The sequence below is a fragment of the Sphingobium sp. RS1 genome (assembly GCF_056156825.1).
The window spans coordinates 509,763-622,614 of record NZ_JBLZXE010000002.1 but is presented as its reverse complement, the minus strand read 5'-3'; the positions used below and the strand labels follow the sequence as shown (position 1 = coordinate 622,614).

The 112,852-nt window shown below is 62.7% G+C and carries 103 protein-coding genes, 3 tRNA genes and 2 pseudogenes (2 of these 108 only partly in view); 43 read left to right on the top strand and 65 right to left on the bottom strand.

Going from position 1 to position 112,852, the window contains the following annotated elements:
* Both ACNHGR_RS04635 and coxB read right to left on the bottom strand, forming a co-directional pair.
* A protein-coding gene (locus ACNHGR_RS04635) for a cbb3-type cytochrome c oxidase subunit I (protein ID WP_475284307.1) crosses the window boundary here: on the bottom strand, nt 1-34 show its 5' portion. It extends 2,483 nt beyond the left edge of the window; 34 of the gene's 2,517 nt are visible here — the first part of the coding sequence; it begins with the start codon at nt 32-34; the stop codon falls past the left edge of the window.
* Nucleotides 31-1,002 (bottom strand): cytochrome c oxidase subunit II, encoded by a 972-nt coding sequence (coxB, locus tag ACNHGR_RS04630; protein WP_475284306.1) that lies wholly within the window; start codon nt 1,000-1,002, stop codon nt 31-33. The genes ACNHGR_RS04635 and coxB overlap by 4 nt, the downstream gene beginning before the upstream one ends.
* Nucleotides 1,003-1,180: 178 nt before the next feature.
* On the opposite strand from coxB, the gene ACNHGR_RS04625 reads away from it, so the two are divergent.
* From ACNHGR_RS04625 to ACNHGR_RS04615, 3 genes are read left to right on the top strand one after another with little or no spacing between them, the layout of a single operon-like run.
* Nucleotides 1,181-1,600, top strand: a complete 420-nt coding sequence (locus ACNHGR_RS04625; RefSeq protein WP_475284305.1) for a DUF2231 domain-containing protein — start codon at nt 1,181-1,183, stop codon at nt 1,598-1,600.
* Nucleotides 1,600-2,892, top strand: a complete 1,293-nt coding sequence (locus ACNHGR_RS04620) for a PQQ-dependent sugar dehydrogenase (RefSeq protein ID WP_475284304.1) — start codon at nt 1,600-1,602, stop codon at nt 2,890-2,892. Before ACNHGR_RS04625 ends, ACNHGR_RS04620 begins: the two co-directional genes overlap by 1 nt.
* A gap of 19 nt (nt 2,893-2,911) precedes the next feature.
* Nucleotides 2,912-3,700: an alpha/beta hydrolase gene (locus tag ACNHGR_RS04615; RefSeq protein WP_475284303.1), complete on the top strand. Its 789-nt coding sequence runs from the start codon at nt 2,912-2,914 to the stop codon at nt 3,698-3,700.
* Between the two features lie 26 nt (nt 3,701-3,726).
* On the opposite strand, the gene ACNHGR_RS04610 is transcribed toward ACNHGR_RS04615, so the two are convergent.
* Nucleotides 3,727-5,418, bottom strand: coding sequence for an AsmA family protein (locus tag ACNHGR_RS04610; protein WP_475284302.1), 1,692 nt, complete (start codon nt 5,416-5,418; stop codon nt 3,727-3,729).
* Between ACNHGR_RS04610 and ACNHGR_RS04605 the strand changes: the two genes are divergently transcribed.
* Nucleotides 5,399-5,662, top strand: coding sequence for a DUF2171 domain-containing protein (locus ACNHGR_RS04605; protein ID WP_475284301.1), 264 nt, complete (start codon nt 5,399-5,401; stop codon nt 5,660-5,662). The genes ACNHGR_RS04610 and ACNHGR_RS04605 overlap by 20 nt on opposite strands.
* A gap of 38 nt (nt 5,663-5,700) precedes the next feature.
* Here ACNHGR_RS04605 and ACNHGR_RS04600 read toward each other — a convergent pair whose 3' ends face one another.
* Nucleotides 5,701-6,078 (bottom strand): VOC family protein, encoded by a 378-nt coding sequence (locus tag ACNHGR_RS04600; protein WP_475288320.1) that lies wholly within the window; start codon nt 6,076-6,078, stop codon nt 5,701-5,703.
* Nucleotides 6,079-6,248: 170 nt separating this feature from the next.
* On the opposite strand from ACNHGR_RS04600, the gene ACNHGR_RS04595 reads away from it, so the two are divergent.
* Nucleotides 6,249-7,238, top strand: a complete 990-nt coding sequence (locus ACNHGR_RS04595) for a GGDEF domain-containing protein (protein ID WP_475284300.1) — start codon at nt 6,249-6,251, stop codon at nt 7,236-7,238.
* Nucleotides 7,239-7,484: 246 nt separating this feature from the next.
* Here ACNHGR_RS04595 and ACNHGR_RS04590 read toward each other — a convergent pair whose 3' ends face one another.
* Both ACNHGR_RS04590 and ACNHGR_RS04585 read right to left on the bottom strand, forming a co-directional pair.
* Nucleotides 7,485-8,363 carry a formate/nitrite transporter family protein gene (locus tag ACNHGR_RS04590; RefSeq protein ID WP_475284299.1) on the bottom strand — a complete coding sequence of 293 codons (879 nt, stop codon included), beginning with the start codon at nt 8,361-8,363 and terminating at the stop codon, nt 7,485-7,487.
* Between the two features lie 60 nt (nt 8,364-8,423).
* Entirely contained in the window at nt 8,424-8,645 is a 222-nt protein-coding gene (locus tag ACNHGR_RS04585) for a hypothetical protein (protein WP_475284298.1), read from the bottom strand.
* A gap of 213 nt (nt 8,646-8,858) precedes the next feature.
* Here ACNHGR_RS04585 and ACNHGR_RS04580 point away from each other — a divergent pair, with 213 nt between their 5' ends.
* Nucleotides 8,859-8,999 (top strand): response regulator, encoded by a 141-nt coding sequence (locus ACNHGR_RS04580; protein ID WP_475284297.1) that lies wholly within the window; start codon nt 8,859-8,861, stop codon nt 8,997-8,999.
* Nucleotides 9,000-9,056: 57 nt separating this feature from the next.
* Here the strand turns inward: ACNHGR_RS04580 and ACNHGR_RS04575 are convergent, their stop codons facing one another.
* Complete coding sequence (locus ACNHGR_RS04575) at nt 9,057-10,607, bottom strand: cryptochrome/photolyase family protein (RefSeq protein ID WP_475284296.1); 1,551 nt, start codon at nt 10,605-10,607, stop codon at nt 9,057-9,059.
* A 174-nt stretch (nt 10,608-10,781) separates the two neighbouring features.
* On the opposite strand from ACNHGR_RS04575, the gene ACNHGR_RS04570 reads away from it, so the two are divergent.
* Both ACNHGR_RS04570 and ACNHGR_RS04565 read left to right on the top strand, forming a co-directional pair.
* On the top strand, nt 10,782-12,869 hold the full coding sequence (locus tag ACNHGR_RS04570) for a catalase (protein WP_475284295.1): 2,088 nt from the start codon (nt 10,782-10,784) through the stop codon (nt 12,867-12,869).
* Nucleotides 12,866-14,071, top strand: coding sequence for a DUF2252 family protein (locus ACNHGR_RS04565; protein WP_475284294.1), 1,206 nt, complete (start codon nt 12,866-12,868; stop codon nt 14,069-14,071). Before ACNHGR_RS04570 ends, ACNHGR_RS04565 begins: the two co-directional genes overlap by 4 nt.
* Before the next feature lie 12 nt (nt 14,072-14,083).
* On the opposite strand, the gene ACNHGR_RS04560 is transcribed toward ACNHGR_RS04565, so the two are convergent.
* From ACNHGR_RS04560 to ACNHGR_RS04550, 3 genes are read right to left on the bottom strand one after another with little or no spacing between them, the layout of a single operon-like run.
* A complete protein-coding gene (locus ACNHGR_RS04560; protein WP_475284293.1) occupies nt 14,084-14,563 on the bottom strand; it encodes a DUF1543 domain-containing protein in 480 nt (159 codons plus the stop codon).
* Nucleotides 14,560-16,251, bottom strand: coding sequence for an FAD/NAD(P)-binding protein (locus tag ACNHGR_RS04555; protein ID WP_475284292.1), 1,692 nt, complete (start codon nt 16,249-16,251; stop codon nt 14,560-14,562). The genes ACNHGR_RS04560 and ACNHGR_RS04555 overlap by 4 nt, the downstream gene beginning before the upstream one ends.
* 37 nt (nt 16,252-16,288) lie before the next feature.
* A complete protein-coding gene (locus ACNHGR_RS04550; protein ID WP_475284291.1) occupies nt 16,289-16,600 on the bottom strand; it encodes a hypothetical protein in 312 nt (103 codons plus the stop codon).
* A gap of 213 nt (nt 16,601-16,813) precedes the next feature.
* Between ACNHGR_RS04550 and amyA the strand changes: the two genes are divergently transcribed.
* Nucleotides 16,814-18,319 (top strand): alpha-amylase, encoded by a 1,506-nt coding sequence (gene amyA / locus ACNHGR_RS04545; protein ID WP_475284290.1) that lies wholly within the window; start codon nt 16,814-16,816, stop codon nt 18,317-18,319.
* On the opposite strand, the gene ACNHGR_RS04540 is transcribed toward amyA, so the two are convergent.
* On the bottom strand, nt 18,316-20,109 hold the full coding sequence (locus ACNHGR_RS04540; protein ID WP_475284289.1) for an AsmA family protein: 1,794 nt from the start codon (nt 20,107-20,109) through the stop codon (nt 18,316-18,318). The two genes, amyA and ACNHGR_RS04540, sit on opposite strands and share 4 nt — an antisense overlap.
* A 400-nt stretch (nt 20,110-20,509) precedes the next feature.
* Between ACNHGR_RS04540 and ACNHGR_RS04535 the strand changes: the two genes are divergently transcribed.
* Nucleotides 20,510-20,686 (top strand): hypothetical protein, encoded by a 177-nt coding sequence (locus ACNHGR_RS04535; RefSeq protein WP_475284288.1) that lies wholly within the window; start codon nt 20,510-20,512, stop codon nt 20,684-20,686.
* Nucleotides 20,687-20,692: 6 nt separating this feature from the next.
* Here the strand turns inward: ACNHGR_RS04535 and ACNHGR_RS04530 are convergent, their stop codons facing one another.
* The 4 genes from ACNHGR_RS04530 to ACNHGR_RS04515 form a co-directional block, all read right to left on the bottom strand.
* The gene (locus ACNHGR_RS04530) at nt 20,693-22,909 is read right to left on the bottom strand and encodes an amylo-alpha-1,6-glucosidase (protein ID WP_475284287.1); all 2,217 of its coding nucleotides are present in this window, start codon (nt 22,907-22,909) and stop codon (nt 20,693-20,695) included.
* A gap of 8 nt (nt 22,910-22,917) precedes the next feature.
* Entirely contained in the window at nt 22,918-24,012 is a 1,095-nt protein-coding gene (locus tag ACNHGR_RS04525; protein WP_475284286.1) for a glycosyltransferase family 4 protein, read from the bottom strand.
* A 162-nt stretch (nt 24,013-24,174) separates the two neighbouring features.
* On the bottom strand, nt 24,175-24,384 hold the full coding sequence (locus tag ACNHGR_RS04520) for a hypothetical protein (protein ID WP_475284285.1): 210 nt from the start codon (nt 24,382-24,384) through the stop codon (nt 24,175-24,177).
* Nucleotides 24,385-24,448: 64 nt separating this feature from the next.
* On the bottom strand, nt 24,449-25,165 hold the full coding sequence (locus ACNHGR_RS04515) for a Crp/Fnr family transcriptional regulator (protein WP_475284284.1): 717 nt from the start codon (nt 25,163-25,165) through the stop codon (nt 24,449-24,451).
* A 188-nt stretch (nt 25,166-25,353) separates the two neighbouring features.
* Here ACNHGR_RS04515 and ACNHGR_RS04510 point away from each other — a divergent pair, with 188 nt between their 5' ends.
* From ACNHGR_RS04510 to ACNHGR_RS04500, 3 genes and pseudogenes are all read left to right on the top strand, one after another.
* Nucleotides 25,354-26,241, top strand: coding sequence for an iron-containing redox enzyme family protein (locus tag ACNHGR_RS04510; RefSeq protein WP_475284283.1), 888 nt, complete (start codon nt 25,354-25,356; stop codon nt 26,239-26,241).
* A gap of 4 nt (nt 26,242-26,245) precedes the next feature.
* Nucleotides 26,246-26,593, top strand: a complete 348-nt coding sequence (locus ACNHGR_RS04505) for a response regulator (RefSeq protein WP_475284282.1) — start codon at nt 26,246-26,248, stop codon at nt 26,591-26,593.
* A gap of 775 nt (nt 26,594-27,368) precedes the next feature.
* A pseudogene (locus tag ACNHGR_RS04500) lies at nt 27,369-27,464 on the top strand (helix-turn-helix transcriptional regulator); the annotation flags it as partial.
* On the opposite strand, the gene ACNHGR_RS04495 reads toward ACNHGR_RS04500, so the two are convergent.
* The 4 genes from ACNHGR_RS04495 to ACNHGR_RS04480 form a co-directional block, all read right to left on the bottom strand.
* On the bottom strand, nt 27,449-28,735 hold the full coding sequence (locus ACNHGR_RS04495) for a tyrosine-type recombinase/integrase (RefSeq protein WP_475284281.1): 1,287 nt from the start codon (nt 28,733-28,735) through the stop codon (nt 27,449-27,451). The pseudogene ACNHGR_RS04500 and the gene ACNHGR_RS04495 overlap by 16 nt on opposite strands.
* 179 nt (nt 28,736-28,914) lie before the next feature.
* Nucleotides 28,915-28,991: transfer RNA gene (locus tag ACNHGR_RS04490), tRNA-Pro, on the bottom strand.
* 283 nt (nt 28,992-29,274) lie between these two features.
* Nucleotides 29,275-29,487, bottom strand: coding sequence for a hypothetical protein (locus tag ACNHGR_RS04485; RefSeq protein ID WP_004212530.1), 213 nt, complete (start codon nt 29,485-29,487; stop codon nt 29,275-29,277).
* 157 nt (nt 29,488-29,644) lie between these two features.
* The gene (locus ACNHGR_RS04480) at nt 29,645-31,012 is read right to left on the bottom strand and encodes a M20/M25/M40 family metallo-hydrolase (RefSeq protein WP_475284280.1); all 1,368 of its coding nucleotides are present in this window, start codon (nt 31,010-31,012) and stop codon (nt 29,645-29,647) included.
* A 113-nt stretch (nt 31,013-31,125) separates the two neighbouring features.
* Here ACNHGR_RS04480 and ettA point away from each other — a divergent pair, with 113 nt between their 5' ends.
* Nucleotides 31,126-32,811: an energy-dependent translational throttle protein EttA gene (ettA, locus tag ACNHGR_RS04475; RefSeq protein WP_184265020.1), complete on the top strand. Its 1,686-nt coding sequence runs from the start codon at nt 31,126-31,128 to the stop codon at nt 32,809-32,811.
* Nucleotides 32,812-32,831: 20 nt separating this feature from the next.
* Nucleotides 32,832-33,953: a 5-methyltetrahydropteroyltriglutamate--homocysteine S-methyltransferase gene (locus ACNHGR_RS04470; RefSeq protein ID WP_475284279.1), complete on the top strand. Its 1,122-nt coding sequence runs from the start codon at nt 32,832-32,834 to the stop codon at nt 33,951-33,953.
* A gap of 146 nt (nt 33,954-34,099) precedes the next feature.
* Here the strand turns inward: ACNHGR_RS04470 and ACNHGR_RS04465 are convergent, their stop codons facing one another.
* From ACNHGR_RS04465 to ACNHGR_RS04450, 4 genes are all read right to left on the bottom strand, one after another.
* Nucleotides 34,100-35,107, bottom strand: a complete 1,008-nt coding sequence (locus ACNHGR_RS04465) for a cytochrome-c peroxidase (protein ID WP_475284278.1) — start codon at nt 35,105-35,107, stop codon at nt 34,100-34,102.
* A gap of 124 nt (nt 35,108-35,231) precedes the next feature.
* On the bottom strand, nt 35,232-35,507 hold the full coding sequence (locus ACNHGR_RS04460) for an acylphosphatase (RefSeq protein ID WP_475284277.1): 276 nt from the start codon (nt 35,505-35,507) through the stop codon (nt 35,232-35,234).
* Between the two features lie 4 nt (nt 35,508-35,511).
* Nucleotides 35,512-36,309: an NYN domain-containing protein gene (locus ACNHGR_RS04455; RefSeq protein WP_475284276.1), complete on the bottom strand. Its 798-nt coding sequence runs from the start codon at nt 36,307-36,309 to the stop codon at nt 35,512-35,514.
* 14 nt (nt 36,310-36,323) lie between these two features.
* Nucleotides 36,324-36,962 carry a carbonic anhydrase gene (locus tag ACNHGR_RS04450; protein WP_475284275.1) on the bottom strand — a complete coding sequence of 213 codons (639 nt, stop codon included), beginning with the start codon at nt 36,960-36,962 and terminating at the stop codon, nt 36,324-36,326.
* A 9-nt stretch (nt 36,963-36,971) separates the two neighbouring features.
* Between ACNHGR_RS04450 and lipA the strand changes: the two genes are divergently transcribed.
* Both lipA and ACNHGR_RS04440 read left to right on the top strand, forming a co-directional pair.
* Complete coding sequence (gene lipA / locus ACNHGR_RS04445) at nt 36,972-37,985, top strand: lipoyl synthase (protein ID WP_184265010.1); 1,014 nt, start codon at nt 36,972-36,974, stop codon at nt 37,983-37,985.
* Nucleotides 37,986-37,992: 7 nt separating this feature from the next.
* A complete protein-coding gene (locus tag ACNHGR_RS04440; RefSeq protein ID WP_184265007.1) occupies nt 37,993-38,466 on the top strand; it encodes a type II toxin-antitoxin system RatA family toxin in 474 nt (157 codons plus the stop codon).
* On the opposite strand, the gene ACNHGR_RS04435 is transcribed toward ACNHGR_RS04440, so the two are convergent.
* The gene (locus ACNHGR_RS04435) at nt 38,415-38,930 is read right to left on the bottom strand and encodes a CinA family protein (RefSeq protein WP_475284274.1); all 516 of its coding nucleotides are present in this window, start codon (nt 38,928-38,930) and stop codon (nt 38,415-38,417) included. The two genes, ACNHGR_RS04440 and ACNHGR_RS04435, sit on opposite strands and share 52 nt — an antisense overlap.
* 4 nt (nt 38,931-38,934) lie before the next feature.
* Nucleotides 38,935-40,116 carry a bifunctional 2-C-methyl-D-erythritol 4-phosphate cytidylyltransferase/2-C-methyl-D-erythritol 2,4-cyclodiphosphate synthase gene (locus ACNHGR_RS04430; RefSeq protein WP_475284273.1) on the bottom strand — a complete coding sequence of 394 codons (1,182 nt, stop codon included), beginning with the start codon at nt 40,114-40,116 and terminating at the stop codon, nt 38,935-38,937.
* A gap of 114 nt (nt 40,117-40,230) precedes the next feature.
* Here ACNHGR_RS04430 and dusB point away from each other — a divergent pair, with 114 nt between their 5' ends.
* The 7 genes from dusB (at nt 40,231) to hflX (ending at nt 49,720) form a co-directional block, all read left to right on the top strand.
* Nucleotides 40,231-41,268: a tRNA dihydrouridine synthase DusB gene (gene dusB / locus ACNHGR_RS04425; RefSeq protein WP_475284272.1), complete on the top strand. Its 1,038-nt coding sequence runs from the start codon at nt 40,231-40,233 to the stop codon at nt 41,266-41,268.
* Nucleotides 41,265-42,374 (top strand): two-component system sensor histidine kinase NtrB, encoded by a 1,110-nt coding sequence (locus tag ACNHGR_RS04420; protein ID WP_475284271.1) that lies wholly within the window; start codon nt 41,265-41,267, stop codon nt 42,372-42,374. Before dusB ends, ACNHGR_RS04420 begins: the two co-directional genes overlap by 4 nt.
* The gene (gene ntrC / locus ACNHGR_RS04415) at nt 42,374-43,819 is read left to right on the top strand and encodes a nitrogen regulation protein NR(I) (protein ID WP_475284270.1); all 1,446 of its coding nucleotides are present in this window, start codon (nt 42,374-42,376) and stop codon (nt 43,817-43,819) included. The genes ACNHGR_RS04420 and ntrC overlap by 1 nt, the downstream gene beginning before the upstream one ends.
* Before the next feature lie 133 nt (nt 43,820-43,952).
* Nucleotides 43,953-46,208, top strand: coding sequence for a sensor histidine kinase (locus ACNHGR_RS04410; RefSeq protein WP_475284269.1), 2,256 nt, complete (start codon nt 43,953-43,955; stop codon nt 46,206-46,208).
* The gene (gene ntrX / locus ACNHGR_RS04405; RefSeq protein WP_184264994.1) at nt 46,198-47,568 is read left to right on the top strand and encodes a nitrogen assimilation response regulator NtrX; all 1,371 of its coding nucleotides are present in this window, start codon (nt 46,198-46,200) and stop codon (nt 47,566-47,568) included. Before ACNHGR_RS04410 ends, ntrX begins: the two co-directional genes overlap by 11 nt.
* Before the next feature lie 172 nt (nt 47,569-47,740).
* Nucleotides 47,741-48,235, top strand: coding sequence for an RNA chaperone Hfq (gene hfq, locus ACNHGR_RS04400; protein WP_120250149.1), 495 nt, complete (start codon nt 47,741-47,743; stop codon nt 48,233-48,235).
* A gap of 144 nt (nt 48,236-48,379) precedes the next feature.
* Nucleotides 48,380-49,720 (top strand): GTPase HflX, encoded by a 1,341-nt coding sequence (gene hflX, locus ACNHGR_RS04395; RefSeq protein ID WP_475284268.1) that lies wholly within the window; start codon nt 48,380-48,382, stop codon nt 49,718-49,720.
* Between the two features lie 22 nt (nt 49,721-49,742).
* On the opposite strand, the gene ACNHGR_RS04390 is transcribed toward hflX, so the two are convergent.
* The 12 genes from ACNHGR_RS04390 to ACNHGR_RS04335 all read right to left on the bottom strand — a co-directional run bounded on the left by ACNHGR_RS04390 (nt 49,743) and on the right by ACNHGR_RS04335 (nt 61,266).
* Nucleotides 49,743-50,288 (bottom strand): tetratricopeptide repeat protein, encoded by a 546-nt coding sequence (locus tag ACNHGR_RS04390; RefSeq protein ID WP_475284267.1) that lies wholly within the window; start codon nt 50,286-50,288, stop codon nt 49,743-49,745.
* A gap of 115 nt (nt 50,289-50,403) precedes the next feature.
* Nucleotides 50,404-51,183 carry a nucleoside triphosphate pyrophosphohydrolase gene (gene mazG, locus ACNHGR_RS04385; RefSeq protein WP_475284266.1) on the bottom strand — a complete coding sequence of 260 codons (780 nt, stop codon included), beginning with the start codon at nt 51,181-51,183 and terminating at the stop codon, nt 50,404-50,406.
* 169 nt (nt 51,184-51,352) lie between these two features.
* Nucleotides 51,353-52,648, bottom strand: a complete 1,296-nt coding sequence (locus ACNHGR_RS04380; RefSeq protein ID WP_475284265.1) for an MFS transporter — start codon at nt 52,646-52,648, stop codon at nt 51,353-51,355.
* The gene (locus ACNHGR_RS04375; RefSeq protein ID WP_475284264.1) at nt 52,645-53,274 is read right to left on the bottom strand and encodes a retropepsin-like aspartic protease family protein; all 630 of its coding nucleotides are present in this window, start codon (nt 53,272-53,274) and stop codon (nt 52,645-52,647) included. The genes ACNHGR_RS04380 and ACNHGR_RS04375 overlap by 4 nt, the downstream gene beginning before the upstream one ends.
* Entirely contained in the window at nt 53,275-54,066 is a 792-nt protein-coding gene (locus ACNHGR_RS04370; protein WP_475284263.1) for an MBL fold metallo-hydrolase, read from the bottom strand. It lies immediately after the preceding gene.
* Nucleotides 54,063-54,836, bottom strand: coding sequence for a TatD family hydrolase (locus ACNHGR_RS04365; RefSeq protein ID WP_475284262.1), 774 nt, complete (start codon nt 54,834-54,836; stop codon nt 54,063-54,065). Before ACNHGR_RS04365 ends, ACNHGR_RS04370 begins: the two co-directional genes overlap by 4 nt.
* A 5-nt stretch (nt 54,837-54,841) precedes the next feature.
* Nucleotides 54,842-56,404 carry a methionine--tRNA ligase gene (gene metG / locus ACNHGR_RS04360; RefSeq protein ID WP_475284261.1) on the bottom strand — a complete coding sequence of 521 codons (1,563 nt, stop codon included), beginning with the start codon at nt 56,402-56,404 and terminating at the stop codon, nt 54,842-54,844.
* Between the two features lie 42 nt (nt 56,405-56,446).
* Entirely contained in the window at nt 56,447-57,418 is a 972-nt protein-coding gene (locus ACNHGR_RS04355) for an AAA family ATPase (protein WP_475284260.1), read from the bottom strand.
* The gene (tmk, locus tag ACNHGR_RS04350; RefSeq protein ID WP_475284259.1) at nt 57,415-58,056 is read right to left on the bottom strand and encodes a dTMP kinase; all 642 of its coding nucleotides are present in this window, start codon (nt 58,054-58,056) and stop codon (nt 57,415-57,417) included. Before tmk ends, ACNHGR_RS04355 begins: the two co-directional genes overlap by 4 nt.
* Nucleotides 58,053-59,216: a D-alanyl-D-alanine carboxypeptidase family protein gene (locus tag ACNHGR_RS04345; RefSeq protein ID WP_475284258.1), complete on the bottom strand. Its 1,164-nt coding sequence runs from the start codon at nt 59,214-59,216 to the stop codon at nt 58,053-58,055. The genes tmk and ACNHGR_RS04345 overlap by 4 nt, the downstream gene beginning before the upstream one ends.
* A gap of 48 nt (nt 59,217-59,264) precedes the next feature.
* Complete coding sequence (locus ACNHGR_RS04340) at nt 59,265-60,245, bottom strand: septal ring lytic transglycosylase RlpA family protein (RefSeq protein ID WP_475284257.1); 981 nt, start codon at nt 60,243-60,245, stop codon at nt 59,265-59,267.
* On the bottom strand, nt 60,229-61,266 hold the full coding sequence (locus ACNHGR_RS04335; protein WP_475284256.1) for a lytic murein transglycosylase: 1,038 nt from the start codon (nt 61,264-61,266) through the stop codon (nt 60,229-60,231). Before ACNHGR_RS04335 ends, ACNHGR_RS04340 begins: the two co-directional genes overlap by 17 nt.
* A gap of 144 nt (nt 61,267-61,410) precedes the next feature.
* Here ACNHGR_RS04335 and ACNHGR_RS04330 point away from each other — a divergent pair.
* Nucleotides 61,411-61,500: transfer RNA gene (locus tag ACNHGR_RS04330), tRNA-Ser, on the top strand.
* A 29-nt stretch (nt 61,501-61,529) separates the two neighbouring features.
* On the opposite strand, the gene ACNHGR_RS04325 is transcribed toward ACNHGR_RS04330, so the two are convergent.
* Complete coding sequence (locus tag ACNHGR_RS04325; protein ID WP_475284255.1) at nt 61,530-61,886, bottom strand: PilZ domain-containing protein; 357 nt, start codon at nt 61,884-61,886, stop codon at nt 61,530-61,532.
* Nucleotides 61,887-62,020: 134 nt separating this feature from the next.
* A complete protein-coding gene (gene secA / locus ACNHGR_RS04320; RefSeq protein ID WP_184264949.1) occupies nt 62,021-64,756 on the bottom strand; it encodes a preprotein translocase subunit SecA in 2,736 nt (911 codons plus the stop codon).
* A gap of 245 nt (nt 64,757-65,001) precedes the next feature.
* Here secA and ACNHGR_RS04315 point away from each other — a divergent pair, with 245 nt between their 5' ends.
* Nucleotides 65,002-66,540, top strand: coding sequence for an ArnT family glycosyltransferase (locus tag ACNHGR_RS04315; RefSeq protein WP_475284254.1), 1,539 nt, complete (start codon nt 65,002-65,004; stop codon nt 66,538-66,540).
* A gap of 23 nt (nt 66,541-66,563) precedes the next feature.
* Here the strand turns inward: ACNHGR_RS04315 and ACNHGR_RS04310 are convergent, their stop codons facing one another.
* A complete protein-coding gene (locus ACNHGR_RS04310; RefSeq protein WP_475284253.1) occupies nt 66,564-66,830 on the bottom strand; it encodes a hypothetical protein in 267 nt (88 codons plus the stop codon).
* A 32-nt stretch (nt 66,831-66,862) separates the two neighbouring features.
* Entirely contained in the window at nt 66,863-67,189 is a 327-nt protein-coding gene (locus ACNHGR_RS04305; protein ID WP_475284252.1) for an energy transducer TonB, read from the bottom strand.
* Nucleotides 67,190-67,313: 124 nt separating this feature from the next.
* Here ACNHGR_RS04305 and argJ point away from each other — a divergent pair, with 124 nt between their 5' ends.
* Genes argJ through ACNHGR_RS04290 form a run of 3 tightly spaced genes read left to right on the top strand, consistent with a single transcriptional unit; the run spans nt 67,314 to nt 69,964 of the window.
* On the top strand, nt 67,314-68,537 hold the full coding sequence (gene argJ / locus ACNHGR_RS04300) for a bifunctional glutamate N-acetyltransferase/amino-acid acetyltransferase ArgJ (protein ID WP_475284251.1): 1,224 nt from the start codon (nt 67,314-67,316) through the stop codon (nt 68,535-68,537).
* 13 nt (nt 68,538-68,550) lie between these two features.
* On the top strand, nt 68,551-69,345 hold the full coding sequence (locus tag ACNHGR_RS04295; RefSeq protein WP_475284250.1) for an inositol monophosphatase family protein: 795 nt from the start codon (nt 68,551-68,553) through the stop codon (nt 69,343-69,345).
* A gap of 10 nt (nt 69,346-69,355) precedes the next feature.
* Nucleotides 69,356-69,964 carry a glutathione S-transferase family protein gene (locus ACNHGR_RS04290; RefSeq protein WP_475284249.1) on the top strand — a complete coding sequence of 203 codons (609 nt, stop codon included), beginning with the start codon at nt 69,356-69,358 and terminating at the stop codon, nt 69,962-69,964.
* 18 nt (nt 69,965-69,982) lie between these two features.
* Here the strand turns inward: ACNHGR_RS04290 and trxA are convergent, their stop codons facing one another.
* From trxA to ACNHGR_RS04245, 9 genes are all read right to left on the bottom strand, one after another.
* On the bottom strand, nt 69,983-70,309 hold the full coding sequence (gene trxA, locus ACNHGR_RS04285; protein WP_327196607.1) for a thioredoxin TrxA: 327 nt from the start codon (nt 70,307-70,309) through the stop codon (nt 69,983-69,985).
* 54 nt (nt 70,310-70,363) lie between these two features.
* Complete coding sequence (gene addA / locus ACNHGR_RS04280) at nt 70,364-73,771, bottom strand: double-strand break repair helicase AddA (RefSeq protein ID WP_475284248.1); 3,408 nt, start codon at nt 73,769-73,771, stop codon at nt 70,364-70,366.
* Nucleotides 73,752-76,721, bottom strand: a complete 2,970-nt coding sequence (addB, locus tag ACNHGR_RS04275; protein ID WP_475284247.1) for a double-strand break repair protein AddB — start codon at nt 76,719-76,721, stop codon at nt 73,752-73,754. The genes addA and addB overlap by 20 nt, the downstream gene beginning before the upstream one ends.
* The gene (locus ACNHGR_RS04270; RefSeq protein ID WP_475284246.1) at nt 76,714-77,424 is read right to left on the bottom strand and encodes a nucleotidyltransferase family protein; all 711 of its coding nucleotides are present in this window, start codon (nt 77,422-77,424) and stop codon (nt 76,714-76,716) included. The genes addB and ACNHGR_RS04270 overlap by 8 nt, the downstream gene beginning before the upstream one ends.
* On the bottom strand, nt 77,421-78,407 hold the full coding sequence (locus ACNHGR_RS04265) for an aminoglycoside phosphotransferase family protein (RefSeq protein ID WP_475284245.1): 987 nt from the start codon (nt 78,405-78,407) through the stop codon (nt 77,421-77,423). Before ACNHGR_RS04265 ends, ACNHGR_RS04270 begins: the two co-directional genes overlap by 4 nt.
* On the bottom strand, nt 78,404-78,847 hold the full coding sequence (gene tsaE / locus ACNHGR_RS04260) for a tRNA (adenosine(37)-N6)-threonylcarbamoyltransferase complex ATPase subunit type 1 TsaE (RefSeq protein ID WP_475288318.1): 444 nt from the start codon (nt 78,845-78,847) through the stop codon (nt 78,404-78,406). Before tsaE ends, ACNHGR_RS04265 begins: the two co-directional genes overlap by 4 nt.
* A gap of 7 nt (nt 78,848-78,854) precedes the next feature.
* On the bottom strand, nt 78,855-81,203 hold the full coding sequence (locus tag ACNHGR_RS04255) for a PAS-domain containing protein (RefSeq protein WP_475284244.1): 2,349 nt from the start codon (nt 81,201-81,203) through the stop codon (nt 78,855-78,857).
* Nucleotides 81,204-81,352: 149 nt separating this feature from the next.
* Nucleotides 81,353-82,771, bottom strand: a complete 1,419-nt coding sequence (gene ahcY, locus ACNHGR_RS04250) for an adenosylhomocysteinase (protein WP_184264929.1) — start codon at nt 82,769-82,771, stop codon at nt 81,353-81,355.
* A gap of 129 nt (nt 82,772-82,900) precedes the next feature.
* Complete coding sequence (locus tag ACNHGR_RS04245) at nt 82,901-83,461, bottom strand: YqgE/AlgH family protein (protein WP_475284243.1); 561 nt, start codon at nt 83,459-83,461, stop codon at nt 82,901-82,903.
* Nucleotides 83,462-83,604: 143 nt separating this feature from the next.
* Here ACNHGR_RS04245 and ACNHGR_RS04240 point away from each other — a divergent pair, with 143 nt between their 5' ends.
* Both ACNHGR_RS04240 and ACNHGR_RS04235 read left to right on the top strand, forming a co-directional pair.
* Nucleotides 83,605-84,087 (top strand): peroxiredoxin family protein, encoded by a 483-nt coding sequence (locus ACNHGR_RS04240; RefSeq protein WP_184264925.1) that lies wholly within the window; start codon nt 83,605-83,607, stop codon nt 84,085-84,087.
* Between the two features lie 92 nt (nt 84,088-84,179).
* Complete coding sequence (locus ACNHGR_RS04235; RefSeq protein ID WP_475284242.1) at nt 84,180-85,634, top strand: AMP nucleosidase; 1,455 nt, start codon at nt 84,180-84,182, stop codon at nt 85,632-85,634.
* Here ACNHGR_RS04235 and ACNHGR_RS04230 read toward each other — a convergent pair.
* Genes ACNHGR_RS04230 through ACNHGR_RS04210 form a run of 5 tightly spaced genes read right to left on the bottom strand, consistent with a single transcriptional unit; the run spans nt 85,631 to nt 91,171 of the window.
* Nucleotides 85,631-86,779, bottom strand: a complete 1,149-nt coding sequence (locus ACNHGR_RS04230) for a GGDEF domain-containing protein (RefSeq protein ID WP_184264921.1) — start codon at nt 86,777-86,779, stop codon at nt 85,631-85,633. The two genes, ACNHGR_RS04235 and ACNHGR_RS04230, sit on opposite strands and share 4 nt — an antisense overlap.
* 31 nt (nt 86,780-86,810) lie before the next feature.
* Nucleotides 86,811-88,643, bottom strand: a complete 1,833-nt coding sequence (locus ACNHGR_RS04225) for a M2 family metallopeptidase (RefSeq protein WP_475284241.1) — start codon at nt 88,641-88,643, stop codon at nt 86,811-86,813.
* A gap of 54 nt (nt 88,644-88,697) precedes the next feature.
* On the bottom strand, nt 88,698-89,459 hold the full coding sequence (locus ACNHGR_RS04220; RefSeq protein ID WP_475284240.1) for an alpha/beta fold hydrolase: 762 nt from the start codon (nt 89,457-89,459) through the stop codon (nt 88,698-88,700).
* Nucleotides 89,460-89,503: 44 nt separating this feature from the next.
* Nucleotides 89,504-90,136, bottom strand: coding sequence for a DUF2238 domain-containing protein (locus ACNHGR_RS04215; RefSeq protein WP_475284239.1), 633 nt, complete (start codon nt 90,134-90,136; stop codon nt 89,504-89,506).
* A gap of 9 nt (nt 90,137-90,145) precedes the next feature.
* The gene (locus tag ACNHGR_RS04210; protein WP_475284238.1) at nt 90,146-91,171 is read right to left on the bottom strand and encodes an aspartate-semialdehyde dehydrogenase; all 1,026 of its coding nucleotides are present in this window, start codon (nt 91,169-91,171) and stop codon (nt 90,146-90,148) included.
* 176 nt (nt 91,172-91,347) lie between these two features.
* Here ACNHGR_RS04210 and ACNHGR_RS04205 point away from each other — a divergent pair, with 176 nt between their 5' ends.
* Entirely contained in the window at nt 91,348-92,058 is a 711-nt protein-coding gene (locus tag ACNHGR_RS04205) for a class I SAM-dependent methyltransferase (protein WP_475284237.1), read from the top strand.
* A 9-nt stretch (nt 92,059-92,067) separates the two neighbouring features.
* On the opposite strand, the gene ACNHGR_RS04200 is transcribed toward ACNHGR_RS04205, so the two are convergent.
* Entirely contained in the window at nt 92,068-94,314 is a 2,247-nt protein-coding gene (locus ACNHGR_RS04200) for a S9 family peptidase (RefSeq protein ID WP_475284236.1), read from the bottom strand.
* 178 nt (nt 94,315-94,492) lie between these two features.
* Nucleotides 94,493-94,649 (bottom strand): annotated as a pseudogene (locus ACNHGR_RS04195) (IS5/IS1182 family transposase); the annotation flags it as partial.
* Nucleotides 94,650-94,943: 294 nt separating this feature from the next.
* Between ACNHGR_RS04195 and kdgD the strand changes: the two are divergent.
* The 5 genes from kdgD to ACNHGR_RS04170 all read left to right on the top strand — a co-directional run bounded on the left by kdgD (nt 94,944) and on the right by ACNHGR_RS04170 (nt 99,687).
* On the top strand, nt 94,944-95,888 hold the full coding sequence (kdgD, locus tag ACNHGR_RS04190; RefSeq protein ID WP_184264906.1) for a 5-dehydro-4-deoxyglucarate dehydratase: 945 nt from the start codon (nt 94,944-94,946) through the stop codon (nt 95,886-95,888).
* A complete protein-coding gene (locus ACNHGR_RS04185; RefSeq protein ID WP_475284235.1) occupies nt 95,863-97,473 on the top strand; it encodes an aldehyde dehydrogenase (NADP(+)) in 1,611 nt (536 codons plus the stop codon). Before kdgD ends, ACNHGR_RS04185 begins: the two co-directional genes overlap by 26 nt.
* A gap of 55 nt (nt 97,474-97,528) precedes the next feature.
* Entirely contained in the window at nt 97,529-97,963 is a 435-nt protein-coding gene (locus tag ACNHGR_RS04180; protein ID WP_475284234.1) for a hypothetical protein, read from the top strand.
* Between the two features lie 9 nt (nt 97,964-97,972).
* Nucleotides 97,973-99,331 (top strand): glucarate dehydratase, encoded by a 1,359-nt coding sequence (gene gudD, locus ACNHGR_RS04175; protein WP_475284233.1) that lies wholly within the window; start codon nt 97,973-97,975, stop codon nt 99,329-99,331.
* A gap of 230 nt (nt 99,332-99,561) precedes the next feature.
* A complete protein-coding gene (locus ACNHGR_RS04170) occupies nt 99,562-99,687 on the top strand; it encodes a hypothetical protein (protein ID WP_475284232.1) in 126 nt (41 codons plus the stop codon).
* A 200-nt stretch (nt 99,688-99,887) separates the two neighbouring features.
* On the opposite strand, the gene ACNHGR_RS04165 is transcribed toward ACNHGR_RS04170, so the two are convergent.
* Nucleotides 99,888-99,962: transfer RNA gene (locus ACNHGR_RS04165), tRNA-Val, on the bottom strand.
* A 136-nt stretch (nt 99,963-100,098) separates the two neighbouring features.
* Between ACNHGR_RS04165 and ACNHGR_RS04160 the strand changes: the two genes are divergently transcribed.
* Entirely contained in the window at nt 100,099-100,227 is a 129-nt protein-coding gene (locus ACNHGR_RS04160) for an entericidin A/B family lipoprotein (RefSeq protein ID WP_184264898.1), read from the top strand.
* 41 nt (nt 100,228-100,268) lie between these two features.
* Here the strand turns inward: ACNHGR_RS04160 and ACNHGR_RS04155 are convergent, their stop codons facing one another.
* Nucleotides 100,269-100,457, bottom strand: a complete 189-nt coding sequence (locus tag ACNHGR_RS04155; protein WP_184264896.1) for a hypothetical protein — start codon at nt 100,455-100,457, stop codon at nt 100,269-100,271.
* Nucleotides 100,458-100,633: 176 nt separating this feature from the next.
* On the opposite strand from ACNHGR_RS04155, the gene hslV reads away from it, so the two are divergent.
* The 3 genes from hslV (at nt 100,634) to ACNHGR_RS04140 (ending at nt 104,874) form a co-directional block, all read left to right on the top strand.
* The gene (gene hslV, locus ACNHGR_RS04150) at nt 100,634-101,200 is read left to right on the top strand and encodes an ATP-dependent protease subunit HslV (protein WP_475284231.1); all 567 of its coding nucleotides are present in this window, start codon (nt 100,634-100,636) and stop codon (nt 101,198-101,200) included.
* A 101-nt stretch (nt 101,201-101,301) separates the two neighbouring features.
* Nucleotides 101,302-102,603 (top strand): ATP-dependent protease ATPase subunit HslU, encoded by a 1,302-nt coding sequence (gene hslU, locus ACNHGR_RS04145; protein ID WP_475284230.1) that lies wholly within the window; start codon nt 101,302-101,304, stop codon nt 102,601-102,603.
* Between the two features lie 147 nt (nt 102,604-102,750).
* Nucleotides 102,751-104,874, top strand: a complete 2,124-nt coding sequence (locus ACNHGR_RS04140; protein ID WP_475284229.1) for a S9 family peptidase — start codon at nt 102,751-102,753, stop codon at nt 104,872-104,874.
* A 105-nt stretch (nt 104,875-104,979) separates the two neighbouring features.
* Here ACNHGR_RS04140 and proS read toward each other — a convergent pair whose 3' ends face one another.
* The 3 genes from proS to phaR form a co-directional block, all read right to left on the bottom strand.
* Nucleotides 104,980-106,506, bottom strand: coding sequence for a proline--tRNA ligase (gene proS, locus ACNHGR_RS04135; protein ID WP_475284228.1), 1,527 nt, complete (start codon nt 106,504-106,506; stop codon nt 104,980-104,982).
* A 99-nt stretch (nt 106,507-106,605) separates the two neighbouring features.
* Nucleotides 106,606-106,947, bottom strand: a complete 342-nt coding sequence (locus ACNHGR_RS04130; RefSeq protein WP_475288316.1) for a hypothetical protein — start codon at nt 106,945-106,947, stop codon at nt 106,606-106,608.
* Between the two features lie 4 nt (nt 106,948-106,951).
* On the bottom strand, nt 106,952-107,539 hold the full coding sequence (gene phaR / locus ACNHGR_RS04125; protein ID WP_184264885.1) for a polyhydroxyalkanoate synthesis repressor PhaR: 588 nt from the start codon (nt 107,537-107,539) through the stop codon (nt 106,952-106,954).
* Between phaR and ACNHGR_RS04120 the strand changes: the two genes are divergently transcribed.
* On the top strand, nt 107,538-108,626 hold the full coding sequence (locus tag ACNHGR_RS04120; protein ID WP_475284227.1) for an alpha/beta hydrolase: 1,089 nt from the start codon (nt 107,538-107,540) through the stop codon (nt 108,624-108,626). The genes phaR and ACNHGR_RS04120 overlap by 2 nt on opposite strands.
* 48 nt (nt 108,627-108,674) lie before the next feature.
* Nucleotides 108,675-109,847 carry an acetyl-CoA C-acetyltransferase gene (locus ACNHGR_RS04115; protein WP_475284226.1) on the top strand — a complete coding sequence of 391 codons (1,173 nt, stop codon included), beginning with the start codon at nt 108,675-108,677 and terminating at the stop codon, nt 109,845-109,847.
* Nucleotides 109,848-109,907: 60 nt separating this feature from the next.
* Here the strand turns inward: ACNHGR_RS04115 and ACNHGR_RS04110 are convergent, their stop codons facing one another.
* The 3 genes from ACNHGR_RS04110 to istA form a co-directional block, all read right to left on the bottom strand.
* Entirely contained in the window at nt 109,908-111,497 is a 1,590-nt protein-coding gene (locus ACNHGR_RS04110; RefSeq protein ID WP_475284225.1) for an MFS transporter, read from the bottom strand.
* 484 nt (nt 111,498-111,981) lie between these two features.
* Nucleotides 111,982-112,749 (bottom strand): IS21-like element ISSsp5 family helper ATPase IstB, encoded by a 768-nt coding sequence (gene istB / locus ACNHGR_RS04105; protein ID WP_063142326.1) that lies wholly within the window; start codon nt 112,747-112,749, stop codon nt 111,982-111,984.
* Nucleotides 112,746-112,852: the final stretch of an IS21 family transposase gene (gene istA / locus ACNHGR_RS04100; protein WP_011950768.1), read on the bottom strand. Its footprint extends 1,387 nt past the window's final position; the window shows 107 of its 1,494 coding nt (coding positions 1,388-1,494); its start codon lies beyond the right edge, outside the window — the gene reads right to left on this strand; it ends in the stop codon at nt 112,746-112,748. Before istA ends, istB begins: the two co-directional genes overlap by 4 nt.

Below are 112,852 nucleotides of genomic sequence, written 5' to 3'. Positions count from 1 at the left end.
GCAGCGCGGGATCGTCTTGGTCGTGTAAGCTCATTTGAGCGCCTTGAGGTAGGTGGCGATGGCAAGTGCGTCGGCTTCGCTTAGTTGAGGATAGGCAGGCATTCGTGCGCCGGGCTTGGCGGCCTGCGGTGCGCGGATGAAGGCTGCGAGATTTTCCATCGTCGGCAGCAATATACCCGCGCCCAGCGTCGCCCGTTCGCCAAACCGGGTCAGATCGGGACCAACAATGCCGCTATGGGGCGTGAGCCGGATGGCATGGCATCCCCCGCAGCCATGTTGGTCGAACAGGGTGCGGCCGGGGGTGGCGATGGCGGGCGGAGGAACGACGGCGCGGGCTTGTGCGAGCCATGCGTCAAATGCCTTCGGCTCCATCGCGATCACATCAAACGCCATCAGCGCATGGCTAAGCCCACAAAATTCAGCGCAGACCCCGCGGAAGCGCCCGGCTTTCTCTGCCTTCACCACCAGCTGATTCGTCCGGCCTGGTATCATGTCCATTTTGCCGCCAAGCCCGGGGACCCAGAAACTATGCACGACATCGCTAGCCGTCAGTTCGAAGACGACGGTGCGCCCGACGGGCAGTCGTACCTCATTGGCCGACAGCAGCGCTGTGCGTCCGCCGGGCACGGCATAGGCCACCCGCCACCAAAATTGCTCACCTTCAACCCGGATCACAAGGTCGCTGGGGTTAGCGGTGCGCGGTCGCATGGCAGGAAGCGCAAAGAGCAAAAGTGCGGTCAGAATGATCGTCGGCCCGATCGCGCCCAGCCACAGGACGAGCGTCATGCCCTGCCGGTGATTGATCGTGCCTTCTGGCGCGCGGATGGCGCGGACATAAAGGGCGGTGGTAGCCAGCAGGATCAGCACGGCGCCGACCGTCAGAATGATCGCGATCAGCCGTATCGATCGGGCGTCCGCGCCAAACACGGCAAAGGTGGATTGGTGCGCGTTGCATCCACCCAGCCCAAGGATCAGCATGGCCAGAATAAGTCCGCGCACCATGCCTGTATATCTTACCCCTGTCGCAGTCCCTGTCTCTGCCGAACCCGCAACGGCCATCAAGGTTCAAACATTTCTGCGGCGCAACAAATCCCCGTTTTCAACGGTGTGGAGCGGAACCGGTCAGCCATCCCGGGCATTCCCCGTTCATGATCTTCGCTCCTGTCTGGAGAGCCCCTTCATGAACACCCTATCTACGGCGCCCCGGTCGCTGCTTCACCCGCTACACGCCCTGCTGTTGGCCTTTCCCGTTGCATTGTTCACAGGCGCGCTGATCGCAGACATCACCTTCCTCACCAGCTCGGAAATGCAGTGGAGCAATTTCGCTGCATGGCTCAATGCCGGAGCGCTCGTCATGGGGGCGGTCACGTTGCTTTGGGCTGTGGTCGGCGCGGTGCAGTCGCGGACGAAGACGCGGCGCGCTGGCCTCTATCCTGTCTTGCTCGCGATCATGTGGGTCACGGGGCTGGTGAACGCCTTTCAGCATAGCCGTGATGGATGGAGTTCGGTCGGCACAGTCGGCCTCCTGCTCTCAATCCTGAGCGCCGGCCTCGCTCTCGCCGCCGGCTGGGTCGCCTACTCCGGGACGAGGAACGCCTGATGCGCATGAAGATCACCGCAACGATCGCTCTGGCGCTGGCCCTGTCCGCCTGCGGTTCCAGCAAGCCGGGCATCGACCAGACCGGCGAACGCCCAGACCTGCCGGACCAGCGCGAGACATTGCTGCCGCCTATGAACATCGCGACGCCAACAGGCTGGAATGGCGAGCGCCCGACTGCCCCTGCGGGCTTCACGGTGACTGCGCTCGCGACTGACCTCAAGGTACCGCGCCAGATGCTGGTCCTGCCCAATGGCGACATATTGGTGGCCGAAGGATCGGGCGGCGGCGCGCCCGCGCTGCGGCCCAAGGATCTTATCGCCACCGTGATTAAGGCGCGCGGCAAGACGCCAGTCAAGGGCGGCAATCGCATCACTCTGCTGCGCGACCGGGATGGCGACGGTCGGGCGGAGGTCAGGACCACCTTCATCGCCGGTCTCAACGCGCCCTATGGCCTCGCCTATGTCGAGGGCAACCTCTACGTTGCCAATCAGGATGCGGTGCTGCGTTTCCCCTATCGCGACGGCCAGACGCGGATCGAGGTGGCTGGGCAGGAGGTTACGAAACTCCCTTCGCGCATAAACCATCACTGGACGAAGGCGATGGCGGCCAGCGCGGACGGCACGAAGCTCTATGTCGGCATCGGCTCCAACAGCAATGTCGGCGAACGCGGCATGGCGATCGAGGAGGATCGCGCCGTCATCTGGGAAATCGACCGAACCACCGGCGCACACCGCACCCTGGTCTCGGGCATTCGCAATCCCACCGCGCTCGCTATTCATCCGCAGACCAAGGCGCTCTGGTCGGTCGTGAATGAACGCGACGAACTGGGGCCGCAACTTGTGCCCGATTATATGACGGCGATACGCCCGGGCGCCTTTTACGGCTGGCCCTACAGCTATTGGGGCCAGAATGTGGACCCGCGCGTCCACCCGCAAAAGCCTGACATGGTGAAGAAGGCGATCCGGCCCGACTATGCGCTTGGGTCGCACGTCGCGGCGCTCGGCATCACATTCCCGACCGGTGCCGGCCTTGGACCACGCTTTGCCGACGGGGCGTTCGTGGGCGAACATGGCAGCTGGAACCGGCAGGATTTGTCGGGCTATAAGGTCGTCTGGATACCCTTTGCCAATGGCCGGCCTGCCGGCAAGCCGGTCGATTTCCTGACCGGCTTTATCAAGGACGGGCAAGCGCGTGGCCGACCGGTCGGGGTTGCCTATGATCCCTCTGGCGCCCTGTTGGTCGCGGACGACCTATCCAACACGGTCTGGCGCGTCGCGCCGGGCGCCAGATGACCGGATCGGGTGACGAAAAATGATCAGGGGTCTGTTGGTCGGGGTTGCCGTGCTGGCACTCATATCATGCGATAAGCCACAGAAGGCTGAGGAAAAGCCTGGGGAAAGCCCGGACGCTGTGTTCACAGCAGCTGCTGAAACAGTGGTGATCGGTACCGGCGACGGCAGGAAGATATTTGCCGATCATGTCGCCGTAGCGCATGCGCGGGCGACCATAATATTGCTCCATCAGGCAGGGTCGAGCGCCTATGAATATCGGGACATCGCCCATCGATTGAACCAGGCCGGATATAGCACGCTCGCAGTCGATCAACGATCGGGTGGAGCGCTTTTCGGACCCAACCGGACCGTCAACAAATATGGCGCATCGTCGAAAGCTTATCTCGATGCCCTGCCGGATCTGGTGGCAGCGCTCAACTGGGCGCGGCTTCAGGGCGCGCCGGTCGTCCTGATGGGGAGCAGCTATTCGGCGTCTCTCGCCTTGCGGGTGGCGGCGGATAATCCTGATCTTGTCACAGCTGTGCTGGCCTTTTCGCCCGGCGAGTATTTTGAAGATAAACGCTATGTCCGTGATGCAGCGGCCCGCGTCAGCGCGCCGGTGTTCATCACACAGGCAAGCAACGAACTGGCCCAGTCCGCGCCGATTTTCGATGCCATTCCGGGAGATCGCAAGAGGCTCTTCACGCCCCGCCTCGGTGCCGTTCACGGGGCGTCCTCCCTCCGCACGGACCGCAATCCGAACGGCGCGGAAGAGGTTTGGAAAGCGGTCATGCAATTTCTTGAAAGTCTGAAGCTCAAGTCTGGCTGAAGCAGAATGGCGGTCCGCTCCGCCGATCAGTCTTTGCGCTTCTTTCCCTTCTCTTTCGCGACGTCGTCGCGCGGCTTGCCGCTTTTTGTACGTTGCGCCGCCGCGTTCGCCCCAGCCAAAACCGGACCACAAGCGGCCGCTTTCGCGTCCCCTAAGTCCAGAAAGGCCAGCACGGCGGCGGGCGGCGTAGCAAGCAGGGCAAGCCCAAGGCCTGCGCCCGAACGTCCCAGCAATTCCGGGCTGATGACGCCGAGCGAGGGCGCGCCAAAATGCCCACCGATCTTCACCGGCGACTGGCCAGAGAAAAGACTGAATTTCTTTCCGTCAGCTCGAACGCCGATGTCCAGCGCCTCGTCACGGAAGCTGAAACCGCCGCGACCGGTAATGACATTCTTCTTCGTATCGATCAGGATCGGGTCGGTTGCCGCCAGGCCGTTGCGAACGGAAAAGGCGATCAGTCCGCAATTGATCGCCACCGGCTCCTTCAGGCGTCCTTCGAACATCTTGTAGGCGAAGGTGCCCAGATCGAGTTCCGCCAGCTGGACGTTGCGTGTCCAAAAACTGCCCTGCGGCATGACGAAGGCGATCCGGCCATCGGCGCTCGCCAGACTGTCGTGAATGGTGTTGCCACGCCCCTTGAGCTGGATCCGGCCACGGATGGTGCCTGACGTGCCTGACTCGGCTACGCCATAGCCGGAGAGCAATTTGCCCATCGGCGTCGGAGCGAGACGAATGTCATAGCTGTCGGCGGCCGGTCGCTGCCGTGTATCGAAAATGATATCGGCTGCGACATTGCCCCGCGCCATGGCAAAGCTGAGCGGCGACAGCGCCAGCCGTCCTTTGTCGAGCGCGAGCGTCAGGTCGATATCGGACACCGGGACATTGCGCGACCTGACCGCACCGATCCGCCATTTAAGGCCAGCGTCGAAGCGCTGCATCGTCTCGACCGGCAACGCGGCATCGGGCAGAATGCGATTGGCGCCTGCGCCCGTTGCAGCCGCGGCAGCACTTGCCCCCTTCGCGGCCACGATATCGGGATTATAGCCGATGAAGGGCGCGGCATCGATGATGTCCAGTTGCTTTGTGGTAAGCTCTGCATCCAGCCGGACCCGCTCGGCATTGGTGACGGTCAGTGTGCCTGCGACATCGCTGTTGCCGAACGTCCCGCCAACATGGCTGAAGCGATAGACGTCACCCTTTTTGACGAGCTTTGCTTTCAGCCGATATTGCCGGGTCTGCGGGATGGCGACGCCGATGATGGCCAGCAATTCCGACATGTCGCGCCCGCTTGCACGGGTCTCCAGCGGTACATTCTCGATATCTGCAATGGACGGCAGGGTGCCTGCAACATCGATCACATTATGGGCGGCCCATGCGCGCGCAGTGAGGCGATTGCGGCCGCGATTGGCCGTCTCATCGGGCGATAGCAGCTTTGCTGCGAGGCGATAGGGCGTGTCCCTGATCTTGCCTGATCCGGAGACATCCACTGATTTTCCGATTTTTGCATCCCGCGATGTGATCGTCTCGAAATCCAGATCGGCCAGAAGGCGCATGCGCGGATCGAGATAGCGCAAGCGTGTACCGGCAACGGTAGCCTGGTCGATGCGCGGAAATTCGAGCGGCTTGCCCTTTTTCCCCTGCCCGAAAGTCCAGCTGTTCGCGTCATGGGCAGCGTTCCATTCCAGATCGATTGCTGCATTGGTCGATCTAAGCAGCATCAAGGAACATGCCGAAGTGGTTGGCGCTGATGGCGTTCATCTGGGTACCGTCGATCATGTCGATGGCGACCGCATCAAACTGACGAAGAAGGACAGTAGCGCGCAGATCGAAGGCGCCACGGGCAGCCATGAAGGGCACCACCATTATATTAGCCAGGGATTGATCGCCGGCATCGATGCGGATGGCACGGTAAGGTTGAGTGCATCTGGCACCAACGCAGTGTTTTTCGAAGAAGAGAAATAAAGGTTCAGGGGCGCGTCAGTTTTTGTCGCGCCCCATAATCAGGACGCTGAGAAATTCAGCGCCTCTATCTTGTTCCCATCAGGATCGCGGACAAAAGCAGCATAATAATGCCCGTCATATTGCGGACGCAGGCCCGGTTCGCCGTCAAGGCGCGCGCCTTGTGCAAGAGCGGTGCGGAAGAAATTGTCCACTGCCTCGCGCTTTTCCACCTCAAATGCCAAATGCACGCCGTTGCCGGGGGTGGCCGGCGCGCCGTCGGCAGGCAGGTTTAAGCTGAAGACCGTGATCCCCGCGCCATATCCGACCGCATCTTCGACATCGAGCGTCCGGGAGAGCCCGACTTCGCGCATCATGGGATTGTAGAAGACGCGCGCCCGATCAAGATCGGCTGTTCCTAAAGAAACATGATGAAGCATTGTGAGCGAACACTGGTGGACATGAGCGGTTCCGGCCTTGAGCGCGATGCCCGCAATGACCGAGGGCATCGCATCGTCATCATATAGTCTGCGTGATGCGACGAAATTTTGAAAAATGACTGTATATTAACCAGTTCCAGCGAATGAAGCGTCACCGAAGCAGGGGCCAGATGACACTTCCGGAGATTGATACGCTAAGGCTGTGCAGCCTGTTGAACACGACCGCCTTTGGCTTCGTATTCCTGTTGCTATGGCGTGGTCGTCGGGAGGAAGATCATCTCCTCTACTGGTCGCTCAGCTCCTTTCTGTACGGGGGCGTCATGCTGGGCTTTGGCATCTGGACCGAGGGCGCGCTGATACCCGCGACTATCCTTGTCATGCTGCTTGCCTTCAGCAATGTACTGGCCGTCACGGGGCTGCGTCATTTTGAGGGGCGTGCCGTATGGGAGCCGTGGATGGCATTGCCGCCGATGGTTATCGGCCTCGCGCATGCCGTGCCCCTCATCGCCGTAGGCATAGGCTGGCTCAACCCAGCGTCTCTTTTGCCCAAGATCAGCGATGTCTTTGGCCTGACGGTCGCCATGGCGATCAGCGGCGGCATGATGGTAAAAGGGCCTTTGCGAGGGCAGCGGATCGCCGGCGTCGCAATGCTGGCCTATATCCCCACTTTCCTGCTGGCATTGATCGGCGATCTGGGAATTCTTTCCGGGGCCAAGTCGATGGGCATATTGCCCTTGCTGGCGGATCAGGCTCTGCTCGGCATCCTTAATCTTGGCTTGCTTGTCCTGCCAGTCGATCGGGCGCAGGCGCTACTGCATGCCGCAGCCCTGCGTGACCCGTTAACCGGCGCCTGGAACCGCGCGGGGCTGGAATTGGAAAAGGGACGACTTCTGGCGCCAGGCGCGGCCGTGATTGCGATCGATGTCGATCACTTCAAGACCGTGAACGATTTATATGGCCACGAGATGGGTGATGCCATCCTGCGTGGAATTGCGGATGAAGCGTGCCGCATGGCAGAGGCAGCCGATGGCGCTCTGGCGCGGACGGGCGGCGATGAATTCATCCTCCTGTTGCCGGCGGATTGCGAAGGTCAGCGCCGTATCGCCGAAGCGCTTATTAGCCGATGCAGGGCGGGTAATGGCCTGCCGCGTGGAGCCTGAGCATGGGATTGCTCGGGTGGCTGATGCAGAAGACGACTTTAAAGGAGCACTCCTGAGGGCTGATCAAGCCTTATATCGCGCCAAAGTAAGCGGACGCGGCCAACTCGCGGCATAAGGGAAACGGGCTACCGTCCTGATGCAACCAAATGGCCGCTGCAGGCAGCTACCGATCCATTGGCCATAAGGGGATGAGCGCAACGACACCCCTTTGCAAACTGCATCAAGATGGCGAGCTGCGCAGGCACCTCATGGCCAGTACAGTATCGCTGCCTCTCGTTGATCTTGAGAGCTGATATCGTCGTCTGACTTCTGAACCTCGCTGCGAACCTGCCCATGAACAAGCACCGCGAAGAGACCCGTACCCCCCATGATATTGCCGATCAGCGCCGGCATGACGAGGTCCGCAACGAGTTCATGAAAGCTCAGAATCCCGCTCATCCACAGAAAGGCGCTTTGCGACGTTCCCGTCACGACATGGCTGAAGCCGCCCAGTGCGATCACATAGTTCAATAGAGAGATGACCCAGAATTCGCTGCCCTTGGCGTTCGGAAGTATCCAGGCGATGGCTGCCATGATGAAGCCGGCGGGAATACCCAGAGCCAAGGTCTTTAGCCCCTCCTGCCGCGGCAACTTTTTAAATATGTCGATCGCCACCATGCGCTGTTCGTGGGTGATGACAATCTCGTTCGCTATCAGGAAGATGACAAGCAGACCGGCGAGTAAATTGGCGGAGAGGACTGTTCCCCATAGTCGTAACAAACGCCCGAGGCCTTGCAGACTGGGCTTGAGCGCTACGGGCAACATGGCGGTAACGGTACTTTCCTGGAGCCGGCCCATGATCACGATGATGTAGCCGACCGGATAGCCTGCGAGATAAATGAGTTCCGCCCAGTCAGTATCCGGAAGTCGCATGCGCAGGTAGAGTTCGCTCAGTAGCGATGTCGTGATCGCCAGACCTGCCGCAAGGCCAGAGAGAGCAAGCCCGAGCACGGGCCGCTCAAGCTCTTCCTCCCCCTGCAGGCGCACAACTTCGTGGACCACCTTGGGCGAGCCTGCCCGACGATCGTCCATATCGCGCGCTTCCTCCTCCAACAAAGCCGGATCCATGTCTTGGTCTTCACTCAAGCGATCCCCTGCGCGCCAGATCGCCGGTGCCCAGTTTGCGCTAATCTTGCGTGCAAGCGCCTATCGTGTGGCATTATGCTGTTGCGCATCGGCATTTACGCCGTCGGCACCGCTACGATCGGTCTCGAAGAAGCCAAATGCGAGTGCAAATGCCAGCAATATCGCAACGAGGACAAGGCTAACAATCAATATGTTTCTGGTCATACGCGTGCGCGATCCGCTGCGTGCTTCTATTTCGGTAAGATGGGTTACTGTCTCGCCATCTTCGCGTTCCTTGTGCATGTGGAGGCTCCTTCTCGATATTCTCGTCGTTGCAACGCCGACCTGCCTGTTGTGGTCACATCAATCGTTGAATTAGATACAGATGAAGCGTGCGGAGGGTGTTGAGGTATTGGGGCGACAGGGTTGCCGTGGCGGGATGGCTAGAGGAATTGAGACAGAAGAGACGCTGTTTCATGCCTGGTTCGGGCGCTTTGGATCAGGGAGGACACGACCTTGGCGGAAGTGGCCGATCTTCCGGTGGCGATAGGCATGCCCTTTGTTCTCGCGACCGCTTATGGCGACAGCGTCATGATCCCCGAGCGTCTGCGCGCTATTCTGGTCGTCAGGAAGCCTGCGAATATGAATCCATCCTGACACAGTTGGCCGAAGCGTGCAGGCTGACGGAAGTCTGACGGGCTGCTGGAGGCTGGGCTATCGGGCCCAGCCCTTAGCGGCAGGCGTCAGCGTCTCCAGAAAAGCGGCGGCGCTGGCACGATAGGCATCGCGTACATCCGGCTTCATCCGGTCCCAGTTGGCGTACATATTCACCATTCGCCGGTTCCGGCGAAAGCGCCGTTCGTGCCGGGCGAGGAAATCCCAGTAGAGCGCGTTGAACGGGCAGGCATCCGGTCCGGTCTTGCGCTTCACATCATAATGGCAGGTGCCGCAATGATCGGACATTCGATCGATATAGGCACCGCCGCCGGCATAAGGCTTGGTCGCGAGGCGCCCGCCATCGGCATGCTGGCTCATGCCTATGACGTTGGGCAGTTCCACCCATTCGAAGGCATCGGCGTAAACGACGAGGAACCAGTCGGCGACATCCTGTGGCTTGACCCCGGCCAGCATGGCGAAGTTGCCAAGCACCATCAGCCGCTGGATATGATGGGCATAGCCATGATCGCGGGTATTGCGGATCGCTTCGGCCATGCAGCGCATGTCCGTCTCGCCCGTCCAGTAGAATTCCGGCAGCGGCCGCGTCGCGTTCAGCGCGTTGGCGTCGGCGACCTCCGGCATCTCCAGCCAGTAATAGCCGCGCACATATTCGCGCCAGCCGATGACCTGACGGATGAAGCCTTCAGCGGCATTGAGCGGGACATCGCCGCGCGCATAGGCGTCGGCCGCCGCGTGCGCGATCTCCAGCGGACGGAGCAAGCCTAGGTTCAGTGCCGGGCTGAGCCAGCTATGATAGAGCCAGTCCTGACCCGTCACCATCGCATCCTGATAGGTGCCGAAGTCAGGCAGCGCTGTGCGGATGAAATGCTTGAGGGCGCGTCGTGCTTGCGTGGCGGTGACCGGTAAGGCGAATTTCTCCAGCCGGCCGAAATGCCCGCCAAACCGTTGCTCCACCAGCGCGATCACTTCGGCAGTGATTTCGTCGGGGGCAAAATGCATCGGCTCTGGATAGTTGAGTCCATGTTTGGGCGGCTTGCGGTTTTCCTTGTCGAGATTCCACTGCCCGCCTTCGGGATTGCCCTTATCGTCGATCAACAGGCCGGTCTTACGTCGCATCTCACGATAGAAAAATTCCATCACCAGATCATTGCGCGCCTGCGCCCAGGTCTGGAACTCCAGAATCCCGCAGATGAAGCGGTCGTCAGGCCGGATATCGACAGGCATGCCGAACTTTGCCGCCCAGCCATCGATCATCCTCTTCACGCGCCATTCGCCGGGCTCCACGATGCGAATCTCGGCTGGGTGGTGGCGCTTCACCGCCCTCGCGACTTCGCCCGTGAAGCTGCCGCTATTGCTGGCATCGTCAAGGCTTACATAATCGACGGCCCAGCCTGCTTCCTGCAACTCCTGGGCGAAATGGCGCATCGCCGAGAAGATCAGCGCAATCTTGCGCTTGTGATGTCGGACATAGGTGGCCTCATCCATCACCTCCATCATTAGGATTACGGCGTTGGTAGGCGACGCATCGCGCAGCGACGTCAGGTCATGGCTCAGCTGATCGCCAAGGATGGGAATAAGGATGGTCATTGTCTGCGCCGCCATAACGATCGGAGAGCTGATGCGCTCCGTCATTTCCCCGATATAAATTCTTTCTGAGAATCGCCTGCAACAGTGACCAAATAGCCAACGAAGCGTTTGTGATGCGAGTGGCCATGATGGCATTAAGCCGCCGGCCGCATCTTTCATGCAGGGAGGCTCCCAATGGCCAAGACACCGAAGCAAGCGCGTTCGTCCACTGGCGGCGAAACCCACCAGACGGCAGAAACAGGCGCCGATGCCAATGCAATCCTGACCACGAACCAGGGCATCCGCGTCTCGGACAATCAGAACAGTCTCAAATCAGGCGCACGCGGCCCGACGCTGCTCGAGGACTTTGTGCTGCGCGAGAAGATTTTTCATTTTGACCATGAACGCATCCCCGAGCGGATCGTCCACGCCCGTGGTTCGGGCGCACATGGCTATTTTGAGGCGACCGCCGACATCTCCGATCTGAGCAAAGCGGCGCTGTTCAGGAAGGGCGAGAAAACCGAAGTCTTCGTGCGCTTTTCGACCGTGGCGGGTGGCGCGGGATCGGTGGATACGCCGCGTGACGTGCGGGGCTTCGCCGTCAAATTCTATACGAGCGGGGGCAATTGGGATCTGGTCGGAAACAACATCCCGGTCTTCTTCATTCAGGACGCGATGAAGTTTCCCGATCTTGTCCATGCCGTGAAGATGGAAGCCGACCGCGGCTACCCGCAAGCGGGCAGCGCACACGACACCTTCTGGGACTGGGCCTCGCTCATGCCCGAAACCACCCATATGCTGATGTGGGCGATGTCGGATCGGACCTTGCCCCGGTCGCTGCGCATGATGGAGGGGTTTGGCGTCCATACCTTCACCCTCGTCAACGACGCAGGCGAAACGCAGTTTGTCAAATTCCACTGGAAACCAAAGCTCGGCCTGCAATCGACCATCTGGGACGAAGCGCTGAAATTGCAGGCGGCCGACAATGACTATCATCGTCGCGACCTGTTCCAGGCGATCGATGCGGGCGATTTCCCCGAATGGGAACTGGGGATCCAGGTGTTCGACAAGGCCTTTGCCGATGCGCAGCCCTATGACGTCCTCGACGCGACCAAGCTGATCCCGGAGGAGGATGTGCCCGTGCGGATCATCGGCCGCATGGTGCTCAATCGTAATGTCGACAATTTCTTTGCCGAGACGGAGCAGGTCGCCTTCTGCCCCGGCAATATCGTGCCGGGCATCGACTTCTCGAACGACCCGCTTCTCCAGGGCCGGCTCTTCTCCTATCTCGATACGCAGAAGTCGCGCCTTGGGACCGCCAATTTCCATCAGATCCCGGTCAATGCGCCGCGCTGCCCGTTCCAGAATTTCCAGCGAGACGGCCAGATGCAGATGATGGTGCCCAAAGGACGGGCCAATTATGAGCCCAACAGCCTGGCCGCCCATGGCGAGGAAGGCGGTCCACGCGAATGCCCGGCATCGGGCTTTGCCGCGACCGCGGCACCGACTGGCCCGGACGAAGACGGTGACAAGCTGCGTGTCCGGCCGGAGAGTTTCGCCGACCATTACAGCCAGGCGCGCCTCTTCTACCGGTCACAGACGGAGGCGGAGCAGGCGCATATCGCTTCTTCCTTCGTGTTCGAACTGTCGAAGGTCGAACTGCTTGATCAGGTGCCCGGACGGATGGTGGCGAACTTGCGCAATGTAGACGAGGATTTGGCAAAGCGGGTCGCCGACGGGCTCGCCATTGCGCTCCCCAAGAAAGCGCCCGCTGCCAAGGCGCCGGTCGACATGACGCCGTCCGATGCGCTCTCAATCCACAAGAATATGAAGGCGACCTTGGAAGGGCGCACGGTCGGCATCTTGATCGCGGACGGCAGTGACGCTTCCGAACTCAAATCGCTGGTCGCTGCCGTGACCAAGGCCAAGGGCAAGGTCTTCATCGTCGCGCCCAAGGTCGGCGGCGCGAAACTGTCCGACGGATCGCGGCAGAAGGCCGATGGCCAGCTTGCCGGGTCGCCCAGCCAGATTTTTGACGCGATTGCGATCAACTTGTCAGAGGCTGGTTGCGAGATGCTGTTGAAAGAGGGTGCGGCCGTCGAGTTCGCGATGAATGCGTTCGGTCATCTCAAGGCCATTGGCGCGAGCGAGGCCGCCAGGCCCCTGCTCGACAAGGCTGGCGTGGAGCCGGACGAGGGTGTGACGGGTCTTGATGCCAAATTCGTCAAGGCGGCGAGCCAGCGCTTCTACGCCCGCGAGCCAGGCGTGCGTATCCTGGCATGAAGCTCTTCGGCGAAGAGCGGCGGCGCTATCTGGAAAATGCGCGCGACCTCAAGATGGCGCGCTCGGCCCACGCTTATGTGCGCGGCAACACCGTGCGCTTCTATGAATGGCTGGCCCATTCCAGATCGGCCGCGCGTCTGCCGATCGGGCCACCCGTCTGGATTTGTGGGGATTGTCACGTCGGCAATCTGGGGCCTTTGGCCGACGCTGACGGCAGGGTCGATATCCAGATCCGCGATCTCGATCAGTCGGTGATCGGCAATCCCGCCCACGACCTTATTCGCCTGGGTCTTTCGCTGGCGACAGCCGCACGCGGCTCCGATCTTCCCGGCGTTACGACCGCGCGCATGATCGAGGAAATGGTTGAGGGCTATGAACTGGCTCTTGAGGGTGAAGGTGCGCCTCACGATTTCCCTGCAATGGAGCCTGACGTCGTTCGGGCCGTGAGGCGACGCGCGTTGGGACGCAAATGGCGGCATCTGGCGGAAGAGCGGTTGCCCGACTTCGACCTCGAAATTCCGCTCGGCAAAAAATTCTGGTCGCTGAGCGCCGAGGAGCGCGATGCCATCGAGACACTGATCGATCAACCCGAGGTGCATGCGATGATCCTGTCGCTGAACAAGCGGGAAACGGATGATCGGATACGACTGCTCGACAGTGCCTATTGGATCAAGGGATGCAGCTCGCTCGGTACGCTTCGCTATGCCGTGCTGCTCGGCATAGGCGGGTCGCGCAAACACCCTGATCGCGTAGCGCTCGTCGATCTCAAGGAGGCGCTGGACGCCGCCGCGCCAGCCTATCCCGATACCGATATGCCCGCCGATCATGCCGAGCGTGTGGTGACAGGCGCCTGCGCGCTGGCACCCAATCTTGGCACGCGAATGCTACCGGTCACCCTGATGGGCCGATCTATGGTGCTGCGGGAATTGCTGCCGCAGGACCTGAAGTTGGAGATTGACCAATTCTCGCGGAGCGAAGCGACCCGCGCAGCCCGCTATCTCGCCCATGTCGTGGGCAAGGCGCATGCCCGGCAACTCGATCAGGCGCAGCGGGACGATTGGGCGGCAGCACTCGCCCGGCAACGCGGTGGAGGCAATGATGCGCCGTCCTGGCTGTGGGACAGTATCGTCGACCTGAGCGCTGCGCATGAAGGCGGCTATCTCGAACATTGTCGACGTTATGCTTTGTCCCATGCAGACTGAACATATTACCGCTCAGCCTTTTTTGCCGATCGGCTTGTAGCGACAGATGAAAGACGGTGGCTCAGTGGGGCCACCTGGCGTCAGATGAATATGGAGCTGTTCGCTGGACGTGGAGTCGTTAAGGCAGAAGGCCTGTTCCGCTTCATACATGTCGTCACGATGCAATTCGCCCCACCCTTGCACAGCCTGCATCGCGCGCGCCTTTGCCTTGGTCACGCTTTTGGCAACAACGAAGACATTCTGGTGCCGTTCGGCGAATTCGGCGGGATCATAGCCGCCCAGATTGACGAAATAGAGCTTCTCCGGCCCGGTAAAGGGCTCGGGTCTTAGACTTACGACATAGCCGTCTGCATGGGTGATTTCTGCCCAGCAATCGATATGGAGACTGGCGGGCGTTCTGGCCATCGACGGGGCGACCACAAACCGCATGTCATGCAGCTCGATATTGGCTCCGGGCATTTCGCCCCCGACATAGATGGCGAATAATTTCATTGCGCGTTTGCCGTCGCCGGCACCTCGTCTGGTTCAAAATGCCCGGCTATGGCTGCGGCCAGCCTTGGGCCTACGACCTGTCCCATGTGATGCGAACTGGTGATGCCCTGGATGAAAGGATGTCGCCCCATAATGAAAGGGAGGCTCAGGCAAAATAGCTGATCCTCCGAAATGGCATCGGATACCGGATGAAAGGCATCGTCGATCACGATACCGCGCGATGGCCCGCGCTCGCCCGGCGACACATCCCGCACGACGCCTTGGTCCAGCAGCGAGGGGAAAGGGAAATCCTTGGCGGGCAAGGCTCGCTGCCCGGTCGCTTCGATGAAGATGGGGAAGTGGATTTTCTGATCATCGAGATGGAGGACGGCGCCATTTTCAGGACCATGGCTATCGACCCGATATGCCTCGCCGACGGCCATGACGTCGAGCTTGCCAGCGCGATGGAGTGCGAGCATGCGCCTGATCGATTCATGCGGGACCGTGGCATAGTCATCTACGAAGACCGGCTTCCAATATCTGGAAAAGCGGCGAAAATCGCTCTGTCCGAGATGCGGGACTAACAATTCGATCACTTCATGCATGCGCAGGATCGCATAGCGCCAGGGGACCATGAAATGAGCGGCATAATTGGCGGCCGCTTCGGCAAGATTTTGCTCGGCCCAGTCGAACGGATCAGTGGCAATCCGATCGGCGAAATAGCGATCGCAAAAGTCTTCGAGGCTGACGGATGGAAGATCGACGCGCGCGGCATAGTCCGGATCGGCAACGTTTAGTTCGTTTTTGAACAGCGCGAACGCCTGATCCAGCAGGTCTGGATCCGCGCTTTCGATGAGCGCCTCAATCGCTTGCGGATTGCAGATGGCAAGCGGCTCATAAGGGATGGGGAAATAGAAATCGGCCTCGGGTAAAAGCCCTTTGCGTGACATCATCGTCATGTGGAAATCGTCGCTATCCTGGGCTGGTTTGTAGGAGATGGCGTCATCTGCCTCTTCGACAAATTCCCCGTGCGTCACGGCCAGCGCTACGGCCGCGTCGATAGCGCTGAGCGACGATCCACGGATGCCGATCTTGGTCGGGGGCAGCTTTGCCAATGCTGAAGCGGGCCAGGGGCTCAGGAAATAGCCGGGGCGCAATTCGGATTCGGCGGGCCATTGATGCCCGGTCGCCAGCACGACATGATCGAACCGGTGCTCGAATCTCTCACCCCGCGCCGGTTGTACGACAAGGGTCATGCCATCGGGCGCGCCTACAGCGTCAAGAACCTTGCACCGCGTGCGGACGGTCACGCCTATGCCTTTCTCCACCGCCTGCTGCAGGAGCATCTGTAACTGATCATAGAAAAATTCTCCCAGTGCGACACGGGGATAGAAGCTGCGGTCATCGATCTCGCCCGGCTTTATCCCAAGTGCCGTCAGACGGTCCTCGCCCTGGGCATCCAGCCACTCAATGAGCGTCTGGGCGAGGGGAGGGATCTCGATGCTGGCAATGTTAGACAGCATGGCGGGGTCGTTCCAGCCGGGACGGTAGGGCGTCCCTCGACCGATACCGGGCTGCTCCTCGAAGATTGTGAGGTCAAATGGCTGTGATGCGGCACTCAGAAGAGCGTGCAGCGTGTAGATGGTCGTTGGACCGGCGCCGACAAAAGCGAGCCTGGGCAAGCAGGTCGTTATGGCTTGAGGCGTCATGTGCAGGTTTCAGAAGCCGGCCAATTGCGCGCCAGAGTCAAGCCGCGATCGCGCAGGTCGGCCGCTGGGCCATCATCGCGCTCGCCAGTTCAAGGCATTCCTCGAGACTTGCTCCCGCCACGTGAAGCTGGTTGTCGTCATGCTGCCGCAAGCTGAGTTCCCAGAGTCTCTCGGTTTCCATGCACATAACGCGCGAGGCCGTACTGACGAACGTGATCGTTTCGCCCATTCTTTCACGATGAAGAAGATGACGCGCGACGGTTGTCTGTGTTTCGCGATGGGCATTGTGCCGGATTTGGAGGGTCTCGCTACAGGATGACAGGACATCCATCAAACGGCGGTCGTGCATAGCGCAATGGCTCCAGATCATTGGCGGTCAGGCTGTTCCTGTCGCCGCCAGTGAGACGTCTGTTCGCCGTTGAAGTTCCCCGGCGTTCTGCTTTCTTGATCCATGTTCGCATAAAGCTGACCGCACAGAATTTCATGTGGATCGTGAGCGGCTGCAACAAGTCTACGAGTATATCGTTTAGCGGCCGCAGCATCTTATGCGACAGGAGCTTTCATGGCCGGACGGACCCTGCTTCAATTCTTCCATTGGTATTATCCCGACGGCGGTCGGCTATGGAGCGAGGTCACGGAAAAAGCGGTGAGCTTGAAGGAAATGGGCGTCACAGACGTCTGGCTGCCGCCCGCCTATAAGGGCGCAAATGGTGGCTATTCGGTCGGCTATGACAGTTATGACCTGTTTGATCTGGGCGAATTCGACCAGAAAGGATCGATCGCTACCAAATATGGCGATCGCCCTGCGCTGGAGCACGCCACCAGCGCCTTGCGCGATGCAGGTGTCCGCGTCATCCATGACGTGGTACTCAATCACAAGATGGGCGCGGATGAGGCTGAACAGGTAGCCGTACGCCGCGCTAATCCCGACAATCGCGAGGATATCGAGGATGAGGCGTTCGAGGCGCGCGCCTGGACTCGTTTCACCTTTCCAGGACGACAGGGACAATATTCAAAGTTCGTATGGGACGCCAGATGCTTCACCGGCGTCGATCATATCGAGGAGCCGGACGAGGAGGGCGTGTTCCGTCTGGTTAACGAGTATGGCGATGGCGAGTGGAATGACGAGGTTGACGGGGAGAAAGGCAATTTCGACTATCTGATGGGATCGGATGTCGAATTCCGTAACAAAGCTGTCTACGAGGAGCTTAAATATTGGGGGCGCTGGCTAGCCGAGCAGCTTCCCTGCGACGGCTTCCGGCTCGACGCGGCCAAGCATATCCCGGCCTGGTTCTTCCGCGACTGGGTTGGGCATATGCGTGAGAGCGTCGACAGCGAGTTGTTCGTGGTCGCCGAATATTGGCATCCCGATATGGAGGCTTTGCAAGCCTATCTCGATCTGGTCGACCAGCAGTTGATGCTGTTCGATGTCGGCCTGCACCATCGCTTGTACGATGCAGCGCTAGCTGGGGCCGGCTTTGATTTGCGCACCATCTTCGATGGAAGCCTGGTCGCGGCGTCGCCGGATCATGCGGTGACGATCGTCGGCAATCACGACACCCAGCCGCTTCAGGCACTCGAGGCGCCGGTCGAGGACTGGTTCAAGCCGCTCGCCTATGCGCTGATCCTGATCCGCGAGCAGGGCGTGCCCTGCATTTTCTATCCCGACCTCTATGGTGCGCAATATAGCGACGTCGGTGGCGACGGCGAAACCTATGAGATCGAGATCAAGGCGGTTCCATGCCTGCCAAGCCTGATCGAAGCCCGACAGCGCTTTGCCAACGGTGCCCAGACAGACCTGTTTGATGATCCCAATTGCCTTGGCATCATAAGGCACGGTACTTCAGCCGAGCCTGGCTGTATCCTTCTTGTGAACAATGGCGCAGAGACAAGCAAAGCGGTTGAGCTGGGGACAGACCATAGCGGAGCAAGTTTCTGCGATTTTCTGGGACATTGCGAAGAGGTAATTACCGCCGACGATGCAGGAAAGGCAATTTTGCGGGTCAATGGAGGCTCTTTAAGCCTGTGGGTAAGGATTGATAATATCGAGAGCGCCGACATCCCCTAACGACGCGGGGACCGAGCGGCTAAAATCTGCTGCTCCATCGAACTGCAGTCGATTTGCATAAATGAGGTCTTGTGATCCTTCTCATGCTTTTTAGCGAGGCCCAGCGCGCCGACGATCGACTTCCCAACGGCTTTGGCGACGGAACCTGCGCTAACTTTGCTGCCAGGAGGGTCGCCAGCGGCACTTAGAGTTGGCGATGAGAACGTGCCTCCGACCGCAATCGGATCGACAAGGCGCAGGCCGCTCGGCTCACGTGACTGTCCCCTGATGGTGAGCGCGATGCGCTCGGTCGCCAATGACATGCTACCCTGGCCCGTGCCGGACGATATTGACGTATTGACGACAAATGGGGACGGGACAAGGAAGCCATCTTTCGCATGGAAGTCGATAGCGAGGCAGCGCAGGGGGATTTCCGCTTCCTTATCGCGCAATGCAGCGCTGATCGCCTTGCCAAGATCCTGACCTAGAACTGCAGCGAGAGTGCGCTTTACGCGCCCATCGCGCACCACCAGCCCGGCATGGCCATTAGCTCTGGCGAGCGCTTCCCGGACCGTATCGCCTGTGCCTGACAGAGCCATCCGGCCGCGCAAAGGCCCTGACACGCCGTCCGTTCCGATCAATGTTTCGAGGCGACCGTCAGCAAAGAACAGGTCCACTGCGAAACGCGGTTTCGCGGCGCCACCGCGCTGATCGATCCTGACTGCACCGGTCATCTGACCGCTCGCCATGCCCGCCCGGATATGATCAAGTTCGAGCAATTTGCCGTTGAGACGGATCGTACCTGCTAATGAGTGAAACACGGAGTCCGTCAGCAACAGCCGATCCGCCCGGAATCGGATCACGCCATCGGTCGGTCCTACCTTCGAAATGTTGATGCGGGTATCGGGCAGGACGCGAGACCCGACCCTGGCTTCGACTGCCCTGGCTTTCGCCTTGCCCTGCGCATCCGACAGATCGTCGAAATCGAACGCGCTGAAATGGACGTCGGCATCGATCTTCGTTCGCCCCCCACGTTTAAGCACATCGGCCTTTGCCACTAATGTCGAACGACCGATACGACCTGTCATGCGCTCGACGAACCAGTCCTGTCTAGCGTTTCGTACCTTGGCGTGCAGGTCGATCGGCTCGGTCCCAAACAGCCCTGCCTCGATGACATCGTCGAGATATTTGAGGTTCGGCGCCGTCGTGCGTATGTCGAGCGACATGGATCGCAGGTTAAGCGGTCCGCGGGTTTGTACCGATGCTGCAAGATGTAGCAACGGCGAGTGAAATTTCAGTTCGAGTGGGTAGGCAGCGTCAGGCTTTTGTCCGTCGATCTTCGCTCCTGCGATCGTGAGGCGTGCGGGTGCCTGATGGAAGCGACCCGCTGCATCGATGTGCAAGCCTGTCCTGTCGGAAACAAGGGTGCCGGAAAGCGAAAGGGCGCGCTTGGCGTCCCGCAGCGACAGCCGCCCGTCAGAGACAAGCAATCGACCAAGGCCGGTGCCTTTGTCGTTGCCGCCATGGTGGTCCTCTCTTCCTTGCCAGTTCGCCCGTCCTGATGCGTCGCGAACCAGCGCGAGCGACAGCCCGCGCGCCACGGCATTGTCTGGTCGGCCGCCGCCGCCCGTTGCCAGCGAGAGGATCGAGATGCGAACTTCCACCAATCGGGCCTGAACCATATTGCCAGTGCCTGCCCATCGCGGCTGCCGGATCGTCAGATCCCTTATCAGGATCGTTGGCGTGAACGAGAAAGCCTCACGCCGCTCGATCGATCCGACAGAGACCTTGGCCGCGAGCCACGCACTCATGGCATCGGTGATCCTGTCTTTGAATAGGGCGATGGGAAAAGCAGCGAGGGTGACGAGGCAGACGCAGGCAAACAGGCACAGGCCGATTGATATTCGAACGCTCCACCGCACGTGGTGCCCTCTCTCCATCTTTATCATTGGACGCTAACACTTTTAATGCGCCACAGGTCCATGTCCGCTTTCGACAGGTGGAATATTCCGGTTCTAAATCATGAGCGCTGCGGACTTGCGCAGGACGGGAGTGACAAACCAAGTTCAGCCTTTGGGGCAAAATCGCCCGTCTGGACTGCAGCGTAATAATTGCTGTGACACAGGTTAAGGTCTGCACGCAGCAGATGTGATACGCTCGGCAATGGTAGATGGGAGTGAACGGAGAAGCGAGATGAGTGGATCTGATCCTATGACATTTGCTGTGACGACAGCAGACATGACGGATGCCCAACTATTCGCTGCCTTTCATGCGATCGTGAAAGATGCCGAGCCAACGGACTTCCAACGGGCTGTCCTGGACGAAGCGCAGTATCGCGGCATCCTCAAAGGCAGCGAAATCGACGCAATTCGCGTTAAACTACGATAACCCTGATCAGGCCAGCGTGACAATTCGCACGTCGCCGGTGCGATCGAGCGGCTTGACCACCACACCACCTCCCATACGGTCGAAATCAATGTTGGCCAAAGCCGTCCCGATCAACAGGCCTCTGACCGAAAGACCGTTCAGGAAAGTCGGCAATGTCGGCTGACGCAATATGATCTGGCGCAATTGGACATCGAAGCTGAGGCCCAGGCTCGACTGAATTAACGCAAGGGGCGCGGCGGCGGCCCAGGCCTGCGGGCTGCATGCGACCGGATAGAAGGTTGGCCCCTGCGACCGCCGACGAGGAAAGCCGCAGAAAAGTTCCGGCAGACGCATCATGTCGACATAGGTGGCAGCTGCGAACAGCCCCTCGAAAATCTGCGCTGCCTGCCGCTGGAAGCCATAGCGGGCAAAACCGGCGGCGATCAGCGCATTGTCATGCGGCCATATCGATCCGTTATGATAGCTCATCGGATTGTAGCGCTTCTCGGTCGATGCGATGGTTCTGACGCCCCACCCCGAAAAGGAGGCCGGCCCCATCAATGTGTGGACCACCGCTGCGGCCCGATCTTCGCGGGCAAGGCCGGTGTAAAGGACATGACCGGCATTGGAGGAGCGAACGCGGCAAGGACGTTTGTCGCCATCAAGCGCCAGAACATAGGTGCCAAGGCCTGCATCGAAAAAGGCGGCATCAAACCGATCACGAAGGTCAGCGGCGCGGGCGCGATACTCGTTTGCCCGGTCCGCCTGGCCGATCGCGGTGAAGATGGCATCGGCAGCATGCCAGGCGCCATAGACATAGGCCTGAACCTCCGCCAGCGCGATGGGGCCGCGTGCGATGCGGCCATCGGCATGGAAGATGGAATCATGGCTGTCCTTCCAGCCCTGATTCTGAAGACCATCGTCGGTTAGCCGCCCATATTCGACAAAGCCGTCGCCATCCCGATCGCCATAGGCGTCGATCCACGACAGCGCCGCGTCGATATGGGGAAGGATGGAGCGCAGAAATGCGGCGTCGCCGGTCCGTTCCAGATAGGCGCCAGCCAGCATGACGAAGAGCGGCGTGGCATCGATGCTGCCATAATAGTGGCGGAAAGGCACCTCGCCCAGTTCCGCCATTTCGCCATGACGGACTTCATGCAGGATCTTGCCCGGTTCGGCATCGGCGGCCGGATCGAAGTCGGTCGCCTGATGCGCAGCAAGATAGCCCAGCACGCCGCGGCTGATGGCCGGGTCGAGCCACAGGGTCTCAAGCGCTGTAATCAGCGCGTCCCGACCGAAAACGGTACTGAACCAGGGAATGCCGGCATAGGGATAGGGACCATGCTCGGTTTGTGTCGACAGCATGGAAATATCGGCCACGGAGCGCCGCGTAACCTCATTGAACAGGTCGTTGGACGACCGGACGGTGGCGCCGCGTTTGCGTGCCTGCTGAAGCGCGCGCATCGCTGCCCGCAAGGATTTGAGGAATTGTTTGGGCAGGGTTTCGTCATCCTGCACCTGCGCGCAGCTTATGCGCGCGAACAAGGTACAACGATCTCCAGCCGAAACCGTGACTTCGAACCGGGCGTGTCTGTCCGTTATTTCGCTGGGCGCGGGATCGAAATGAAGATGAGTGTTCCGTTCACGATCATCACGACCCAGATAGGCAAGCAACACGTCAGCCGTACCGACCTGCGGATCGTGCATCGTCCCGCGGCGCAGGCGGGTCATACCGCGTATCTCGAAAAGATCGGCAAAGTCGGCCGCGAACGCGAGTTCAATGGATATGTGCCGACTTTCCGTATCGAAATTGCGGATTGTGATCCGCTCATACACGGCGCCTTCCCACAGGAAGCGGGTGCGGCGCAGATGGATAAGGTCATGCTCCACCTGCACGCGGCCATCCTCTCCCAGGAAATCCGGGTTGGCGAGGTCACATGTTAGCAGGGCATTGTCGTCCCGCAGCGCCGAACTGAGCAGTATCGGCCGCATGCCATTGATGGTCAGGTAAAGATGGGAAAGGTGGCGGGTGTCGCGGTGATAGAGGCCTTCCGGGCTGCCTGGCCCCGCGATGGCATCACCGCTGTGATCGAACACGGCGAAACTGTCGCCATGTTTGAGCGTACGTGGACGCCGCTCATGGAGTGAGGCGGTCGCGGGAATGAAGAACTGGGTTTGCACCTGGGACAATGCCTGTCCTCCCGCAATGCCTGGCAGGTCGAACTGAGGCTGGGTCAGTGACATGGCGGCTCCTATGCGACGATCTGCAATTCCGCTTCTTCACCGCGCTGGCGGCGAAGCCAGGCTGCGTCGGTTCGCGCGCCGGGAAGTTGATGATAGAGCGCGACATAGTCCGCTGCCATCCGCGCCGCTGTGAACCGTGCGTCGAATGCGCCGCGCACCCCACTGCGATCGAGATGGCGCAACTGCGCCACGGCGGCGACCGCTTCATCTTCGCTTTCGACGATAAAGCCGGAACGGCCATGCTCGATCACTTCGGGAACGGAACCACAACAAAAGGCAATGACGGGCGTGGCGCAGGCCATCGCCTCGATCATGACCAGGCCGAAGGGTTCGGGCCAGTCGATCGGAAAGAGCAGGGCGCTCGCATTGCCGAGAAAATCCGCTTTTTGTTCTTCATTGATTTCGCCGATGAAGCGGACATTGGAATAGCGATCAACAAGCGGCGCAATCTCATTTTCCCAATAGCCACGGTCGACTGCGTCGATCTTGGCCGCGATGCGCAACTCCATGCCAGATCGCGCTGCGATGCGTATGGCCCGGTCCGGTCGCTTCTCCGGTGAAATGCGGCCGAGGAAGGCCAGATAGCCTTCTCCATGACCTAAGTGGGGATGGAGAAGGTTGGCGGGTAATCCATGATGAATGGTTGCGCCCCAATTAACTGGCGGCATGGGCCGACGTTGATCGTCGGAGATGGACACGAGGCAATGATCGCCGAAGCAGCGATAGAAGGGTGGAAGATCGGGCAGGTCGAGACGACCGTGCAATGTGGTGACGGTCCGTCCGATAAATTCCTGAATCATCGGCAGGTGGAGCAGGTCGATATGGAAATGGAGGGCGTCAAATTCATCGGCCCGCTGCCGCACTGCCTCCAGCAGCATCATATGATAGGGGATGGGGTCTATGATACCGGTCGTCAGCCGCAAGGCCGCCGGGGTGATGGAAACCAATTCTGCCGCCGTTCGCGAATCGCCGCTCGCGAAGAGAGTGACGTCATGGCCCTGCCGCACCAGTTCTTCGGTGAGATAGGATACGATCCGTTCAGTGCCGCCATAATATTTGGGCGGCACGCTTTCAGCCAACGGCGCAATTTGGGCGATTTTCATGCGGCAATCCTCGACAGAGAGAGGCCTTGGCGATCCCCCTCCGGCGCGCAAGCCGCTGATATAAGCGCCGCCTCAGTCTTAGGTTGCATCAAGATGAAGATTAATAGTCGTGACGAATCATCAACGAAAATATGGAATTGATCTATATTATTGATGCAGGTTTTATTTCTCTTGTGGGTGATGTGTGTAGCCGCCTTTAACGTCTGCGACTTGCTCGCGCGCTTCATTTGCCGCGCGGATCAGTGCCTGTCCGGTGCCCTCTGCGGCATCCGGAGTAAGGGTGATGGCGATGCCATCCGGACCGTCGAGCATGACCAGGCCCGCATCGGCCGTGGCTATCCCTATATCTTCATATATTCCTGGGGTCGGCATAGGCCATCCTTCCTGCTGGAGGTCGTGCGCGGGAAGGAACGAAGCGTGATAAGGCTCGGTTCCGTCAGCTTCTGTTGTCCAGAAACAGGTAGGACGGATCAAACTCTCCCAACAGTGCCAGACCTTTAGCGTCCGCGATATGCACCTGATTGCGAAGGACTGTCATGAGGCCACGATCCTTCAGTTCGCGCAGCATCCGGTTCATGTGGACGGGCGTGATGCCGCAGGCTTCACCCAGATCGGCCTGCGTCATGGGCAGGTGAAAGGACATACCGTCGCTTTGGCCGACGGCACGGAGCTTCGCTTCGATTTCGCAGAAAAAATGGCTGACACGGGCAATGGCATCCAGTCGGCCGAGGCGGAAGATCCACTCACGATGCATTGCAGCGTCCAGCAGGGTACTGAACCAGAGGAGTTTGGTCAGGTTCGGACGTGTGACCATCAACGCTTCCAGAGCGGCATGTGGGACAAGCGCGACCTTACATGCCGTCAGCGTTGCCAGATCATGATCGAGATGGCCCAATGGAAAGCCGTGAAGATCGACAAAATCCCCGGCGACGTGGACAGCCACCAATTGCCGGGCACCTTGTCGGTCATCCATATAGCGGTACATGAACCCTTCGATCAGATAGGTGCTCATCCTGATCGGATGGTCGCGGGATATGAAGGTCTTTCGTGCGGGCAGAGATCGGTGGTCGGACACGGATGCCTCCAACGCGGCGAGGTCATCGGCGGTCAGCTGGCTGCGCCTGCGGTTACGGAGCAAATCTGCAAAAACCATCCTGATATCCACGGCTAGAGGTAATGGCGGACCCTAATTTCGGCTTTGGGCCGCTCAAGCGCAAACTGATAATCGAGATCGTTTCAATCGTTATCATCCGCCATCTTGATCCTGTTTAATCTGATTGTCCGGAACGTGCAGCGACCTCCCGCATTTTTTCGTCATACCCAAAATCGGAAGGCTCTTCTGTGGCTACTCAGCTCGACTATGACGGATCGCAATTTCTTCGGCAGGATTTTCAGGAGGAATTGAGCCGATGGAACCGGCGGCGACTGGCGCCGGCCTTCCCCGCAGAGGCCACCGTGTCGCAATTCGACCGTGACCGGAATATGTTGCGGCTGGAACATGCTTTTATCGAGGAATTGCGTGGTGCGGTGCTGGAGGAAGCCGCCAAGGCGCCGACCGACCCTGATGGCTTCGTCGCATGGTTCGAGGATTTGAAAACGAATGGGCCTGGGCAGCATGACCGGCTTTTCCCATGGCTGGCTGAACGGGCCGGACGGGACGAACTGCGCTGGTTCCTGTCACAGGAGGCGGCTGGTGAGGCTGGATTTGATGATCTTGTGGCGATGACGCAGGTGAAGCTACCAGCGCGTGCGAAGCTGGAACTGGCGCGCAACTATTGGGACGAAATGGGGCGTGGCAACGCCAAGGGCATGCACGGCCCCATGCTGGGTCAGTTGGTGGACGTCCTGCAACTCGACACGCAAATTGAGCATACCGTCTGGGAAAGTCTGGCTCTGGCGAATGCGATGACGGCGATGGCGTCTTCGCGCCATTATGCCTGGCATAGTGTTGGCGCGCTTGGCGTCATCGAACTTACCGCCCCTGACCGGTCGGCGCACACGGCGAAGGGATTGCGCCGGATTGGCCTGTCGGGGTCGGAGCGCCGCTATTTCGATCTGCACGCAGTCCTGGATATCAAGCATAGTCGCGACTGGAATGACGAAGCAATCCGCCCGCTCGTTGCTGAAGATTCTCGACGCGCCAGGGCCATGGCGGAAGGGGCGCTAATCCGGCTTCATTGTGGCGCGCGCTGCTTCGATCGCTATCGCGCTCACCTCGGATTGGAGTAAGGCGATGGGACGCCCCATTTTGCTGGTGGAGGATGATCCCGCCGTCGCCGCGATGATTGCCGACATGCTGGAGCAGGCGGATTATGAAGTAGACGGTCCCTATGCCACCCTTTCCGATGGCATGGAGGCACTTGCCTGCCATATGCCAGCGGGCGCCATATTGGACATTCATCTGGGACAAGGAGACGCCGGGCTGCTGGCCGATGACCTTGATCTCTACAACATACCTTATCTGTTCTGCTCAGGCTCGCTTGATGATCCGGTCATACGAGCCCATCCACAAGCGCCGTTGGTCCCGAAACCGGCTCTGGCGGAGAAACTGATTTCCACAGTGCAGCGGATGCTACACTGAAGTCGGGGGCCTCGAATTTCTGTGGCCTTATTCGGCTGGCAATCTCTGACTGTATAGGCACCGAAACAGAAAGAAGGCTGGTCGAGTCCGGCCAGCCTTGGAAGCTTGAGGAGAGGTTGCCTGAAAGGCAGAATCCCTGTCGCACTGCCGGCCAGTCGGGAAAAATGCGAACGGGGGCATCGCGATTGTGCTTTACGCGATCAACCCACACAGAGGCGTCGCATGGTCTGTTGGCCAATAGTCTCACGGTGCCATGTAGGGCACTGGATATCGGCCCATCCTCGTGAAGAGGGAACAATGTGCACCTGAGACGCTCTGGAGATGGGGACTAGGACGAATGATATGCAACAGACTGTGCCCTCTCTCACACTCGATCGCCGCGAGCATGTGCGACAGTCCGTCAACATGCCATGCACGGTCTCTGGCAGGGCCTTTAAGAATATGCCATGGTCCAGAATATTTCGCTCTACGGTGCGCAATTGGCTGAGTTTGATTTCCCATCTGTCTGCACTGCGATATCCATTCAGGTGGAACATCTGGAAATATGCGCAACGATTATCTGGCGTGGCGAGAATTGATGTGGCGTCCTATTAGACCACGGGCTGGACCCGAACGCTTTCATTCGAGACCATACTGTTCGACCAATGCCGTAGGAGCGGTAGCCCCGGTCGTCGTGACCGACATTCTCATTGATCAATACGCCTTGATTAAGGTCACTGAAAAGACCGGCAAGCCGAGGGCTTCCATATATCGGGAAATGTAGGCCGGGACATTCCCCCGGCCTGAGCGCATTGGACCAAGGGCTTTCGCTTGGCGTCTGTCCGAGCTATGCCGCTGGATGGAGGCCCCGCGGAACTACCAGGTGGACTGAAACCATTGAAGCGGGGCGGTCGACGCAGTGTCAGCCAGCTCGTGCGCGGCGCACGGCGCGCTGCATTGCGCTTCCGCTGCGTCGAGATAGTCTCCCCACCAACTGAGCATCTTGCGCCGATGCTCAAGGTAGCGCGCAGAGTTGTAAACTCCCCGCACGCCGCGAGGTACGTGGGCGAGCTGCAACTCGATCCAGTCGGGCTGGAAAAGGCCAGATTCGTTGAGAACCGTGCTCGCGAGGGACCGAAAGCCGTGCACGGTGACTTTGCCCCTCATCCCCATCCGATAAAGGATGTCTAGCATTCTGTTCTCGCTGATAGTGTCCGAGCGAGAGCCGGCGACCGGGAACAGATATTTACCGAACCGTTCGTTCCCTGCCAGCCCATAGGGGTTTTCGTCCCTAATCTCGCGCAAAAGCGTGATCGCCTGCGGGGGCAGGGGCACAACATGCTCGGTCCGCATCTTCATACGTTCCGGTGGTATGCGCCATAGCGGTTCATCGGTTCCCAAGCCCTCGAATTCCGACCAAGTCGCAAAGCGCGTCTCTTGGGTCCGAACCATGGTGAGCATGGTCCAACGTAATGCCAAGTGGCTCATGCGCGCGCCCTTATCAGCGTTGAGCTTGCGAAAAAAGGCTGGCAGATCCTTCGCCTCTACCTTGGCCATGTGGCGGGTGGCAGGGATTTTCACCATGGCTGAGATGAGGTCCCGGCACGGGTCGCTATCAACGCGGCCGTCCGGGATACCATAACGGAAAATCTCGCTGCATGTTCCCCTGAGCCTGTGCGCCATGCCAACCGAACCGCGTTCTTCGACCAGCCTCAACGCTTCAAGCACATGACGTGGCTGAATTGAACGAACCGCTTTGCAGCCAATATAAGGAAAAATATCGGCCTCAAGCCGGCCTTTGGTGATCCGGTAATAACGCGGCGACCAGGACGGTTTCCGCGCCTTCAACCACTCGAGAGCAAGGGCCTCGAAGGTGAGGGCGTTTGCATGCTTCTGAAACTTTCGCTCTTCAAGCAGGCTAGATGGATCGGTGCCGCTCGCGATCAGTCCCTTGTTACGGTCCCGCCAAACGCGAGCTTGCGCAAGGCTGGTAGCAGGATACAGCCCCCCGGTCAGGGTCTTTTGCTTACCATCGAACCTATAGGCTAGCTGCCAGAGCTTTCGGCCGGATGGCTCGACCCGGATGAGCAAGCCTCCGCCATCAGATTTTTTAACCGGTCTGTCGTGAGCCGTTAGCGAGGCTAGCACGCTGTCGGAAAGCATAATCCTTCATCTCCGCGTTTGACGCGGCGAGACGAACAACATTTCCGCCAAAATGCGTTGTTTCACCATTCCACCTCGAATCCTGGAGGCGTTCTATGGTGACACATTCAACCCACTGAAAACAGTGCGTTTTCACCTTGGACCTCGTGGGTAGATCTGAGTTGTTTTGAGGTGAAAAGTGGTCGGGGAGACAGGATTCGAACCTGCGACATCCTGCTCCCAAAGCAGGCGCGCTACCAGACTGCGCTACTCCCCGACGGATGGCGGCCTTAGCGGGGAAGTTTGCGCCTCGTCAATCGTTGATCGCACCGATCAGTGAAAGAACAGCCAGAGCAGCAAAATAATCGGGATGGGGACACCCAGCAGCCACAATAATATGCCCTTGCCCATGTCGATCTCTCCTTGCGTTGCAGGGATCAAACCCTTGGGCGGGCAGGGAAGTTCCTCCTTTGCGGATATGGATCGGCACAAGGTTGAGACAAACAAAAAGGGCGGGCCCGTGATGGACCCGCCCTTCGAGAATCTCGCAAATGCGAAGATTAGTGCGCGTTCGCGACGTTCTCGGCAACGTTGGCAGCGTTAGCAGCTTCGTTGGCGGCGTTCGCAGCGTTGTCAGCAGCGTTGGCGGCGTTTTCGACAACGTTTTCGACGACAGCGTTCGAAGCGTTCGCGGTCTCGTTGGCCGGCTTCTCACCGCAAGCGGCGAGGGCCATCAGGCTGGCCGAAGCGAAAACAACAGCGATCTTCTTCATTGTGTACGGCTCCCATAGCATTATGCCGCGTCTGGCACGTTACAAATGTGACCCTACGCGAGCGACCCGCATTAACGTGTGCGTTGCACAAATCAATGCTTTTCTGCGCCGGTGAGACGATGGAATCACGCGGCAGAGCGTTGTCTACTATAAAAGTTCAGTTAACGCCCATGGATTCTGGCGCATTGGCGACAAGGTTCAACGTCACGGCCCAGGCGGCGACATTCTGTCGCAACTGGGTCGGATCGACCTTGTCCAGCGTGTCGTCGGGCGTGTGGTGGATGTCGAAATAGCGGGTGCCATCCTGTTGCAGGTCGATCACCGGAACACCGGCATCGACCAGCGGTTCGATGTCCGATCCGCCATGCGCCTTGTCCCGGCTGGGGACGATGCCAAGCGGCGCCAACGCCTGCGCGATGCGGCCGGCCAGGGCGTCATGCCCGGTCGGCAGGGCGAAGTCGACGCGCCAGACCTTGTCGGCGCCAAAGTCCGATTCCGCCACCAGCGCATGAGGCTCCTTGCCATGGGCGGCGTAATAGGCCCGGCCACCGTCTCCGCCGACCTCCTCCGCGCCTGCGAAAAGGACGCGGATCGTGCGGCGCGGCTGGCCGGCCTTTGCCACTTGCAACGCCGCAGCGGCGATGATGCCGCAGCCCGACGCATCATCAATGGCACCGGTGCCCTGGTCCCAACTGTCGAGGTGGCAGGCGGCGACGACCAGCCCGGCCTTGGGGTCGCTGCCAGGGATCTCCGCGATGACATTGCCCGACGGCTGATCCTTCAGGCGCTTCGATACAGCGGTCAGGTGCACGCGAACCGGCTTCCCGCGCGCAGCCACGCGGGCCAGTTGCTCGGCATCGGGCACGCTCAGCGCCACGGCCGGGATCGGCGTCACGCCTTCGGCCCACATCTGTACGCCGGTATGGGCGATGCGATGATGATCGGTGCCGATCGACTTGACCAGAATGGCGATCGCGCCCTTCTTGGCTGCCACGCTCGGCCCCTGACGCCGGGCGGCGCCATAATAGCCATAGCCGGAGCCATCCTGCGCCGCCTTCATCTCATGGCTGACGAAGGCGATCTTGCCCTTCAGGCTACCGTCGGGGGCGGCCTGCAAATCCGCGATAGTCGGGAAGTAGACGATCTCGCCCTCAATCCCTGCCTCGGGCGTGGAGCCGCTATTGCCCAGCGCCGCCACGACCAGATTTTGCGGGAAGGGGCTGACGATATGGGCTTCATCGCGCACGCGCTGCCATACAGGCATCTTATAGGGTTCGGCCCGGACATTGGAAAAACCCAGTGCCTTCAGCTTCGCCACCGACCAGTCGCGGGCAAGCGCTTCCTGCGCGGTGCCGGCGGGGCGGGGGCCGACTTCGGTCGTCAGCCCTTCGGTAATGTCCCACGCGACATCGTCCTTCAGCGCGGCCTCGCGAATCGTGCCGCTGTCGGCCGCGTGGGCCATGGCGGGGATGAGAATGCTGCCAAGGAGGAGGGCGGCGAGCGGACCCGATCGGATTTTCTGCATGGGTGAAGGCGTAACGGGCCATCCCCCATTTGCCAATATGTTCCGCGTCCGCTAACTCGGCGCAGATTTTTCAAACCGACTTTCCCGTCCTGATTTCGGAGCAGCGCGCACCTATGTCCGCATCCTCGCAATATGCCTATGTCATGAAGAGCATGACGAAGACCTTCCCCGGCGCGGCCAAGCCGGTGCTGAACAATATCAACCTGCAATTCTATCGCGGGTCGAAGATCGGCATCGTTGGCCCGAACGGCGCGGGCAAGTCGACCCTGATCAAGATCATGGCCGGCATCGACACCGATTTCAGCGGCGAAGCCTGGCCGGGCGAGAATGTGACCGTCGGCTATCTGCCGCAGGAACCGCAGCTTGATCCCAACAAGACGGTGCTGGAAAACGTCAAGGACGGCGCCCGCGAGATCGCGGACAAGATGGACCGTTTCAACGAGATCAGTATGATCATGGCCGATCCGCCGGAAGACGTCGATTTCGACGCGCTGATGGAGGAAATGGGCACGCTCCAGGAACAGATCGACGCGGTTGACGGCTGGACGCTCGACAACCAGCTCGAAATCGCAATGGAAGCGCTGCGCTGTCCGCCGTCGGACTGGTCGGTGGAAAGCCTGTCGGGTGGTGAGAAGCGCCGCATCGCGCTGACCCGCCTGCTGATCCAGAAGCCCGACATCCTGCTGCTCGACGAGCCGACCAACCATCTGGATGCCGAAAGCGTCACCTGGCTGGAAAATCATCTGAAGGAATATGCGGGGTCGGTCCTGATGATCACCCACGATCGCTATTTCCTCGACAATGTCGTGGGCTGGATTCTGGAACTCGATCGCGGAAAATATTTCCCCTATGAAGGCAACTACTCTACCTACCTGGAGAAGAAGGCCAAGCGTCTGGAGCAGGAAGATCGCGAAGCGACCGGCCGCCAGAAGGCTATCAACGACGAACTGGAGTGGATCAGGCAGGGCGTCAAAGGCCGCCAGACTAAGTCCAAGGCGCGTATCAAGAAGTTCGAGGAACTGGTCGCCAGCCAGAATAATCGCTCGCCCGGCAAGGCGCAGATCGTCATTCAGGTGCCCGAGCGGCTGGGCGGCAAGGTGATCGAGTTCAAGGGCATTTCCAAGGCGTTCGGCGACAAGCTGCTGTTCGAGGATCTGTCCTTCCTGCTGCCGCCGGGCGGCATCGTAGGCGTGATCGGGCCGAACGGCGCGGGTAAATCGACCCTGTTCAAGCTCATCACCGGGCAGGAACAGCCCGATTCGGGCGAGATCGACATTGGCACGACCGTGCGTCTGGGCTTCGTCGACCAGAGCCGCGATCATCTCGACGACAGCAAGAATGTCTGGGAGGAAGTGTCGGACGGCCTCGACTATGTAAAGGTCAACGGGCACGACATGTCGACCCGTGCCTATGTCGGCGCCTTCAACTTCAAGGGGCAGGACCAGCAGAAGAATGTCGGCAAGCTGTCGGGCGGTGAACGCAACCGCGTCCACATTGCCAAAATGCTGAAAAAGGGCGGCAACGTGCTGCTGCTCGACGAACCGACCAACGATCTTGACGTCGAAACGCTGGGCGCGCTGGAAGAGGCAATCGAGAATTTCGCAGGCTGCGCCGTGGTTATCAGCCATGACCGCTTCTTCCTCGATCGCCTCGCCACGCACATCCTCGCTTTCGAAGGCAACAGCCATGTCGAATGGTTCGAGGGCAATTTCGAAGCCTATGAAGAAGATAAGCGCCGTCGCCTGGGCGATGCGGCCGATCGGCCGACCGCACTGGCCTACAAGAAGCTGACGCGCTGATCTTCATAGAGAGTATCGAAATGACGAATTTCGCATCGCCCGCACGGGCGGATCATGTCGGGTCGCTGCTGCGGCCCGCCACGGTCACGGCCGCGCGCAAGGCCTTCTTCGAGGATGGCGCTATCACGCGGGAAGACCTGACCGTCGTGGAGGATGCCGCGATCATCGACGCGGTGAAGATGCAGGAAGCGGTGGGCCTCAAGGTCGTCACCGACGGCGAAATCCGCCGGTCCTTTTGGCATTATGATTTCATGGGAGGGTTGACCGGTTTCGACCTGGAGCAGCGCGATCCGGAAGAGGGCGCGCAGTTCCATGGCGTGAAGTTGCGTCCCACTTTCCCAGTCATCAATGGCAAGCTGGATTTTCCGGCCGATCATCCGATGCTGGACCATTTCCGATTTCTGGCCGCCCATACGAGCGTTACGCCGAAAATCTCGATCCCGGGGCCTAGCTGCTGCCATTTCCGCACAGCCAAGGCCGATATCCGCGTACCGGAATATGCCGATCTGGACGTGCTGTTCGCCGATCTGTCGGCGACTTATGCCAAGGCGGTTGCGGCCTTTTACGATGCGGGCTGCCGCTATCTGCAAATGGACGATATCTTCTTCGCCTATCTGTGCGATCCCAAGCATCGTGCGCAGAAAGCGGCGGAAGGCGTCGATCCCGACTGGCTGATCACCGCCTATGCCCGCATGATGCACGAAGCGATCAAGGACCGCCCGTCCGACATGCTGATCGGTATGCACATGTGCCGCGGCAATTTCCGCTCCACCTGGGCCGCCGAGGGCGCCTATGATCTGGCGGCGGACGCCATCTTCAACCAGACCGGCGTCGACCTGTTCTTCATGGAATATGACAGCGAACGGGCTGGTGGCCTGGAACCGCTGCGTTTCCTCGCCAAGGGCAGCCAGCGCGTCTATCCCGGCTTCATCACGACCAAGACGCCCGATCTGGAACCGGTGGATCAGCTCAAGCGTCAGATCGAGGAAGCGGCCAGGTTTGCCGATATCGACCAGTTGGGCATTGCGCCGCAATGCGGCTTTGCTTCGACGGAAGAGGGCAATGCCATCACCGCCGACGAGCAAAAGGCAAAGCTGGAACTGGTCGTGCGGACGGCCGAGGCGATTTGGGGTACCGCCTGACCATTAGCCGGCGATTGCAGTTTTTGCAATCGCGGCTGAATTTTTCGCAATTGCGATGGTGGCGCTAACATTTCATAGAGAGCGGGCCTTTCAGGCATCCTCTCCTAAAAACTTTCAGGGCTGATCCTCACGGATCGGCCCTTTTTTTATCCGATCGATACCGGGCAGGCGGCCGGCGGCGGCCCCAGGGCGCTGTTGGACAGGAACGCGCGATCGGTCAGCGAATCGAGGAAGGCGAGCAAGGCGCTCATGTCGACATCGACCAGTTGCGCGGCAGCATGGCGGCGGATCGCGGCTTCGATGCTGGAGCTTTGCCCGTCATGCAGCCATGGGCCGGTCACCGCGACATTGCGCAGCGAGGGCGTCCGAAAGCGTTCGGGCGGCGGCTCGAAACCGGGCGGTGGCGGCTTGCCGCCATAGAGGCTGTTGTCTGCCTCGCCCAGCGCGGCGGTACCGACATAATGGACCTGCCCATCGGTAAAATCCGGCCCGCCATGGCAGGATGTGCAGCCCGCCGCCGCAAATTGCGCCGCGCCTTTCCGGGCGAGCCGTGACAGCCTGCCCCGGTCATAGGGACTGCCGAAGGAAATCATGGTCCGCTGGAACGCGCCCAGTGCTGCCGTCACCTTCGTGTAGGTCGCACCGGTCGCGGCTTTCGGGAACGCCTGCGCCAACAGCCGGCGGTAGCAGGCGTCGGCATCCAGTCGCGGGCCAAGGTCGGCTTCATTTCCCGCCATGCCCATCTCGACCGGCTTCGTCCCGGTCATCGGCACCATCGCCTGTGCTTCGAGCGAATGGAGGCCGGCTTCGGTCCAGGTGAAACCGCTGCGCCAGGCAAGATTGACCAGTCCCGGCACATTGCGCACCCCCATGTCACCGGTCACGCCGACATGGGTGGGCTGGCCATCGCTGAAGCCGCGCGCCTGCTGGTGGCAATCGGCGCACGCCATGCTACCGTCCTGCGACAAGGCCCGATCATAGAAGAGGCGCCGGCCCAGCGCGACCTTCGCGGCGGTCATGCCATTGTCGGCCGGAACGGCGGGTGCGGTGACGCCGGCGGGCAGATGCGGCCAGCGCCATGCGGGCTTTCCGGCCATCACCCCGGTCGCCAGCAAGCATGTTCCACCCACGATCGCCGCTATCGTTACCCGCAAGGCCTGTCCCCTTCACCCATGCAAGACGCAGGAGGCTGCCCGATCCGCAGGGGGACGTAAAGCGGGGGCATGGCCGTGAATGTCGGAGAGGTTTCGGCAGCGTCAGCCGGAACTATAGGGGCTATTATGCCGTCGGGCGCTTCTCGAAGGAAGAAAAAGACCCCAGCGGTACATCGCTTGCGGCGATCCGGGCGACCTTGGCTGCAATCGGCCCGTCATGGGCCAGGGCCACAAACTGTGCGACAGCCGTTTCATCGCCCTCGATCACTGCCTCGACGCTGCCATCCGCCCGGTTGCGGACCCAGCCGGTGAGGCCCAGTTTGCGCGCGGTGTCCACCGTCCAGGCGCGATACCAGACGCCCTGCACCCGGCCATGGATCATCAGATGCCGGGCGATCATCGTCTCATTTGACCCGCTTGATCCAGGTCTGCCCGCCTTCGCGCACTTCGGTGATGAAATTGGGGATAGCGGCGACCAGATCGGACAGGCGCTTATAGCCAAAGTTGCGCACGTCGAAGCTGGAGCGGTTGCCCACGCGCTGTCCCACCGGCCCCAGCGCCACGAAACCGCGCTCATCCCGCTTGGCTTCGTCATAGGCGTCGATCAGCAGGCGCACGACTTCCTCGTCCACCGCCTGCCGCTGGGGCTGGGCAGGGGGAGGCGGTGGGGGTGTTGCCGGAGCGCTTTTGGCAGGCGCCGTCTTCGCTGTCGTCGCCTTCTTCACCGGCGCCTTGGCCACGACCGGCACCGCGGCGGGCTTAAGCGCCGCTATGTCGAGAAAGCGCGTGCAGGCGCGACGAAAGCCTTCGGGCGTATTGGCCGACCCGAAGCCATAGACCGGAATGCCTTGCTGGCGGATGCGCGTCGCCAGCGGGGTAAAGTCGCTGTCACTGGACATCAGGCCAAAGCCATCGACCCGGCCCGACGCCATCAGGTCCATGGCATCGATCGTCATCTTCATGTCGGTGGCGTTCTTGCCCTTGGTCAGGTCGAACTGCTGTTGCGGCTCGATCGCATGGGCGACCGACAGGGCGGCCCAGTTCTTGAGCGTCGCCTTGCTCCAATTGCCATAGGCGCGGCGGATATTCACTGTGCCCAGTTCCGCCAGCACGGTCATCACCGAATCGAAATGCGCCGCCGACGCATTGTCCGCGTCGATCAGCAGGGCGATATTGCCGCGGCCATCCTGCCCCGTTGCCATGACGTCAGTCTCCTTCAGGCGGGCGCGAACGTGCCGCTTGCCTCGTCCAGCAGATGCAACTGCCCGTCGGAGATGGCGAAGAAACTGCCGACCAGCTTCAGTTCGCCGCTCTTTTCCTTGGCGCGCACGCAGGGGAAACTGCGCAGGTTGGCAAGGCTCACCTTCACGCCTTCCTGCTCCATGGCGCGCTCGACCTCACGGTCGCGCTGCTCGCCATATTGCTCCACCACCACATCGCGGGCGCCGTCCAGCAACTCGATCCAGTTATGGATGAAGCCGCCTTCGCCCGGAGGCGCATCCTTCAGATCCTGACTGAGGGCCGCCTTGCAACCCCCGCATTTCCCGTGGCCCATGACCACGATCTCGCCGACCTTCAGCACCTGGACGGCAAATTCCAGCGCCGCGGACACGCCGTGCCAGCCGGGATTGGTTTCGAACGGCGGCACCAGCGCGGCCACATTGCGCACGACGAAAATCTCGCCGGGGCTGGTGTCGAAAATCTGCGCCGGATCGACGCGGCTGTCCGAGCAGGCGATCACCATCACCTTGGGGCTTTGCCCCTCGTTCAGTTCATCCCATCGCTCGCGCTGCTGGCTCCAGCCGGTGTTGCGGAAGCGGCGGTAGCCGGCGATCATGTCTGCAAAGTCGGTCATGGCCGGCAGATGTGCCGCACAAAGACAGGACTGGCAAGAGCGGCCCCGCATCGCTATCTGGGGCGCATGAACGACATCAGCCCGATCCCCGTGCCCGAAAAGCCCGCCAATAATCCCGAACGCGTTCGCAAACCCGACTGGATTCGCGTCAAGGCGCCGACCAGCAAGGGCTATAATGAAACGCGTCAGTTGATGCGGGACAAGAAACTGGCGACGGTGTGCGAGGAAGCGGCCTGCCCGAACATCGGCGAATGCTGGACGAAGAAGCACGCCACGGTGATGATCCTGGGCGATGTGTGCACCCGCGCCTGCGCCTTCTGCAACGTCAAGACCGGCATGCCGCGCAAGGTCGATCCCAATGAACCGCAGAATCTGGCTGATGCCTGCGCCGAAATGGGTCTGGAACATATCGTCATCACCTCGGTCGACCGCGACGATCTGCCCGATGGTGGCGCCTCGCAGTTCGTGAAGGTGATCGAGGCGCTCCGCCGCACGACGCCCAATACGACGATCGAGATACTGACCCCCGACTTCCGCAACAAGCATGAGCGCGCGGTCGAAATGATCGTCACGGCGCGCCCGGACGTCTATAATCACAATCTGGAGACGGTTCCGCGCCTCTACCCGACCATTCGCCCTGGCGCGCGTTATTATGCGTCGCTGCGCCTGCTCGAATCGGTCAAGCGGCTGGACCCGTCGATCTTCACCAAGTCGGGCATCATGCTGGGCCTGGGCGAGGAGCGGCTGGAAGTGCATCAGGTGATGGACGACATGCGATCGGCCGACATCGACTTCCTGACCATGGGCCAGTATCTTCAGCCCACGCCCAAGCACGCCAAGGTGATGGAATTCGTCACTCCGGCGGCGTTCAACGCCTATGCGGCGATCGCGCGGGCCAAGGGCTTCCTTCAGGTGGCGTCCAGTCCGCTCACGCGCTCCAGCTATCATGCCGGCAAGGATTTTGCCGAAATGAAGGCGGCGCGCGACGCGAAGCTCGCCAAGGCGGCGCTGGCGAAGGCCTGATAGCTCCATGCCCAAGCATCAGGAAACGCGCCGGCTGCCCTATACGCCGACGCAGATGTTCGATCTGGTGTCGGACGTCGCCGCCTATCCGCAATTCCTGCCCTGGATCAGCGCCATCCGCGTTCGCTCCGACAGTGAGACCGAAATGGTCGCGGACATGATCGTCGGCTTCAAGGGGGTGAAGGAAAGCTTCACCTCCCGCGTCCACAAGCATCGCCCGGATCATGTCCGGGTCGATTATCTCGACGGGCCGCTCAAGCATCTCCACAATGAATGGGCCTTCCGCGACGACGGGCAGGGCGGGGTGCTGGTGGATTTCGAGGTTGAGTTCGAATTCAAGAACCGGCTGTTCGAAATGCTGGCCGGCCAGTTTTTCGACAAGGCGCTGCGCAAGATGATCGGCGCGTTCGAGGCTCGCGCCGCGGACCTCTATGCCGGTGATTCGGGCAGCAACAGTTCCAGCGCGCACAGCGCCGCCTGAAGCCGCACGCCGCCCCGGCCATTATCCTCAAAATGATGCATGTCGGCCACGACCTTGTCGGGGCTGGCGCCGCGTTCGGCGCGGGCGAAGACGACGGTGCCGACCGGCTTCTGCTCGCTGCCGCCGCCCGGCCCGGCGATGCCGGTGATGGCGACCGCGACATGGGAATGGCTTTTCTTCAGCGCGCCCTGCGCCATGGCCCAGGCGGTCGCGATCGAGACGGCCCCGAATGTGTCCAGCACATCATGCGAAACTTTCAGAAGTTCCGCCTTCATGTCATTGGAATAGGTAATGAAACCGGCGTCGAAAACATCGGATGAACCGGCAATTTCAGTGAGCGCGGCGGACACGAGTCCCCCGGTGCAGCTTTCCGCGACCGCAATCGTGCGCCCGGCGCGCCGATTGGCGATGATGACCTTTTCGGCGAGTTCGACCAACGGGGCCGGCAGGATCGTATCTGGCATGGGTTCAGGATAGCGCGGGAAGGGACAGGGTGGCAACCGCCTGCGCGGCAATGCCTTCGCGCCGGCCCGCAAAACCCAGCCGCTCGGTCGTCGTCGCCTTCACGCTCACGCGATCTATTGGCACGTCCAGTATCTCCGCGATGCGCGCGCGCATGGCATCGCGATGCGGACCGATCTTGGGCGCCTCGCAGATGATGGTCAGGTCGATATGTTCGATCAGGCCGTTACGTGCAGCCACCCGATCGCGGGCATAGGCGAGGAAGCGGTCGGATGACGCCCCGCGCCATTGCGCATCGGATGGCGGGAAATGGCTGCCGATATCCCCTTCCGCCAGCGCGCCGAGCATCGCGTCGACAATGGCATGGAGGGCGACGTCGGCATCGCTATGGCCGGCAAGGCCGCGGTCATGGGGGACCAATACGCCGCCCAGCCACAATAGCTCGTTCGGGGCGAGGCGGTGGACGTCATAGCCCATGCCGACGCGGGTGCTACGCGGCGTGGCAAGGGCTGCCTCGGCACGGGCGAAATCCTGTGGGTAGGTCAATTTCTCAAGCCTTTCATCGCCCTGCACCAAAATGACGTCATGGCCCCAGGCCCTCAATATCTGCGCGTCGTCGGTCGCCTCGCGGCTATCATCCCATGCGCGATGTGCCGCCAATATGGCGTCTAAGCGGAAAGCCTGCGGTGTCTGCACCCGATGCAGCCCGGCCCGGTCCACGCCATCACCCATGATGTCGCCATCGCCGCGCACCAACGTATCGGCGACGGGCAGGGCAGGGATGGCGCCCTTCGCGCTGTCCAGTGCATCCAGCAGCCGGTCGATCACCGCGTCGGGCAGGAAGGGGCGGGCGGCGTCGTGGATCAGGACGATATCCGCCCCACCTGCCGTCGCGATCGCTTCCAGGCCTGCGCGCACCGATCCGCGGCGGCTGTCGGCCCCAGTGACGAAGGTCGCGGTCCGTTCGCCCAGCAGCGCACGCGCCTGATCCGCCTGTCCCTCGCCCAGTACAATATGGACGCTTTCGATCCCGCCATGCGCCGCCAGCGCGTCATGGGCGTGAGCCAGCACCGCCTTGCCGGCGACAATGCGGAACTGTTTGGGAAGGTTACCGCCGGCCCGGCTACCCTGGCCGGCCGCGACGATCAGGGCGACGATCTTGTTATGGGATGTCATGCCACGGCGCATAGCGGGTCGCGGGACGGACCGAAAGGGGGAGTCACTAAAGGTGACTGGCTTGCCGCCCGACCCATTTTCCGCTAAGGGCTGCCTGTTTTTTAGGCAGTATTTCGAAACAAGATCATGCGCAAACTTGCTCCCATCTCCATCGGTCCGGTGACCATCGACATGCCGGTCGTGCTGGCCCCGATGACCGGCGTCACCGACATGCCCTTCCGCACGCTGGTCCGCCGCTATGGTTCTGGCCTCAACGTAACGGAAATGGTCGCGTCGGCAGCGATGATCCGCGAGACGCGCCAGTCGCTGCAAAAGGCGGCCTGGCATCCGCTGGAAGAGCCGGTGTCGATGCAGCTGGCCGGCTGCTCGCCCACGGAAATGGCCGATGCGGCCAAGCTGAACGCCGATCGCGGCGCGGCGATCATCGACATCAATATGGGCTGCCCGGTAAAGAAGGTCGTCAACGGTGACGCAGGCAGCGCGTTGATGCGTGACCTGCCGCTGGCCGCCTCGCTCATCAAGGCGACGGTGGAGGCGGTCGACGTGCCCGTCACGGTAAAGATGCGCATGGGCTGGGATCATTCGAGCCTCAACGCCCCCGAACTCGCCCATATCGCCGAGGATCTGGGCGCCAGGCTTATCACCGTCCATGGTCGTACCCGCAACCAGATGTACAAGGGATCGGCCGACTGGGCCTTTGTCCGCACGGTCAAGGATGCGGTCAAGCTGCCCGTGATCGTCAATGGCGACATCTGCTCGATCGAGGATGCCGATACCGCCCTGGAACAGAGCGGCGCCGACGGCGTGATGATCGGTCGCGGCGCTTATGGCCGGCCCTGGCTGATCGGTCAGGTCATAGCTTGGCTCACCGACGGCGCGCGCGTTGCCGATCCGTCGCTGGAAGAGCAATATCGTGTGATCGTAGAGCATTATCACGCGATGCTGGAACATTATGACAGGCATACCGGCGTCAATATGGCGCGCAAGCATATCGGTTGGTATACCAAGGGGCTGACCGGTTCGGCCGAATTCCGCAACGCCGTCAACCAGCAGCCCGATGCCGATGTGGTGCTGGACATGCTGGCCCGTTTCTACGAACCGCTGATCGCCAGCGGGCTGGATGCGGAAGCTCTGCGCGCAGCGGCCTTGCGCAAGGCTGCATGACTACAGTGCTGACGACCGTCCCGCCGCTTCGCATGCAGCAGGACGGGCCTTCGCTGACCGAACAGATGACGGCATTGCCGGTCGCGACCCTGCTGGTGCGGCCGGACAATTGCATATCCGAAGCCAATGTCCGGGCCGAAACCCTGCTCAACATGGCGCGATCGGCGATCATCGGCAGCGATGTGGCGCGGACCATCCGCATCGCCGAAGCGGGCGCGCGCTTCGACATCTGGCACAGCAACAAGCCGATCGCGGCCTATGACATCAAGGTCCATGCCGGCCGCACCGCCGAAATGGAGGTGGACCTGATGATCTCGCCGATCGTCGATCATGATGGCTGGCGGGTCGTTTCGCTCCATGCCCAGAGCCAGGCGCGCAAGATCGGTCATCGCGGGTCGGCGGGCGGCGCCCGTTCCGCCATGGGCGCCGCGGCCATATTGGCGCATGAGATCAAGAACCCGCTGTCGGGCATTCGTGGCGCCGCGCAACTTCTGGAATCCAGCCATGGCGGTCGCGACGCCGCGCTGACCCAACTCATCTGTAACGAAGTGGACCGGATCGCCGCGCTGATCGACCGGATGCAGGATTTCACGACCGACCGGACGTTGGAATGCCATGCCGGCAACATCTATCCGCTGATCGACCGGGCGGCCGGGATTGCGGCGGCTGGATTTGCAAAAAATATAAAGATTATAAAGCATTATGATCCATCCTTGCCGTTCGCCAACATCAATGATGATGCGCTGGTGCAGGTGATGATAAATCTCCTCAAGAATGCGGCAGAAGCGCTTGAATATGTTGATAAGCCGCGTATCCGGGTGGAGACGGCCTTTCGTCATGGCGTGTCCGTGGTGGTAGGCGACGGCAAGGGCAGCGCGGTGCTGCCGATCGAAATTCTCGTCATCGACAATGGACCCGGCGTGCCCGAACATATTCTCGACCATCTGTTCAATCCCTTCATCACCGGCAAGCGGGACGGGCAGGGGCTGGGCCTGGCGCTGGTGGACAAGCTGGTTCGGGACATGAGCGGCTTTGTCCAATATTCGCGCGATACCGAAGCGGGCGAATCCACCTTCCGCATCCTCCTGCCGATGAGCATGGGCTGATGGCCACGACCGGCACCATATTGGTGGTGGATGACGATCCCGCCATCTGCGTCGTGGTGGGGGAGGCGCTGCGCCGGCAGGGGCATAAGGTGAAGACCGCTGCGTCCATCCGTGAACGCAGCGCCCTGATGGACAGTTTCGCGCCCGACATCCTCATCACCGACGTGATGCTGCCCGACGGCGACGGGCTGGACGGCGTGGCCGATATCATCGCGGGGCGCCCCGACCTCAACGTCATCATTCTCTCGGCGCAGAACACGCTCAACACCGCGATCCGCGCTACGGAGAAGGGCGCGTTCGAATATCTGCCCAAACCCTTCGACCTCAACGAACTGACCCGTGCCGTGTCCGATGCGCTCGGCACGCGCCAGAGCGCGGAGGCGCAGGATGGCGAACCCGGCCTGCCGCATGACGGCCTGCCCCTCGTCGGTCGATCGCCGGCGATGCAGGAAGTCTATCGCACCATCGCTCGCGTCCTTTCCAACGACCTTTCCATATTGGTTCTGGGCGAATCGGGGACCGGCAAGGAACTGGTCGCCGAAGCGATCCACAGCCTTGGCCAGCGCCGCACCAAGCCGTTCGTTGCGATCAACATGGCGGCGATCCCGCGTGAACTGATCGAGGCGGAACTGTTCGGCTATGAAAAGGGCGCCTTCACGGGCGCCCATGCCCGCACCGCCGGCAAGTTCGAGCAGGCGCAGGGCGGCACGCTATTTCTCGACGAAATTGGCGACATGCCGATGGAGGCGCAGACGCGCCTGCTGCGCGTGCTCCAGTCGGGCGAGGTGACGACGGTCGGCGGGTCGAAGCCGGTGCGGGTCAATGTCCGCATCATCGCGGCGACCAACAAGGATCTGCCGCAACTCATCGAGGACGGTCGTTTCCGCCAGGATCTTTATTATCGCCTCAACGTGGTGCCCATCGCGCTGCCGGCGCTGCGGGAACGGCGCGAGGATGTGATCCTGCTCGCCCGGCATTTCATGGAGCGGGCCGCGCAGGAAGGATTGCCGCGCAAGGCGCTGGCGGATGACGCGGCGCAACTGCTGATGGCCTATCACTGGCCGGGCAATGTGCGTGAGTTGCAAAATCTGATGCAGCGCCTGTCGGTGCTGAGCCGCGAAAATGTCATCACGGCGGAGATTTTGCGCCACATGCTGCCGCTGGACGCGGTGCCGGCCGACTATGCCGCGCCCGCCGATCAACTGGCCCATGCCGTGCGCGAATGGGCCAGGCGGCAATTGGGCGTCGGCCTCGCCCAGCCCAATCGGGCGCTGCATGACGATCTGCTGGCGGTGGTCGAGCCGATCCTGTTGCAGGAAGTGCTCTCCAGCGTCGATGGCAACCAGATCCGGGCGGCTGGCCTGCTGGGCATCAACCGCAATACGCTGCGCAAGAAGCTGACCGACTATGGGCTGGACCCCATGCAGTTGCGATTGAACGACTGATCGGGCTGATCTCCGGTCGGTCCGCCCCTCAATCCTTTGCCGGGACGAACCGACGGTCTGCGTCGACCAGCGACAGGGTTTTAATCAAATACTGTGTTTGAACGGGCACGGTCCTTGTTGTAACAAAGCCACTATGAACGGCGCGACGACACTCCCCAAGCGGGCATCGGCATGGCGGAGGCAATTGCCGGCCTTCCTGCGCGGTGGCCGTCTGGCGGCACTGGTCGAAGCCTTCACCCTGGCCCTGTTCCTGGGCATGGCGGGTCTGACCTATTATACCCTGTCTGGCAGCGGCCAGTCCTACACGCTGCTGACCCCGCCGATCGTGGCGCTGCTGCTGGTGGCCAACCTGGTGCCGGCGATCGCGCTGCTGATGCTGCTGGGACGGCGCGTGGCGAAGCGGCGCGCGGCCCAGTCCGCGATCGGCAGCGATGGGCAGTTGCACGTTCGGCTGGTGGCCATCTTCTCGATCGTTGCCAGCGTGCCGATGCTGCTGGTCGTGATCTTCGCGTCCTTGCTGTTCCAATATGGCGTGCAATTCTGGTTCTCGGACAGCGCGCGCAACATGCTCCAGAATGCGAGCGATCTGGCGCGTGGCTATTATGAGCAGAATTTGCGCGAAGTCGGCGACGAAACGGTCACCATGTCGAGCGACCTGCGCAAGGAATTGCTGGATTCGCAGGTCAACAGCCCGCGTTTTGCCGAATATCTCCTCTATCAGGTGGTCGGTCGGAAGCTAAGCCGCGCCGCGATCATCGAACTGGGCAAGGACGGCATTGCCCGCACCGCCGCCACGGTCGACCCGGAAAACCGCCCTGCCGCCGACAAGTTGACGCCCGAAGTCGTCAAGCGGCTGGGCGAGGGCGAGACGATCGTCGTCCAGACCCGCAATAATCAGATCGACGCGGTGACGTTGCTGTACCCCGGCTCCAAAGTCTATCTCTACGCTTCCCGCAATGCGGACAGTTCTTCCTTCTCCAATGTCGCGCGCGCCCAGAAGGTGCTGTCGGATTACGACCTGTTTGCGGCACAATCCCGCGCGCTTCAGTTGCGCTTCAACATCGCGCTGTTTGTGGGATCGCTGCTGCTGGTGGGCATCGCCGTCTATATCGCGCTGGCGGTGGCGGACTGGATGGTGCGACCGGTCAATGAACTGGTGACGGCCGCGCGGCGGATCACGGCGGGCGACCTGTCGGCGCGCGTCACAGGGCACAAGTCGCGCGACGAGATCGGTACGCTGGCCGCCGCCTTCAATCGGATGACGCAAAGGCTGGAGGCCCAGACGGGTGCGCTGGTTGCGGCCAATAGCCAGTTGGATGAACGGCGCGCCTTTATCGAGGCGATCCTGTCCGGCGTCAGCGCCGGCGTGCTGTCGGTCGATTTCGAAGGTGTGGTGCAGTTGCTCAACAGTTCGGCGGCCGCAATTCTGGTCGATGAGGGCGACGATCCGGTGGGCCGCCCGCTGCTCAAGGTGTCGCCCGAACTGGCCGAGTTCATCGCGTCGGAGGACAGTGCCGGCATCGTGCAGGTGCGCGCGCATGGCGACCTGCGGACGCTGGCGGTCAAGCGCTCGCAGGACGCATCGCGTCATATCCTCACCTTCGACGACATCACCCAGCAACTGTCCGACCAGCGCCGCGCCGCATGGTCCGACGTCGCCCGCCGTATCGCGCATGAGATCAAGAACCCGCTCACCCCGATCCAACTGGCGGCCGAGCGTCTCCAGCGCCGCTATTCGGAGGAGGTGACGAGCGACAAGGCGACCTTCACCCGGCTGACCGGCACCATCGTGCGGCAGGTGGGCGACCTGCGCCGCATCGTCGACGAATTTTCCTCCTTCGCCCGCATGCCCAAGCCTGTCTTCCGGCGGGAGGCGGTGGGCGACATCGCGCGCCACGCCCTGTTCCTGCATGAGGTCGCGCACCCCGATATCCGCTTCGAATATGCGGCGGACCTGCCCGATCTGGACATGGTGTGCGACCGCCGGCAATTGGGACAGGCCTTGACGAATATCGTCAAGAATGCCGTTGAAGCCATTGAACAAAAGCCTTTTTCTGAAAGTGAAGGGCCGCGCGGCCATGTCCGCATGGCGCTTAGTCAGGCGGGCGATGACATCATCATCACCGTTCGGGATGACGGTATCGGGCTGCCGCCCGAACGCGACCGGATATTGGAACCATATATGACGACGCGGTCCAAGGGGACGGGCCTTGGCCTCGCCATCGTCAAGAAGATTGTCGAAGAGCATCTGGGGGAGATCCGCTTCGACGATGCACAGGGGGGAGGCGCATGTGTGACATTGCGCTTCGCCGCAGGGGCGCTCGAAAAAATGGAAGAAGGGCAGGTTATTGCCCTCCCAAAAGGAAAAGTGACGGCCAATGGCGCTTGATATTCTGATTGTCGACGATGAAGAGGACATTCGCGATCTGGTCGCGGGCGTGCTGGAAGATGAAGGCTTCACGACGCGGACCGCCGCCAACAGCGACAGCGCGATCGACGCGCTGGACAGCCGGCGTCCCTCGCTGGTCCTGCTCGACGTCTGGTTGCAGGGCTCCCGCATGGACGGGCTGGAACTGCTCGATGAGATCAAGCGCCGCGATGCCACCATCCCGGTGCTGATGATTTCCGGCCATGGCAATATCGACACGGCGGTGGCCGCCATCCGTAAGGGCGCGGCCGACTTCATCGAAAAGCCGTTCGAGGCCGACCGCCTGCTCCACCTCGTCAGTCGCGCGACCGAAACGGAACGGCTGCGGCGCGAAAATCAGGTGCTGCGCGCCCGTTTCGGCCAGGATGACGAACTGACCGGCACATCGGCGTCGATCAACGGCGTCCGGGCCACGATCAAGAAGGTTGCCGGCACCGGCAGCCGCGTTCTCATTTCCGGCCCTGCCGGCGTCGGCAAGGAAGTCGCCGCGCGCATGCTCCACAGCTGGAGTGGCCGGGCCGACTCGCCCTTCATCATCGTCGCCGCGGCGCGCATGGACCCGGACCGGGTCGAGGAGGAACTGTTCGGGGTCGAAGATCCCAGCGGCCTCGTCCGTCCCGGTTTCCTGGAGCAGGCCCATGGCGGCACGCTCTATCTGGACGAAATCGCCGACATGCCACTCACGACGCAGGGCAAGATCCTGCGCGTGCTTACCGACCAGAGCTTTACCCGCGTCGGTGGCCAGCGACAGGTGAAGGTCGACGTCCGCGTCATTTCCTCGACCGCGCTCAATCTGGCCGGCGAGATCGAGGAACGGCGTTTCCGCGAGGATCTGTTCTACCGCCTCAACGTCGTGCCGCTGGCCATCCCGCCATTGTCGGAGCGGCGCGATGATATTCCGCCGCTGGTCGAACATTATCTCGCCCGCTTCGCGGCCGAACGTCGTGTCCAGCCGCCCGAAATCGCGAGCGACGCCATGGCCGCGCTTCAGGCGAATGAATGGCCCGGCAATGTCCGCCAGCTGCGCAACGTTATCGAGCGGACGATGATCCTGGCGCCGGGCGACCGGATCGGCCGGATCGAACTGGACATGCTGCCCGCCGAACTCACCAGCGGCGGCGGCGGGGAGGGGATGGGCCAATCCGCGATCATGGGCGCCCCGCTGCGTGAGGCGCGCGAGAGTTTCGAGCGCGAATATCTGCGCATCCAGATTCGCCGCTTCTCTGGCAATATTTCGCGCACGGCGACCTTCATCGGCATGGAGCGGTCCGCGCTGCACCGCAAACTCAAGCTGCTCGGCATCACCGAAGGCAAGGATTGAGGGGATTTGCGAAGGGGTATCCAATCGATTGCCGAACTTTTGCCAAAGCGCATCTGCGGCATGGACGCCCCTTCGCAATTGCGATAGGATCGCACCCGCTCCCGACAGGCGGGGGCGAGCAAGACATCCTGCTTAGGATGCGAGAGCGGGTAACGTCCCGCCAAGAAAAGGACTGGCGACGACCATGGCCGACAAAGTAAACAACCTTCAGGATATTTTCCTCAACAGCCTGCGCAAGAGCAAGACCCCGGTGACCATGTTCCTGGTCAAGGGCGTGAAGTTGCAGGGCATCATCACCTGGTTCGACAATTTTTCCGTGCTGCTGCGCCGCGATGGCCAGTCGCAGCTGGTCTACAAGCACGCCATTTCCACGGTCATGCCGGCCGCGTCGATGGACCTGACGGACCTGCGCAAGGCTAGCGACGGCAATGGCAAGTCCAAGCTGTTGCAGGAAATCTTCCTGTCGGCCGTCCGCAAGTCGGGTAGTCCGGTGACGATGTTCCTGGTCAATGGCGTGATGCTCCAGGGTGAAATCGCCGCCTTCGACCTGTTCTGCATGCTGCTCGAACGCGATGGCATGGTACAGCTCGTCTACAAGCACGCCATTTCGACGGTCCAGCCGCTCCATGCGCTCGACCTGACCGGCGAAAACGAACAGGATGATTGATCCGGCTTGCCGGTTCGTCCCACACCACCGTTCGCCCTGAGCCTGTCGAAGGGCGCCTGTCATGGGCGCGCGCTTCGACACGCTCGGCAAGAACGGTGGTTGGTAATATGTGGACCTCTGGCAATCCCGGTGCTTTAAGCCGCCATGGCCATATTCAACCGCGACTCCGATGACGAAGTGGCGCGCGGCGCGCGCGCTGTCGTCGTCCATGCCGAAACCCATAATGCCGACCGCCGCGACAGCGATGCCCGGCTGGAAGAAGCGCGTGGCCTGGCCCTCGCCATCGGCATAGACGTGCGCGCCGCGCAGGCTTTCCGCGTCCGCGATCGTAAGCCCGCAACCCTGTTCGGCAGCGGTCAGGTGGACCAGATCGCAACGCTCGCGCGGCAGGAAGAGGCCGAACTCATCATCGTCGACAACAGCCTGTCGCCGGTGCAGCAAAGCAATCTGGAAAAGGCGTGCGAGGCCAAGGTCATCGATCGCACCGGCCTGATCCTCGAAATCTTCGGCGAGCGCGCCGCCACCAATGAAGGGCGGTTGCAGGTCGAACTCGCCCATCTCGACTATCAGGCCGGTCGCCTCGTCCGCAGTTGGACCCACCTTGAGCGTCAGCGCGGCGGCTTCGGCTTTCTCGGCGGTCCGGGTGAAACCCAGATCGAGGCGGACAGGCGCATGATCCGCGATCGCATGGCGAAGATCCGCCGCGAACTGGATCAGGTGACGCGCACCCGCGGCCTGCACCGCGCCCGGCGTCAGCGCGCACCTTGGCCAGTGATTGCGCTGGTCGGCTATACCAACGCTGGCAAATCCACACTGTTCAACCGGATGACCGGCGCTACCGTCATGGCGGAAGACCTGCTCTTCGCCACGCTCGATCCCACCATGCGCCAGATCGCGCTGCCGGGACTGGACAAGGCGATCCTGTCCGACACGGTCGGTTTCGTGTCCGACCTGCCGACCCAGTTGATCGCCGCCTTCCGCGCGACGCTGGAGGAAGTGCTGTCGGCCGACCTCATCGTCCATGTCCGCGATATCGCCCACCCCGATAGCGAGGCGCAGCGCGACGATGTGCTGGATGTGCTCGGCGAACTGGGCGTTGCAGGCGAAGCGGCGCTGGATCGCGGGGAAGGGCAGCCGGAACCGCCGCCGATCCTGGAAGCGTGGAACAAGCTCGACCTGCTGAGCGAGGAGGATGCCGCGATCGTGCGGGAAACTGCGGCGCGCCGCGACGATGTCGTCATTCTCTCGGCCTTGACCGGGGAGGGGGTGGACCTGCTCCAGCGCACGATCAGCGATCGCATGACGCGCGGCGCAAAGGTCTATGGCCTGCGCATCCCGGTATCGGACGGCGCGACGCTGGCCTGGCTGCACGAACATGGCGAGGTACTGGGCAGCAGCATCGAGGGTGAGGAAAGCCGCGTCGACGTGCGCCTGTCGGACGCCGCTTTCGCCCGTTATTCCAAGCGCGGCAAGGGCCAGGCTTGACGGCCTGCGCCGCGGCAACCGGTCAGATCAGCGCTTTTTCCACCACGGAGATAGCCTGCTCCAACGGCTTGGCGCGGTCGCAATCGCTGCGGCATTTTTCCTGCTGGTAACGCAGCTTGTCCAATATCGCCTCGGCCGCATCGCGATTGCCGAGGCGAATTTCCGCGAGTGCCAGTCCTGACATCGCGCCCGGATAGCCGTTGCGCCCGCTGTACAGGCTCCTTTCGAAATAACGCCGCGCTGCCGCCGCATCGCCCAGACCCAGCTTCGTAACACCCTTCAGAAAGCGCAGTTGCTTGCTGCTCGTATCGCTCATCAACCGGGTCAGCAGCGCATCGGCCTCCGCATAATGGCCGGCAGCGATCAGGCGCCGCGCGCGCTCCACATGTCCATCCCGCATGGGTGCGCGTGACAGGGACGGCGAACCATAGCTGTCGGTCGAGCCGGGAATGGCACTGCCATTATTGAAGTGAATGCCGGATATGCCGGCCACCGGCTGGGCCTGTGGTTGCGCAAAGGCCGGCGTCGCGACAGCGATGTACAGGGGCAGAAGGACAGTCAGGCGCATAACATACTCCTCCGTCTTGATGAGGAAAATCTATGGGCCTTGCAGGGGTTTGTCAATTATAGGTTTTAATTCAGAACCTTGTCTGGACTATGTCTGCGGTCCGACAATGGCCGGATCACCCGGCTTTTTCCTGCTGCTTCGCCTTCTGCCAAAGCCCCTCCTTTTCATCCAGGGACAGGGCTGCAAAGGCGTCGCCCGCTTGGGCTTCCATCGAACGGAAACGACGGTCGAACTTGGCATTGCCTTTTCTGAGAGCCGTTTCCGGATCGACTTTCAGATGGCGTGCGAGGTTGACCACGGCGAATAACAGGTCGCCCACTTCTTCTTCGCGCTCGTCCTGCGTCACCGCTTCGCGCACTTCATCCAGTTCCTCGACAATCTTGTCGATTACGCGAACGGTTTCTGGCCAGTCGAAACCAGTGCGGGCGGCCCGCTTCTGCAATTTTTCGGCACGCAGCAGGGCGGGCAGGGCGGTCGCCACGCCGGCCAGGGCGCTTGGGTCAGGATCTTTTTCCGCGCGCTCGGCGGCCTTGATCGCTTCCCATTGCGCATGGCCATCCTCCCGGCGCGCGCCTTCGCCAAAGACATGGGGATGGCGCCGCACCATCTTCTGCGTGATGGCGTCGATCACATCCTGTAGCGCGAAATGTCCGGCCTGTTCCGCCATGCGGCTGTGGAACGCAACCTGGAGCAGCAGGTCGCCCAGTTCATCGCGCAACGCATCCATGTCGTTGCGCTCGACCGCATCGGCGACCTCATAGGCTTCCTCGATGGTATAGGGCGCAATCGACGCGAAATCCTGCTGGATATCCCAAGGGCAACCGGTGTCGGGATCACGCAGCCGTGCCATGACGTCGGCTAGCGGCATGATGTCGGCGGGACTGGCTTTGGACATGGGGCGCGGATCTCTGATGAAAGGGACAGGCTGGCGATAGGGGCTGCGCGGCGCCTTGGCCAGTCTGCATGACGACTGACTATATAAGTACGATAATATATATTATGTTAAATCACACATTATTCCGCCCTAGCAAACACCTGTCCAACTCGCTGTCTCACCGACGGCATCAGTCCTCCCGGATCTGGCTGTGTTTCGCGGTGTCGCGCATCTTCACATAGACGGCCAGCGAGATGGCGATCATCAGCGTAACATAGATATAGAAAGCCTGTTCCATCCCGGCCTGCTTGAACCAGAGCGCCACAAACTCGGCCGTTCCGCCGAACAAGGTATTGGCCAGCGCATAAGGCAGCGCCACGCCCAGCGCCCGGATATGTGCGGGAAACAGCTCCGCCTTCACCACGGCATTGATCGACGTATAGCCGGTCACGATCACCAGCCCTGCCATTACCAGCAAGCCGGCGACGATCGGGTCTTTGGTCACCGCCAGCGTGGCAAAGATCGGGTAAGTGCACAGCACGCCCATCACGCCAAAGCCGATCATCAGCGGCTTGCGTCCGATCCGGTCGGACAGCGCGCCGGCGACCGGCTGGAGCAGCATGAAGACGAACAGCGTCGCGGCATTGATCTGGGATGCGACCTCGCGGCTCAACCCGCTCGTATTCACCAGGAATTTCTGCATGTAGATGCTGTAGGCATAGAAAGCGATCGTGCCGCCCGCCGTCAGCAGCATCACCGTCAGCGTCTCGCGCGGATGATTGGTGATGAGTTCGACAAAGCCGGATTTGGGCGCGCCCTGTGCCTTCGCTACCGCAAAGCTCTGCGTTTCGGCCAGGCCCCGTCGCAACCAGAAGACGACAACCGCCAGCATCCCGCCGATGAAGAATGGTATACGCCAGCCCCAGTCATCCAGTTGCGCCTCGCTCAGCGTCGCCTGCAACAGCAGCAGTACGCAGATCGCGACCAACTGCCCGGCGATCAGCGTGACATATTGGAAGCTGGAAAAGAAACCGCGCCGGTTCTTCCCGGCCATTTCCGACAGATAGGTGGCGCTGGCGCCATATTCGCCGCCGATCGACAGCCCCTGCATCAACCGCGCCAGCACCAGCATCAGCGGCGCCGCAACCCCGATCGTCTCGTAGCCCGGCGTCACCGCGATCAGCAGCGATCCCGCGCACATCAGCGCCACCGACAGCGTCAGCCCGCTCTTGCGCCCATGGCGATCGGCATAGACGCCCATCATCCAGGCCCCGATCGGCCGCATCAGGAATCCGACGGCAAAGATGCCCGCCGCGCTCAGCAATTGGGCAGTACGATCCTCGCTCGGGAAGAAATGCGGCGCGAAATAGAGGGTGAAGGCGGCATAGGCATACCAGTCATACCATTCCACCAGATTGCCGGTGGAACCGCCGATAATGGCCTTCAGCCGCTGCGCCTGCGTTGGCGCCCCTGCTTCCTCGCTCATGGTTTCAGCACCATGTCGCCATCCTGGACACCCCAGCTTTTCAGCCGCGAAAGCATGTTCATGCCGATGACGTTGACCTCTCCGAAAGCGGGTGAAACGACGACGGGCAGGTCGCTCGCCGAAATGGGGCCGATCGCCAATGTGGCGATGCTGGACCGCCGGGCTTCCACCTGTCCGTTGGCGGTGGTCATCAGGACATTGGGTTCCCCGACATCATAGTTCAGGCCGGCGGCCCGCGCAGTATTTTCGGACAGGGCGGTGACGGTCGCACCGCTGTCGATCAGGAAGCGGGCGGGCGTGCCGTTGATCGTCGCCTCAACCCAATAATGGCCGTCCGGCGCGACGGGTATGCGCAGCGCTTGTCCTTCGGCCTGAGCGCGCGGCAGGGCGGTGGGTGCTTCGCCCGGGGTGACCGCACTCCCCTCCTCCGCCCAGCGCCCGGTCAGGAAACCCTGGCTCTGGCCGAATTTGAACAGCCCCAGCAAAGCGGCGAAGATGGCGACCCACAGCAACGCCATGCGGAGCAGGCTACCCCAGGCCATTTGCCGTCCGATCAGCGCGGACCCGACCAATATGATCGCCAGCACATACCAGATGGTCGATGCCGCCTGATCCGTGCTGTCCATTCAGGCCCCCTGCTCTTTCGCGCCCAACTCTATCACCATGCCGTCATAGCCCGGCTCCACGCCCTTGGGGAGGGTACGAAGCAGCGTCGCATAATCCATGCTCTGATCCATATGGGTCAGGACGGCGCGTTCGGGGCGGGTCGCGGCGATGCCGTCCAGCGTCAGCGCCAGATGCGGGTGGGTCGGGTGCGGCTTTTCCCGCAAGGCATCCACCACCCAGACGTCCAGCCCGTCATAGAGCGCCAGCATGTCGGGCGTCAGGGCATGGAAATCCGTGGCATAGCCGATCGACCGTCCGCCATATGTGAAACGGAAACCGGTGGAATAAATCTCGCCATGCGGCTGATCCACGCAGGCGATATCGATGTCGCCGATGCGCAGGCCGTCGGGCAGGACATGCGGTTCGATCGTGGGATGATAGCCATGCTTGCCATCGAAGGCATAGGAGAAGCGCTGGCTCAGCAGCTTGAGCGTCTGCGCCCGCGCATAGCCGGGCACAGGCGTCCGCCGATGATGGAAAAGCTGGCGGACATCATCGATGCCATGGCTATGGTCGGCATGATCGTGCGTCCACAAGATCGCGTCGATCTGGATGACGTCGGCCGCCAGCAACTGCGCCCGCATGTCCGGCGACGTATCGACCAGGATGCGGGTGGTCGGGCTTTCGACCAGGATGGACACGCGGGTCCGCCAGTTCTTCGGCTCTGCGGGATCGCAGTCGCCCCAGTCATTGCCGATCCGGGGCACACCCGAAGAGGTGCCGCTACCCAGGATCGTCAGCTTCAGGCTCATGCGACCTTCGAGAAGAGCGCGCGGAAATTGGCGGAGGTTGCCGCTGCCAGTTCCTCGATACTCTCGCCGCGCAGGTTGGCCAGGAATTTGGCAGTGTCGGCGACATAGGCCGGCTCGCAGGACTTGCCGCGATGGGGCACCGGCGCCAGAAAGGGCGAGTCCGTTTCCACCAGCAGCCGGTCGAGCGGCAGCCGCGCTGCCGTCTCCTGCAAATCCTTCGCGCTTTTGAACGTCACGATACCGGAAATGCTGATGTAGAAGCCCAACTCCATCGCCGCATCGGCAAAGGCGCCGCTGGCGGTAAAGCAATGGATGACGCCGCCATAGGGCCCCTGCTCCATTTCCTCGCGCATGATGCGCAGCGTATCCTCTTCCGCTTCACGGGTATGGACGATCAGCGGCAGGCCCGTCTCGCGGCAGGCCACGATGTGCGATCGGAAGCTCTTCTGCTGCCGTTCGCGGTCGCTATGGTCGTAATAATAATCGAGGCCGGTCTCGCCGATGCCCACGACACGCGGATGTGCCGCCCGCTCGACCAGCTTGGCCGTATCGACATGGGGATGCTCGTCCGCTTCATGCGGATGGATACCCACCGTCGCCCAGACGTCGGCTTCGCGCACGGCGGTATCCAGCACCGCATCCCATTCGCTTTCGCGGGTGGCGATGTTGAGCATCAGGTCTACGCCCGCCGCGCGCGACCGTTCCAGCACATTGGCCTGATCCTCGATCAAGCCTTTGTAATTCAGGTGGCAATGACTGTCGATCAGCATGGCGTTCAGCCTTCCGCCTCGGTCAGTTCCAGACGCGGAAAGAGCGGCTTGGGCGCGCCGAGAATGAAGCCCGATGCCCTCAGGTCGGCATAGAAGGCGCTACCGATGACGGCATAGCCCCGCTTGTCCGCCGCAATCCCCATCTGGTCCAGCAAGGCCGTGGCGCTGGCCGGAATGACCGGTTGTATCATGATGGCGAGGCTGGCGATCGCCTCGTACAGCGTCGCCAGCACCGCCTCCATCCGCGCCGGATCGGTCTTGCGTAGCGCCCAGGGCGCCTGCGCGTCGATATAGGCGTTGCAGGCGAAGACCGCGCGCATCCACGCCTCGATCGCGACCGACGGTGCCAGATCGGCCATAGCGCTCTGGAAGGTCTGTGCCGCGTCCGCGATGCTCTTCAGCAATTCGCTGTCGACATCCTGCACTGTCGGTTCGGGCAGGCGGCCTTCCAGATTCTTGGCGATGAAACTCAGCGTCCGCTGCGCCAGATTGCCGAAGCTGTTGGCCAGATCGCTGTTGGAGCGCGCGACGATCGCTTCCGCGCTATAGCTGCCATCATTGCCGAAGGTCACTTCGGACAGCAGGAAATAGCGGAGCTGATCCACGCCGAAGCGATCGGCCAGTTCCATCGGATCGGCGACATTGCCGACCGACTTGGACATCTTCTCGCCCCGGTTCAGCAGGAAGCCGTGCCCGAACACCTTCCTGGGCAAAGGCAGCTTCGCGCTCATCAGGAAAGCCGGCCAGTAAACCGTATGAAACCGCACGATATCCTTGCCGATGATGTGGGTGATATCGCCGCCCTCGGCCCAGTAGCGCGCCATCCGCTCGCCATCGTCGGGATAGCCGCAGCCGGTCAGATAATTGGTGAGCGCATCGACCCACACATACATGACATGGCCTTCCGCGCCGGGCACCTTCACGCCCCAGTCGAAACTGGTGCGCGACACGCTGAGGTCGGACAGGCCGCCCTCGACAAAGCGCATGATTTCGTTGCGGCGGCTGTCGGGCTGGATGAAATCGGGCTGGCTTTCATAAAGCGCCAGAAGCCGGTCCTGATAGGCGGACAGGCGGAAGAACCAGCTTTCCTCGACCGTCCATTCGACCGGGGTGCCTTGCGGCGAGAGCTTGACGCCTCCTTCCCCATCGACGATTTCCTTTTCGTCGTAAAAGGCTTCGTCGCGGACCGAATACCAGCCTTCATAACGACCCAGATACAGGTCGCCATTGGCCTCCATCGCCTGCCAGATCGCCTGGCTGGCGGCATGATGGTCCGGTTCGCTGGTGCGGATGAAACGATCATGGCTGATATTCAGCCTCTCGTTCATCTGCTTGAAATAGCCGGCCATTTCATCGGCCAGTTCGCGCGGCTCGATACCCCGGTTGCGCGCCGTCTGGGCCATTTTCAGCCCATGTTCGTCGGTACCGGTCTGAAAGAAGACATCGCGGCCCATCATCCGCTGGAACCGGGCGACCGCATCGGTGGCGATCACCTCATAGGCATGGCCGATATGCGGGCGGCCGTTGGGATAGGAAATGGCGGTGGTGATGGTGAAGGGCTTGGACATGGCGCCATCCCTAGCGGCTGTTATGGACGGCGCAAAGTCGCTTTATGCGTGCGATGGCGCCAGCGCCGCAACATGCCCTGCCAGTTCGAACACGACCGCGGCCGGATCGAGCGACAGGATCACGGCGCCCCCCGCCAGGTGCCGCGCCTTTTCCCAATGGTCGAGCGCCTGGCCCAGCGCCTTCCCCTGCCGCGTCCGCGCCGCCTGCGCGATGAAGGCGGGTGCGCGCTCCAGAAATGCCTCGTAACGCGGCTTGGCTGCCTTGAGCGCCAGCGCCTTCGCCAACGCCTGCCGCTGCCGGTTGCCCTCGTCGCCGTGGGTCGCCAGACTGCTCAGCGCCTGCTCGATCTCCGACAGGTTCAGGCCGGCATAGCGCAGCGCTTGCCCCGGTGATCCCTCGCCGGCGCGGACCAGTGCGTCGACTTCCTGCGGCGACAGCGTCTCGTCGCTGGCCTTCAGCACCGCGCGCATCGTGGCGGCATCCAGTGGATCGAACCGCAAGGTGCGGCAACGCGACCGGATCGTCGGCAGCAACCGGCCCGGCGCATGGCTGACCAGCAGGAAGATCATGTCCGCCGGCGGCTCTTCCAGCGTCTTGAGCAGCGCATTGGCGGCGCCCCGCTCCAGATCGTCGGCGCTGTCGATCACCACCACGCGGCGTGTCGACAGCGACGGCGCCGACTGGATCAGTCGTTGCAGCCCGCGTATCTGGTCCACGCTGATATTGCGCGCAGTGCCAGTTTCCTTCTCCAGCGGCGCCAGTTCGGCATAGTCAGGATGGGCAGACGCCTCGATCAGGCGGCGGATCGGGTGGCTTTCGGGAACGAACAGCCCTTCTTCCGCGATCGGCGGCCCGGCTGCGTCGGCCAGCAACCGCAGCGCCAGCGCGCGCGCGAAGCTGGCCTTGCCGATACCCTTTGGCCCGGCCAGTATCCAGCCATGGTGCATCCGCCCGCTACGCGCCGCCGTCATCAGCGTATGGGCCTGCGCGTCATGGCCGAGCAATCTTGTCATGGCAGCAGGTCTTCGATCGCGTCCAGCAGCCGCACCGTCACCACCTCGGCCGGGCCGGAGGCATCGACGCCATGGACGCGGTCGCTTTCCTCATGTGCGAAGCGCGTGAAGGCGCCGGCGACGGCAAGGTGAAAATCGCTCGCACGGCCGCCGATCCGGTCGGCCGCGTCCCCGTCCCGTACGCGCGCCCGGCCGCTGGCTTCTTCTTCCGGCAAAGTCAGCAGCAATGTGCGATCGGGCAGGAAACCTGCGCTGCCGATCCGGTGCAGCGTCAATATGTCGCTATCGGTCAGGTCGCCCTGTCCCTGATAGGCCCGGCTGGAATCCAGAAAACGGTCGGACAACACCCATGCACCGCGTTCCAGCGCCGGCCGGATCGTCTTTTCGATATGATCCGCCCGAGCCGCCGCAAACAGCAAAGCTTCGGCGCGCGCGCTCCAGCGATCGGCGCCACCGGTCAGCAGCAGGGCGCGGATCGCTTCCGCCCCCTCGCTCCCACCGGGTTCGCGCGTCTCGACCACGTCCAACCCGCGCGCACGCAACGCCGCCGCCAGCGCGCGAAGCTGCGTGGACTTGCCCGCCCCTTCGCCGCCTTCCAGCGTGATGAACCGTCCGCTATCTGGTGATTGGGGCGTCAAGCGAACAACGACTTCAGGCCGTTCCACAGACGGCCGAAAATGCCCGCTTCGGCCACTTCCTCACCCGCGACCAGCGGCATGATCTGCGGCGGGGTATCAGGCGTCTGGACGATCAACTGGGCGATCTGCTGGCCCTTGGCGATCGGCGCCTTGATCGGACCGGTATAGACCACCTTCACCTGCACATTGGCGGACGCCGTGCGCGGCAGCGTAACCGCCAGGTTCTGCGGCGCCACCAGCGACACGCTCGTTGCGCTGCCCAGTTGGACCGCCGCCGTCTCGACCGTCTGGCCCTTCTTGAACAGCGGCTGCGCCTTCCACGCGCGGAAGCCCCAGTCCATGAAGCGCACCGACTCGGTAATGCGGCCGTTGAAGGTCGGCAAACCCGCCACCACCATAACCAGGCGGCGGCCGTCCTGCTCGGCCGAACCGGTGAAACCGAAGCCGGCTTCCTCGGTATGACCGGTCTTCAGGCCGTCGGCCCCGGCGATCTTGCCCAGGATCGGATTGCGATTGCCCTGCTGAATGTCCGATCCACCCATGGTCTTGCCCCAGGTGAAGGAGCGGGTGGCGTAGAATTTCTTGTAGAGGTCCGGCGTTTCCTCGACCGTCGCCTGTGCCAGCTTGGCCAGATCCTCGGCGGTCACATAGGTCACGCCCTCATCTGGCCAGCCATTGCTGGTGCCGAAATGGCTGTTCTTGAGGCCCATGCGCTTGGCCTCCTCGTTCATCAGCGCGACGAAAGCCTGTTCGGTGCCGGCAATACCCTCGGCGAGCACGACGCAGGCATCGTTGCCGGACAGGGTAACGATGCCGTGCAGCAGATTTTCCACCGACACCTGCTCACCGACGGCCAGGAACATGGTCGATCCCGCCTTGGGTCCATGCCATTGCTGCCAGGTTTCCGGGCGCACCGTGAATTTGGTGTCGAGCTTCAGTTCGCCCTTCTGGATCAGGCGGAAGGCGACGTGCGCGGTCATCATCTTCGCCATGGAAGCCGGCGGCATGCGGGTTTCGCCACCCTTGTCGAACAGCACGGCGCCCGACGACAGATCCTTCATATAAGCGATCGGCGCTTCGCTGGTATAGGGCGGCGCGGCCGCGATCAGCGGCTGGGCCAGCAGCCCGGCGGCGAGGAGGACTGCAACGCTTTTCTTCATCGGAAACTGCCTTCGATTAAGATGGAATCGCTCATGCTCATGCGATCTCTATCGCGCGTCATTAGCCATGATGCGGGCATTCTCAAAGCCCCTGGCTGCGGCTTGCGCGGCCTGTTGCGAGGGATAGGGGCCAAGGCGCACACGCCAAAGGCCATTGCCCGCTTCCGCACGCGCACCGATGCTTTTTGCCAGAGCCTCGGCCCGAGCCTGAGACGAGAAGGCGCCCACCTGCACGATATAGCCTCCGGTGCGCGGCGCTGCCGGGGCTGGCTGAACCGCTTTGGGTGCCGGTTTCGTCGGCTTCGCAATCGGGCGAGGCGGCGGCGGAGCCTGATCGAAATCGGCGCCAGCCCTAGTCGGCACGGCCGGCCGGGGGGCGGGTGCAACAGGTTTCGGCTTTACGCTCGCGACCGTCCTGACGGGAGCCGCCGCCGCGCTGTGGATGGCAGGCAGCTTGGTCCGCAGCACGCGGAGCAGCGCGGCCGGCGTCTCCAGTCGTTCGGCCGCCCGTCCCTGTCCACGCAACGCAGCGCGTTCCTGCTCCGGCGGGTTCACCCGGCGCACCCGCACCGGGACCATGGCCTGCCCGCTGACACCAAGCTGCGATGCCGCGCCCGGCGACAGCGCGATCAACTGGTCATTACGCATCGGCCCGCGATCATTGATCCGCACCAGGATCGTGCGCCCGCTATCCAGCGCCGTCACCTCGACATAGCTGGGCAACGGCAGTGTCTTGTGCGCGGCCGTGATGGCGGCAGGCGCGAACGCCTCGCCACTCGCCGTCGCGCCACCCTGACTGCCATCCGCGCTTTCGCTGGCATAGCCGACCTCGTCATAGGAGACAGGATCGGCGGGCGTGTAGGTGACGCCGCCTATGGCATAGGGCGCGCCCAATGGCGCAGGCGTATCGCCAACCATGGCCCCCGTCCCGGCCACGACGGCGCGCTGCGGCTGCGCGGCGCTCGCGTTGCCACTGGCCAGAGCCAGCATCATGGCCGTGACGAACAGCCCCTTATTGTTTGACGGCATCTGCCAGCAATCCCACCGACAAGGCATAGAAATTGGAACAATTATAATCCAGGATCGCCCGATAATTGCTGGTCAGCAGATAGGCCGTCTTGCCCGGCCCATCGGGTTCCAGCAGCGTCGCCATGATGCCATCGGCCGGCCACACGCCGCTATTTGGGAAAAGGCCGAGCTTACGCCATTCCGCCATGGTCAGCCAGCGGCTGTGCCGGTTGAACACACGCGGACAACGCGCCGGTTCGGTCTTGGCGGCAACGGAGGCGCGGTTGAAACTGGCGGGTACGCTGACGGCCACGCCCCAGGGCTGGCCCTTGCGCCATCCCGACTGGACGAAATAATTGGCGATGGAGGCCAGCGCGTCGGCCTCACTGGTCCAGATATCGGCCTTTCCGTCGCCATCGCCATCCTTGGCGATGCGCAGATAGACCGATGGCAGGAATTGCGGATAGCCGGTCGCGCCGGCCCAGCTGCCGACCAGCCGGCTGCGCGGCACGCCATTGTCCAGCATCTTGAGCGTCGCCAGCAATTCCGGCTCGAACAAGGTCCGGCGGCGCCCTTCCCAGGACAAGGTCGCCAGCGACCGGATCAGATCAAAATCGCCGGTATAGCTGCCATAATTGGTTTCATGGCCGTAGATGGCAACCATGATCTCCTCCGGCACACCCGTCTCCGCCTCGATCCGGGCCAATCGTGCGCGGTTCGCCTGATAGGCGATGCGCCCGCGGCTGATCCGCGCAGCATCGACATGCTGGCGGCGGTAAGGCTCGAAATTGGGTATCGGCGAATAGGCGCCCCCGCCCGGCTGGCTCTGGTCCAACTGGACGACACGGGGATTGGGTGTCAGCGACGGAAAAACGCTGTCCAGCGTCGCGTCCCTTATACCCATGGCGCGCGCCTTGGGCCGCAGGCTTTCCAGATAGGCCCGGAAATCGGCACTATCCTGCGCCTGCGCAGGGGCAATGGCGACGCTACCGCCGGTGATGGCGGTCAGGCCGAGCAACAAGGACAGGACGGGCGAACGCAAAGAATCCCTCATCCCCTTGTTGTTGCACAGGCAGGGCGGCAGGTGAATCCTTTATTGCGATTGCCGGTCGCTTAAGGCGATGAACCGTGCAGGTCGCGATTTTTGCTTGGCAATGCCGTCCGGCACGCTAGGAAGCGCTTCAACGGACAGGTGGCCGAGTGGTTTAAGGCAGCGGTCTTGAAAACCGCCGTGGGTTTACGCTCACCGTGGGTTCGAATCCCACCCTGTCCGCCACCCCTTTTCCCTCTTCGGCAGCGACATACTCAGGCGTAATGGCTGGGAGTTGCGCGCTCGGCGGTGAAGAGCGGGCGATCCATTCTGTGCAGGCTTGCCTCGGCAATCACGGCGAGCGGATCAATGGGGCGGCTGAGCAGAAGGCCGCAGCGATCGGGGCCGTCCCAGATGACCGTCCCGCATACTTCCAGGCCATCGGTTATCAACGTCACCCATTCGCCTACGGGCGGCAGCCAGGTGCCGGTCAGCAGCGCGCCATATATGGAAATATTGCGGATGATGACGGGCTGGCTGATGCCATCCCAGTTCAGCGTCGCATCCACCTCGGCGGCATAGCGACTTTCACGGCGGCGTTCCACGCGCGCCTGATAGGATAGACTGTCCATACCCTCTCTCCCGGTTGCCCCCCGGGATGGGAGCACAGTCGATCGGGAAGATTGAGGAAGTGCTAAGATCGCTGGTTAACGGGCCATTATCGACGAAAGGGCCGGACTTGTGGTCCGGCCCTTCATGATTTCGCTCAGGCCAGCGCGCCGTGACAATGTTTGTATTTCTGGCCCGAACCGCAGGGGCAAGGTGCGTTGCGGCTGATGTCCAGATTGGCGAACTCCCCGGCCGGCGCGGCACCGACGGGCGTACGCGGGATGGTGGTGGTGACGCCGCCAAAGCTGCCGGCGTCGATATCCGCGCTGTTATCCTCGCCCGAGAAGGGGTCGATATGGGTGGTGATGAAGTCCGGCAGGACCGGCAGGCCGTAATCTTCCAGCGGCGGCTGTTCCATGCGGAACTGCACGCGGGCGATGGAGCCGGTCACGTCCTCGCGGATATTTTCCAACATCCGCTCGAACAGGGCGAAGGCTTCCTGCTTATATTCGTTGATCGGCGTCTTTTGCGCATAGGCGCGCAGATGCACGACCTGCCGCAGGGCGTCGAGCGTCGAGAGATGCTCCTTCCAGTGATGGTCAAGGCTCTGGAGCAGAATCGACTTTTCGATCATGTGCCAGTCGGAAGCATCCACCTCCTTGACCTTTTCCGCGATCGCAGCGTCCGCCATAGCCGACAGCCGTTCCTCGATCATTTCCGGATCGACCGAATCCTCGGCCAGCCAGGCGTCGAAATCGGGCTCCAGGCCCAGTATTTCGGCGGTGCGGGCCTTCAGGCGCTCCATGTCCCACTGTTCGGGATAGGTGCCCGGCGGGCAGGATGCGCCGACCAGATCGTTCACCGTCTCATGGCGCATGTCGACAACGACATCGTCCACGGTGTCGCTGTCCATGATGTCGCTGCGCTGTTCGTAGATGACCTTGCGCTGGTCGTTCATCACGTCGTCATATTCGACGACCTGCTTACGGATGTCGTAGTTGCGGGCCTCGACCTTCTTCTGCGCGGTTTCGATCGCCTTGCTGAGCCATTTGGACGGCGGCAGCGCCTCGCCATCTTCCAGGTTCGAACGGATCATCTTGGCGAACATCGTGTCCGGGCCGAAGATGCGCATCAAATCGTCGTCGAGGCTGAGGTAGAAGCGCGACAGGCCGGGGTCGCCCTGACGGCCCGAGCGGCCGCGTAGCTGGTTGTCGATACGGCGGCTTTCATGCCGCTCGGTCGCCAGCACGAACAGGCCACCGGCGGCCAGCACTTCCTGCTTCTCGATTTCGATCTCGGCTTCGATCCGGGCTATCGCGGCGTCGCGCTCCGGCCCTTCCGGCATGTCGCGCAGTTCGTCCTCGACCCGCATTTCGAGATTGCCGCCCAGCTTGATGTCGGTACCGCGCCCCGCCATGTTCGTGGCGATCGTCACTGCGCCCTTGCGGCCGGCCTGCGCCACGATATGCGCTTCGCTGTCATGGAAACGCGCGTTCAGGACGGCGTGAGGCACGCCTTCCTGCGTCAGAAATTCCGAAAGCATTTCCGACTTTTCGATCGACACGGTGCCGACCAGCACTGGCTGGCCCTGTTCCGCATGAACCTTGATGGTCTTGGCGATGCCACGGAACTTGTCGTCCAGATTCTTGTAGAAGCTGTCTTCTTCATCGATGCGTTGCACCGCCCGGTTGGTCGGGATGGTGACGACGTTCATCTTGTAGATTTCGAAGAATTCGGCCGCTTCGGTCGCGGCGGTACCGGTCATGCCGCCCAGCTTGGGGTACATGCGGAAATAATTCTGGAAGGTTATGGATGCGAGCGTCTGGTTCTCCGGCTCGATCTGGACGCCTTCCTTGGCTTCCACCGCCTGATGCAGGCCGTCCGACCAGCGGCGACCATCCATCATGCGGCCGGTAAATTCGTCGATGATGACGACTTTGCCGTCCTTGACGATATAGTCGATGTCGCGGCGGAACATCACAACCGCGCGCAGCGCCTGGTTCACATGATGGACGACAGCGGTATTTTCGAAATCATAGAGGTTCGCGCCCTGCAACAGGCCGGCATCCTCCAGCAGGCGCTCGATCTTCTCGGTGCCGTCCTCGGTCAGCGTGACGGTCCGCTGTTTCTCGTCCTTCTCATAATCGGCTTCGGTCACCTGCTTCACGATCGCGTCGACGGCGACGTAAAGCTCTGACTTGTCGTCGGTCGGGCCGGAGATGATGAGCGGGGTGCGCGCCTCGTCGATCAGGATCGAATCGACTTCGTCGACGATGGCATAGTTGAAGGGACGCTGGACCATCGACGCGCGGTCATATTTCATATTGTCGCGCAGATAGTCGAAGCCGAGTTCGTTGTTCGTCGCGTAGGTGATGTCGGCGGCATAGGCTTCGCGCCGCTGGTCCTCGCTGATGTTAGGAACGATCACGCCGGTGGTGAGGCCCAGGAAGCGATAGACCTGGCCCATCCATTCGCAGTCGCGGCTGGCGAGATAATCGTTCACGGTGACGACGTGAACGCCCTTCCCCTCCAGCGCGTTGAGATAGGTGGCCAGCGTCGCGACCAGCGTCTTGCCCTCACCGGTGCGCATTTCGGCGATCTCACCGCGATGCAGCACGATGCCACCCACCATCTGCACGTCGAAATGGCGCATGCCCAGCACGCGGACAGCCGCTTCACGGACGGTTGCGAAGGCTTCGGGCAGCAGGTCGTTCAGCGTTTCGCCATTGGCCAGCCGTTCGCGGAAACGGGCGGTCTGGCCGACCAGTTCCTCGTCGTTCATCGCCTGCACCGCGCCTTCAAAGGAGGCGATCTGGTCGACGATCTTGCCCAGCGACTTCACATAACGTTCGTTGGACGATCCGAAGATGGACTTGGCGAGTGCGCCGAACATGCAAATTCCTGACAAAAGGGGAGCGTTCCGCCTCCTTGTGAGAGACGCACGCAGATATGCGCCGCGATTTAGGCACGGCACATCCTTTAGTCAATCAGACTGCGGCTTAACCCGCCCTGTCGCATCGCTGTCATCATCCTGCGGCAGGCGGTTTTCGTCGGGCAGTGCCGTCTGCGGGATGCGGGGGGCTTTGCACGCTGCGCAAGCTGCGCCACAACAGCATCACAAGAACAAGGGTCGCAAGATTGTATCGTTCATTCGTTCTGGGGCCGGTACGCAGCCGTGCCCTGCCGGTCGCCCTATTGATGGCAATGGCGCTGACCCTCTGGTTCGGCATGACCGCCATCGCGACCCCGTTCGACCATGATGAAAGCCAATATGTCGCCGGCGCCTACTTTGGCAGCCGGTTGCTGATCTTCCGCGACTTCCTCTATCTTCAGCCGCCGCTCCACGCCTGGACCTATGCGCCGCTGGCCTGGCTCTTTCCCGATGATATGGTGCTGGCGATGCGGCTGGCGACGGCGGTGACGGCGCTCTGCACGCTGACGACGCTCTGGATTGCGCAGCGGGTCGCCGGCGTATCTCGCGACAGTGCGGCCATCGCCACGCTGCTGGTTGCGGCGACTGCGGCCTTCCAGTTTACCGGCGCGGTGGTGCGCAACGACATGTTGCCGACCCTCCTGTCCGCCATGGGGCTGCTGGTCAGCCTGCTCGCGCTGCGCCATTGCACCGGCAAATATTGGTTCGCCGCCGGCACCCTGTTCGGCCTTGCCATTGCCACCAAACTGAATTTCGCGCCCCTGGGCCTGATGACCGGCCTGTTCGTCCTGCTGACCGGCGGACGTTGCGGCTTCAGGGCGGCCTCGTGTCTGGCACTTGGCGCCGCAGCGGGCATGGCTCCCATGGTCCTGATCTGGGCGGTGGCGCCGGATGCCTTCTTCTACGGCGTGCTGACATATGGCGCGACCGCGCCGCATGCCTGGTATGCCGCCAATGGCGCCTTCGGCGAACTGGGCCTGTGGGAAAAACTGGCCGATCTCCTCAAATATCTGTGGAAGGGGCCGGCACTCATCGCGCTCATCCTGCTTTGCGCCAACTGGATCGCAACGCGGGGGCGGGTTCGCTCACCCGGCCGACGGCTGGCAATCTGGATGACCGTTGGCGCCCTGATCGGTGCAGCGCTGCCGACACCATCGCAGGTGCAATATGTCATGCCGCTGCTCGCGCCGCTGGCACTGGCGATCGGCTATCTGCTGGAGGATGCGCGGCGCTGGTCCTTCACCCGGCGTCAGGCGCTGCTCGGCCTGCTCTGCCTGGCGGCCATTCCCGGCCTGCTGGCAACCGTCCGTGATGTCGTTGCGATGGCGCGCAATGGATCGCCGGTGCTGGCGGCGGACACTGGCGCACGCTGGGCAGGAAAGACCGTTCGCGCCATGGGCGGCGGCTCCGATGTCGTGACGCTCTCCCCGCACATGATCCTGGGCAGCGGCCTTGATCTCGACCCCCGTTTTGCCGCCGGCCCTTTCGCCTGGCGCACCGGCTGGACGATGGGACCGGTGCTGGCGCGGCAGGTGCATGCGATGATCCCGGCAACGCTGGGCGACCTCGACCGCGCGCCGCCCGCCGCTATCCTGACCGGCTATGAGGGCGGGACGCGCAAATTGCCGATGCGCCCCGACGATGCCCTCGATGCCTATGCGCGCCGGCATGGCTATCGCATGCTGGCAATGCCCGATGGTGTGGGCCGGCTCTATCTGAAACCAGAAACGCCGTCCCGACTGTAACGAGTCGGATCAGTATAGGACAGTCAACGCGGCGTGATACGCGTCTCCTGAATGGTTTCCACATGGGCGGCCACTGCATTCCCATCGGCATCGATGACGGGGTTCAGGCGCTTGGAGCGGGTCATCACGTCGCACGGGTCAACCGCTTTGCCCAGCTTGGCAATGAAGGTCGCATTGCCCACATTCTCCTTCACGCTGCAATTTTCGACGGCGCCGCTTTCATCGACATCATAGCTGAGATGGAGCCGTTTTGGGTATTCGGCGATGCCGGCCGCATTCGTTTCAGGCAACCGCCAGTCAATCCTGCCGCCATAGCTGCCGACTACTGGCACATTTTTGCGGTCGAGCGCCGGCTTGAAACGTGCGCGCTGTCGTAAAATCGTACAGGCCGTCTCGTCCAGCGATTCCAGACCACTGCTGATGTGATGGTGCAGGATGTGACCCGCCCGTCCGGCCCGACGTCCAGCTTGAATGTCGTCTTGCCTTCAAGCCCGTCGAGGCTGGCAGCCAGGGGATAGTCATCCGGACCGAACCAGCGGCCGGGGTCTTCCAGAGGCTCCGGTTTTGTCGCTGCCTCTTGCGACTTGGTCGCGCCCCATGCCGATGTCGTGGCCATAACGGCCAGGAAAATGGCGGAAAGGCACGCCATGCCATGCGCCAAGCTGCCGTTGTTGCACCGGACCCCGTTCATTCCCGCATTTCCCCAGAAATATGTTTGTTCCGCGATAGTGTCTGCCTAAAGAGAGGCCGAGCTTCAATATTGGCGAGACAAAATGCAACGTTCCCCCCTTGCCCCGGCCACTTTCCCGATCCTGCCCGCGATTGACGGGGTGACGTTGCGCACCGCGCGCGCCGGATATAAGGCGTGGACGCGCTGCGACCTTACCTATGTCGAGATGGACGCGGGGACAGCGGTCGCCGGGGTCACGACGCAGAGCAAATGCCCCTCCCCCGAGGTCGAATGGTGCCGCGATGCCATCCCGCTCGGCTCGGCTCGCGCGCTGGTGGTCAATGCCGGCAATGCCAATGCCTTTACCGGCCATCGCGGCCGCGCGGCGGTGGAGGCGATCGCGGCCAAGGTCGCCAATCACCTGTCCTGCCAGCCGTCGGACATCTTCGTGTCCTCGACCGGGGTTATCGGCGTGCCTTTGCCGATCGACAAGGCCGAAGCCGGGCTGGATGCGGCCTTCACCGCCGCGACCTGCGGCTGGGAGGAAGCCGCGACCACGATCGGCACCACCGATACCTATGCCAAGGGCGCACATGTGTCGGCGATGATCGGCGACCAGCGGGTCGAACTGGTCGGCATCATCAAGGGGTCGGGCATGATCGCGCCCGACATGGCGACGATGCTGGGCTATATCTTCACCGACGCGGCCATCGCCCCGGCCCTGCTGCAACAGATGTTGTCGGCTGCCAATCGCAAGACTTTCTCCTGCATCACAGTGGATAGCGACACGTCCACCAGCGACACGGTTCTTGCCTTCGCCACCGGCAAGGCCGGCCATGCGCCGCTCACGTCGATGGACGATGCCGGCGCCGATGCCTTCCATGCCGCGCTCACCGATCTCTGCCGCCGGCTCGCCCATCTGGTCGTTAGGGACGGCGAAGGCGCGACCAAGTTCATCGACATCAGCGTCGAAGGGGCGGAGAGCGACGCCAGCGCCCATCGCATCGCGCTGTCCATCGCCAACTCCCCGCTGGTCAAGACCGCCATCGCCGGCGAGGATGCCAATTGGGGCCGGGTCGTCATGGCCGTTGGCAAGGCGGGCGAGCCGGCCGACCGTGACAAGCTGTCGATCCGTTTCGGCGCAACGCAGGTGGCGACTGGCGGTCTGGCAGTCGAAGGCTATGACGAGGCGCCGGTTGCCGCCCACCTCAAGGGCCAGGATATCCTGATCGGCGTCGACCTCGGCCTTGGCGAAGGCCGGGCGCAGGTTTGGACCTGCGACCTGACCCATGGCTATATCTCGATCAACGCGGATTATCGCAGCTAAAGGGGGGCGGCTGATGCTGGAACTGCATGAACCCGTCGTTGCCCTGATGCGCGATGTGGGGCGTGATATCGTCATGCCCCGCTACCGCAACCTCTCCAGCGATGAGATCAGCGAGAAGGCGGCGAATGATTTCGTCACCATCGCCGACAAGGAAAGCGAAATTCGCCTGGCCGAAGGGCTGGCCGCGATCCTGCCCGAAGCCGCTGTCATCGGCGAGGAAGCCTGTGCCGCCGACCCGGCGATACTGGAACGGGCGGGCGACGGGCTGAACTGGATCATCGACCCGATCGACGGCACCGGCAATTTCGCGTCGGGCAATCCGCCCTTCGGCATCATGGTGGCGCTGGCGGATAACGGGACAACGCTGGCGGGCTGGATACTCGATCCGCTGACCGGCCGGCTCTGCCATGCCATGCTGGGCGGCGGCAGCCATGTCGATGGTCAGCAGGTGCAGGCCCGCGAAACCGAGAGCGACCTGCCGGTTGCGGCCATCTCCACCATATTCATGGACCCGCAGGAACGCGCCGACATGGAGCGCCGCTCGCAGGCCATCTTCACGCTGGTGGACATTCCCCGCTGCGCCGCCGAACAATATCCCCGGCTGGTGCTGGGGCAGAATGACGTGTCGGTCTTTGCGCGCGTCCTGCCCTGGGATCATGCGGCCGGCACCCTCTTCGTCAATGAAGCGGGTGGCTGCTGCCAGCGGCTTGACGGCACGCCCTATAAGGTGGGCGACTTGCGGCGCGGGCTGATGGGAGCATCCTCGCCCCGCTTGTGGGACAAGGCAGCGGCGACGCTGCTCGATTGAAGGACATGATATGCTGACGATCTGGGGCCGATTGAACTCGCATAATGTGAAGAAGGTAGCCTGGTTCGCCGACGAAATCGGCCTCCCCTACGTCCGCCATGACGTCGGCGGCAAATTTGGCATGAGTGCCGATTATCTGGCGAAAAACCCCAACAGGCTGATCCCCACGATCGAGGATGGCGACGTCACCCTGTGGGAATCCAACGCGATCCTGCGCTATCTGGCGGCGCGCTACGCCCCTGTCCTCTGGCCGATCGACCCGGCGGAGCGGGCACAGGGGGACAAGTGGATGGACTGGCAATTCAGCTTTGCGGACGCCCAGCGCGACGCTTTCCTGCAACTTGTCCGCATCTCACCCGAACAACGAGACGGGCAATTGTTGGCGGCATCGGCAGCAGCGTCCGGAGCGGCGATGCGGATATTGGACCGCACACTTGCGGTGCAGCCCTGGCTGTCAGGTGTCTCCTTCGGTGTCGCAGACGTGCCGATGGGCGTCTACGCCCACAGCTTTTTCACGCTCGACATGGAGCGGCCCGACGTGCCGCATGTGCGCGCATGGTATGACCGGCTGCGCACCCGGCCGGCCTATGCCCAATCGGTGATGATCCCGCTGACATAGGCCGACACGCTCAGCCGCTTACAGGACGCTTTCGATCCAGCCCTTGAGCGCGCTCTTGGGTGCGGCGCCGACCTTGGTCGCGGCCGCTTCGCCATTCTTGAACAGGATCATCGTCGGGATGCCGCGCACGCCATACTGGCCGGGTGCATCGGGATTTTCGTCGATGTTGATCTTGGCGATGGTGACCTTGTCGGCCAGCTCCTCGGAGATTTCCTCCAGGGCCGGGCCGATCATCTTGCACGGGCCGCACCATTCGGCCCAGAAGTCGACGAGCACGGGCTTGTCGCTGTTGATGACGTCGTCCTTGAAGCTGAGGTCGGTAACTGCCTTGGTGGCCATTGCAATAAACTCCTTTGCGTTGGTCGATATCTAGGATGGGCGCGCATGCGGCTCAACGGGTCAGAGCGGCAAATTCTCCTGCGCGGGGGCAAAGCCCGGCTTGTGCGCCGCCAGCAGGCTGGCCGGCAGCGGAATGAAGCGCGGCGCACTGGTATAGAGCAGCCCCGCCTCGATCGCCCGGTCGGGGAAGATCACGGCCAGCGCCGCGGCATAGGCGGCCATCTGCCGGATATGCGGGGTCGGCACGTCTGCCAGCGTCAGCGGCGCGACCCGCCCGGTCTTGAAATCGACCAGCTGGATGCGATCGGGGCCGATGCACAGCCGATCGACGGTGCCGGCAATCACCGCCTCCCCCACCACGGCCGCGATCGGCGCTTCGGCCAGCGCATCGGGGCCGAACAAGGCGGCGAAGTCCGGCGCTTCGATCACCCGCAACGCCTGATCGATGACGTCATGGCGCTGAGCGGCATCGGCGACGCCCTGCTGCACCAGCCAGCGATCGGCCGCATCCCGTCGCCGATCCACCTGCAGGTCAGGCAGCCGCTCGAACAGGGCATGGAGCCAGCGCCCCCGCTCGGCCGCCGCGCGCATCGCCGGGGTCGGCGGCGGATAGGGCACGTCATCCTCGACCGGCGCGGATGGCGCCAGCGGTCGGGGCGGACGCGCTTCGGCGGGTGCAGGCTGGCGCAGCCATGACGGTTCGATAATGGTAACGGCTTCGGCCACGCTTTCCGGTTCGGCGGCCCTGGGCGGCAGGACTTCGCTGCCCTGCCAGCGCCGTGCCTGGCCCCAGAGCGGATCAACCTCCCATTCCGCACCCAGCGAGATCATCGCCCCTTCGACGGCGGCATACCAGCTTTCACTCTTCACCTCGCCCTTGGCGCGGGGGCCGAGCGATCCGGCAACGATCAGCCTCTCCTCCGCGCGGGTCAGCGCGACATAGAGCAGCCGCCAATGCTCCTCTTTATCAACCTGCGCCGCCGCTTCGGCCACGACGCCGATCGGACCCTGCCGTTCCGGCTTGCGCGGGGCGAGGATCGGCAACCCGTTCCACACCAGCGAATCCGCGCGGTTGCCGGCATCGGGGTCCAGGCAGGCGTCGGCCAAAATGACGATCGGCGCCTGTAGCCCCTTGGCGCCATGCACGGTCAGCAGGCGCAGATTATCCCCCTGCGCCGCCGCATCGCGCACGATTTCCACCTCGCCCCGGTCGAACCAGTCGATGAAGCGCTGGAGCGAGGGATGATCGTCGCTTTCGAAGGCTAGCGCCGCGTTCAGCAGTTCCTCGATCGGATCGGCCGCCTCGCTGCCCAGTCGCTCTACCAGCCGCCGCCGCCCATCCATTGGCCCGGACAGGATCGCCTCCAGATAACGATATGGGGTGGTGAAGTCGGCCACCGCCAGCAGGTCGCGCAAAGGCTGCAACAGCCTGTCGTCCAACGTCCGGTTGAGATGCCGCCACAGCCCGGCCTTGCGCCCGATCAGGCGTGTCATCAACTCATCCTGCGTCCAGCCGATCAGCGGTGACACCAGCAACGCGGCGAGGTTCAGTTCATCCTCCGGCTGTACCGCGAAGCGCAACGCCGCCAGCAGGTCGCGCACCGCCAGCGGGCTGTTCAGCCGTAGCCGGTCAATCCCCGCGACCGCCACCTTCTCCTCATAGAGGCGCGCGACGATCAGCCGCGCCAGTTCGCTGCGGCGGCGCACCAGGATCATGATGTCGCCCGCGCGCACCGGCCGCCCCCGGCTTTCCAGCATCAGCCCGTCATCGATCCACTGCCTGATCTGCCGGGCGATCCGGGTCGCCAGCGTCCGCTCCCGATCGGCGGCCCAATCCTCCTCGCCCTCGGCATCCTCGGACAGGTTGGCGACCACCGGTTTCCATAATTGCACCTCGCCGGGATGGCGGTTCGCGCTGACATGGCGCACCTCGCTCGGCGCCATGCCCAGCTTCTGCGCAGTCAGCGTAGCGATGGTGCGATCCACCACGTCCAGCACGGCGGGCGTTGATCGGAAACTCTGGTCCAGCGACAGGTTGAAAAATTCATGCCCCGACTGGTCAGCATCCCGGTTGAACAACAGGCGAGCGGCTTCAAAATTGGCCGGGCTGGTGCCTTGAAAACCGAAGATCGCCTGCTTGAAGTCGCCGACGGTGAAGATGGTGCGAACCTTCTGGCTCGGTTCCCATTCGACCGCGAAAAACTCTTCCGCCAGTGTCCGCACGATGCGCCATTGCGCGGCATTGGTATCCTGCGCTTCGTCCACGAGAATATGGTCGATCCGCTGGTCCAGCTTGTAGCGAATCCATTCCGCGATGCCTGGCTGTTCCAACAGCGACGCCGCACGCGCGATCAGATCGTCGAAATCGACCGCACCCGCCAGCCGCTTGGCCTGCGCATAGTCGCGGGCATAAGCGCGCCCGGCATGCAGCGCTTGCGCCAGCAATGCAGCATAGTCAGCCCGCAGCTTCGTCGCGATCAGCGCGCCGCAGCGCTCATGCAACCGCGCTGTCATCTCGATATAGCCATCGACCGGAGGCACCCAGCCTTTGGCGTCGATCAGATCGCCGTCGGCCTTGGCCCAGGCACGATGCAGGTCGGTCAGCGTCGCCGCCCGTCCCGCCGGATCGAGCGCCCGCCACGCGGCGATCCGGTCACACCGCTCCAGCGCGCGGCTCTTGCCCCAGTCGACATTGGCCCGCACAATCCCGTCCAGCGTGCGCATGTCGAACATGCTGTCTGAACATTGTTCGGCAAGCCATTGATCGACATCGCCTTCCGGCAAATCCATCTGCACGTTCAGTTCCGGCCCGATGGCCTCGGGCAGCGCATCCAGCGCCTCGCCTTTGGCGGCGCAGCGCAGAAGAAATTGCTCCGCTCCGCTTTCACCTAGCCGCAGGCTCAGCGCCTGCAACGCCTCGATCAGCGCTTCGTCGCCCACATCATGCGCGCGCACCACCATGTCGGCCAGCGTCTGCCGCGCCAGACTGGATTGCTCACGCTGGTCGAGCGGGCGGAAGCCCGGCGTCAGTTCCGCTTCCAGTGGAAAGGCCGTCAATAATTGCTGACAAAAGCCATGGATGGTCTGGATGCGCAGGCCGCCGCCGGTCGATTCCAGCACTTCGGCGAACAGGCGCCGGGCATAGTCGCGCTGCTCCGGCCCGGATTCCTCGCCCAGCGCTTCCAGATCGTTGAACAGGTCGCGCTCGTCCATCTGCACCCATGCCGCCAACCGGTCATGGATACGATCGGCCATTTCCGCGGCACCGGCCTTGGTAAAGGTCAGGCACAGGATATTTTCCGGCTTCACCCCCTGAAGGAGCAGGCGGAAGACGCGGGCCGTCAGCACATGGGTCTTGCCGGTGCCGGCCGATGCCGACAGCCAGACATGCGCGTCGGGCGCGGCCGCCCGCGCCTGATCGCCCAGCAATTTTTGAAGCGCGCGTGCCTTAGCCATCGTCGCGGCCATACCATTCCTCCAGCCGCATCAGCTGGTCATAATCGCCATAATTGGCGACTTCCGGGTTGATCTCCGCGCGGAACGGCACGGTGCCCAGCAGGAAGCCATTGGCCAGTGCCTCGAAATGCTCATGGGCATGGGCGGTAAATTCATCGGTGACGACCTTGTCCCGCTTGCCCAGCGGATCGACCGGCCGCTCGCGATAGCCGAACTGATCGCCCTTCTTGGCGAGCGACCAATATTCGAAGTCGCCTGCTTTCGGCTGCGATCCCAGCCCGTCGAACCCGCCCAACTCGGCGATGATGCCGAGCAGTCCGAGTTGCAACGAATAGCCCGCCTTCACCTGCCGCGCGCTCGGCGGCTTGCCGGTCTTATAGTCGATGATGCCGATGCGACCATCGGCCAGCCGGTCGATCCGGTCCGCCTTGCCCATCAGCGTCACGCCGGCAATGTCGGCCCGCCCTTCCCGCTCGACGGCCAGGATGGTGCGCCCCTCCGTCTTGTCCTTCACCACCTCCGCCGCGATCCAGCGTATCGCCTCGATCAGGCGGGGTTGCCACAGTGCCTTGAGCAGCGGATGCACCTCCGGCTGGTCGAACATGGCACGGGCGCGCTGCTCCAGATCGGCCGGGTCCAGCGTTCCCGCTTCGGCCCAGCGTTGCAGTACATCATGCACCGCCGTCCCGCGCCAGGCCGGCCCGGCATCGGCATCGACCGGGTCGAGCCGCGCCAGCCGCAGGACGCGCTTGGCATAAAAGGCGAAGGGATCGGCCTTCAGGCGATCGACATCGGTCACCGGAATGACGCGCGGCCGCACCGATGCAGGGGGCGCCGGCGCTGGCCGCTCGGCCGGCCGATGCACGCCCGGCGCGTCGATCGTCCGCGCCAGCGCCGCATAACGGTCGCCCGATTTCCATTGCGGCCCGGCCATCGCCTTCAGCCGCAGCCAGAAGCGCGAGGCAACCGCCGGCCCGCCGCTTCCCCGCCGGGCGCGGGTGATGAGGACATGCGGCGCACCCAGCGCACTGGCGAAATCATGCGCGGCAAGCCCGATGCGCGTTTCCAGCCCCGGCAGCCCCAGTTCGCGCCGGATGCGCGGCGCCAGCCATGGGTCGGGCGACGGCAGGCCGGGCCAGGTACCTTCGTTGAGGCCGCCCAGGATCATGAGGTCCGCCTGCATCAGCCGCGCCTCGATCAAGCCCAATATGCTGATACGCGGATGCCCGCCCTGCGGCGGCCGCACGGATACGCCGCCCAGCATATGATCGAGCAACACCGGCAGCGCGCGCGGGTCGGCCTGACGCGGGCCTTCGGGCGCCGCCGCCTCCATTTCCGCGAACAGGTCGGCGGCGGCGTGCCCCTGATGCCCGGACCAGACGGCATCACCCGACAGTGCGCCCGCCTGTTCGCGCAGCGCCGCCATCTGTCCGCCAAGGTCGATCGCGACATCGAAAGCCGTTTCCAGCGGCTCCAGCAATGCCCGCGCCTCCGGCCACCATGCGCTGACCTGTTCGCGCAAGACCCGCTGACGATCGTCCATGCGGGGGTGCATCATCAGGTCGATGCCGTGCAGCCCCGCCTGCGGGCGCGGCCCACGCAGCAACAGGTCAAGCGCGCGCACGCCCTCCAGCCAGCCCAGACGCCGCTCCCCCTTCATCACCAGCGGATGCTTCAGCAGCGTCAGCAATGGCACAGGGGCAAATCGTTCCGCCACCGCCTCCGCCATGGCGATTAACAATGTGCCGGGTAGTAGTCGGGACAAAGGCTGCCCCGCGCTGTCGTCGGCCTCTATGCCCCATCGCCGCAGATGGGCCGACACGCGCGTCGCCAGTTGCCGGTCGGGCGTCACCAGCGCGGCGGTCCGTTCCGGCGTATCGAGCGCCTCCCGCAAAGCGATGGCAATCGCCTGCGCCTCCTCGCCCGGCGTGGCCACCTCCAGCGCTTCCACCCCGGCCAGCGACCGGTCGGCGGTTTTGAGGTCGCGCCAGCGGCTCGTCAGCTTCGGCGGCAGCATCGCGTTGGAGATATTGCGGCTGCGCACCGCCCGCGCGTCATGCTCGCTGCCCCAGCGCCAGTTGGCGACATCCTCGCGCGTGACGCTCATCGCATCGAGCAGCAATTTCAGCGCATATTGCGGATGGCTTTCATGGCCCGGCCGGCGCTGGCCGGACAGGGGATCGGGATCGAACGGACCGATCGCCTTCCACGCTTCCTCGTCCATATGCTGATCGAGGCCGGCAAACACCACCATGCCGTTGGGCATGGCCCCGATCCGGCGCAGCAGCGCGGCCACAGCCGGCGCGGTGGTGGAAATGCCGGCTGCGACCACAAAGCCCGCCGGCGGATGCACGGCCCAGCGCGCAGTCAGCCGGTCGAACAGCCGATTGCGACGGTCCGCCAGATCGATGCCGCCCGTGCGCGCCAGTTCATCGGGCCAGCGCGCAATCAAGATTTCGAATACCCTGAGCGACGTCTGCCAATGTTTTGACAGCTCTTCGGACAGCGGCAGGTCGCGCAGCGCGCTCGGTGCCACGCGCTCCACCTGCATCTGGTCCAGCACCGCGCCCAGCGCCTGTCCCAGCAGCAGCGCCTGCCCGGCGTCGATCTCCGGTTTTGCCTGCTGCACCATGCGCGCCAGGATCATCTGCCTGCGCATCGGCGCGATCGCGGGTGGCACCGCCTCCTCCTCGCCCAGCGGGTCGAGCGCGCCGCCCACCTGTTCGCCAAGGTCAGGATCGCCGATCGCCACCAGCCGGGGCAGCAGCAGCCCGCCGCCGGACTGGCGCACGAAGGCGTCGCTGACCGCGCGGATCGCGCGATTGTTCGGCAACAACACCATGCCCTGCGCCAACGCCATGGCATCGCCGCGATGCTGGGCCAGCAGTCCTGCCACCAGCGCGTCGGCAAAGGCGCGGTGCGCGGGAATGGTGAACAAGGCGGGTTTGCTGCGCTCACCCATGAGCGAGCATCGACTCCACGACGGGAATGGCCTGCGGCGTACCGACGTCGAACCACAGGCCCTGATGCGACACGCCATACAGGCGCCCAGCCTCGATCGCGCGGTTCCAGAAGATATTGGTGGAAAACACATCGCCCGGCGGATCGACCAGTATTTTCGGCGTCATGATCTGAACGCCGGTAAAAACGAAGGGCGCAACATGGGCGGTTTTGCGCCGGGTCAGCCGCCCGGTCGCATCCATATGAAAATCGCCCGGCCCCTTGTGGCAGGTTGCGCGCGCCAATGGCACCAGCAGCAACAGCGCGTCCATCTTGTCCGGGTTCCAGATGCGCTGCATCATGCCCAGCGTTTCCTGCGGCCCGTCGATCCACAGATTGTCGCTATTGGCGCAGATGAAGGGCTTGTCGCCCAGCAGCGGTTTCGCCTGGATCAGGCCGCCACCGGTTTCCAGCAGTTTCGCCCGCTCATCCGACACGGCAAAGTCCAGCCCGCATTTACGCGCCTTCAGATGCGCTTCCACCGTGTCGGCGAGATAATGGACATTCACCACCACCTTGCTGATCCCGCCCGCCTCCAGCCGGTCGAGCGCATGGTCCATCAGCGGCTTGCCCGCCACCTTGACCAGCGGCTTGGGCCGGGTCGCGGTCAACGGGCGCATGCGCTTGCCCAGCCCGGCGGCCATCAGCATGGCGGTGTCGATCATGCGGGGATATGCTCCTCCAGCGCCTGATGGCGCTTGTCGGCGGGAATGTTGGCAGCGAACCAGTCGGCGACGGGCGCCAGTGCCGGATGCGTGAGGTCGCGTTCCAGCAGCCCCCACATGCGCGGCAGGAAAGACAGGTAGCGCGGCTTGCCATCCCGCTTCCAAAGGCGCGTGAAGATGCCGATAATCTTGGCGTTGCGCTGCGCGCCCAGCACGGCATAGGCGGCGTCGAAATCGGCGGGCGGACTGGCAACCGCCTTGTAATGGGCCAGCATCGCCGCTTCCACCCCCGCCGGCACGTCCCGCCGGGCATCCTGTAACAGCGACACAAGATCATAGGCCGGATGGCCAGCCAGCGCGTCCTGAAAATCAAGCAGGCCAAGGCCGTGCGAGGCCGGCCCGTCGATCAGCATGATATTTTCGGCATGATAATCGCGCAGCACCGTCACGGTCGGGCTGGCCGACTGTTCCACGATCGGCAGCACCGCATCCCATGCCCGCACATAGGCGTCGGCATCGACGTCCAGCCCGATCGCCGGGCAATACCATTCGGTCAGCAGCCCGGCCTCACGCTGATAGACCGCCCGGTCATAGGGCGGCACATCGGCGGCGGGCAGCCTGTGCAGGTCGGCCAGCAGGTCGATCGCGCGAGCGTAGACGGCCAGTTCCGTATCCGGCGCGGCGTCCAGATGCTCCTTCACCCGCAGGTCGCCGAAATCCTCGATCAGCACCAGCCCCTGCTCCAGGTCGCGGGCCAATATGCGCGGCGCGGCGAAGCCGTCGGCCAGCAGATGTTCGGCAATGGCGATGAAGGGGCGGGGATCTTCATGCGGCGGCGGCGCATCCATCAGCACGGCACGACGGCCGCCGTCGAGCACCCGGAAATAGCGGCGGAACGAAGCGTCACCAGCCAGCGGGACGATCGCTGCCCCATCCCATCCCGCGTCGGCGAGGAAGGCGGGCGCGGTGGCGGGGGGGATCATATCTGTGACCATCGCTCCGTCCAAGCGTCCGGCACGGCCGCTGTCAAGCGCCGCGCACCATCTTCCGCAAAGTCGATGGTGAGGCGCAGCGCATGAGGCCACAGCCCATCGCCCAGCCGGTCGGGCCATTCGATGATAAGCAGGCTGTCCATCAGATAATCGCCCAGCGCCAGTTCCTCGGCCTCTTCGGGATCATCCAGCCGATAGAGATCGACATGGGCGACCGGCAGGCGCACGTCCGGCACGTCATAGGGCTGGACGATGGCAAAGCTCGGGCTTGGCGCCTCGCCTTCCAGCCCCAGCGCTTCCAATATGCCGCGGGCCAGAGTCGTCTTGCCCGCGCCCAGCCCGCCTTCCAGCGCAATGACGTCGCCGATCCGGGCATGCACCGCGATCCTCCGGCCCAGGTCCAGCATCGCCGCCTCACCGTTCAACGCCATGACTGCCTCAGCCACGCGGCAACTCGATCACGGCCATCGTCCCCTGCCCGGCTTCCGACACCAGTTGCAATGTGCCGCCATGCGCTTCGGCCAGTTGGCGCGCGAGCGGCAGGCCGATACCGGCGCGCCCGCCATTGCGCGCCTGCCCGGCACGCACGGCCGGGTCGAAGATGGCCGCCTGCTGCGACGCGGTGATGCCGGGGCCATTGTCGGACACGACGATCCTTGCCTTTTCCCCGGTCCCGTCGCCGTGCAGCAGGATGCGCGCGCCCTTTCCGCAATAGCGGATGGCGTTTTCCAGCAGATGATCGATCGCCTGACTGATCCGTCGTGCGTCACCCTCCACCGCGCCCAGACTGTCCTTCAGCGCCACTTCAATCTCTATGCCCTTGGCCGTGGCGTCCGCCTTCACCCGCCCAGCGCAATCCCGCACCACCGTCTTCAGGTCGACCCGTGCGCGCTCGATGGGCAGCGTGCCGACTTCGCCCTGGGTCAGGTCCAGCACATTGTCGATCAGCATCGACAGCCGCGCCGTGCTTTGCAGGATGCCGTCGACATAGCCCTTTGCCGACTCGCTGAGGTCGCCGGCATAGCCAGCGCTCATCATCTCGGCAAAACCGGATATGGTGGTCAGCGGGGTGCGCAACTCATAACTCATATTGGTGACGAAGGCGGTCTTGACCTTGTCCGCCTGCTCCAGCGCTTCGTTCCGGTCGCGCAGCACCTGCTCGACCCGGCGGCTGTCGGTGACGTCCAGCATGGTGAAGAGCGCGTTGCCGTCCGGCAGAGGGATGGCGGCAAATTCGAAGATGCGTCCATCGGCAAAGCCGACATGGCCGATCCGCTGCTTGCGCTCGACCGTGGCGGCGCGCACCAGTTCGCGCACCAGATTGGCTTGTTGCGGCTTGGCGAGTTGCGCCTGCACCGCCCGCATCAGGTCATCGATGCGCGGATGGCCGGCGAGCAGATCCTCGCTCGCGCCCCAGATGGTGCGGAACCGGCTGTTCCACATCTGGAGCTTGCCGTCGGACGAAAAGACGCCGATCGATTCGAACAGATTGTCGAAGGTCGCAGTGCGGACCCGCAGCAATGTGTCGCGGGCGCTGGACAATTGCACCTGCTCGGTCCGATCCTCGAAGATCAGCAGCAGGCCGCCATCCGGCAAGGGCTGGGCATAGACGCGCAGATGCGTGCCATCCTGCAACAGCCAATTCTCTTCCAGCGGATTGGGCGACAGGAACCATTGCCGCCGTTCACCGCGCCATGCAGGAAAGTCGCGATGTTCGGGAATGCGGCGCGCGTCACGCATCTGGTCCAGCACCCGTTCGAACAGCGGCGCATCGGTCAGCGCGTCCTGCCGCAAGCCGAACAGGCTGATGAAGGGCTGGTTCCAGAATCGCAATGCCCGATCCGGACCAAAGCGTGCCACGCCGGCGGACAGCCGGTCGAGCAAATCGCGCTGCGCCGCCTCCAGCCGCCGATGCTCCGTCCGCGCCTGCTCCAGTTCATGCTGGTCGACCGCATAGCCGGCCACGCCGGCAGCGCCCAGCGGTACGTCGACGACTCGCATCGTGCGTCTTTCGCCGTCGATCGTCGCCGGGACCATGCGTTCGATGGGTTCATTACGCGCAACCGCGTCGGCGGCGGCCTCCTCGGGCGTCAGGCCCGCCACCGTTTCGACCAGTTCGGTGCCATGGGCAATCACATCGGCCGCGCCGGGGGCATCGACCGCGCGGACATAGGCGCTGTTGACCAGGCTGAGGCGCAGGTCCGGGGTGCGGTGCCACATCGGGAAGGGCGCGGCCTCGACCAGTCCGGCCAGCGCCTCCAGCGCCTCGCGCAATTGCTCGACATGGCCGCGCAGGGACTGGATTTCCGCCTGGCTGTCGGTTGCGTCGAAAATCCACAGGATGACCCCGCCACTGGCCGCGATCCCCGGACCGGCCGGCGCGCCGCGAACCAGCAGCAGGCGGGTCGATCCATGGCCGCGCACCGGCAGGGCAAAGCTTTTCCCCGCGCGCTGGGCCGAGGCGATCTCCTGCGCCAGCGCGGCGGCATCTTCCGGCTCCAGCCCGCCATCGGGCGCCGTCAGTTCGGAGGCGAAGGTCGGCACGCGCGGCTTGCCCAGCCATTTGGCCAGACGATCGGCCGCTTCCAGTCGCCCGTCGGGATGGATGATGATCGGCGCGGCGGGCGCCGACGCCAGCAACATGGTCAGCCGATCCAGCTTGCCTTGCGCCTGCGTACCCTCGCGGCGCATCCGCTGCCCGCTGAGCAGCGCCCACAGCGCCGCACCTAGCCAGCCGGCCAGCACCACGCCGAAGATGATCGCGGCATAAGGGGACAGTGTCGTCACGACATGCGCCCCTTGCGCGTCCTAGCCTGCCTGTCCCTGTTCATAAGCCGACCGGGCCTAAACCAGAACCGCCTGATGGCCAAGCCAAGCGCAAGAAAAAAGGGAGGCGTTGCCGCCTCCCTCTCATGTCCTTGCCTTACGGCATTCGCTTAGTAGCGGTAATGATCCGGCTTGAACGGGCCTTCCACGGGCACGCCGATATAATCGGCCTGCTTCTGGCTCAGCGTCGTCAGCTTCACGCCCAGCTTTTCCAGGTGCAGCGCGGCGACCTTCTCGTCCAGATGCTTGGGCAGGACATAGACGTCGTTGCTATAGGTTTCGCTCTTGGTCCACAGTTCGATCTGGGCGAGCGTCTGGTTGGTGAAGCTGGCCGACATCACGAAGCTGGGATGGCCGGTGGCGTTGCCGAGGTTCACCAGACGGCCCTTCGACAGGACGATGATCTTCTTGCCGTCGGGGAATTCGACTTCGTCGACCTGCGGCTTGATCTCGGTCCACTTCATGTTGGACAGGCCGGCGATTTCGATTTCGCTGTCGAAATGGCCGATGTTCGACACGATCGCCATATTCTTCATGGCGCGCATATGATCGACGGTCAGCACGCCTTCATTGCCGGTGGCGGTGACGAAAATGTCGGCACGCGGGGCGGCTTCTTCCATCGTCACGACTTCATAGCCTTCCATCGCGGCCTGAAGCGCGCAGATCGGATCGACTTCGGTCACGAGCACGCGGGCGCCGCCATTGCGCAGCGAGGCGGCCGAGCCCTTGCCGACGTCGCCGAAGCCGGCAACGCAGGCGACCTTGCCGGCCAGCATGACGTCGGTGCCGCGACGGATCGCGTCGACCAGCGATTCCTTGCAACCATAGAGGTTGTCGAACTTCGACTTGGTGACGCTGTCGTTCACGTTGATCGCGGGGAAAGGCAGCTTGCCCTTCTTCGACAGTTCATACAGACGATGCACGCCGGTGGTGGTTTCTTCCGACACGCCCTTGATCGACTGAACGGTCTTGGTCAGGAAACCGGGACGTTCGGCCAGAACGCGCTTCAGCACGGCGCAGAAGATTTCCTCTTCCTCGTTCGACGGCGTGAACAGTTCCTCGCCCGCCTCGACGCGCGCGCCCCACAGAGCGAACATGGTAGCGTCGCCACCATCGTCCAGGATCAGGTTGCACACGCCGCTGTCGTCATTGTGCCAGTCGAAGATGCGCTCGACATAGTCCCAATATTCCTGAAGGCTTTCACCCTTGATCGCGAAGACCGGCACGCCCGACGCGGCGATCGCGGCGGCGGCATGGTCCTGCGTGGAATAGATGTTGCAGGTCGCCCAGCGAACCTGAGCGCCCAGCGCGGTCAGCGTTTCGATCAGCACGGCGGTCTGGATCGTCATGTGCAGCGAACCGGTGATGCGCGCGCCCTTCAGCGGCTGCGACGCGCCGAATTCGGCGCGCAGGGCCATCAGGCCGGGCATTTCGGTTTCGGCGATCTCGATTTCCTTGCGACCAAAGGCGGCAAGGCCGATGTCGGCGATCACATAATCCTGCGCCTGGGTGGCGGGTGCGGTGGCCACGAACGTATCTCCGTCAGCTTAGAATGGGGCCTTGCCAGCCTCTCGACCGGCAAAGGCGATGGAATGCGCCTTACCAATGGCCGGCGCGCATGGCAACTTATATAAAGATTTCTTTATGTACCTTCGGCGTCAGGCCGATCCGGCTCCGGAGACGAGGTGCGAGGCATCCACCCCAGCGGATGCATAAGCGGCCGCCCATTTACGCCGGGTGGGAATATCGAACAGAAGGTCGGGGTCGCCATCGGCCAGGAACCAGCTATCGCCGGTCATTTCCTGCTCCAGCTGGCCCGCGCCCCAGCCAGCATAGCCCAGCGCCACCAGATAGCGGCTCGGCCCCCGCCCTTGCGCAATCGCCTTCAATATGTCGAGCGACCCTGACAGGCCCCAACGGCCGCCGACCTGCACCATGTCCTGCCCACCCCAGTCGAGCGAATGGAGCACGAAGCCGCGGCGCGGTTCGACCGGCCCGCCCCGCAGCACCGGTATGTCGGGCACCTCGCTCCCGTCGATGTCGAAGCTTTCCAGCAGTTCGCGGAAACTTACCCCTTCTATTTCCTCGCCCACGGCGATGCCGAGCGCACCATTTTCGTCATGGACGCACAATGCCACGACGGAATGATCGAACCGAGTGTCGGCCATGCCGGGCAAGGCGAGCAGGAAATGCCCGCCATAGAAGCGCGTTTCAGTCATGGCTCGAATATAGAGGGCCGCGCAGCCTTGCCAAGGACGCGCGTCGCATGTGCGAGGCGGCGTGACATATTCATGGGGCCAAGTCTTGACAGGAAAGGCCCCAGCGCCGACCTCCCGCCCGTCACAAGGCCAGGAGACAGACCATGACCATTTCCAAGGGCGATCGCCTTCCCAGCACCACCTTCACCAAGATGACCGAAAACGGCCCCGAAGCCGTGCCGTCCGACGATTATTTCGCCGGCAAGACCGTCGCCATCTTCTCCGTCCCCGGCGCCTTCACCCCGACCTGTTCGGCCAAACACCTGCCGGGCTTCATCGACAAGAGCGAAGCCTTGAAGGCGAAGGGCGTGGACGAAATCGCCTGCACCGCCGTCAACGACGCCTTTGTGATGGGCGCTTGGGGCAAATCGGCCGGTGCCGAGGGCAAGGTGACGATGCTCGCCGACGGCAATGCCGATTTCGCGCAGGCGGTGGGCCTGACCATGGACGGCAGCAAGTTCGGCCTTGGCACCCGCGGCCAGCGTTTCTCGATGATCGTCAAGGACGGCGTCGTGGAAGAACTGAACGTCGAAGCACCGGGCGACTTCAAGGTGTCCTCGGCCGACTATATGCTCGAACAGCTCTGATATTCTGCGATTGCGCAGCGGATTTTAAGTCCGCTGCGCAATCAACACTGTGGCGTCTTCCTTCCGTCACGCAAAGGCGGTAACAGGGGGCGATGACACAAAGCATCGGCAGCAAGGCGGTCGCGCAGCTCGACCAGATTTATCAGACATCCATCGAAACTTTGCGGGAAGCGATGCGGGCCTATGCCCGCGACGGCAGCGTCCCGCCGCCGGAGGCCAAGGCTGACCGGCGATATTGCTATCCCGAGCTGCGGATCATCTATCATGGCGACAGCGACGCGCCGCCGCCGGGCCGCTCCTTCGCGCGCCTGTCCAAGCCCGGCCGCTATGTCACCACCGTCACCCGCCCGTCGATGTTCGCGGACTATCTCGCCGAACAGATCGACCTGCTCGTCCGCGACTATGGCGTGGAGGTGGAAACGGGCCTCAGCGACCAGCAGATCCCCTTCCCCTATGTGCTGGACGGCCTCGACATCAATGCGCTGGACGGCACCCCGCCGACCGAACTGGCCCGCCATTTCCCCGCCACCGAACTGGCGGAAATTGGCGACGAGATCGCCGACGGCCTGTTCATGCCGGATGTCGATGGCGACCGGCCACTCGCCCTGTTCGATGGCCTGCGCACCGACTTCTCGCTCGCACGCCTGAAACATTATACCGGCACGCCGGCCGAACATGTCCAGCGCTACATATTGTTCACCAACTATCATCGCTATGTCGATGAATTCGTGGCGTGGGCCTGCGCCGAACTCCAGCGCGAAGGCAGCCGCTATACTGCCCTGTCCGGCGCCGGCGGCGTCTATGTGACGCCCGAAACCGCTGATCCCGCCCGCATGATCGCCGACAGCGCGTGGCGTCGGCACCAGATGCCCGCTTATCATCTGATCGCGCCCGACCGCAGCGGCATCACGTTGGTCAATATCGGCGTCGGCCCGTCCAACGCGAAAACGATCTGCGATCACCTCGCCGTCGTCCGTCCCGAGGCCTGGCTCATGATCGGCCATTGCGGCGGCCTGCGCCCCAGTCAGCGGATCGGCGACTATGTGCTGGCCCATGCCTATCTGCGCGACGATCATGTGCTGGACGAAATGCTGCCGCCCGAAATTCCGGTGCCGGCCATCGCCGAAGTGCAGGTCGCCATGGCGCAGGCCGCCGAAGCCGTGCTGGGCAAGGGCGATCCGGAGGATTTCAAGCGTCGCCTGCGCACCGGCACGGTCGTCACCACCGACGATCGCAACTGGGAATTGCGTTATTCCAGTTCGGCCCTCCGGTTCAGCCTGTCGCGCGCGGTCGGCATCGACATGGAATCGGCCACGATCGCCGCGCAGGGTTATCGCTTCCGCGTCCCCTACGGCACGCTGCTGTGCGTGTCGGACAAGCCGATCCATGGGGAACTGAAGTTGCCGGGGCAGGCCAACCGCTTTTATGAGGAAGCGATTGCCAGCCATTTGCGCGTCGGCCTCATGACCTGCGAACTGCTGCGTGAGGAAGGCGCGAAGCTACACAGCCGCAAGCTGCGCGCTTTCAACGAGCCGCCTTTCCGTTAAGCGGCGGCGCGCCAGATGCTGATGCGGTCCTTGCCGTCCTTCTTGGCGGTATAGAGCGCCGCATCGGCCCGCGCGACCATGTCCTCCAGTTGCTGATCGGCCGCGACCAGTTCCGCCACGCCGAAACTGGCGCGCAGGCCTGCATCGGGTACGCCGGGCAGCGCCAGATGCGCTACCTCGGCGCGCACCCGCTCCATCACATCGGCAGCCGCATTGGCGGGGGTATCCATCAGGAGCAGCCCGAATTCGTCGCCGCCCATGCGCCCCACCACATCGCCGCGCCGCACCGCGCTCGTCAGCAATCCTGCAAAGCCACGCAGCGCCTGATCGCCGGCAATATGGCCATGTCCGTCATTCAGCGCCTTGAACCCGTCCAGATCGCAGACCACCAGCGCCAGCGGCCGCTTGTGCCGGCGGGCCTGGGCAATGGCCTGCGCCGCTGCCTCATCCAGCCCCCGGCGGTTGAGCACCTGCGTCAGCGGGTCATGGCGCATCTGCGTGCGCAATTGCTCGGCCAGATCACCCGCCACGACCAGCACGGCGGTGACGGCGGTGGCAACATAGGTGGTCGGCGTGAAGATGCTGAAGATCAGGCGATACAGGTCTTTGCCGATTTCCGGACCCTGGATCATCATCGCGGCACCAGCCAGCGCCAGCTGGTTGACCACGAAGATCAACAGCGCCACGAAAAAAGCCAGCTCAGGCGGGGTGAAGCGGCGCCCCTTGGGCCAGAGCGAAACGGCACTCACCGCCAGCAGCACGCCGACATAGGCCGGGATGATGAGGCCCTGCATGATCTGACTGCCGACCGGGCCGATGGCGAATGCCATGGCCGCTATGACGATGGCGGCTGGCGCTGCAAAGCCGGCGAGGCGCAACGGTTTGCCGCATCGCTGGCGCACACCGATCGCCAGTAACGATCCGCTGATAATCAGGCCGATGCCGGTCATGATGAACCAGAAGGGGCTTTTCAGGAAGAAGCCGCCGGCATTGGCCATCCATTGCAACATGCCGACCGCATAGGAGGCGGTCCATGTCAGCACATGCTTCTGTCGCCCGAAATGGGCCCACGCCACGGCCAGCGCGACCGTCATCACGGTCGCCGTGCCAAAGAGCAGCGAAAGAAGAATGGCTGGCGCGTTCATGCGCCAGCCGCTTATCAATCTTTACGCAGACTTACCAGCCGCAAGACTTGCCTTTATTCTGTTGAACCAACCACTTCTGCAATGGTGCGAAATAATTGACCAGCGCCTTGCCCGACATTTCACGGCTGCCGGTGAAGGCTTGCAGCGCGTCGGGCCAGGGCTTTGACGCGCCCATCTTCAACATGGCATCAAGTTTCGCGCCTACCGCCTTGTTTCCATAGAAGGAACAACGGTGGAGCGGCCCCTTCCAGCCGGCCTGCTTGCATGCGGCTTCGTAGAATTGGAACTGCAACACCCGCGCCAGGAAGTAACGGGTATAAGGCGTATTGCCGGGGATATGATATTTGCCGCCGGCATCGAACTTCGTCTCGTCGCGGGACACAGGCGGAACGATGCCCTGATATTGGCGGCGCAGGTCGGTCCAGCTCTTTTCATACTGGCTTTCGGGAATCGACCCATCGAACACGCCCCAGCGCCATTTGTCGATCAGCAGGCCGAACGGCAGGAAGGCGACCTTGTCCATCGCCTGCCGCAGCAACAGGCCCAGATCCTTGTCCGCACCCGGCACCTTGGCGGGGTCCAGCAGGCCGATCTTCACCAGATAGTCGGGCGTGATCGACAGCGCGACGAAATCGCCGATCGCCTCGTGGAAGCCGTCATTGGCGCCATCCAGATAGAGCGGCTTCTGGATCTGATAGGCGCGCTGATAATAATTATGGCCCAGCTCATGATGGATGGTGACGAAATCGTCGCCATTCACCTTGGTGCACATCTTGATGCGGATGTCGTTCTTGTTGTCCAGATCCCAGGCCGAGGCATGGCAGATCACTTCGCGGTCAGCAGGCTTCACGATCTGCGACCGGTCCCAGAAGCTCTGCGGCAGCGGGTCGAAGCCGAGCGAACTGTAGAAGCCCTCGCCCGCCTTCACCATCTTGACCGGGTCATAGCCCTTTGTCTTGAGCAGGTCGGTCGTATCGAAGCCCAGGTCGCCCGCGCCCGTCGGCGCCACGACGTCATAGATATTGCCCCATTCCTGCGCCCACATATTGCCCAGCAGGTCGGCGCGGATCGGGCCGGTCTTGGCCTGCACTGCATCGCCATATTTCTCGTTCAGCTTGGTGCGGGTATAGCAATGCAGGTCGTCATAAAGCGGCTTCACCTCGGCCCAGATCTTGTCGGTCAGCTTGGCGAAATCATCGGCCGGCATGTCATATTTGGACCGCCACATCGCGCCGGTATCGGCAAAGCCCAATTCCTTCGACCCGGCATTGGCAATGCTCACCAGCTTGGCATAGTCGGTCCGCATCGGCGCGCCGACATTGTCGTGCCAACTGACCCACATTTCCTTCAATTCTTCGGGGTTGCGGTTTTCCCCCATCTGCTCTTCGATATCGCTGCCGTTGATCGGTTGGCCCTTCAGCGTCCCCTTGCCCTTGCCGTAGGTGGACTGAAGTTTCGTTGCGAGATCGTTGAGTTCTTCGGCCGCGCCCGGCGTGGTCGGCGCGGGCAGCGTCAGCGCGGTGCGCAGCAGCGTCAGCCGGCGCTTGGTTTCCTCGCTAAGCCCCGGCGCGGTCGCATATTTCGCCGCCTCCAGCGCATAGTCCACACGCTGTTTGGTATCGATCGCACCGAAATAGGATGCGATCGCGTCGGTATCATCGGTGATATAGGTCGCGTTGATCCATGCCGCGCGCCCGCTGATGATCGACTGGTCGAACAGCGCCTTCTCCGCCTTCGCCAGAAAAGCATCGGCCTCGGCTGCGGTGGGGGCCGCAGTGGAGGCAGCGGCGGGCGCCTGCTGCGCCAGCACCGGCGAAGCAACGAGCGCGGCCGCAAGCGCGGCCATGGAAATAGCGATTTTCATGAGTTTCCCCCTGATCGGTTTATGAGGGGAAAGTGACTTGCCCGGGCGATACAGTCAAGCGGTCAGGAAATCGACCATCGCCTGCCCCAATTCCTTGCGGGTGACGGCGTTCATATGATTGCCCGGTATCTCGACATAGCGCCCGTTCGGCAAAGTGTCGGCCAGTTCCTGCGCAATGCCATTATCCTGGTCGTCGGCCCCGCAAATAATTTCGGTCGGCTGCTGGAAGCCGGCAATCGTCGCTTCATCGGTATCCACGAAGGTATTGAGGATATGCAGCATCGCCACCGGATCGCCCTTGGTGGTCTTCAGGAACGCCTCGGTCATCCATTCGGATGTGCCCCGTTCGAACGTGCCGAGGTTGGTCAGCACATTTTTGTAATAACCGCCCTTGTCGAGCGTCTTGGTCAGCCCGCGCAGGCCCATGCCCGCCAGGATGACACGACGTGGGCTGGCGCCGCGCGCCAGCATCCGCACCGTCGTCCGCGCGCCCAGCGAATAACCGCCCAGATCATAGTCGGTCAGGCCCATCTGCTCGACCAGCGCCAGATTATCGTCGGTCAGCGCATCGGGCGGATAGGCGGCGGCGTCATGCGGCTTGGCGCTTTCGCCATGGCCGCGCAGGTCCGGCAGGATCAGGCGGAACCCGGCCTCCACCAGCTTCGCCGCATGGCCATAGCGAATCCAGTTGGTGAAGGCGTTGGAGAAATAGCCGTGGATCAGGACCAGATCGCGCCCTTGCCCGACCACATGCACCGCGATCGGCAGCCCGTCACGCCCGTTGATATCATGGCGTTCGATATTGAGGTCGGTCATCGGGGCAAATCCTTATCGGGCGGCAATGCCCCGCCGATATGGCGTCATCCCCGGCGGCGCAAGAGCGCGATCACCGCCAGCGTCGCGCCGATCTGCGCGACAGCCATATCCTTTTGCGCGTCCCAGACGTCGCCTTGCTGCCCGTTATAATAATCGGCCGTCTCCCCGGCCGCGATGATGGTCAGCAGCCATTCGAATATCTCGTAGAGCGCGTTGCCCAGCCCAATGGTGGCAAAGGCGAAGGCCAGGCTCCATCGCCACGGCATATGGTGCCGCGCGCCTTCCGCGACCGGCAGCGTCAGCAATGCCCCGAAGGCAAAATGGACCAGCCGGTCATAGCCGTTGCGGGTCGCGCCGAAGAGGCTGGAAAGACCATGCCCGCTGATCGCCCGCGCCCAGTCATCATAGGGCACATGGCTGTAGATCCAGCGCGCACCCAAAGTGTGCAGCAGCAGGAACAGCCAGATGCAGCCGACAGCGGCATTGGAAAGCGGCCAGCGCCGCAGCAGCCAGGGCGCGGCAAGGATCAGCGCGATCGTCGGTCCATGCTGGAGCGGCGCGAGATCGGGAAAGGGTTGCGCGATATTGGCCAGCCCAACGGCGGCCAGCAACAGCGCGATCATCCGGCGCTGCGCGACAGGAAGAGCCTTCCACATCGCCACAACGCCGGAGATCATAAGCGGGCCTTAGCCCTTTTTGAGGTGGCGACGGCCCAGCAGTTCGGCGATCTGCACCGCGTTCAGCGCCGCGCCCTTGCGCAGATTGTCGCTGACGCACCACAGGTTCAGGCCGTTCTCGATCGTCGAATCTTCACGGACGCGGCTGATGAAGGTCGCGAAATCGCCAACGCACTCGATCGGCGTGATGTAGCCGCCATCTTCGCGCTTATCGACCAGCATGATGCCCGGCGCTTCACGCAGGATGTTCTGTGCTTCTTCCGCCGACAGTTCATTCTCGAACTCGATGTTGATCGATTCCGAATGGCCGACGAACACCGGCACGCGTACGCAGGTTGCCGTGACCTTCACCTTGGGATCGAGGATCTTCTTGGTTTCCGCGACCATCTTCCATTCTTCCTTGGTCGAACCATCGTCCAGGAACACGTCGATGTGCGGGATCACGTTGAAGGCGATCTGCTTGGTAAACTTCTTCGGCTCGGCCGGATCGCCGACGAAGATGTTGCGGCTCTGCTCGAACAGTTCGTCCATGCCCGCCTTGCCCGCGCCCGATACCGACTGGTAGGTCGACACGACGACGCGCTTGATCGTCGCGGCGTCATGCAGCGGCTTGAGCGCTACGACCATCTGCGCGGTCGAGCAGTTCGGGTTCGCGATGATGTTCTTCTTCGTATAGCCGTCGATCGCATCCGGGTTCACTTCGGGCACGATCAACGGCACGTCCGGGTCCATGCGATAGAGCGACGAATTGTCGATCACGATGCAGCCGGCCGCTGCCGCCTTGGGCGCATATTCGGCCGTCGGGCCGCTGCCTGCCGCGAACAGGGCGATGTCCCAACCGCTGAAGTCGAAATGCTCAATATTTTTGCATTTTAGAATCTTGCCCGTCTCACCGAACTCGATGTCGGTGCCGGTGGACCGGGGCGATGCGACCGCCGCGATCTCGTCAATAGGGAACTCGCGTTCGGCGAGAATGGTCAACATCTCGCGGCCCACATTACCGGTGGCACCAACGACGACGACCTTGTAACCCATGACTAAAGTCTCCACTCCAATGCAAATCTTGCGGAGTGCGCGCCATAGCGATACTGCGGCGTTTGTCCAGAAAGAAGGGCTTGTCGAGCAGAAAGCGCATGGATTGCCACCATGGCATCGCGCCGTTACGAAACGCCCTACCCGTCCCCCAGATCAAAAACGGAATTGACGCCCTGATGCCGTCCGACACGCTGCCGCCTCTTCCTGCCCATTGGTTTCACAGCTTCTCCTTTCCCGACGGCATGCGGGCCGACGGCGTCAAGCCTCTGGAATCGCTACTAGAAGAAGCAGACCAAATCTTTACCGAGCCGCTCGCGGGCAAGCGCGTGCTGGACATTGGCGCATGGGACGGCTTCTTTTCCTTCCAGGCGGAACAGCGCGGTGCGGCGGAGGTGCTGGCCACCGATCATTTCTGCTGGTCGGGCCAGGGTTGGGGCGACAAGCGCGGCTTCGATCATGCTCATGCCCGTTTCGGGTCGAAGGTTCGCTCGCTCGACCTCAACGTGGCGGATCATCGCGTCGATGACCTGGGGCAATTCGATACGGTACTGCTGCTTGGCGTCCTCTATCATGTCACCGATCCCTATCGCACGCTGGAGGCCGCTGCTGCCATGAGCCGCGATCATCTGGTGATCGAGACGGTGACGGCATTGCGCCATGAACCCGTGCCCGCGATGCGCCTGTTCACCGAACTGGAACTGGACCGCGACCCAACTAATTTCTGGGCGCCCAACATATTGGCGTTGCGCGAAATGTGCCAGCGGTTCGGCTATTCACGGTTTCAGGTGCTGCCCGAAACGCTGGACAATCAGGGGTGGCGCAAATGGGCCATGCCCTTCCGCCGCAAGGATCGCTATCGCCGGGCGATCTTCCACGCCTGGCGATAGCATCTCGCCTCATTTCTCGGCCGGACCACCTGCCTGTTCGGCCAGGAAATGCTCGATCGTCTTCCACAGATGCACACTGATGCCCGGCCCACCGACGCGATGGGTCTGGCCGGGATAGGCCATCATCTCGAACGGCACGGCCGCACCCTGCATCTTCGCCATCAGCGCGGTCGCATTGTCGAACACGACATTGTCGTCGGACATGCCATGGATCAACAGCAGCGGGTCCTTGATCCCGACCGATTCGTCCACTGCGCCTGATGCCGGATAGGCGCTGTCCTTCGCCTGCGGCTGGCCCAGATAGCGTTCGGTATAATGGGTGTCATAAAGCTGCCATTTGGTCACCGGCGCCCCGGCGACGGCGGCGGCGAACACGCCGGGCGCCTTTTCCAGCAGTTTCAGTGACATATAGCCGCCATAGGACCAGCCATAGGTGGCGATCCGCTTGGGATCGACAAAGGGCTGTGCCTTCAGCCATTCGACGCCCTTCAACTGGTCGTCCACCTCGACCGTGCCCATGGCATGATAGATATGGTCCTCGAACGCCTTGCCGCGATCGGGCGTGCCACGATTGTCGATCGCAAAGACGATCCAGCCCCGGTCGACGAGATACTGGTTCAGCGCCCCCGACCATGTATTCGTCACCTGACGCCCGCCACCCGGCCCGCCATAATGGATCATGAAGACGGGATAGCGTTTCCCCGGCTCCATCCTCGGCGTCATGATCTTGGTATAGAGCGTCGTGCCATCCGCCGCCTTCACCGTGCCGAAACTCGTCTTCACATGACCCGCGACATAGGGCGCATAGGGATGGCTGCCGGTCAGCGCATTTTGCGACAGCCATTGCAACTGCTTGCCGTCCTTGTCGGCCAGATAGACCTGCTTGGGCTGATCCGTGTTCTGCCGCGTCACCACGACCCTGGTGGCAGCGCCATCCATCACGGCATCATTCCACCAGCCCTGCTGCGTCAGCGCGCGCGCCTGCTCGGCCTTGCTCAGCGATGTCACATAAAGCTGCTGCTCCAGCGGGGTTTCCCGATTACCGGTGAAATAGACCAGCCCCCTGCCCCCATTTGCGCCCTCATCCACGCCCACCACATCGCGCACTTCCCACTCGCCGCTGGTCAGCGCGGTCCACCTCGTCCCGTTCACGCGATAAAGATGCCCATGGCCGCTCTTCTCCGACCACCAGAGGAAGCTGCCATCCTTGAGCGCATGGAAATTGTTCGACAGGTTGATCCAGCTTTTAGCGCTTTCGGTGAGAGCGATCTTCGCCTTGCCGGTGGCCGGATCGACCGCCAGCAGGTCGAGCCTCTTCTGGTCCCTGCTCTCGCGCTGCACATAAAGCGTTTTGCCGTCCTGCGACCAGTCGACGCGAGCAAGGTAGATGTCCTTGTCCGGACCCAGATCGACCTGCACCTGTCCCGACCCGTCCGGCTTCATCACGAACAGGTCGACAATGGCGTTGGGCGTACCGGCCGCGGGGTAGCGCTGCTGATAGACCTTCGTCCCCTCCCCGCCGATCGCCGTGCGGGTGACGATGCCGACCGGGCTTTCGTCCACCCGCGCCACCGCGATCCGCGCATCATCGGGCGACCACCAGTAACCGGTGCGCCTGTCCATTTCCTCCTGCGCGACGAACTCCGCCGTACCCCAGCTCAGCGTGTCGCTGGCGCCCTGCGTCAGTTGCCTTTCCTTGCCGCCGATCGGCTGGGTAAACAGGTTGCCGCCGCGCACGAAGGAAACATAGCCGCCCTTGGGGCTGACCACGCCATTCAGTTCACCGTCGGGCGTGTCGGTCAGGCGCGTAACCTTGCCATCCAGCGCGGCCAGATAGAGATCGCCATCGACCGGCACCAATATGCTCTTGCCGTCGGGCGACCAGTCATAGCTGGTGATGCCGGTGCTGCCCGCGACGCTCCGGTCGCGTTCGCGCTGCATCTTCTCCGCCTCGCTCAGTTCCGCGCCGCTGCCGGTCTTCCTAGAATCGACCAGCATCCGTTCCGCGCCGGTCCTGCTGTCGATCGCCCACAGATCGAGCCGTTCCTTCTCGTCAGCGCGCGGCTTCAGCAGCGTCACCAGCGATCCATCGGGCGACAATTTGAGCGCGCGGGGCTGCGGTCCGGCCAGATCGGGGCTGGCAAATACACGTTCCAGCGTCAGCTTTTGCGATTTTCCGTCCTGCGCCTGAGCCGACATTGCGGGGGTCAGCAGCAGCACGCCAAGCGCAGCGCCGCATTTCAGATAGGGGGGCATGATGATCCTTTCCGGTCGGCACGCTGACCGAGGTCGACCGGCGCGCCGCATGATGCCGCCGACTTAGCGCCTCGGATCAGAAAAGATCAATGCCGGGACATAATCTGTCCTGCTCCTCGCTCTGGAAGATGGCGGGTAGCGATCGGGCGCCGTTCCCTGAGGCGCTCCCGATGCGGTTGCGTCGTTTGTCGTATCTGACGGTCTTGTTCCGGAAGTTCCGCCCCGGGATGCAGGGCGTGATGCTCTTTTCCTGAAAGCATCGCGGAACCAGCGGGCGTCACAGCCACGATTAGCCAACAGCCATTATGCTTTGGGAACTCGACCAGCGTCGCGGCCACGCGCCCAAAATGTAGATGATCTGCAACCGCGACGAAACAACGCAATTGGCGCAGCGTGAACATCAATTCAATTTCAGTATCGTTGGCAATAATATTTGATTTAGTCAACATCGATGGGGGCCGCTACATCCGTTTCCTGATCAAGGCTCCACATGACGCTGAACCAGCCGATTTCGGTAAACCGGGGATCGAGGATGCGCCAGACGGCTTGCCCTGACCGGACCGCAAATTTCAATTCAGGCTTTTCCGGTCGACCGGCAAGGCACCTATCAGGAAAGTTTCCAGACCATCATGACCATGATGACGCCGCAGGAGATGGGGAAGCTGATCGGCCAAGGCCTTCTGACCTTCCCTGTGACGCATTTCGATGCAGACAATCAATTCGACGAAACGCCGTTTCGCGAACATTGCGCATGGATGTTGGAACATGATGTCGTCGCCCTGTTCGCGGCGGGCGGCACCGGCGAATTCTTCTCCCTCACCCCGAATGAGGTGAACAACGTGGTCCGCGCGGCGGTCGACGAAACCGCGGGCAAGGTTCCGGTGATTGCGGGCGTCGGCTATGGCACGGCGATGGCCATCGAACTGGCGCAGGCGGCCGAGCGCGCCGGCGCCGACGGCATCCTGCTGCTGCCCCCCTATCTGGTCGGCTCCAAGCAGGAAGGCCTTGCCGCCCATATCGAGGCGGTCTGCAAGTCCGTTTCCATCGGCGTCATCCAGTATAACCGCGCCAACGCCCAGATCCACGAGGATGAACTGGCCCGCATCGCGGATCGTTGCCCCAATCTGGTCGGCTTCAAGGATGGGGTCGGCGACCTGGAACTGATGATGCGCGTCTATGCCAAACTGGGCGATCGCCTGACCTATATCGGCGGCCTGCCCACGGCGGAAACCTTCGCCATGCCCTATCTCGAAATGGGCGTGACCACCTATTCGTCGGCCATCTACAATTTCATGCCGGAATGGGCGGTTGATTTCTACAAAGCGGTTCGCGCCAAGGATCACGCCGCGGTGATGACGGGCCTGAACGAATTCGTCCTGCCCTATCTGAAGGTCCGTGATGCAGGCCGTGGCTATGCCGTCTCCATCGTGAAGGCCGGCCTAAAGTCGGTTGGCCGCCCGGCCGGACATGTCCGCTTGCCGCTGACCGACCTCAATGAAGCCGAGCAGGCAGAACTGGACGCGCTGATTGCCAGGGCCAATGCGCCTTATGTCGAGGCTCGCCGTGCTGCCTGAAGCGGGTCGCCCCACCGGTGAGATGATCATCGGGGCCAGTGCCGTACGCGGCACTGGCCAGGTGATCCATGCGTTCAACCCGGCTACCGGGGAAAGGATGGAGCCGGCTTTCCCCGGCGCCACGCCGTGCGACGTCGATCGGGCCTGCGCGCTTGCCTGGGCCGCCTTCCCTGCCTATCGGGAAACCGGCCTGGAGACGCGCGCCAGCTTCCTCGAAACGATCGCGGAAGAGATCATCGCGCTGGGCGATCCGCTGATCGAACGCGTGATCGCCGAAACCGGCCTGCCCCGTCTCCGTGTAGAGGGCGAGCGTGGCCGCACCTGCGGCCAGTTGCGCCTGTTCGCGCAGGTGGTGCGTGCAGGCGACTTCCTGGATGCCCGCATCGACCCGGCCATGCCGGACCGCGCCCCGCTGCCCCGCGCCGACCTGCGCCTGCGCAACATCGCCCTTGGCCCGGTCGCCATATTCGGCGCATCCAACTTCCCCCTCGCCTTTTCGGTGGCGGGCGGCGACACCGCATCCGCCCTGGCTGCGGGCTGCCCGGTCGTGGTAAAGGCGCATTCCGCCCATCCCGGCACGTCCGCTATGATCGCATCGGCGATCCGCGCGGCGGTCGACAAATGCGGCCTGCCCGAAGGCGTCTTTTCCATGCTGTTCGGCAATGGCAGTGCTATCGGCACGGCACTGGTCGCCGATCGCCGTATCAAGGCGGTCGGTTTTACCGGATCGCAGGGCGGCGGCACGGCATTGATGAAGGTTGCCGCCAGCCGCGCAGAACCGATCCCGGTTTATGCGGAAATGAGCAGCATCAACCCGGTCTTGGTTCTTCCCGGCGCGCTGGCCGCGCGCGGAGAAGCCATCGGCACCGCATTTGCCGCCGCGCTTCAAATGGGCGCCGGGCAATTCTGCACCAATCCGGGCCTGGTCATCGCCCTGGACGGTTCGGACATCGACGCCTTTGTTCGCGGCGCCACCGGCGCGATCGAAGGCGCGGCTGCCCAGACCATGCTGACGGCGGGGATCCACAACGCCTATGCCAGGGGCGTGGACGCGCTGGCGAGCCATGCCGGGGTGTCGACGCTGGGCCGCGGCAAGGAACCGACCGGTCCCAATCAGGCACAGGTCGGCCTGTTCGAGGCCGATGCCGACAGCTTTGCGACCGACCCGGTCCTGCGCGAGGAGGTCTTTGGCGCGACATCCCTTGTGACGCGGGCACGCGATATCGCGCACCTGCGCGAGCTGCTGGAAGGGCTGGAAGGCCAGCTGACCATCTCCATCCATATGGAAGATGCCGATCGAGACGCCGTCGCCCAATTGCTGCCCACCATGGAGATCAAGGCCGGCCGTCTGCTGGTGAACGGTTTCGGCACGGGCGTAGAAGTCAGTCACGCCATGGTCCATGGCGGGCCTTTCCCTGCAACATCGGACAGCCGGACCACATCGGTCGGGACATTGGCGATCCGCCGGTTCCTGCGCCCGGTCTGCTATCAGGACATGCCTGAAGATCTGCTGCCCGAAGCGCTCAAGACGGGCAATCCGCTCGACATCCGGCGCATGACCGATGGGATATTCGGCAAGGCGTGACGGCCTTGCCAAAGCACAGGAACGCATCGCGACAACAGGGGATTCGGAGAGGCAAATGCAATCGATCACGCATCCGATCCGGCCGGGCAACAGCCATGTCTATCACTGGATCGTCGCGATGCTGTTCCTGCGGACGACCATCAATCATGCTGATCGCTCCGCGAGTTCGGTCGCTGGCATGGTCGCCGGCATCATCGGCCGCATCCTGTCCGATCGCCTGATCGCAGCCCGCCATAGCCTGACCTTCAGCCGGAAGCTGCCGGTCATGCTGGCCATGGGCTGTGCCACCGCAATCGTCCTATCCGATGTCACGAACAACCTCACGCTGGTCATCGCGCTGATGGCGCTGTCCTTCTTCGGCAAGGGCATCGGCGCGCCAGGACGGGCGATCATGCGCTACCCCCTCATCGTCGGCCCGACCCAGCGGTTCGTGCTTGCCGAACCCGGCAAGAATGACTGCTCGGCCATTACCTCTGCCACCCACGCCTGAAAGGCTGATATGCTCGACACCATGGAAAACGCTTCGATCGTAACCGGCGCCCCTGTCGTCACGGACATGAAGGTCGTGCCCGTTGCCGGCCGCGACAGCATGCTGCTCAACCTTTCCGGCGCCCATGCCCCCTTTTTCACGCGCAACATCGTCGTCCTGACCGATAGCGCGGGCAATACCGGCGTGGGTGAGGTGCCCGGCGGCGAAAAGATCCGCCAGACGCTGGACGATGCGCGCGACCTGATCGTGGGCCAGGGCATCGGCACCTATGCCAATGTGCTGAACAGGATGCGGTCCACATTTGCCGACCGGGATTCGGGCGGCCGTGGCCTCCAGACCTTCGACCTGCGCATTACCATCCACGCTGTGACCGCCGTCGAAAGCGCCATGCTCGACCTGCTGGGTCAGCATCTGGGCGTGCCCGTCGCGGCGCTGCTGGGCGAAGGGCAGCAACGCGACAAGGTCGAGATGCTGGGCTATCTCTTCTTCCTGGGCGACCGCAAAAAGACCGACCTGCCCTATGCCGACGGATCGGACGCAACGGACGACTGGACCCGGCTACGCCATGAAGAGGCGCTGACCCCCGCCACCGTCCGCCGGCTGGCGGAGGCCGCCTACGAACGGTACGGCTTCCGCGATTTCAAGCTAAAGGGCGGCGTGCTGCGCGGCGAAGAGGAAATCGAGGCGGTCACCGCTATCGCCCGCCATTTCCCCGATGCGCGCGTAACGCTGGACCCGAATGGCGCCTGGAGCCTTGAGGAGGCCATCCGCCTGTGCAAGGGCAAGGGCGACGTGCTCGCCTATGCCGAAGACCCCTGCGGCGCGGAAGCCGGCTATTCCGGGCGCGAGATTATGGCCGAATTCCGCCGCGCCACCGGGTTACCGACCGCCACCAACATGATCGCAACCGACTGGCGCCAGATGGCGCACGCGCTGGCGCTGCAATCGGTCGACATACCGCTGGCCGATCCACATTTCTGGACGATGCAGGGTTCCGTACGCGTGGCGCAGACCTGCCGCGACTGGGGCCTGACCTGGGGTTCGCACTCCAACAATCATTTCGATATTTCGCTGGCCATGTTCACCCATGTCGGCGCTGCCGCCCCCGGCAAGGTGACGGCGATCGACACCCACTGGATCTGGCAGGACGGGCAGCATCTGACCAAGGAGCCCTTCAAGATCGAAGGCGGCCTGGTCGCCGTGCCGGACAAGCCGGGCCTGGGGATCGAACTGGACATGGGTGCGGTCGCGGCCGCAAACGAACTGTACAAGAAGCATGGGCTGGGTGCGCGCGACGACGCCGCGGCGATGCAATATCTCGTGTCCGGCTGGACGTTCGACAACAAGACGCCGTGCCTGGTCCGCTGACCGGCCGGCATGTGGGCGGCATGGCTGCAATATGCGCCGCGCCCGGACGTCACCGTGAAGACCGCCGTCTACCAGTATAATCCCAGGAATCTCGACATGGAACGCAACCTCATGTCGGGTGGAAGGGCGCGACCGGCTTCATGGTGCCGTTTGAGCTGAACGATACGCTCCGCTTCGACGGCAAGGCGGGGAATGGCGTCATCGCCTTTTCTATTCCAGCGCCGACATGAATGCCCCCCCTCAACGGCGAGCATCAGTTGCGCGCCGTCTATGGCGGTTGGCCGCTGACCCGGCAAGCCGAGTGGGGCGACAATTTCAGCATGCGCCAGACCGTCCGCAAAGCGGGGGCCGATTGAGCGCGGCGGAAGAGCCATGGGCATGCCATGGCACATCAGCGCGTCCGCCACGATACGCCTCATGTCGCAGCTGGCGGTCATCGCTGCACAGGATAGTACGAACAATTCGAGAGAATTGACGGACGCTCCCGTGCCGTTCTGCGATTTCAGAAAATGCCCGTTGGGACTTCCGCCATTCACCCTCTGATAGCGAGGGAAAATGGTGGGCGCGACAGGGATTGAACCTGTGACCCCACCCGTGTGAAGGGTGTGCTCTACCGCTGAGCTACGCGCCCCCTGTAAGGAGGAGGCGGCCTTTGGCATCGGTGGCGCACCCTGTCAACAACCTCTTATCGATTTGATGCAAAATGCTTTCCCGTTTTGCCGAACGGCGCCTATAAACGGGCATCAATATTGGAAAGTGGAACCTTTATGCGTCAAACCCTTGCGCTGCTGATCGGTAGCCTGCTGCTGACGGCGCTCGCCGCCTGCAACACGGTTCAGGGGGTCGGTCGGGATATCGAATCGGTCGGTCGCGCCGGCAAGGATGCGATGCACTGAGCGGGCGGGCATCAGCCCTCCCCACCCTTACTGCCCCATTCCTACTGAATGACGCGACCGATCACGGTGGCGTTCTTGTTGAGCCGGACGCCATCGCAGTCCGGCTCTCCGCATTCGCAAGCCTCGATCGTATAGCGCACGCCGCACATGACCAGCACGTCCTGATCGAACGAGTAGTTGGAGATACCCGCTCGCTCTACCTTTTCCTGTGCCCTGGCCTTGAGAGACATTATGCGTCCTCGCTTTCGAATAAGGTTGCCGATCATTGGTTGTGCGCTGCACAATGTCAATTGATCGACATTTGTTCCTTAACGATTTGTAAGAATATTGTCGCCGAAATGACACGTTCCGGCGCGGATGTCGCCGCGACTTGCGCGGGACGATGGCGCGTCCCATATGCCGGCCCATGAACGACCAACGCAGCGCCTCCATGCCGGTCTGGCATGGCACCACCATCATGTCAGTCCGCAAGAATGGAAAGGTCGTCGTCGCCGGCGACGGCCAGGTGTCCATGGGTCAGACGGTGATGAAGCCCAATGCCCGTAAGGTGCGCCGCCTGCATGACGGCAGCGTCATCGGCGGTTTCGCCGGCGCCACCGCCGATGCCTTCACCCTGTTCGAACGGCTTGAAGCCAAGCTGGAACGCCATAACGGCCAGTTGATGCGCGCCGCGGTGGAACTGGCGAAGGACTGGCGCACCGACAAATATCTGCGCAATCTGGAAGCGATGATGATCGTCGCGGACAAGGATGTGACGCTGATCCTGACCGGCAATGGCGATGTGCTGGAACCTTTGGGCGGCGTTGCGGCGATCGGCTCGGGCGGCAACTACGCCCTCGCCGCCGCCCGCGCGCTGGTGGAGTATGAGGAAGATGCCGAAACCCTCGCCCGCAAGGCGATGGGCGTGGCGGCGGATATCTGCGTCTACACCAATGATCAGCTGACCATCGAAACGTTGGATAGCGCGAACTAAATTCCCCTCCCGCTTGCGGGAGGGGGTAGGGGAGGGCCTGTTGGCGCTCCTTGATATGCCCTCCCCCGACCCCTCCCTGAAGGGAGGGGAGAAGGACTGAAATGAACGACAACCTGACCCCCAAAGCCATCGTCGCCGCGCTCGACGCGCATATTATCGGCCAGCATGACGCCAAGCGCGCCGTCGCCGTTGCGCTGCGCAACCGTTGGCGCCGCCAGCACCTGCCCGCCGATCTGCGCGATGAGGTGACGCCCAAGAATATCCTGATGATCGGGCCGACGGGCTGCGGCAAGACGGAGATCAGCCGCCGCCTCGCCAAGCTGGCCGACGCCCCCTTCGTCAAGGTCGAGGCCACCAAATTCACCGAGGTCGGCTATGTCGGCCGCGACGTCGAACAGATCGTCCGCGATCTGGTGGAAGAAGCCGTGCGTCTGGAAAAGGACCGCCGCCGCGAGGCCGTGCGCGAAGCCGCGTCCGAAGCCGCCATGGCCCGCCTGCTCGATGCGCTGACCGGCAAGGAGGCGAGCGAGGCCACTCGCCTCTCCTTCCGCCAGAAGATCGAAAACGACCAGATGAACGAGGTCGAGGTCGAGGTCGAGGTCGCCGACAGCCCCTCCATGCCGATGGAGATCCCCGGCATGGGCGGTCAGGTTGGCATGATTAACCTGTCCGACATGATGTCCAAGGCGTTTGGCCAGCAACAGAAGAAGCGTCGCAAGATGCGCGTCGCCGATGCCTGGGACAAGCTGGTCGAGGAAGAGCAGGACAAGCGCCTGGATCAGGACGATGTCGCCCGCGTCGCCATCACCAGCGCGGAACAGAATGGCATCGTCTTCCTGGACGAGATCGATAAGATCGCCGTCAGCGATGTGCGGGGCGGTTCGGTCAGCCGTGAAGGCGTGCAGCGCGACCTGCTGCCCTTGATCGAGGGCACGACCGTCTCAACCAAATATGGTCCGCTCAAAACCGACCATATCCTGTTCATCGCCTCGGGCGCCTTCCATGTGGCGAAGCCCAGCGACCTGCTGCCCGAATTGCAGGGCCGCCTGCCGATCCGTGTCGAACTGAAGGCGCTGACCGAGGAGGATTTCGTCGCGATCCTCTCCGACACCAAGGCCAGCCTTGTGGCGCAATATCGCGCGCTGCTCGCAACCGAGGAAGTCACGATCGACCTGACCCCCGAGGGCATCCGCGCCGTCGCCAAGATCGCGGCCGACGTGAACAGCGAGATCGAGAATATCGGTGCCCGCCGCCTCCAGACGGTGATGGAAAAGCTGCTGGAGGATGTGAGCTTCGAGGCCGAGGACCGCCGCGGCGAAACGCTGGTGATCGACCGCGCCTATGTCGACAGGCAATTGTCGGCCGTGGCGCACGACACCGACCTCAGCAAATATGTGCTGTAACCTTTCTTAGCCCCTCCCTTTCAAGGGAGGGGTTGGGGTGGGTGGCGAGCGGAGCGAGCTTCTGGGCACATTCCGCTCACCAGCAACTTACTTCCCCCCTGCCCGCCATCATGCCAGCCTCCCTCCAGCGATTCGCAGGGAGGAAATATGATCCGCACTTCGGCTTGGCTCTTCGCGGGCCTCGGCATGGCCGCACTGTCTGCCGCGCAGGCACAGCAAGCCCCCAAACCACCCGTCGCGGCGAAGAAGCCGCATGAAGTAAAGGCCCCCTTCGGCGCGACGCGGCAAGACCCCTATTACTGGCTGCGCGACGACACCCGCAAAGACCCGGAGATGCTGGCCTATCTGGCGGCTGAAAATGCCTATGCCGACGCGCTGCTGGCCCCGACCAAGCCGTTGCAGGACAAGCTCTACACCGAAATCACCGGCCGCATTAAGCAGGACGACAGCAGCGTCCCGTACAGGAAGGACGGCTATTATTATTACAGCCGCTTCGAAACCGGCGGCGACTATCCGATCGTCGCCCGGCGCAAGGGCAGCATGGACGCCCCCGAACAAATCCTGCTCGATCAGCCGAAAATGGGCGCGGGCAAGGGCTATTTCGCGATCAGCGGCAAGGAAGTCAGCCCTGACGACAGGCTGCTCGCTTATGCCGAAGATCTGGTCGGCCGCCGTCAATATGTGATCCGCGTCAAGGGAATCGCCGACGACAAGCTGCTGGCCGACGAAATTCCCAATGCCGAACCCGATTTCGCTTGGGCCGACGACAGCAAGACCATCTTCTATGTCGAGAAAGATCCCACCACCCTGCTCGGCAAGCGGGTGAAGGCGCATGTGCTGGGCACCCCCGTCAGCGCCGACCGACTGGTCTATGAAGAGAAGGACGACACCTTCTACATGGGCCTCAGGAAGACGACGTCGGACAAATATATCTGCATCGTGCTGCAATCGACGGTCAGCAATGAGGAGCGCTGCGCGCCCTCCGCAAACCCCGCCACCTTCACTGTGCTCGCCCCGCGTGAACGGGATTTCCTCTACAGCAGCGACAATGTCGGTGGGCAATGGACCATCCGCACCAACTGGCAGGCGCCCAACTACCGACTGATGTCCGTAACGGACGCCGACGCCGCCAAGGGCCGCGCTGCGTGGAAGGACATCGTACCAACCAGCGCCGATGTCTTCATCGAGAATTTCCAGCCCTTCGACAGCTTCCTGGCGATCGAGGAGCGGTCAGGTGGCAACAAGCGGCTGCGCCTGCTGACCAAGACCGGCAAGAGCAGCTTCGTGGAGGCGGACGAACCCGCCTATGCCATGGCGCTCAACATCAATGCCGAAAGCGGCACGCCCTGGGTTCGCTACACCTATGACAGCCTGCGCACGCCGCAGACCACCTATGAGGTGAATGTCGACACCGGCGAGCGCAAGCTGCTGAAGGTCCAGGACGTAAAGGGCTATGACCCCGAAAAATATGTGACCGAGCGCGTCTGGGCGACCGCGCGCGACGGGACGAAGGTGCCCGTCTCGCTCATCTATGCCAAGGGTTTCAAGAAGGACGGTAGCGCCCCGCTTTACCAATATGCCTATGGCAGCTATGGCTATTCGACCGATCCGGCCTTTACGCCGCTTCTGCCCAGCCTGCTCGATCGCGGCGTCGTCTATGCCATCGCCCATATTCGCGGCGGGCAGGAAATGGGCCGCAAATGGTATGATGACGGCCATCTCAAGAATAAGATGAACAGCTTCACCGACTTCATCGACGTGACCCGCGCGCTGGTGGATCAGGGCTATGCGAAGAAGGGCCGGGTCGCGGCCATGGGCGGCAGCGCGGGCGGCCTGCTGATGGGGACCGTCGCCAATATGGCGCCGAAGGATTACAAGCTCATCATCGCACAGGTGCCGTTCGTGGACGTGGTGACGACCATGCTCGATCCCACCATCCCGCTCACCACCGGCGAATATGACGAATGGGGCAATCCCGAACAGAAGCAGTGGTATGATGTGATGCTGGCCTATTCGCCCTACGACCATGTCGAGGCGAAAGCCTATCCCAGCCTGTTCGTGGGCACGGGACTATGGGACAGCCAGGTCCAATATTATGAGCCGACCAAATGGGTGGCCAAGCTGCGCGCGACCAAGACCGATAGCAATCCGCTGGTCTTCCGCATCAATATGGAAGCCGGCCATGGTGGCAAATCCGGCCGCTTCCGCCGCTATCGCGATCAGGCCGAATATAGCGCCTTCGCGCTGGAGCAACTGGGTGTGGTGCAATAGCAACCCAAACCGTTCGCTTCGAGCGAAGTCGAGAAGCGGGAGCCGCCATGCTCGCGTTTCTCGACACGCTCGAAACGAACGGACAACTGATTAAAAGTCAGTAGGTCAGTAGCTGCGACCCACCAGCACGCGTTCCACCGCCGCGCTGCCGGTGAAGATGCACGCGCCGTCGGCTGCTTGCGCATCGGTCGGCACGTTGCGCAGGGTCAGCTTCTCGCCCTTCAGCCACTGCACCACCTTGTCCAGTGCCTCGCCGGTCGGCTTGGCCCATTGCACCAAAGCCCAGCCGGGCTTCTTGCTGGCGTTGAAATAGGCCTTGAGCGCGTCGAGATCGCTGATCGACGTGTCGATATTGCCATCGAGCCGCGCCTTGGCATCGGCAAATAGCGACGACTGGATATGTTCCAGCATAGCGGTCGCCTGCGCCACGAAATCGCCCTTGGCGACGATCTGGCTGTCGAGCTTGCCATCCTCGCGATAGAGGCGATCGCGGCGGATGACCGAGACATTGCCCCCGGCAACGTCACGCCCGCCCACCTCGATCACGATCGGGGCGCCCTTCTTGACCCAGCCCCAGCGCTTGTTCGCGGCCTTGGCCGGGCGCTTGTCGAGCAGCGCGCGCACCGGTTCACGGAACACATCCAGCCCATTCAGCTGATTCACCAGATCGGTGCAATAATCGACGATCGCAGCGTCTTCCTCACTATCGCGCAGCATCGGCACGACCACCACCTGATAGGGCGCGACGCGCGGCGGCACGCGCAGCCCGTCATCATCGCCATGCACCATGATGAGGCCGCCAATCATCCGGGTCGACACGCCCCAACTCGTCGTCTGAGCCAGCTCCTGCTGCCCTTCGGCATTCTGGAACTTGATATTCTGCGCGGAAGAGAAAGTCGTGCCCAGGAAGTGCGAGGTGCCAGCCTGCAACGCCTTGCCGTCCTGCATCATCGCTTCGATCGAATAGGTCGCGACGGCGCCGGGGAAGCGTTCATTCTCCGGCTTCTCACCCGCGACAACGGGCAGTGCCACGCATTCCTCGGCAAAGCTGCGATAGACTTCCAGCATCTTGAGCGTCTCTTCCATCGCCTCGTCGACGGTGGCGTGGGCGGTATGCCCTTCCTGCCACAGAAACTCGGCGGTACGCAGGAACATGCGGGTGCGCATTTCCCAGCGGACGACGTTCGCCCACTGGTTAATCAGCACCGGCAGGTCGCGCCAGCTCTGCACCCAGCGGCTGAAGGCGGCGCCGATCACGGTTTCCGACGTCGGACGGACGACCAGCGGCTCTTCCAGCTTGGCTTCGGGGTCGGGCACCATCTTGCCGTCCTGCTGGATCAGGCGATGATGGGTGACGACCGCCATTTCCTTGGCAAAGCCATCGACATGCTCGGCTTCCTTCTCGAAATAGGAAAGCGGAATGAACAGCGGGAAATAGCAATTTTCATGGCCGGTCGCCTTGATGCGATCGTCCAGCAGCTTCTGGATACGCTCCCAGATGCCATAGCCCCACGGCCGGATGACCATGCAACCGCGCACGCCGCTTTCCTCGGCCATGTCGGCTTCGGTGATGACGGCCTGATACCAGGCGGCGAAATCCTTTTCGCGGGTGACGTTGAGAGCGTGCTTCACGGGGTACGGACCTTGGCTAGAACGGAAAAGAAGAATGGCGCGCCATAGGCCAGACGCGCCATGCCTGTCGACCCCTCCGACGGAGCGATGATGATGGTTTCAGGCGTCCGCGCCCAGTCGCTCCAGCCAGGCCTTCGCCTGCTTGGGTTCGCCGACTGCATCGGCCGCGGCCGGCCCGCGCGTGGCCATGAAATCCTGATGCAGCGCAAAGGGCTCCAGACCCAGCGTATCGCGCATGGCGTCGATTTCGTCCGCCAGTTCCTCCAGCGCCGCGATCACCGGCGCGGTGCGGGCACGGGCGGCCTTGTCCTTCTGATGGTCGAACAGACCCCAGCGCCCTGCGGCGGTCACGCGGAGCGCCGCGATCAGGGCATCGCGATACTCCGCTTCCACTTCTGCGCGGCGGACGTCGAGCCGCTCCAGCCGATCCGCCTTGGCCATCATGTCAGCTCAGCTTGTCGATCTTGGCATTCAGCGCCGCCAGCTGCGCCTTGAGATCACTGATCTCTTCATCCTTGCTGCCTTCCGATGCAGGAGACGGCGTCGGCGTGACCGGCGGGGTCGCGCCCGGCATACCCGGCACGCCATTGCCGAACGCGCTGGCTGCGGCTTCGAACATCTGCATGTTGCGCTTGGCGATCTCGGCCAGCGGGCCACCGCCAAAGGCACCCTTCATGGCTTCCTGGAACTGCTGCTGGTTCTTGCGAAACGCGTCCATCGACGCTTCCAGATATTGCGGCACCATCGACTGCATCGAATCGCCGTACATGGCGATCAGCTGACGCAGGAAATTGACGGGCAACATGTTCTTGCCACGCTGTTCTTCTTCCATGATGATCTGGGTCAGGACATTATGGGTAATGTCCTCGCCGGTCTTGGCGTCCACCACCACGAACTCGCGTCCTTCGCGCGTCATCTGCGACAAAAGGTCCAGCGTGATATAGCTCGAAGTTTCGGTATTATAGAGCCGCCTGTTGGCGTACTTCTTGATGACGACCGGTTCCGATTCATTAGCGGTCTTTGATTTGGCCATGGATTCCTCTCCCACACCTGCACATATCGCATTAGCACAAGGCGATGCCGCACCGCAACATGGGCCGCGGCCTTTACCCCTTTTTCTCAATATTTTATGGCGCGAAACGGAGGATGATGCCGAACTTCGGCGCCGTGCTTTCCTGGGCCTGCGCAAATATCAGGATGCGGTGCGCCCGCCCGCGCCGCCGCCAGCCCGCTGCGTCGCGGCCGCAGGCGCCGCCAGATTGCTGCAACATGGTGCGGAAAATGGCCGCAATCCCGTGGTGTTCGTGCCATCGCTCATCAATCCGCCGCAGGTGCTCGACCTGTCGGAAAGCCGATCCTTGCTGCGCCACATGGGTGCAGCAGGGCATGATGCCTATCTGGTCGACTGGGGGCAGCCGGCCCCGGACGACGCGATGCTCGGTCTGGACGGCCATGTCACGGATCGGCTGCTGCCCCTGCTTGCCGCCCTGCCCCGGCCACCGATCCTGGTGGGCTATTGCCTGGGGGGCAGCCTGGTCCTGGGCGCCGCCGCATTGCGCCCATTTCCAGCCGTCGCCACCATTGCGGCACCCTGGCGGTTCGATGCTTTTTCCACGGCCGATCTCGATCTCATCGCCGGCCTGTGGCGCGGTGCGAAACCGATGTGCGAACGGATCGGCTATGTCCCGATGGAGGTGCTACAATCGGGTTTCTGGGCGATGGACCCGGCGCGCACCATCCGCAAATATGCCGCCTTCGCCGATATGGCACCGGGGTCCGATGCCGAACGCGCGTTCCTCGCGGTGGAGGATTGGGCGAATGGCGGGGCGCCGCTGACCTATGCTGCGGGGCGCGACCTGTTCGATCATTTCTACGCCGGCAATGTCAGCGGCGCCGGGCGCTGGCAGGTCGCCGGCCGCAATATCAATCCTGCCGCCCTGCCCTGCCCGACCCTCTCCATCGTCTCGACCAGCGATCGCATCGTGCCCGCCGCGGCCGGTCCTCGCTTGCGCGAAGAGCGCAGTTTCTCGCTCGGCCATGTCGGCATGGTGGTGGGGGGGCGTGCCCGCGAAATGCTGTGGGAACCTCTCTCCCTTTGGCTTTCCACCCATGGCGGTTGATGTTATGTGCACCTGCGAAAACAACCACTGGAATTGAGGATCAGGCCTTTGTCAGACATCGTGATTACCGCCGCGAAGCGTACCGCCGTTGGCAGCTTCATGGGCGCTTTCGGTTCGACCCCTGCGCACGAACTGGGCCGTCAGGCGATCATCGCCGCGCTCGCGCAGGCCGGCGTCGCGCCGGAGGAAGTGGACGAAGTGATTCTGGGCCAGGTGCTTGCCGCCGGGCAGGGCCAGAACCCCGCGCGTCAGGCAGCGGTCAATGCCGGCATTCCGGTGGAGCGGACGGCGATCGGCCTCAACCAGCTTTGCGGTTCGGGCCTGCGCGCCGTGGCGCTTGCGGCGCAGGCGATCCGCGCTGGCGACGCCAGCATCATGGTGGCCGGCGGGCAGGAAAGCATGTCGCTCGCCCCGCACGCCCAATATCTGCGCGCCGGTGCCAAGATGGGGCCGGTCACGCTGATCGACACGATGATCCATGACGGCCTGACCGACGCCTTCAACAATTATCATATGGGCATCACCGCCGAAAATCTGGCCGAAAAATATCAGATCAGCCGCGAAGCGCAGGATGAATTCGCGGTCGCCAGCCAGAACAAGGCCGAAGCAGCGCGTGCCGCCGGCCGCTTCGCCGACGAAATCGTGCCGGTCACGATCAAGGGGCGCAAGGGCGACACGATCGTCGATCAGGACGAATATATCCGTGCCGGCGCCACGATCGAAGCGATGCAGGGCCTGCGCCCCGCCTTCAAGAAGGACGGCAGCGTGACCGCCGGCAATGCCAGCGGTATCAATGACGGCGCCGCCGCGCTCGTGCTGATGACCGCCGATGCCGCTGCCAAGCGCGGCGCCACCATCCTTGGCCGCATCGCCGGCTTTGCGACCTGCGGCGTCGACCCGGCGATCATGGGCATCGGCCCCGCTCCGGCCAGCCGCAAGGCGCTGGAAAAGGCGGGCTGGTCGGTCGCGGACCTCGACCTGATCGAAGCCAATGAAGCCTTTGCCGCACAGGCGCTGGCCGTGGGCAAGGAACTGGGCTTCGATCCTGCAAAGCTGAACGTGAATGGCGGTGCGATCGCCATCGGCCATCCGATCGGCGCATCGGGCGCCCGCGTCCTCACCACCCTGCTCTATGAAATGGGCAAGCGCGACGCGAAGAAGGGCCTCGCCACCCTGTGCATCGGCGGCGGCATGGGCGTCGCCATGTGCATCGAGCGCTGATCGCCAACTGAGACTTTGGAAAAGCCGCCGGTCGAAAGATCGGCGGCTTTTTCATGCCCATCAGGCGTCGAGCGAACGATCCTTCGTCTCCGGCAGCGCGATCAGGCAGGTCGCCAGCGCCAGCGCCACGATCGCCAGCGTATACCACAGGCCCGCATGGGGATCGCCCGTCCGCGCCACGATATATTGGCTGACCAGCGGCAGGAAACCGCCGAAATAGCCGGTCCCGACATGATAGGGCATCGACAGCGAGCTATAGCGGATGCGCGCCGGGAAATATTCGGACAGCAACGCCGCAACCGGTCCATAGGTCGCGCCCGATAGCGTCCAGAGTAGCAGCAGCGCGGCAAAGACCATCATCGCGCGCGGCCAGTCCGGCGTCACCGCGCCGAAATCATAGCCCTGCTGCGCCAGCGCCGCATCCAGTCCTTCGCCGCTCAGGTCCGCTACCGCGACCCCACCGATCGCCACCGCCGGCGCTGCGCCCTCATGCTTGTCATAGGGGATGCCGCGCTTGGAAAAATGGTCGAGCAGCTTGCCGCAAGCGGTCGGCTGCACTTTGGCGAAAGGATCGAAATGGCAATCGGGGCCGCTTACCATCACCGGCGCCCGTTTCGCTGCCTGCGTCAGCCCCGGATTGGCGATGACGCCCATGAACTGATAGAGCGGCAGCGCGAGCAGCAGCACCAGCGCATAGCCGATCACGATCGGCTTCTTCCGCCCGATCCGGTCCGACAGCCAGCCGAAGAAGATGAAGGCGCCCATGCCGACAAAGGCGCTGCCGCCGACCAGAAGCTGCGCGATACCCGGCGCGACGTGCAGCCCGTTCTGAAGGAAATAGAGCGCCTGGAACATCACCGTATAGGCGATCACGGTAAAGCCCGCCGCGATACCGATCATCGCCACGAACATCCGCTTCATGTTGCCGGGCGCGGTAAAGGCTTCCCGGATCGGGTTCTTCGCCTGCGCGCCAGCCTTCTTCATCGCCAGGAACACCGGGCTTTCGCGCAGCATCAGGCGCATCCACAGCGAGATCGCCAGCAGCGCCAGCGAAAAGACGAAGGGGATGCGCCATCCCCAGGCGTCCCACACTGCCTTGCCGACGATCGCCTGCGTACCGACGACCACGATCAGCGACAGGATGAAGCCGCCGATCACGCCTGCCTGGATGAAGCTGGTATAGAAGCCGCGCTTGCCCGGCGGGGCATGTTCCGCGACATAGATGGCCGCTCCGCCATATTCGCCGCCCAGCGCCAGCCCCTGCCCGATCCGGAGCGCGATCAGGATGATTGGTGCCGCGACGCCGATGCTGGCGGCCGACGGGGTGAGGCCCACGCCCGCCGTCGCCAGCCCCATCAGGATGATCGTGGCCAAAAACGTATATTTGCGTCCCAGCCGGTCGCCCAGATAGCCGAACAGCACCGCGCCGATCGGCCGAAACGCAAAGCCGATGGCAAAGCCCGCCAGCGTATAGAGCAGTTCGACGGTCGGATTGTCGGTCGGGAAGAAGGTCCGCCCGATGATCGGCGCCAGCACGCCATAGATATAGAAATCATACCATTCGAACACGGTGCCGAGCGCCGAAGCGGTAATGACCAACCGGTCCCGCTTCGCATCCATCACATAGGCATCGCCCACCGCCGCCGTCATCCTGCCCCCAAAGCTCACATCGTTAACGCACAGATCATGCCGCGAACCGAAGCGGCAGGACAGCCCCAACATCGCCTGTCGCCATCTTTCCCTTTCCGCCTATGATGGCATGATGGGGAGGATCGAACTTATGGACCGAATTGGCCGGATCGAGCGGATCGGCAAACGACCTCCGCGCTTCGCGGTCTACGCCCTTTTGCTGATCCTGATCCTGTCGCCCTTGCTGGCTTTGCTCTGGATGACGGCCGTGCCGGGACGCTCTCATGACGGACCGCTCCCCCCGCTTACGCCGCACCAAATGCATATCGCCGATCGGCTCCGCGACCATGTCGCGATCATCGCCCGAAAGCCGCACAACGCCTGTCAACGGCGGAGCAAAAGTCGGCCATTCGGCGGCGTAAAACCAGGCCATCGTGTTACATGCCGGGGGGAGTGGCGTGAGGGCGTAGCCCGAGGGCCACTCCCCCCGGCATTGGTGTAATTTTCAGGGTCTGGTTTTGGCCTTGCGGGCCCGGCTGTGCGCGAGGCGATAGCTTTCGCCGTTCATCTCGAGGATGCTGACGTGATGGGTCAGGCGATCGAGGAGCGCGCCTGTGAGACGCTCAGATCCGAAGGTTTCGGTCCATTCGTCGAAGGGCAGGTTGCTGGTGATGAAGGTGGAGCCGCGTTCGTAACGCTGGGAGATCAGCTCGAACAACAGTTCGGCGCCGGTCTTGGAGAGCGGCACAAAGCCCAGTTCGTCGATGATGAGCAGCTTGTATCCGGCCATCTGCTTCTGGAAGCGCAGAAGACGGCGCTCGTCGCGGGCCTCCATCATTTCGCTGACCAGCGCTGCCGCGGTGGTGAAGCCCACCGACAGTCCTTTCTGGCATGCTGCCAGTCCGAGCCCCAACGCTACGTGCGTCTTTCCGGTGCCTGATGGCCCCAGAGCGATGGCGTTCTCACGCCGCTCGATCCACTCGCAGCGCGCCATCTCGAGCACCTGCATCTTGTTGAGCCTGGGGATGGCGGCGAAGTCGAAGCTGTCGAGGCTTTTGACGGCGGGGAAGCGCGCGGCCTTGATGCGCCGCTCGACCATGCGACGCTCCCTGTCGATCATTTCCATCTCGACGAGGCGGGCGAGGAAGCGGATATGATCGACGCCTTCAGCGGCACATTGCCGCGAGAGATTGTGATGCTCACGCAGGCACGTAGGCAGCTTGAGCGCCTTGAGATGGTGAGCGAGAAGGATCTCCGGGGCCTGATCGCTCATGCGGCCTCCTGCCGGTCGGAGAGCAGGCTCAGATAGGCTCTGGCAAAGGTCTTCTCGACCGTGGTGCGTGGCAGGAAGGGATAGACGTCCAGGTCCAGCCTGG

What these genes read in the sequence shown, in the direction of transcription:
- tsaE (WP_475288318.1), bottom strand. Translation starts at nt 78,847, where the DNA reads ATGGCGTTGAACGGTGAGGCGGCGATGCTGGACCTGGGCCGGAGGATC.
- hslU (WP_475284230.1), top strand. Translation starts at nt 101,302, where the DNA reads ATGAACGACAACCTGACCCCCAAAGCCATCGTCGCCGCGCTCGACGCG.
- ACNHGR_RS04610 (WP_475284302.1), bottom strand. Translation starts at nt 5,418, where the DNA reads ATGCTGCTTAGATCGACCAATGCAGCAATCGATCTGGAATGGAACGCT.
- ACNHGR_RS04470 (WP_475284279.1), top strand. Translation starts at nt 32,832, where the DNA reads ATGACGAATTTCGCATCGCCCGCACGGGCGGATCATGTCGGGTCGCTG.
- ACNHGR_RS04235 (WP_475284242.1), top strand. Translation starts at nt 84,180, where the DNA reads ATGACACAAAGCATCGGCAGCAAGGCGGTCGCGCAGCTCGACCAGATT.
- ACNHGR_RS04160 (WP_184264898.1), top strand. Translation starts at nt 100,099, where the DNA reads ATGCGTCAAACCCTTGCGCTGCTGATCGGTAGCCTGCTGCTGACGGCG.
- ACNHGR_RS04245 (WP_475284243.1), bottom strand. Translation starts at nt 83,461, where the DNA reads ATGACTGAAACGCGCTTCTATGGCGGGCATTTCCTGCTCGCCTTGCCC.
- addA (WP_475284248.1), bottom strand. Translation starts at nt 73,771, where the DNA reads ATGGCCGCGACGATGGCTAAGGCACGCGCGCTTCAAAAATTGCTGGGC.
- ACNHGR_RS04380 (WP_475284265.1), bottom strand. Translation starts at nt 52,648, where the DNA reads ATGAGCGAGGAAGCAGGGGCGCCAACGCAGGCGCAGCGGCTGAAGGCC.
- ACNHGR_RS04535 (WP_475284288.1), top strand. Translation starts at nt 20,510, where the DNA reads ATGACATTTGCTGTGACGACAGCAGACATGACGGATGCCCAACTATTC.
- metG (WP_475284261.1), bottom strand. Translation starts at nt 56,404, where the DNA reads ATGTCCAAGCCCTTCACCATCACCACCGCCATTTCCTATCCCAACGGC.
- ACNHGR_RS04110 (WP_475284225.1), bottom strand. Translation starts at nt 111,497, where the DNA reads ATGACGGCGGCGGTGGGCGATGCCTATGTGATGGATGCGAAGCGGGAC.
- ACNHGR_RS04550 (WP_475284291.1), bottom strand. Translation starts at nt 16,600, where the DNA reads ATGCACGACCGCCGTTTGATGGATGTCCTGTCATCCTGTAGCGAGACC.
- ACNHGR_RS04420 (WP_475284271.1), top strand. Translation starts at nt 41,265, where the DNA reads ATGACTACAGTGCTGACGACCGTCCCGCCGCTTCGCATGCAGCAGGAC.
- ACNHGR_RS04625 (WP_475284305.1), top strand. Translation starts at nt 1,181, where the DNA reads ATGAACACCCTATCTACGGCGCCCCGGTCGCTGCTTCACCCGCTACAC.
- ACNHGR_RS04440 (WP_184265007.1), top strand. Translation starts at nt 37,993, where the DNA reads ATGCCCAAGCATCAGGAAACGCGCCGGCTGCCCTATACGCCGACGCAG.
- ACNHGR_RS04595 (WP_475284300.1), top strand. Translation starts at nt 6,249, where the DNA reads ATGACACTTCCGGAGATTGATACGCTAAGGCTGTGCAGCCTGTTGAAC.
- ACNHGR_RS04515 (WP_475284284.1), bottom strand. Translation starts at nt 25,165, where the DNA reads ATGGTTTTTGCAGATTTGCTCCGTAACCGCAGGCGCAGCCAGCTGACC.
- ACNHGR_RS04435 (WP_475284274.1), bottom strand. Translation starts at nt 38,930, where the DNA reads ATGCCAGATACGATCCTGCCGGCCCCGTTGGTCGAACTCGCCGAAAAG.
- ntrC (WP_475284270.1), top strand. Translation starts at nt 42,374, where the DNA reads ATGGCCACGACCGGCACCATATTGGTGGTGGATGACGATCCCGCCATC.
- ACNHGR_RS04525 (WP_475284286.1), bottom strand. Translation starts at nt 24,012, where the DNA reads ATGAAAATCGCCCAAATTGCGCCGTTGGCTGAAAGCGTGCCGCCCAAA.
- ACNHGR_RS04430 (WP_475284273.1), bottom strand. Translation starts at nt 40,116, where the DNA reads ATGCGCCGTGGCATGACATCCCATAACAAGATCGTCGCCCTGATCGTC.
- ACNHGR_RS04575 (WP_475284296.1), bottom strand. Translation starts at nt 10,607, where the DNA reads ATGACCATCCTTATTCCCATCCTTGGCGATCAGCTGAGCCATGACCTG.
- hslV (WP_475284231.1), top strand. Translation starts at nt 100,634, where the DNA reads ATGAACGACCAACGCAGCGCCTCCATGCCGGTCTGGCATGGCACCACC.
- ACNHGR_RS04200 (WP_475284236.1), bottom strand. Translation starts at nt 94,314, where the DNA reads ATGCCCCCCTATCTGAAATGCGGCGCTGCGCTTGGCGTGCTGCTGCTG.
- lipA (WP_184265010.1), top strand. Translation starts at nt 36,972, where the DNA reads ATGTGCCGCACAAAGACAGGACTGGCAAGAGCGGCCCCGCATCGCTAT.
- ACNHGR_RS04130 (WP_475288316.1), bottom strand. Translation starts at nt 106,947, where the DNA reads ATGGCCAAGGCGGATCGGCTGGAGCGGCTCGACGTCCGCCGCGCAGAA.
- ACNHGR_RS04495 (WP_475284281.1), bottom strand. Translation starts at nt 28,735, where the DNA reads ATGCTTTCCGACAGCGTGCTAGCCTCGCTAACGGCTCACGACAGACCG.
- ACNHGR_RS04170 (WP_475284232.1), top strand. Translation starts at nt 99,562, where the DNA reads ATGCCCCCCCTCAACGGCGAGCATCAGTTGCGCGCCGTCTATGGCGGT.
- ACNHGR_RS04140 (WP_475284229.1), top strand. Translation starts at nt 102,751, where the DNA reads ATGATCCGCACTTCGGCTTGGCTCTTCGCGGGCCTCGGCATGGCCGCA.
- ACNHGR_RS04155 (WP_184264896.1), bottom strand. Translation starts at nt 100,457, where the DNA reads ATGTCTCTCAAGGCCAGGGCACAGGAAAAGGTAGAGCGAGCGGGTATC.
- ACNHGR_RS04295 (WP_475284250.1), top strand. Translation starts at nt 68,551, where the DNA reads ATGCTGGAACTGCATGAACCCGTCGTTGCCCTGATGCGCGATGTGGGG.
- hflX (WP_475284268.1), top strand. Translation starts at nt 48,380, where the DNA reads ATGGCCATATTCAACCGCGACTCCGATGACGAAGTGGCGCGCGGCGCG.
- ACNHGR_RS04410 (WP_475284269.1), top strand. Translation starts at nt 43,953, where the DNA reads ATGAACGGCGCGACGACACTCCCCAAGCGGGCATCGGCATGGCGGAGG.
- ettA (WP_184265020.1), top strand. Translation starts at nt 31,126, where the DNA reads ATGTCCGCATCCTCGCAATATGCCTATGTCATGAAGAGCATGACGAAG.
- ACNHGR_RS04570 (WP_475284295.1), top strand. Translation starts at nt 10,782, where the DNA reads ATGGCCAAGACACCGAAGCAAGCGCGTTCGTCCACTGGCGGCGAAACC.
- phaR (WP_184264885.1), bottom strand. Translation starts at nt 107,539, where the DNA reads ATGGCCAAATCAAAGACCGCTAATGAATCGGAACCGGTCGTCATCAAG.
- ACNHGR_RS04345 (WP_475284258.1), bottom strand. Translation starts at nt 59,216, where the DNA reads ATGAAGAAAAGCGTTGCAGTCCTCCTCGCCGCCGGGCTGCTGGCCCAG.
- ACNHGR_RS04370 (WP_475284263.1), bottom strand. Translation starts at nt 54,066, where the DNA reads ATGAGCCTGAAGCTGACGATCCTGGGTAGCGGCACCTCTTCGGGTGTG.
- addB (WP_475284247.1), bottom strand. Translation starts at nt 76,721, where the DNA reads ATGGGTGAGCGCAGCAAACCCGCCTTGTTCACCATTCCCGCGCACCGC.
- ACNHGR_RS04210 (WP_475284238.1), bottom strand. Translation starts at nt 91,171, where the DNA reads ATGGGTTACAAGGTCGTCGTCGTTGGTGCCACCGGTAATGTGGGCCGC.
- argJ (WP_475284251.1), top strand. Translation starts at nt 67,314, where the DNA reads ATGCAACGTTCCCCCCTTGCCCCGGCCACTTTCCCGATCCTGCCCGCG.
- ACNHGR_RS04290 (WP_475284249.1), top strand. Translation starts at nt 69,356, where the DNA reads ATGCTGACGATCTGGGGCCGATTGAACTCGCATAATGTGAAGAAGGTA.
- ACNHGR_RS04530 (WP_475284287.1), bottom strand. Translation starts at nt 22,909, where the DNA reads ATGTCACTGACCCAGCCTCAGTTCGACCTGCCAGGCATTGCGGGAGGA.
- ACNHGR_RS04305 (WP_475284252.1), bottom strand. Translation starts at nt 67,189, where the DNA reads ATGGCGTGCCTTTCCGCCATTTTCCTGGCCGTTATGGCCACGACATCG.
- ACNHGR_RS04270 (WP_475284246.1), bottom strand. Translation starts at nt 77,424, where the DNA reads ATGATCGACACCGCCATGCTGATGGCCGCCGGGCTGGGCAAGCGCATG.
- ACNHGR_RS04585 (WP_475284298.1), bottom strand. Translation starts at nt 8,645, where the DNA reads ATGCACAAGGAACGCGAAGATGGCGAGACAGTAACCCATCTTACCGAA.
- ACNHGR_RS04225 (WP_475284241.1), bottom strand. Translation starts at nt 88,643, where the DNA reads ATGAAAATCGCTATTTCCATGGCCGCGCTTGCGGCCGCGCTCGTTGCT.
- ACNHGR_RS04390 (WP_475284267.1), bottom strand. Translation starts at nt 50,288, where the DNA reads ATGCGCCTGACTGTCCTTCTGCCCCTGTACATCGCTGTCGCGACGCCG.
- ntrX (WP_184264994.1), top strand. Translation starts at nt 46,198, where the DNA reads ATGGCGCTTGATATTCTGATTGTCGACGATGAAGAGGACATTCGCGAT.
- kdgD (WP_184264906.1), top strand. Translation starts at nt 94,944, where the DNA reads ATGACCATGATGACGCCGCAGGAGATGGGGAAGCTGATCGGCCAAGGC.
- ACNHGR_RS04365 (WP_475284262.1), bottom strand. Translation starts at nt 54,836, where the DNA reads ATGCTGATCGACAGTCATTGCCACCTGAATTACAAAGGCTTGATCGAG.
- ACNHGR_RS04620 (WP_475284304.1), top strand. Translation starts at nt 1,600, where the DNA reads ATGCGCATGAAGATCACCGCAACGATCGCTCTGGCGCTGGCCCTGTCC.
- ACNHGR_RS04615 (WP_475284303.1), top strand. Translation starts at nt 2,912, where the DNA reads ATGATCAGGGGTCTGTTGGTCGGGGTTGCCGTGCTGGCACTCATATCA.
- dusB (WP_475284272.1), top strand. Translation starts at nt 40,231, where the DNA reads ATGCGCAAACTTGCTCCCATCTCCATCGGTCCGGTGACCATCGACATG.
- ACNHGR_RS04230 (WP_184264921.1), bottom strand. Translation starts at nt 86,779, where the DNA reads ATGAACGCGCCAGCCATTCTTCTTTCGCTGCTCTTTGGCACGGCGACC.
- ACNHGR_RS04375 (WP_475284264.1), bottom strand. Translation starts at nt 53,274, where the DNA reads ATGGACAGCACGGATCAGGCGGCATCGACCATCTGGTATGTGCTGGCG.
- ACNHGR_RS04555 (WP_475284292.1), bottom strand. Translation starts at nt 16,251, where the DNA reads ATGACGCCTCAAGCCATAACGACCTGCTTGCCCAGGCTCGCTTTTGTC.
- ACNHGR_RS04185 (WP_475284235.1), top strand. Translation starts at nt 95,863, where the DNA reads ATGTCGAGGCTCGCCGTGCTGCCTGAAGCGGGTCGCCCCACCGGTGAG.
- ACNHGR_RS04355 (WP_475284260.1), bottom strand. Translation starts at nt 57,418, where the DNA reads ATGACAAGATTGCTCGGCCATGACGCGCAGGCCCATACGCTGATGACG.
- ACNHGR_RS04455 (WP_475284276.1), bottom strand. Translation starts at nt 36,309, where the DNA reads ATGGCAACGGGGCAGGATGGCCGCGGCAATATCGCCCTGCTGATCGAC.
- ACNHGR_RS04205 (WP_475284237.1), top strand. Translation starts at nt 91,348, where the DNA reads ATGCCGTCCGACACGCTGCCGCCTCTTCCTGCCCATTGGTTTCACAGC.
- ACNHGR_RS04265 (WP_475284245.1), bottom strand. Translation starts at nt 78,407, where the DNA reads ATGATCCCCCCCGCCACCGCGCCCGCCTTCCTCGCCGACGCGGGATGG.
- ACNHGR_RS04540 (WP_475284289.1), bottom strand. Translation starts at nt 20,109, where the DNA reads ATGAGTGCGTGGCTCGCGGCCAAGGTCTCTGTCGGATCGATCGAGCGG.
- ACNHGR_RS04215 (WP_475284239.1), bottom strand. Translation starts at nt 90,136, where the DNA reads ATGATCTCCGGCGTTGTGGCGATGTGGAAGGCTCTTCCTGTCGCGCAG.
- mazG (WP_475284266.1), bottom strand. Translation starts at nt 51,183, where the DNA reads ATGTCCAAAGCCAGTCCCGCCGACATCATGCCGCTAGCCGACGTCATG.
- coxB (WP_475284306.1), bottom strand. Translation starts at nt 1,002, where the DNA reads ATGGTGCGCGGACTTATTCTGGCCATGCTGATCCTTGGGCTGGGTGGA.
- ACNHGR_RS04485 (WP_004212530.1), bottom strand. Translation starts at nt 29,487, where the DNA reads ATGAAGAAGATCGCTGTTGTTTTCGCTTCGGCCAGCCTGATGGCCCTC.
- ACNHGR_RS04520 (WP_475284285.1), bottom strand. Translation starts at nt 24,384, where the DNA reads ATGCCGACCCCAGGAATATATGAAGATATAGGGATAGCCACGGCCGAT.
- ACNHGR_RS04600 (WP_475288320.1), bottom strand. Translation starts at nt 6,078, where the DNA reads ATGCTTCATCATGTTTCTTTAGGAACAGCCGATCTTGATCGGGCGCGC.
- secA (WP_184264949.1), bottom strand. Translation starts at nt 64,756, where the DNA reads ATGTTCGGCGCACTCGCCAAGTCCATCTTCGGATCGTCCAACGAACGT.
- ACNHGR_RS04565 (WP_475284294.1), top strand. Translation starts at nt 12,866, where the DNA reads ATGAAGCTCTTCGGCGAAGAGCGGCGGCGCTATCTGGAAAATGCGCGC.
- ACNHGR_RS04480 (WP_475284280.1), bottom strand. Translation starts at nt 31,012, where the DNA reads ATGCAGAAAATCCGATCGGGTCCGCTCGCCGCCCTCCTCCTTGGCAGC.
- ACNHGR_RS04460 (WP_475284277.1), bottom strand. Translation starts at nt 35,507, where the DNA reads ATGATCGCCCGGCATCTGATGATCCATGGCCGGGTGCAGGGCGTCTGG.
- ACNHGR_RS04120 (WP_475284227.1), top strand. Translation starts at nt 107,538, where the DNA reads ATGGATTCCTCTCCCACACCTGCACATATCGCATTAGCACAAGGCGAT.
- istB (WP_063142326.1), bottom strand. Translation starts at nt 112,749, where the DNA reads ATGAGCGATCAGGCCCCGGAGATCCTTCTCGCTCACCATCTCAAGGCG.
- ACNHGR_RS04450 (WP_475284275.1), bottom strand. Translation starts at nt 36,962, where the DNA reads ATGACCGACTTTGCAGACATGATCGCCGGCTACCGCCGCTTCCGCAAC.
- ACNHGR_RS04340 (WP_475284257.1), bottom strand. Translation starts at nt 60,245, where the DNA reads ATGCCGTCAAACAATAAGGGGCTGTTCGTCACGGCCATGATGCTGGCT.
- ACNHGR_RS04505 (WP_475284282.1), top strand. Translation starts at nt 26,246, where the DNA reads ATGGGACGCCCCATTTTGCTGGTGGAGGATGATCCCGCCGTCGCCGCG.
- ACNHGR_RS04240 (WP_184264925.1), top strand. Translation starts at nt 83,605, where the DNA reads ATGACCATTTCCAAGGGCGATCGCCTTCCCAGCACCACCTTCACCAAG.
- ACNHGR_RS04325 (WP_475284255.1), bottom strand. Translation starts at nt 61,886, where the DNA reads ATGGACAGTCTATCCTATCAGGCGCGCGTGGAACGCCGCCGTGAAAGT.
- ACNHGR_RS04180 (WP_475284234.1), top strand. Translation starts at nt 97,529, where the DNA reads ATGCAATCGATCACGCATCCGATCCGGCCGGGCAACAGCCATGTCTAT.
- ACNHGR_RS04560 (WP_475284293.1), bottom strand. Translation starts at nt 14,563, where the DNA reads ATGAAATTATTCGCCATCTATGTCGGGGGCGAAATGCCCGGAGCCAAT.
- amyA (WP_475284290.1), top strand. Translation starts at nt 16,814, where the DNA reads ATGGCCGGACGGACCCTGCTTCAATTCTTCCATTGGTATTATCCCGAC.
- ACNHGR_RS04220 (WP_475284240.1), bottom strand. Translation starts at nt 89,459, where the DNA reads ATGACCGACCTCAATATCGAACGCCATGATATCAACGGGCGTGACGGG.
- gudD (WP_475284233.1), top strand. Translation starts at nt 97,973, where the DNA reads ATGCTCGACACCATGGAAAACGCTTCGATCGTAACCGGCGCCCCTGTC.